General features: G+C 57.4%; 108 protein-coding genes and 4 tRNA genes (2 of these 112 cut by a window edge). 54 read left to right on the top strand and 58 right to left on the bottom strand.

Features of this window, described 5'->3' with window-relative positions; translation table 11 throughout:
• The 4 genes from argC to ACR0J2_RS01915 form a co-directional block, all read right to left on the bottom strand.
• On the bottom strand, positions 1-641 hold the 5' portion of the coding sequence (gene argC / locus ACR0J2_RS01930; RefSeq protein ID WP_480811514.1) for an N-acetyl-gamma-glutamyl-phosphate reductase. Its footprint begins 388 nt before the window's first position; only the first 641 of its 1,029 coding nucleotides appear in the window; it begins with the start codon at positions 639-641; its stop codon lies off the left edge, out of view.
• A 94-nt stretch (positions 642-735) separates the two neighbouring features.
• On the bottom strand, positions 736-1,545 hold the full coding sequence (locus tag ACR0J2_RS01925) for an aspartate/glutamate racemase family protein (RefSeq protein ID WP_170676964.1): 810 nt from the start codon (positions 1,543-1,545) through the stop codon (positions 736-738).
• An 8-nt stretch (positions 1,546-1,553) separates the two neighbouring features.
• The gene (locus tag ACR0J2_RS01920) at positions 1,554-2,432 is read right to left on the bottom strand and encodes a lysophospholipid acyltransferase family protein (RefSeq protein WP_480811513.1); all 879 of its coding nucleotides are present in this window, start codon (positions 2,430-2,432) and stop codon (positions 1,554-1,556) included.
• A 78-nt stretch (positions 2,433-2,510) separates the two neighbouring features.
• Positions 2,511-5,930, bottom strand: coding sequence for an indolepyruvate ferredoxin oxidoreductase family protein (locus ACR0J2_RS01915; protein ID WP_480811512.1), 3,420 nt, complete (start codon positions 5,928-5,930; stop codon positions 2,511-2,513).
• Positions 5,931-6,099: 169 nt separating this feature from the next.
• Between ACR0J2_RS01915 and ACR0J2_RS01910 the strand changes: the two genes are divergently transcribed.
• From ACR0J2_RS01910 to grxD, 6 genes are all read left to right on the top strand, one after another.
• Positions 6,100-7,005, top strand: coding sequence for a LysR family transcriptional regulator (locus tag ACR0J2_RS01910; protein ID WP_480523946.1), 906 nt, complete (start codon positions 6,100-6,102; stop codon positions 7,003-7,005).
• Positions 7,006-7,281: 276 nt separating this feature from the next.
• Entirely contained in the window at positions 7,282-9,543 is a 2,262-nt protein-coding gene (locus tag ACR0J2_RS01905; RefSeq protein ID WP_480811511.1) for a mechanosensitive ion channel family protein, read from the top strand.
• 215 nt (positions 9,544-9,758) lie between these two features.
• Positions 9,759-11,918 carry a phosphoribosylformylglycinamidine synthase subunit PurL gene (gene purL, locus ACR0J2_RS01900; RefSeq protein WP_480811510.1) on the top strand — a complete coding sequence of 720 codons (2,160 nt, stop codon included), beginning with the start codon at positions 9,759-9,761 and terminating at the stop codon, positions 11,916-11,918.
• A gap of 143 nt (positions 11,919-12,061) precedes the next feature.
• Positions 12,062-12,298, top strand: coding sequence for a BolA/IbaG family iron-sulfur metabolism protein (locus ACR0J2_RS01895; protein WP_170619006.1), 237 nt, complete (start codon positions 12,062-12,064; stop codon positions 12,296-12,298).
• Positions 12,299-12,343: 45 nt separating this feature from the next.
• Positions 12,344-12,634 carry a hypothetical protein gene (locus tag ACR0J2_RS01890; RefSeq protein ID WP_321253127.1) on the top strand — a complete coding sequence of 97 codons (291 nt, stop codon included), beginning with the start codon at positions 12,344-12,346 and terminating at the stop codon, positions 12,632-12,634.
• Positions 12,621-12,983, top strand: coding sequence for a Grx4 family monothiol glutaredoxin (gene grxD / locus ACR0J2_RS01885; protein WP_170806285.1), 363 nt, complete (start codon positions 12,621-12,623; stop codon positions 12,981-12,983). Before ACR0J2_RS01890 ends, grxD begins: the two co-directional genes overlap by 14 nt.
• Before the next feature lie 7 nt (positions 12,984-12,990).
• Here the strand turns inward: grxD and ACR0J2_RS01880 are convergent, their stop codons facing one another.
• Genes ACR0J2_RS01880 through ACR0J2_RS01870 form a run of 3 tightly spaced genes read right to left on the bottom strand, consistent with a single transcriptional unit; the run spans position 12,991 to position 14,527 of the window.
• A complete protein-coding gene (locus ACR0J2_RS01880) occupies positions 12,991-13,281 on the bottom strand; it encodes an MliC family protein (RefSeq protein WP_480440245.1) in 291 nt (96 codons plus the stop codon).
• A gap of 53 nt (positions 13,282-13,334) precedes the next feature.
• Positions 13,335-13,730, bottom strand: coding sequence for a cell division protein ZapA (locus ACR0J2_RS01875; RefSeq protein ID WP_170616863.1), 396 nt, complete (start codon positions 13,728-13,730; stop codon positions 13,335-13,337).
• Positions 13,730-14,527, bottom strand: a complete 798-nt coding sequence (locus ACR0J2_RS01870; protein ID WP_170616861.1) for a coiled-coil domain-containing protein — start codon at positions 14,525-14,527, stop codon at positions 13,730-13,732. Before ACR0J2_RS01870 ends, ACR0J2_RS01875 begins: the two co-directional genes overlap by 1 nt.
• 235 nt (positions 14,528-14,762) lie before the next feature.
• Here ACR0J2_RS01870 and tkt point away from each other — a divergent pair, with 235 nt between their 5' ends.
• The gene (gene tkt, locus ACR0J2_RS01865; protein WP_480811509.1) at positions 14,763-16,787 is read left to right on the top strand and encodes a transketolase; all 2,025 of its coding nucleotides are present in this window, start codon (positions 14,763-14,765) and stop codon (positions 16,785-16,787) included.
• Positions 16,788-16,843: 56 nt separating this feature from the next.
• Here tkt and ACR0J2_RS01860 read toward each other — a convergent pair whose 3' ends face one another.
• A complete protein-coding gene (locus ACR0J2_RS01860; RefSeq protein WP_170616857.1) occupies positions 16,844-17,803 on the bottom strand; it encodes a DUF808 domain-containing protein in 960 nt (319 codons plus the stop codon).
• Positions 17,804-17,985: 182 nt separating this feature from the next.
• Between ACR0J2_RS01860 and gap (ACR0J2_RS01855) the strand changes: the two genes are divergently transcribed.
• The 3 genes from gap (ACR0J2_RS01855) (at position 17,986) to gap (ACR0J2_RS01845) (ending at position 20,288) form a co-directional block, all read left to right on the top strand.
• Positions 17,986-18,987, top strand: coding sequence for a type I glyceraldehyde-3-phosphate dehydrogenase (gap, locus tag ACR0J2_RS01855; protein WP_170816535.1), 1,002 nt, complete (start codon positions 17,986-17,988; stop codon positions 18,985-18,987).
• Positions 18,988-19,058: 71 nt separating this feature from the next.
• Positions 19,059-19,202 carry a hypothetical protein gene (locus ACR0J2_RS01850; RefSeq protein ID WP_170616853.1) on the top strand — a complete coding sequence of 48 codons (144 nt, stop codon included), beginning with the start codon at positions 19,059-19,061 and terminating at the stop codon, positions 19,200-19,202.
• An 81-nt stretch (positions 19,203-19,283) separates the two neighbouring features.
• The gene (gap, locus tag ACR0J2_RS01845; RefSeq protein ID WP_170806278.1) at positions 19,284-20,288 is read left to right on the top strand and encodes a type I glyceraldehyde-3-phosphate dehydrogenase; all 1,005 of its coding nucleotides are present in this window, start codon (positions 19,284-19,286) and stop codon (positions 20,286-20,288) included.
• On the opposite strand, the gene coaD is transcribed toward gap (ACR0J2_RS01845), so the two are convergent.
• The 3 genes from coaD to ACR0J2_RS01830 all read right to left on the bottom strand — a co-directional run bounded on the left by coaD (position 20,280) and on the right by ACR0J2_RS01830 (position 22,260).
• Positions 20,280-20,771 carry a pantetheine-phosphate adenylyltransferase gene (gene coaD / locus ACR0J2_RS01840; protein WP_170616849.1) on the bottom strand — a complete coding sequence of 164 codons (492 nt, stop codon included), beginning with the start codon at positions 20,769-20,771 and terminating at the stop codon, positions 20,280-20,282. The genes gap (ACR0J2_RS01845) and coaD overlap by 9 nt on opposite strands.
• An 85-nt stretch (positions 20,772-20,856) precedes the next feature.
• Entirely contained in the window at positions 20,857-21,294 is a 438-nt protein-coding gene (locus ACR0J2_RS01835; protein WP_170619007.1) for a CBS domain-containing protein, read from the bottom strand.
• Between the two features lie 63 nt (positions 21,295-21,357).
• Positions 21,358-22,260: a LysR family transcriptional regulator gene (locus tag ACR0J2_RS01830; RefSeq protein ID WP_170616845.1), complete on the bottom strand. Its 903-nt coding sequence runs from the start codon at positions 22,258-22,260 to the stop codon at positions 21,358-21,360.
• A 103-nt stretch (positions 22,261-22,363) separates the two neighbouring features.
• Here ACR0J2_RS01830 and ACR0J2_RS01825 point away from each other — a divergent pair, with 103 nt between their 5' ends.
• Entirely contained in the window at positions 22,364-23,863 is a 1,500-nt protein-coding gene (locus tag ACR0J2_RS01825; protein WP_480811508.1) for a CoA-acylating methylmalonate-semialdehyde dehydrogenase, read from the top strand.
• A 199-nt stretch (positions 23,864-24,062) separates the two neighbouring features.
• Positions 24,063-24,647, top strand: coding sequence for a L,D-transpeptidase (locus ACR0J2_RS01820; RefSeq protein ID WP_170676933.1), 585 nt, complete (start codon positions 24,063-24,065; stop codon positions 24,645-24,647).
• 51 nt (positions 24,648-24,698) lie between these two features.
• Here the strand turns inward: ACR0J2_RS01820 and ACR0J2_RS01815 are convergent, their stop codons facing one another.
• Positions 24,699-25,178 carry a fasciclin domain-containing protein gene (locus ACR0J2_RS01815; protein WP_170616841.1) on the bottom strand — a complete coding sequence of 160 codons (480 nt, stop codon included), beginning with the start codon at positions 25,176-25,178 and terminating at the stop codon, positions 24,699-24,701.
• Between the two features lie 71 nt (positions 25,179-25,249).
• The gene (locus ACR0J2_RS01810) at positions 25,250-26,101 is read right to left on the bottom strand and encodes a class I SAM-dependent methyltransferase (protein ID WP_480811507.1); all 852 of its coding nucleotides are present in this window, start codon (positions 26,099-26,101) and stop codon (positions 25,250-25,252) included.
• 143 nt (positions 26,102-26,244) lie between these two features.
• Between ACR0J2_RS01810 and ACR0J2_RS01805 the strand changes: the two genes are divergently transcribed.
• The 5 genes from ACR0J2_RS01805 (at position 26,245) to ACR0J2_RS01785 (ending at position 30,981) form a co-directional block, all read left to right on the top strand.
• Positions 26,245-27,360 carry a carboxylate-amine ligase gene (locus ACR0J2_RS01805; RefSeq protein ID WP_170616837.1) on the top strand — a complete coding sequence of 372 codons (1,116 nt, stop codon included), beginning with the start codon at positions 26,245-26,247 and terminating at the stop codon, positions 27,358-27,360.
• 123 nt (positions 27,361-27,483) lie between these two features.
• The gene (locus ACR0J2_RS01800) at positions 27,484-28,626 is read left to right on the top strand and encodes an acyl-CoA dehydrogenase family protein (RefSeq protein WP_480811506.1); all 1,143 of its coding nucleotides are present in this window, start codon (positions 27,484-27,486) and stop codon (positions 28,624-28,626) included.
• Between the two features lie 7 nt (positions 28,627-28,633).
• The gene (locus tag ACR0J2_RS01795) at positions 28,634-29,674 is read left to right on the top strand and encodes an enoyl-CoA hydratase/isomerase family protein (RefSeq protein ID WP_480811505.1); all 1,041 of its coding nucleotides are present in this window, start codon (positions 28,634-28,636) and stop codon (positions 29,672-29,674) included.
• Between the two features lie 2 nt (positions 29,675-29,676).
• On the top strand, positions 29,677-30,549 hold the full coding sequence (gene mmsB / locus ACR0J2_RS01790) for a 3-hydroxyisobutyrate dehydrogenase (RefSeq protein ID WP_480811504.1): 873 nt from the start codon (positions 29,677-29,679) through the stop codon (positions 30,547-30,549).
• A 108-nt stretch (positions 30,550-30,657) separates the two neighbouring features.
• A complete protein-coding gene (locus tag ACR0J2_RS01785) occupies positions 30,658-30,981 on the top strand; it encodes a hypothetical protein (RefSeq protein WP_170676923.1) in 324 nt (107 codons plus the stop codon).
• A gap of 15 nt (positions 30,982-30,996) precedes the next feature.
• Here ACR0J2_RS01785 and uvrA read toward each other — a convergent pair whose 3' ends face one another.
• The 3 genes from uvrA to ACR0J2_RS01770 form a co-directional block, all read right to left on the bottom strand.
• Complete coding sequence (uvrA, locus tag ACR0J2_RS01780; RefSeq protein ID WP_480811503.1) at positions 30,997-33,855, bottom strand: excinuclease ABC subunit UvrA; 2,859 nt, start codon at positions 33,853-33,855, stop codon at positions 30,997-30,999.
• 174 nt (positions 33,856-34,029) lie between these two features.
• Positions 34,030-34,106, bottom strand: a tRNA-Asp gene (locus tag ACR0J2_RS01775).
• Between the two features lie 45 nt (positions 34,107-34,151).
• Positions 34,152-34,228 (bottom strand) — tRNA-Asp (locus ACR0J2_RS01770).
• Positions 34,229-34,450: 222 nt separating this feature from the next.
• On the opposite strand from ACR0J2_RS01770, the gene ACR0J2_RS01765 reads away from it, so the two are divergent.
• The 3 genes from ACR0J2_RS01765 to ACR0J2_RS01755 all read left to right on the top strand — a co-directional run bounded on the left by ACR0J2_RS01765 (position 34,451) and on the right by ACR0J2_RS01755 (position 37,173).
• Positions 34,451-34,525: transfer RNA gene (locus ACR0J2_RS01765), tRNA-Val, on the top strand.
• Positions 34,526-34,686: 161 nt separating this feature from the next.
• Positions 34,687-35,406: a VPLPA-CTERM sorting domain-containing protein gene (locus ACR0J2_RS01760; protein WP_480811502.1), complete on the top strand. Its 720-nt coding sequence runs from the start codon at positions 34,687-34,689 to the stop codon at positions 35,404-35,406.
• Between the two features lie 180 nt (positions 35,407-35,586).
• The gene (locus ACR0J2_RS01755; protein WP_480811501.1) at positions 35,587-37,173 is read left to right on the top strand and encodes an APC family permease; all 1,587 of its coding nucleotides are present in this window, start codon (positions 35,587-35,589) and stop codon (positions 37,171-37,173) included.
• A 98-nt stretch (positions 37,174-37,271) separates the two neighbouring features.
• On the opposite strand, the gene lon is transcribed toward ACR0J2_RS01755, so the two are convergent.
• The 3 genes from lon to ACR0J2_RS01740 form a co-directional block, all read right to left on the bottom strand.
• A complete protein-coding gene (gene lon / locus ACR0J2_RS01750) occupies positions 37,272-39,680 on the bottom strand; it encodes an endopeptidase La (protein WP_170616822.1) in 2,409 nt (802 codons plus the stop codon).
• 213 nt (positions 39,681-39,893) lie between these two features.
• Positions 39,894-41,024 (bottom strand): tRNA guanosine(34) transglycosylase Tgt, encoded by a 1,131-nt coding sequence (gene tgt, locus ACR0J2_RS01745; RefSeq protein WP_480811500.1) that lies wholly within the window; start codon positions 41,022-41,024, stop codon positions 39,894-39,896.
• Positions 41,025-41,088: 64 nt separating this feature from the next.
• Positions 41,089-42,000, bottom strand: coding sequence for a nucleoside hydrolase (locus ACR0J2_RS01740; protein WP_480811499.1), 912 nt, complete (start codon positions 41,998-42,000; stop codon positions 41,089-41,091).
• 174 nt (positions 42,001-42,174) lie between these two features.
• Between ACR0J2_RS01740 and ACR0J2_RS01735 the strand changes: the two genes are divergently transcribed.
• The 3 genes from ACR0J2_RS01735 (at position 42,175) to ACR0J2_RS01725 (ending at position 43,801) form a co-directional block, all read left to right on the top strand.
• A complete protein-coding gene (locus ACR0J2_RS01735) occupies positions 42,175-43,065 on the top strand; it encodes an SPFH domain-containing protein (RefSeq protein WP_170616816.1) in 891 nt (296 codons plus the stop codon).
• Entirely contained in the window at positions 43,065-43,343 is a 279-nt protein-coding gene (locus tag ACR0J2_RS01730) for an NfeD family protein (RefSeq protein ID WP_170616814.1), read from the top strand. Before ACR0J2_RS01735 ends, ACR0J2_RS01730 begins: the two co-directional genes overlap by 1 nt.
• Before the next feature lie 95 nt (positions 43,344-43,438).
• Positions 43,439-43,801, top strand: coding sequence for an SUF system Fe-S cluster assembly protein (locus ACR0J2_RS01725; RefSeq protein ID WP_170616812.1), 363 nt, complete (start codon positions 43,439-43,441; stop codon positions 43,799-43,801).
• 236 nt (positions 43,802-44,037) lie between these two features.
• Here ACR0J2_RS01725 and ACR0J2_RS01720 read toward each other — a convergent pair whose 3' ends face one another.
• The gene (locus ACR0J2_RS01720; RefSeq protein WP_480811498.1) at positions 44,038-44,376 is read right to left on the bottom strand and encodes a hypothetical protein; all 339 of its coding nucleotides are present in this window, start codon (positions 44,374-44,376) and stop codon (positions 44,038-44,040) included.
• Positions 44,377-44,589: 213 nt separating this feature from the next.
• Between ACR0J2_RS01720 and ACR0J2_RS01715 the strand changes: the two genes are divergently transcribed.
• Positions 44,590-44,955, top strand: coding sequence for a HesB/IscA family protein (locus ACR0J2_RS01715; protein WP_170616808.1), 366 nt, complete (start codon positions 44,590-44,592; stop codon positions 44,953-44,955).
• 196 nt (positions 44,956-45,151) lie between these two features.
• A complete protein-coding gene (tpiA, locus tag ACR0J2_RS01710) occupies positions 45,152-45,901 on the top strand; it encodes a triose-phosphate isomerase (protein ID WP_480811497.1) in 750 nt (249 codons plus the stop codon).
• Here the strand turns inward: tpiA and ACR0J2_RS01705 are convergent, their stop codons facing one another.
• The 6 genes from ACR0J2_RS01705 to ACR0J2_RS01680 form a co-directional block, all read right to left on the bottom strand.
• Positions 45,902-46,213 (bottom strand): DMT family transporter, encoded by a 312-nt coding sequence (locus ACR0J2_RS01705; RefSeq protein WP_480811496.1) that lies wholly within the window; start codon positions 46,211-46,213, stop codon positions 45,902-45,904.
• Positions 46,214-46,367: 154 nt separating this feature from the next.
• Positions 46,368-47,744 carry a TRAP transporter large permease gene (locus ACR0J2_RS01700; protein WP_321253185.1) on the bottom strand — a complete coding sequence of 459 codons (1,377 nt, stop codon included), beginning with the start codon at positions 47,742-47,744 and terminating at the stop codon, positions 46,368-46,370.
• The gene (locus ACR0J2_RS01695; protein WP_321253187.1) at positions 47,744-48,421 is read right to left on the bottom strand and encodes a TRAP transporter small permease; all 678 of its coding nucleotides are present in this window, start codon (positions 48,419-48,421) and stop codon (positions 47,744-47,746) included. The genes ACR0J2_RS01700 and ACR0J2_RS01695 overlap by 1 nt, the downstream gene beginning before the upstream one ends.
• Positions 48,422-48,533: 112 nt before the next feature.
• Positions 48,534-49,535: a DctP family TRAP transporter solute-binding subunit gene (locus ACR0J2_RS01690; RefSeq protein ID WP_170616796.1), complete on the bottom strand. Its 1,002-nt coding sequence runs from the start codon at positions 49,533-49,535 to the stop codon at positions 48,534-48,536.
• A gap of 371 nt (positions 49,536-49,906) precedes the next feature.
• The gene (locus ACR0J2_RS01685) at positions 49,907-51,136 is read right to left on the bottom strand and encodes a sigma-54-dependent transcriptional regulator (RefSeq protein ID WP_170806263.1); all 1,230 of its coding nucleotides are present in this window, start codon (positions 51,134-51,136) and stop codon (positions 49,907-49,909) included.
• Complete coding sequence (locus ACR0J2_RS01680) at positions 51,133-52,866, bottom strand: sensor histidine kinase (protein WP_480811495.1); 1,734 nt, start codon at positions 52,864-52,866, stop codon at positions 51,133-51,135. The genes ACR0J2_RS01685 and ACR0J2_RS01680 overlap by 4 nt, the downstream gene beginning before the upstream one ends.
• A 47-nt stretch (positions 52,867-52,913) precedes the next feature.
• On the opposite strand from ACR0J2_RS01680, the gene ACR0J2_RS01675 reads away from it, so the two are divergent.
• A complete protein-coding gene (locus tag ACR0J2_RS01675) occupies positions 52,914-54,089 on the top strand; it encodes a cytochrome P450 (protein WP_480811494.1) in 1,176 nt (391 codons plus the stop codon).
• Between the two features lie 154 nt (positions 54,090-54,243).
• Here ACR0J2_RS01675 and ACR0J2_RS01670 read toward each other — a convergent pair whose 3' ends face one another.
• Entirely contained in the window at positions 54,244-54,723 is a 480-nt protein-coding gene (locus ACR0J2_RS01670) for an Lrp/AsnC family transcriptional regulator (RefSeq protein WP_170616790.1), read from the bottom strand.
• Positions 54,724-54,867: 144 nt separating this feature from the next.
• Here ACR0J2_RS01670 and cobA point away from each other — a divergent pair, with 144 nt between their 5' ends.
• The 8 genes from cobA (at position 54,868) to ACR0J2_RS01630 (ending at position 61,843) form a co-directional block, all read left to right on the top strand.
• On the top strand, positions 54,868-55,644 hold the full coding sequence (cobA, locus tag ACR0J2_RS01665; protein ID WP_170676887.1) for a uroporphyrinogen-III C-methyltransferase: 777 nt from the start codon (positions 54,868-54,870) through the stop codon (positions 55,642-55,644).
• Positions 55,644-55,958: a DUF2849 domain-containing protein gene (locus tag ACR0J2_RS01660; RefSeq protein WP_480811493.1), complete on the top strand. Its 315-nt coding sequence runs from the start codon at positions 55,644-55,646 to the stop codon at positions 55,956-55,958. The genes cobA and ACR0J2_RS01660 overlap by 1 nt, the downstream gene beginning before the upstream one ends.
• Before the next feature lie 66 nt (positions 55,959-56,024).
• Positions 56,025-57,689 (top strand): nitrite/sulfite reductase, encoded by a 1,665-nt coding sequence (locus ACR0J2_RS01655; RefSeq protein WP_480811492.1) that lies wholly within the window; start codon positions 56,025-56,027, stop codon positions 57,687-57,689.
• Entirely contained in the window at positions 57,679-58,440 is a 762-nt protein-coding gene (locus tag ACR0J2_RS01650) for a phosphoadenylyl-sulfate reductase (RefSeq protein ID WP_170806258.1), read from the top strand. Before ACR0J2_RS01655 ends, ACR0J2_RS01650 begins: the two co-directional genes overlap by 11 nt.
• The gene (locus ACR0J2_RS01645) at positions 58,437-58,844 is read left to right on the top strand and encodes a DUF934 domain-containing protein (RefSeq protein WP_321253205.1); all 408 of its coding nucleotides are present in this window, start codon (positions 58,437-58,439) and stop codon (positions 58,842-58,844) included. Before ACR0J2_RS01650 ends, ACR0J2_RS01645 begins: the two co-directional genes overlap by 4 nt.
• A gap of 108 nt (positions 58,845-58,952) precedes the next feature.
• Positions 58,953-59,786 (top strand): ferredoxin--NADP reductase, encoded by an 834-nt coding sequence (locus ACR0J2_RS01640; protein ID WP_480811491.1) that lies wholly within the window; start codon positions 58,953-58,955, stop codon positions 59,784-59,786.
• A gap of 116 nt (positions 59,787-59,902) precedes the next feature.
• Positions 59,903-60,493, top strand: coding sequence for a translation initiation factor IF-3 (infC, locus tag ACR0J2_RS01635; RefSeq protein WP_480440513.1), 591 nt, complete (start codon positions 59,903-59,905; stop codon positions 60,491-60,493).
• A 240-nt stretch (positions 60,494-60,733) separates the two neighbouring features.
• Positions 60,734-61,843 carry an aromatic ring-hydroxylating oxygenase subunit alpha gene (locus ACR0J2_RS01630; RefSeq protein WP_480811490.1) on the top strand — a complete coding sequence of 370 codons (1,110 nt, stop codon included), beginning with the start codon at positions 60,734-60,736 and terminating at the stop codon, positions 61,841-61,843.
• Positions 61,844-61,859: 16 nt separating this feature from the next.
• On the opposite strand, the gene ACR0J2_RS01625 is transcribed toward ACR0J2_RS01630, so the two are convergent.
• Positions 61,860-63,182: an aspartate aminotransferase family protein gene (locus ACR0J2_RS01625; protein ID WP_480811489.1), complete on the bottom strand. Its 1,323-nt coding sequence runs from the start codon at positions 63,180-63,182 to the stop codon at positions 61,860-61,862.
• Positions 63,179-63,949, bottom strand: coding sequence for a beta-keto acid cleavage family enzyme (locus ACR0J2_RS01620; RefSeq protein ID WP_480811488.1), 771 nt, complete (start codon positions 63,947-63,949; stop codon positions 63,179-63,181). Before ACR0J2_RS01620 ends, ACR0J2_RS01625 begins: the two co-directional genes overlap by 4 nt.
• Positions 63,950-64,046: 97 nt before the next feature.
• Here ACR0J2_RS01620 and ACR0J2_RS01615 point away from each other — a divergent pair, with 97 nt between their 5' ends.
• Positions 64,047-64,958 carry a MurR/RpiR family transcriptional regulator gene (locus ACR0J2_RS01615; protein ID WP_480811487.1) on the top strand — a complete coding sequence of 304 codons (912 nt, stop codon included), beginning with the start codon at positions 64,047-64,049 and terminating at the stop codon, positions 64,956-64,958.
• A gap of 31 nt (positions 64,959-64,989) precedes the next feature.
• Here the strand turns inward: ACR0J2_RS01615 and ACR0J2_RS01610 are convergent, their stop codons facing one another.
• The 5 genes from ACR0J2_RS01610 to ACR0J2_RS01590 all read right to left on the bottom strand — a co-directional run bounded on the left by ACR0J2_RS01610 (position 64,990) and on the right by ACR0J2_RS01590 (position 70,895).
• Positions 64,990-65,781, bottom strand: a complete 792-nt coding sequence (locus ACR0J2_RS01610; protein ID WP_480811486.1) for an FAD binding domain-containing protein — start codon at positions 65,779-65,781, stop codon at positions 64,990-64,992.
• 95 nt (positions 65,782-65,876) lie between these two features.
• Positions 65,877-68,237 carry a xanthine dehydrogenase family protein molybdopterin-binding subunit gene (locus tag ACR0J2_RS01605; protein WP_480811485.1) on the bottom strand — a complete coding sequence of 787 codons (2,361 nt, stop codon included), beginning with the start codon at positions 68,235-68,237 and terminating at the stop codon, positions 65,877-65,879.
• A 54-nt stretch (positions 68,238-68,291) separates the two neighbouring features.
• Positions 68,292-68,777 carry a (2Fe-2S)-binding protein gene (locus ACR0J2_RS01600; protein ID WP_170806253.1) on the bottom strand — a complete coding sequence of 162 codons (486 nt, stop codon included), beginning with the start codon at positions 68,775-68,777 and terminating at the stop codon, positions 68,292-68,294.
• Positions 68,778-68,928: 151 nt separating this feature from the next.
• Complete coding sequence (locus ACR0J2_RS01595) at positions 68,929-69,930, bottom strand: molybdopterin-binding protein (RefSeq protein ID WP_480811484.1); 1,002 nt, start codon at positions 69,928-69,930, stop codon at positions 68,929-68,931.
• A complete protein-coding gene (locus ACR0J2_RS01590; RefSeq protein WP_480811483.1) occupies positions 69,927-70,895 on the bottom strand; it encodes an XdhC family protein in 969 nt (322 codons plus the stop codon). The genes ACR0J2_RS01595 and ACR0J2_RS01590 overlap by 4 nt, the downstream gene beginning before the upstream one ends.
• 241 nt (positions 70,896-71,136) lie before the next feature.
• On the opposite strand from ACR0J2_RS01590, the gene ACR0J2_RS01585 reads away from it, so the two are divergent.
• Positions 71,137-71,637 carry a hypothetical protein gene (locus ACR0J2_RS01585; RefSeq protein ID WP_170616759.1) on the top strand — a complete coding sequence of 167 codons (501 nt, stop codon included), beginning with the start codon at positions 71,137-71,139 and terminating at the stop codon, positions 71,635-71,637.
• On the opposite strand, the gene ACR0J2_RS01580 is transcribed toward ACR0J2_RS01585, so the two are convergent.
• Together ACR0J2_RS01580 and ACR0J2_RS01575 are read right to left on the bottom strand one after the other, a co-directional pair.
• On the bottom strand, positions 71,634-72,896 hold the full coding sequence (locus tag ACR0J2_RS01580; RefSeq protein ID WP_480811482.1) for a vWA domain-containing protein: 1,263 nt from the start codon (positions 72,894-72,896) through the stop codon (positions 71,634-71,636). The two genes, ACR0J2_RS01585 and ACR0J2_RS01580, sit on opposite strands and share 4 nt — an antisense overlap.
• A gap of 58 nt (positions 72,897-72,954) precedes the next feature.
• Positions 72,955-73,863, bottom strand: a complete 909-nt coding sequence (locus ACR0J2_RS01575) for an AAA family ATPase (protein ID WP_170616755.1) — start codon at positions 73,861-73,863, stop codon at positions 72,955-72,957.
• 133 nt (positions 73,864-73,996) lie between these two features.
• Here ACR0J2_RS01575 and pyrC point away from each other — a divergent pair, with 133 nt between their 5' ends.
• A complete protein-coding gene (pyrC, locus tag ACR0J2_RS01570) occupies positions 73,997-75,034 on the top strand; it encodes a dihydroorotase (protein WP_480811481.1) in 1,038 nt (345 codons plus the stop codon).
• On the opposite strand, the gene ACR0J2_RS01565 is transcribed toward pyrC, so the two are convergent.
• Both ACR0J2_RS01565 and ACR0J2_RS01560 read right to left on the bottom strand, forming a co-directional pair.
• The gene (locus ACR0J2_RS01565; RefSeq protein ID WP_480811480.1) at positions 75,031-76,326 is read right to left on the bottom strand and encodes an MmgE/PrpD family protein; all 1,296 of its coding nucleotides are present in this window, start codon (positions 76,324-76,326) and stop codon (positions 75,031-75,033) included. The two genes, pyrC and ACR0J2_RS01565, sit on opposite strands and share 4 nt — an antisense overlap.
• A gap of 51 nt (positions 76,327-76,377) precedes the next feature.
• Entirely contained in the window at positions 76,378-76,824 is a 447-nt protein-coding gene (locus ACR0J2_RS01560) for a type II toxin-antitoxin system RatA family toxin (RefSeq protein WP_480811479.1), read from the bottom strand.
• Between the two features lie 72 nt (positions 76,825-76,896).
• Here ACR0J2_RS01560 and hpt point away from each other — a divergent pair, with 72 nt between their 5' ends.
• Positions 76,897-77,439: a hypoxanthine phosphoribosyltransferase gene (gene hpt, locus ACR0J2_RS01555; RefSeq protein WP_170616748.1), complete on the top strand. Its 543-nt coding sequence runs from the start codon at positions 76,897-76,899 to the stop codon at positions 77,437-77,439.
• Between the two features lie 191 nt (positions 77,440-77,630).
• The gene (locus ACR0J2_RS01550; protein ID WP_480811478.1) at positions 77,631-78,047 is read left to right on the top strand and encodes a hypothetical protein; all 417 of its coding nucleotides are present in this window, start codon (positions 77,631-77,633) and stop codon (positions 78,045-78,047) included.
• 4 nt (positions 78,048-78,051) lie between these two features.
• Here the strand turns inward: ACR0J2_RS01550 and ACR0J2_RS01545 are convergent, their stop codons facing one another.
• Entirely contained in the window at positions 78,052-79,194 is a 1,143-nt protein-coding gene (locus ACR0J2_RS01545; RefSeq protein ID WP_480811477.1) for an amidohydrolase, read from the bottom strand.
• A complete protein-coding gene (gene lipA, locus ACR0J2_RS01540) occupies positions 79,191-80,141 on the bottom strand; it encodes a lipoyl synthase (RefSeq protein ID WP_170676848.1) in 951 nt (316 codons plus the stop codon). Before lipA ends, ACR0J2_RS01545 begins: the two co-directional genes overlap by 4 nt.
• A 261-nt stretch (positions 80,142-80,402) precedes the next feature.
• On the opposite strand from lipA, the gene ACR0J2_RS01535 reads away from it, so the two are divergent.
• A complete protein-coding gene (locus ACR0J2_RS01535; protein WP_170806244.1) occupies positions 80,403-80,951 on the top strand; it encodes a peroxiredoxin in 549 nt (182 codons plus the stop codon).
• A gap of 41 nt (positions 80,952-80,992) precedes the next feature.
• Here ACR0J2_RS01535 and ACR0J2_RS01530 read toward each other — a convergent pair whose 3' ends face one another.
• Both ACR0J2_RS01530 and ACR0J2_RS01525 read right to left on the bottom strand, forming a co-directional pair.
• Positions 80,993-81,916, bottom strand: a complete 924-nt coding sequence (locus tag ACR0J2_RS01530; protein ID WP_170616737.1) for a hydrogen peroxide-inducible genes activator — start codon at positions 81,914-81,916, stop codon at positions 80,993-80,995.
• A 60-nt stretch (positions 81,917-81,976) separates the two neighbouring features.
• Complete coding sequence (locus ACR0J2_RS01525; RefSeq protein ID WP_480812019.1) at positions 81,977-83,095, bottom strand: DUF6456 domain-containing protein; 1,119 nt, start codon at positions 83,093-83,095, stop codon at positions 81,977-81,979.
• A 241-nt stretch (positions 83,096-83,336) separates the two neighbouring features.
• On the opposite strand from ACR0J2_RS01525, the gene ACR0J2_RS01520 reads away from it, so the two are divergent.
• On the top strand, positions 83,337-83,636 hold the full coding sequence (locus ACR0J2_RS01520; RefSeq protein ID WP_170619012.1) for a DUF6477 family protein: 300 nt from the start codon (positions 83,337-83,339) through the stop codon (positions 83,634-83,636).
• A gap of 4 nt (positions 83,637-83,640) precedes the next feature.
• On the opposite strand, the gene ACR0J2_RS01515 is transcribed toward ACR0J2_RS01520, so the two are convergent.
• Entirely contained in the window at positions 83,641-85,185 is a 1,545-nt protein-coding gene (locus tag ACR0J2_RS01515; RefSeq protein WP_170616733.1) for a trimethylamine methyltransferase family protein, read from the bottom strand.
• Positions 85,186-85,559: 374 nt separating this feature from the next.
• Here ACR0J2_RS01515 and guaA point away from each other — a divergent pair, with 374 nt between their 5' ends.
• The 9 genes from guaA to ACR0J2_RS01470 all read left to right on the top strand — a co-directional run bounded on the left by guaA (position 85,560) and on the right by ACR0J2_RS01470 (position 94,887).
• Positions 85,560-87,119 carry a glutamine-hydrolyzing GMP synthase gene (guaA, locus tag ACR0J2_RS01510; RefSeq protein ID WP_480811476.1) on the top strand — a complete coding sequence of 520 codons (1,560 nt, stop codon included), beginning with the start codon at positions 85,560-85,562 and terminating at the stop codon, positions 87,117-87,119.
• 95 nt (positions 87,120-87,214) lie between these two features.
• A complete protein-coding gene (locus ACR0J2_RS01505; RefSeq protein WP_480811475.1) occupies positions 87,215-88,120 on the top strand; it encodes a DMT family transporter in 906 nt (301 codons plus the stop codon).
• Positions 88,121-88,248: 128 nt separating this feature from the next.
• A complete protein-coding gene (locus tag ACR0J2_RS01500) occupies positions 88,249-89,412 on the top strand; it encodes an OmpP1/FadL family transporter (RefSeq protein WP_480811474.1) in 1,164 nt (387 codons plus the stop codon).
• Positions 89,413-89,507: 95 nt separating this feature from the next.
• A complete protein-coding gene (locus ACR0J2_RS01495) occupies positions 89,508-90,404 on the top strand; it encodes a DMT family transporter (protein ID WP_480811473.1) in 897 nt (298 codons plus the stop codon).
• Positions 90,405-90,452: 48 nt separating this feature from the next.
• Positions 90,453-91,325, top strand: a complete 873-nt coding sequence (locus ACR0J2_RS01490) for an ATPase (RefSeq protein ID WP_480811472.1) — start codon at positions 90,453-90,455, stop codon at positions 91,323-91,325.
• A gap of 39 nt (positions 91,326-91,364) precedes the next feature.
• Positions 91,365-92,303, top strand: a complete 939-nt coding sequence (gene metA / locus ACR0J2_RS01485; protein ID WP_170676832.1) for a homoserine O-acetyltransferase MetA — start codon at positions 91,365-91,367, stop codon at positions 92,301-92,303.
• 9 nt (positions 92,304-92,312) lie between these two features.
• On the top strand, positions 92,313-93,260 hold the full coding sequence (locus ACR0J2_RS01480; RefSeq protein ID WP_480811471.1) for an alpha/beta fold hydrolase: 948 nt from the start codon (positions 92,313-92,315) through the stop codon (positions 93,258-93,260).
• Positions 93,261-93,309: 49 nt separating this feature from the next.
• On the top strand, positions 93,310-94,179 hold the full coding sequence (gene ppk2, locus ACR0J2_RS01475; protein WP_170806239.1) for a polyphosphate kinase 2: 870 nt from the start codon (positions 93,310-93,312) through the stop codon (positions 94,177-94,179).
• 93 nt (positions 94,180-94,272) lie between these two features.
• On the top strand, positions 94,273-94,887 hold the full coding sequence (locus ACR0J2_RS01470) for a TetR/AcrR family transcriptional regulator (RefSeq protein WP_170616716.1): 615 nt from the start codon (positions 94,273-94,275) through the stop codon (positions 94,885-94,887).
• Between the two features lie 6 nt (positions 94,888-94,893).
• Here ACR0J2_RS01470 and ACR0J2_RS01465 read toward each other — a convergent pair whose 3' ends face one another.
• From ACR0J2_RS01465 to pyrH, 15 genes are all read right to left on the bottom strand, one after another.
• The gene (locus ACR0J2_RS01465; RefSeq protein ID WP_170616714.1) at positions 94,894-95,952 is read right to left on the bottom strand and encodes an adenylate/guanylate cyclase domain-containing protein; all 1,059 of its coding nucleotides are present in this window, start codon (positions 95,950-95,952) and stop codon (positions 94,894-94,896) included.
• Complete coding sequence (locus tag ACR0J2_RS01460; protein WP_170616712.1) at positions 95,949-96,317, bottom strand: group I truncated hemoglobin; 369 nt, start codon at positions 96,315-96,317, stop codon at positions 95,949-95,951. The genes ACR0J2_RS01465 and ACR0J2_RS01460 overlap by 4 nt, the downstream gene beginning before the upstream one ends.
• Positions 96,318-96,439: 122 nt before the next feature.
• Positions 96,440-97,282, bottom strand: coding sequence for a glycosyltransferase family 25 protein (locus ACR0J2_RS01455; RefSeq protein WP_170676825.1), 843 nt, complete (start codon positions 97,280-97,282; stop codon positions 96,440-96,442).
• A gap of 98 nt (positions 97,283-97,380) precedes the next feature.
• Positions 97,381-97,986: a YrbL family protein gene (locus ACR0J2_RS01450; protein ID WP_170676823.1), complete on the bottom strand. Its 606-nt coding sequence runs from the start codon at positions 97,984-97,986 to the stop codon at positions 97,381-97,383.
• A gap of 246 nt (positions 97,987-98,232) precedes the next feature.
• Complete coding sequence (locus ACR0J2_RS01445; protein WP_170619016.1) at positions 98,233-98,964, bottom strand: SDR family oxidoreductase; 732 nt, start codon at positions 98,962-98,964, stop codon at positions 98,233-98,235.
• A gap of 79 nt (positions 98,965-99,043) precedes the next feature.
• A complete protein-coding gene (locus ACR0J2_RS01440; RefSeq protein ID WP_170619017.1) occupies positions 99,044-99,487 on the bottom strand; it encodes a lipocalin-like domain-containing protein in 444 nt (147 codons plus the stop codon).
• Positions 99,488-99,703: 216 nt separating this feature from the next.
• Positions 99,704-99,793: transfer RNA gene (locus ACR0J2_RS01435), tRNA-Ser, on the bottom strand.
• Positions 99,794-99,883: 90 nt separating this feature from the next.
• The gene (locus ACR0J2_RS01430) at positions 99,884-102,313 is read right to left on the bottom strand and encodes a DUF3772 domain-containing protein (RefSeq protein ID WP_170817269.1); all 2,430 of its coding nucleotides are present in this window, start codon (positions 102,311-102,313) and stop codon (positions 99,884-99,886) included.
• Positions 102,313-103,347, bottom strand: a complete 1,035-nt coding sequence (locus tag ACR0J2_RS01425; protein ID WP_170616365.1) for a cysteine synthase A — start codon at positions 103,345-103,347, stop codon at positions 102,313-102,315. The genes ACR0J2_RS01430 and ACR0J2_RS01425 overlap by 1 nt, the downstream gene beginning before the upstream one ends.
• Positions 103,348-103,417: 70 nt before the next feature.
• On the bottom strand, positions 103,418-104,533 hold the full coding sequence (locus ACR0J2_RS01420) for an NUDIX domain-containing protein (RefSeq protein ID WP_480811470.1): 1,116 nt from the start codon (positions 104,531-104,533) through the stop codon (positions 103,418-103,420).
• A gap of 30 nt (positions 104,534-104,563) precedes the next feature.
• The gene (locus ACR0J2_RS01415) at positions 104,564-105,004 is read right to left on the bottom strand and encodes a TrgA family protein (RefSeq protein ID WP_170616361.1); all 441 of its coding nucleotides are present in this window, start codon (positions 105,002-105,004) and stop codon (positions 104,564-104,566) included.
• A 16-nt stretch (positions 105,005-105,020) separates the two neighbouring features.
• The gene (locus ACR0J2_RS01410; RefSeq protein WP_170806232.1) at positions 105,021-106,229 is read right to left on the bottom strand and encodes an SAM-dependent methyltransferase; all 1,209 of its coding nucleotides are present in this window, start codon (positions 106,227-106,229) and stop codon (positions 105,021-105,023) included.
• A 69-nt stretch (positions 106,230-106,298) separates the two neighbouring features.
• Positions 106,299-107,723, bottom strand: a complete 1,425-nt coding sequence (locus tag ACR0J2_RS01405; RefSeq protein WP_480811469.1) for a cryptochrome/photolyase family protein — start codon at positions 107,721-107,723, stop codon at positions 106,299-106,301.
• A gap of 48 nt (positions 107,724-107,771) precedes the next feature.
• A complete protein-coding gene (locus ACR0J2_RS01400; protein WP_480811468.1) occupies positions 107,772-108,998 on the bottom strand; it encodes an aminotransferase class V-fold PLP-dependent enzyme in 1,227 nt (408 codons plus the stop codon).
• A gap of 429 nt (positions 108,999-109,427) precedes the next feature.
• Positions 109,428-110,180: a UMP kinase gene (pyrH, locus tag ACR0J2_RS01395; RefSeq protein WP_170616353.1), complete on the bottom strand. Its 753-nt coding sequence runs from the start codon at positions 110,178-110,180 to the stop codon at positions 109,428-109,430.
• Between the two features lie 95 nt (positions 110,181-110,275).
• Here pyrH and miaA point away from each other — a divergent pair, with 95 nt between their 5' ends.
• The 4 genes from miaA to ACR0J2_RS01375 form a co-directional block, all read left to right on the top strand.
• Positions 110,276-111,169 carry a tRNA (adenosine(37)-N6)-dimethylallyltransferase MiaA gene (gene miaA / locus ACR0J2_RS01390; RefSeq protein WP_170806229.1) on the top strand — a complete coding sequence of 298 codons (894 nt, stop codon included), beginning with the start codon at positions 110,276-110,278 and terminating at the stop codon, positions 111,167-111,169.
• Between the two features lie 347 nt (positions 111,170-111,516).
• Entirely contained in the window at positions 111,517-113,187 is a 1,671-nt protein-coding gene (locus ACR0J2_RS01385; RefSeq protein ID WP_170806228.1) for an ABC transporter substrate-binding protein, read from the top strand.
• A 135-nt stretch (positions 113,188-113,322) separates the two neighbouring features.
• Positions 113,323-114,369, top strand: a complete 1,047-nt coding sequence (locus ACR0J2_RS01380) for an ABC transporter permease (RefSeq protein WP_480440215.1) — start codon at positions 113,323-113,325, stop codon at positions 114,367-114,369.
• 12 nt (positions 114,370-114,381) lie between these two features.
• Positions 114,382-114,592: the beginning of an ABC transporter permease gene (locus tag ACR0J2_RS01375; protein WP_170806227.1), read on the top strand. 1,253 nt of this gene lie beyond the right edge of the window; 211 of the gene's 1,464 nt are visible here — the first part of the coding sequence; its start codon is at positions 114,382-114,384; its stop codon lies beyond the right edge, outside the window.

Here is a 114,592-nt window from a genome sequence, read left to right as displayed (position 1 = left end):
TCCCCCAGGTGACGGTGCGTCCCGCCTACGGCATAGGCGTTGTACCCTTCACTGAGCTCTGCGTGCAAAAGGTTTTCTTTCAACGACCGACCCGCCCCTGAAACGGCGCATTTCAGGTCGAGAATGATGTCATCGAGATCAACCACACCCGCTGTTATCAGCGGCCGCAATGCGTATTGCCCGGTCGCCGCGTTGCAACCAGTGCCAGCAACCAGTCGCGCAGCCCGGATTTCATCGCGGTAGAATTCGGTCAAGCCATAAACAGCCTCTTCCTGCTGTTCCAATGCAGCGTGCGGGTTGCCGTACCACTTCTCGTACTCCGCCGGGTCGCGCAGGCGGAAATCGGCGGACAGGTCGATAATCTTCAGGTTTTTCGGCAGATCACGGATTATTTCCTGGCTGGTTTTGTGCGGCAATGCGCAGAAACACAGGTCAATCTGCGAGAAATCAATTTCCGAAATCTTGCACAGATCCGGCAGGTTCATATGCCGCAGATGTGGGAAAACCTGCGCCATGGGCTGCCCGGCCTTCCGTTCAGCGGCCAGAGCGGTGATTTCCATATTCGGGTGCTCGGCGATCAGCCGCACCAGTTCCGCACCGGTATAGCCGGAAGCGCCAAGAATTGCGATTTTGTGGGTCATGTCAGACCTCTTGCATGAGTGTGTCACATATCACGACCGCCGATGTGACGGTCATCGGATTAAGGAATGGGGGTCCGGGCGTCCTTGACCTAAGTCAGGCCGCCTCAAATGTGATTTGTCGTCGGAGAAACTGAGTGGCCCGATCGCTGACAATGCCCGGTTTGCCGGTCGTCAGAAACCCGCCCCCGCCCGAGCCAAGCATGTTCGGATGGCGTTGCAGGTAATCCGCAAGGCTTTCCGCCACCAGATCTCCCTGACTGAACACTTGAACATCCGGACCAAGCGCCTGCTGAAACGTTTCGGCCATCAAAGGGTAATGTGTGCACCCCAGAATGGCGGCCTGTGGTTCGGGCATCTTCCGCTTCAGGGCATCCACGTGGCTGCGCACCAGCGCTTCGGCCAGAATCATGTCGCCATCTTCGATCGCGTCAACAACACCGCCACATGCCTGCGCCTCGACATCTACACCGATGGCCCGAAAGGCCAGTTCCCGCTGAAACGCGCGACTTGAAACGGTGGCCGGGGTCGCAAACAGCGCGACATGCTTCACGGCAACCTCTCGCGGGGGCGAGTTGTCGCCCCATTGGCGTTCCGTCAGGGCCTCGATCAGCGGCACAAAGACGCCGAGAACCCGCTTGCCGTCGGGCACGCCCTCTTCCTGCATCCGCCGCAACGCAGCCGCGCTGGCGGTGTTGCAGGCGAGAATCACCAGATCACAGCCCTTTGCCCACAGGCCATGCACTGCCTTGCGGGTCAGTTGATAGATATCCTCGGCATCGCGCACACCGTACGGTGCGTGCGAACTGTCTGCGAAATACAGGAAATCCACGTCCGGCAGACGTTTCCGCGCGGCGTCCAGCACAGTCAACCCGCCCAGACCAGAATCAAATATACCTACTGCCATTTGCCCCTTCAGGCGCGATGCCGTTCCTCGAATTCATATCCGTAGTCATAGGACTTTAACGGTTTCGGAGACAGCTCATACGTCGCTTTGCGCAAGAAATCCATCATCTTGCGCGTGTCCTTGCCCAAAGGGTCCAGAACATCCCGGCCAATGGGCTCACCGATGACCACCTTGACCGGCGTGTCGACCCGCTTCTTGAACTCTTTGATCAGCAACCCCATGCGCAGCGTATTGTGCAAATGACTGGCAATCTGAAACAGGCGTGAGGTGTGCCCGTCAAAATAAACCGGTATAACCGTTGCATTCGATTTCGCGACCATTCGGGCCGTAAAACCGCGCCAGCCCGGATCCATCGGGTGCGAGAACGGTTTGGCCCCGGTGCTGACCGTTCCGCCCGGGAAGATCCCGATGGCACCGTCACTACCCAAATAATCCAAGGTCGTCTTCCGCGTTTCGAGGTTTAGCCTCATCGCCTCCTTCGTATTATCGAACGAAATTGGCAGGATGATACGATTCAGATCCTCGGCCTTTGTGAATACATGATTGGCCAATATCCGAAAATCTCCGCGCGTCCGAGACAGGATGTGGCCCATCATCAGACCATCCAGAATTCCGTACGGATGATTTGCAATCAGGATCAGCGGCCCGTCAGCGGGTATGTTCGACAAAGATCCGCCGACGATATCCAGTGACAATCCGTACCGCTCGACCATAACCGCCCAGAAATCCCGGCCGTTGGCGACTTCGCGCTCGTACCCATCCGCCCGTTTGATCAGACGCAAACGCCCGGTCGTATTCTCCATAAGCTTGATGACCATCTTCCCGCCTCTGGTCTCGGCGGAATAGGCATAGGAAATGTCACGGGCGACATGACGGCGCGAAGGCATGCGATACTCCGGTCTGTTTCACGCAATCTAGGTGCAGGTGAGCCTTTTGCACAGATGCCGTTACAGGATTATGACATGTCATTCGGCCGCAGCACGCATCTCGGGACCGCCGTCGCGGATGATCGCCAGCAATTCCTCGCGCTTTTTGGCTGCTTTGGCTTCGTTCTCCCTCAGAACAGGTCCAAATCCGCGAATCTCCAGCGGAAGCCGCGCGAGGGCCGCAAATGCGTCACGTGTTTCTGCGGTGATCAATGGCGTGATCTCACGCAGATCGGATTCGTACTGACGGATCAATGCACGTTCCATCTTGCGTTCAGCACTGTAACCAAAAATGTCGAAGGGTGTACCGCGCAGGAATTTCAGTTTGGACAGAAGCTTCATCGGTCCAAGCATCCATTCCCCAAAAGCACGCTTGCGCGGTCGCCCGTTCGGTCCGGTCCCTCCCATTATTGGCGGTGCCAGATGAAAGGTCATCTTGAAGTCGCCATCGAACTCGGACTTTGCCTGTTCCCGGCTATCCAGGAGAAGGCGAGCAACCTCATATTCGTCCTTGTAGGACAGCAGTTTGTGATAACCTTTGGCCACAGCCTCGCGAACCGAGGCGTCCTCGAAAGCGTCAACCACCTTGCGGTAACGTTTTGCCAGACGATTGCCCTGATATTTCTTCAGATGATCGGTCCTGAAGTCGATCATCTGCTCCAGCGATTTGGGCAACTCTGCAACGGAAGGCGACAGTATCGCATCGACTTCCTGGGAATGCAGAACTGCCCACCGGCCAACATCAAAGGCGCGTTTGTTGCGTTCGACCGCAGTGCCGTTCAGTTCGATGGCTTGCAGAACGGCCTGATGTGAAACCGGCAGTAGACCCTTTTGCCAGGCAGCACCAAGGACCATCATGTTTGAATAGATCGAATCTCCCATGACAGCGCGCGCCAGCTCGGTTGCATCAAACATCGAAACGCCGTCCTTCAATCGCGCCTGCAGCGCCAGTTCCAGCCGGTCGCTGGGGATCTGGAAATCGGTGTCCCGGGTGAAGTCGCCGGTGATCGTTTCATGGCTATTGACCACCGCGCCGGTTTGGCCGGTTCGGGTCAGACCCAGTGTTTTGGCCCCGGCAGACACGACCAGATCGCCGCCAATCAGCGCATGTGCTTCGCCGGTCGCGACGCGGATGGCACTGATGTCTTCAGGACGGTTGGCCAACCGGCAATGGATGTGCACCGCACCGCCTTTTTGCGCCAAACCCGCCATTTCCATCATGCCAGCACCCTTGCCGTCGATCTGGGCCGCCTGAGCCAGAATGGCACCCAGCGTTACAACCCCGGTGCCGCCGACACCAGTGATGACAACGTTATGAGTTCCATCAATACGCGGAAGTTCCGGCATAGGCAGATCGGGCAAGTCGATCTCGGTCGTCGCTTCCTTGCGGATCTGAGCGCCTTCCAATGTCACAAATGAAGGGCAAAACCCGTTGAGGCAGGAAAAATCCTTGTTGCAGCTGGACTGATCAATGGCGCGCTTGCGACCAAGTTCCGTGCTCTTCGGTACAATCGACACACAGTTCGACTGAACACCGCAATCCCCGCAGCCTTCGCAGATGTCAGTGTTTATAAACACCCGCTTGTCCGGGTCAGGAAATGTCCCGCGCTTGCGGCGGCGGCGTTTTTCGGCGGCGCATGTCTGCACGTAGACAATAACCGACACGCCCTCGATCTCACGAAAACGTTCCTGCACCTGCATAAGTTCGGCGCGCTCGAAGGTTTCTACATTAGCAGGCAGCGCCTTGAAGTTCACGTCTTCCTTTTCGTCATAAACAACAGCCACCGTCTGAACGCCCATTGCCTTGACCTCGGCGACAATACGTTCGGCCGTCAGACCGCCTTCATTGTCCTGCCCGCCGGTCATGGCAACTGCATCGTTGAACAGGATCTTGAAGGTGATGTTTGTCCCCGCCGACAATGCCGCCCGGATCGCTTGAACGCCCGAGTGGTTGTAGGTTCCGTCCCCAAGGTTCTGGAACACATGCTTGGTGGTCGAAAACGGCGCTTCCCCAATCCAGTTTGCGCCTTCACCTCCCATCTGAGTGAACCCTGTCGTCTCACGATCCATCCACTGAACCATGTAGTGGCAGCCGATACCGGCATAAGCGCGGCTTCCCGTCGGCACACGGGTAGAACTGTTGTGCGGGCAACCCGAACAGAAATATGGCAGGCGCGTCGCGATTTCCTGGGCGTTGTCGGCCCTGCGGGCTTCGGACAGTTTTGCCAGCCCGGCGCGAACGCCGTCTGTATCGTGCCCCTCTTCGATCAGGATCTCACCGATTTTCTCGGCGATCATGATCGGATCCAGCGCGCCGCGTGTCGGGAACAGTTCTTCACGGTGCAAGGTGCCGGCACCGCCCTTGTACCAGCCATAGACACGGCGGCCGCGGCGATCGTCGAAAATGGCCTCTTTGACCTGAACCTCGATCAGCTTGCGCTTTTCCTCGACAATCACGATCAGATCCAGGCCTTCAGCCCAGTCGTGGAACCCAACCATGTCCAGCGGGAAGGTCTGCCCCACCTTATAGGTGGTAATGCCCAGCCGCTCGGCCTCGTTTGCGTCGATGTTCAACAGGGACATGGCATGGGTCAGGTCCAGCCAGTTTTTGCCCGCCGCAACAAACCCGATTTTCGCGCCCGGCTTACCCCAGATACGCTTGTCCAGTTTGTTGGCATGAGAGAAGGTTTCCGCCGCAAAACGCTTGAAGTCGATAATGCGCCCTTCCTGCAGGTGAGGCGTGTCGCCCAAACGGATGTTCAACCCGCCCTCGGGCATGTCGAACTCGGGCATCACCAGCCCCATGCGATCCGGGCTGCCGTCCACGACGGAAGTCACCTCGATCGTGTCTTTCATCGTCTTCAAGCCAACCCAAACGCCGGCAAAACGGCTGAGCGCAAAGCCGTAGATACCGTAATCCAGGATCTCCTGAACACCTGCCGGGCTGACCACAGGCATGTACATGTCGACCAGAGACCATTCCGACTGGTGCAACACGGTCGAGCTCTCACCGGTGTGGTCGTCGCCCATTGCCATCAGCACACCGCCATGGCGCGCGGTTCCAGCCATATTCGCATGCCGCATCACGTCACCGGACCGGTCCACGCCCGGGCCCTTGCCGTACCACAACCCGAACACGCCGTCGTACCGGCCGTCTCCTCGCAACCCGGCCTGCTGGCTGCCCCACAGGGCTGTTGCCGCCAGATCCTCGTTCAGACCGAACTGAAAGGTGACATCGCTTTCCGAAAGCTCTTTTTGCGCTCGCATCATCTGCTGATCGACCGCCCCAAGCGGCGAACCGCGATAGCCGGTCACCAGTCCGGCGGTGTTCAAACCCGCCTTCTGGTCGCGCGCTTTTTGCATCAGCATCAGCCGAACAAGCGCCTGCGTTCCGTTCAGAAGAACGGGATTTCTGGTCAGATCAAAGCGGTCATTCAGCGAAATCTTAGGCTCGCTCATCGGACGCCTCCCCTCGTCAGATCAGGTTGCTAACTTAACACATATTTTAGGTCATAATTTCTGACCTGTATAGACGCTATCCTCTGAATTGTAACGATTTCACAGTTTGAATGTAGAACTTGTTACCTATTTCATATAGGGCTTCCTTAGGATAACGAAAGTTGCGGCGATGGACTGGGACAAGCTTAGGATATTTCACGCGGTTGCAGACGCGGGCAGCCTGACGCACGCCGGAGACAAGCTTAACCTGTCCCAATCGGCCGTCAGCCGCCAAATCCGCGCGCTGGAAGAATCACTCGATGCCACCTTGTTTCATCGCCATGCCCGAGGTCTGATTCTGACCGAACAGGGCGAATTGCTATTCGATGCGACCTCGGCCATGTCCAAACGACTGGACGCCGCCGCCGCGCGCATCCGCGATAGCGAAGAAGAAGTGTTTGGGGTTCTTCGAGTAACAACCACTTTCGGTTTCGGAACCCTTTGGCTGGCCCCCAGGCTGCCGAAGTTATATGAACAATACCCCGACCTGAACATCGACCTGATGTTGGAAGAACGGGTTCTGGACCTTCCCATGCGCGAGGCCGATGTTGCCATCCGCATGAAAGAACCCAGCCAGGCGGATCTTGTGCGCAAGCGCCTTATGACGGTCCGGATGCAGCTTTATGCAACCAGAGAATACCTGGACACGCATTCCTCTCCGGCATCGATTGAGGAGATTTCCAATCACAGGCTGATCTGCCAGACCCCCGCCGCTCCACAGGTTGGTGCCAGCGCAGCAATGGTCCGGCATTTAATGACGCACAACCCCAGCTCGCTGCTGACGGTCAACAACTATTTTGGGGTATTGCAGGGTGTACTACACAACCTTGGCATCGGTGTTCTGCCGGACTACGTCACGCAGGATTTCCCGCATCTGATTTCCATTCTGGCAGATATCGAAAGCGCGGATGTGCCGGTCTATCTCGCATACCCCGAGGAATTGCGACATTCCAAACGCGTGGCAGCCTTCCGGGATTTCGTTCAGGATGAGATCATCGAACAGCGGAAACAGTTGAAGAAGCTGGGAAAACTCTAGCTATGCACAATGGGCATAGCGGGCATGAGCAGCAAACAGCCTAATAAATCTTGAACGAACGAAAACCGCACACTAAATGGGCACTCGAAGGCGGTGATGCTGAAACGCTCATCATCTTCATACCTCCCTGTTGGACTACGGCCGAGCTTATTGCTCGGCCTTTTTTTTGGCCCGAAAGCCAAGCCCTCTGAAAACAAGCCAATTTTTCTGGGAATCGTTCCACACTCCCTCTATGCTGCCGGAAAATAAAAATTTTCTACTTTCGAGGGAAATCTCATGTTCAATCTGCTTCGCCTAATGCTGGCGATGATCGTATCCGTGTTTATTGTGGGTACGGCGCTGGCTCAGGAGTCTGACACAGGCTCATCCTCTACGGTGGCGGCCCCGGTCGTTCCTGATGACCTGAGCCCCGAGCAGGTGGACGATTTGGTTGCGCGCATGTCTGACGATCAGGTGCGCGCCCTTTTGTTAGAGCGGTTGGACGCCGTAGCCGAGAAGAGGGCCAAGGAGGCAGAAGGACAGGAAGACCCGCTGACCGAAATCAACGAAATATGGGCGGCGATGGTTGCCTCATGGACTAATGTTCTGACGACACTTCCAAACATTTTCAGCGCGCAGGTTAAAGCATTTAGCAACTTTTCCGAAACTCTCGGATCGACCGGTGTGCTTACTTTGATCGGGCTGGTCGCAAGCGTTCTGGTTGTGGGATTCATAGCTGAAAAGTTGTTCGATCTGTTAACCAGAAGATGGCACAAACACACCGAAGTCGGGGATGAGGCCGACCTTTGGGGTGCCGTGAGCTTTTTGTTCCGCCGGTTTTGCCGCGAGATCGCCGGGTTGATTGTTTTCTATATCGTCATCCGGACTCTGGGCCGGATCCTTTTGACACCCGAGCAGCTCAAATTTGCGGGCCCTTTCGTATTCTATCTTATCTGGATCCCGCGTTTGGGCGCGGCGGCGTCGCGGTTCATTATGGCACCAAACAACCCAAAATTCAGACTGGTCAACATTGACGATCACTGGGCAAAATACCTGCATCGGAATCTGATTGGTTTGCTGATCCTGATCGGGGTTACGCTGTTCGTTGTCCGCTTCAATGGTTTGAACGGTATCACTCCCGGCGATACCCGCATCGGTTTCTGGCTGAATAGCGCTATTCATATCTACATTGGCGTGATCGCCTGGACCGCGCGCGAGGGCCTGTCGCAGATGATGCTGGGCACCGATCCGGATCACACAAAATTCGATGAAGAAGTCGCGCAATATTATCCGTACTTCGCAATCGGCGTTTCGGCGGTGACCTGGCTGCTGGTCGAGTACCTTGCCGCACAGCGCGACCCGGCAATCCTGGCGCTGTTGGTCAAAGGCCCGCATTTCACGACTATGTTCTGGTTGCTGATTGCACCCGCCCTCGACACTCTGATCCGTGGATTGGTGCGCCATCTGCAACCGCCGATGTCCGGCGAAGGCCCGCTTGCCGAACGCGCGTATCGGTCGACCAAGCGCAGCTATATCCGCATCGGCCGTGTTCTGGCAGGCCTTTTTGTCGTGATGATGATTGCGCAGGCATGGCAGTTGGATTTGCGGCATGTCGCTTCCGCTGGCATCGGCGCCGAAGTTGGTGGGGCCGTGATCGAGTTTCTGCTGATTATTGCCGTCGGTTATATCATGAACGAGGTCGTCTCGCTTTGGATCAACCGTCGTCTGGCCAAAGAACAGACAGCCGCCGAAGCTTTGGACGAAGAAGCCGGTGGCGAAGGCGGCGGTGCGGGCGGCTCGCGTCTGGCGACCGTTCTGCCATTGCTGCGCATCACCGCGCAGGTGACGATTGCCGTCATCTTCGGCCTGCTGGCACTCGGGGCACTGGGCGTCAACATCACGCCGCTCCTGGCCGGTGCCGGTGTTCTCGGCCTGGCCATCGGCTTTGGTGCGCAGAAGCTGGTTGCCGACATTGTCGGCGGCATCTTCTTCCTGATCGATGACGCCTTCCGCGTTGGTGAATACGTGGATGTGGGCGGCACCATGGGAACCGTGGAAAAGATCTCGATCCGTTCGATGCAATTGCGCCACCATCGCGGGCCGGTTCACACGATCCCTTATGGTGAAATTCAGAAGCTGACAAATTTCAGCCGTGACTGGGTCATCATGAAACTGAAGTTCACGGTGCCATTCGACACTGACCCCAACAAGGTCAAGAAGATCTTCAAGAAGATCGGGGCCGACATGATGGCGGACGAAACTCACAAGGATGGTTTCCTGCAGCCCTTCAAATCTCAGGGTGTGTTCGACTTTGACGATGTCGGGATGATCATCCGAGGCAAGTTCATGGCCAAACCGGGCAAGCAGTTCACGCTGCGCAAGGAAATCTTCAACCGGGTCAAGGCTGCCTTCAACGAAAACGGAATCGACTTTGCCCGCCGCGAAGTCCGTGTTGCGATCCCCGGCCTTGAAGAGGCGGAAACCCTGACCGAAGAGCAAAAGGCCGCAGTTGGCGCCGCCGCTGCTGACTCGTTGAACAAGCAGCAAGGTGGTGCTTGATAAGCTCTGCGCGCGGTAGCTGCCCTAGCTGTCGGGTTTTGGACCAATTTCTTGAAGAACCGGCGCACCGCGCCGGTTCTTTTTTGCCCGGGTAATTGCTCTCCTCCTAGCTTTCGGCCCGGTTCTTGCGCCCTGCGCGGTCTTGACCCTTCCCACGGGCGCGCCCATGGCCTAAAAGGCGCGCAATCTCGGCCATCTCGGACACAGGACAAACCATGCAAGAGCCCGCCATCACCCCGGATCTGATTGCAGCACACGGGTTGAAACCCGAAGAATACGACATGATCCTGGAGATCATCGGGCGCGAGCCGACATTCACCGAGCTTGGCATCTTTTCGGCCATGTGGAACGAACACTGTTCCTACAAGTCCTCGAAGAAATGGCTGCGCACGCTGCCCACCTCGGGGCCTCAGGTCATTTGCGGCCCTGGCGAGAATGCGGGCGTGGTGGATATCGGCGACGGTCAGGCCGTCGTCTTCAAAATGGAAAGCCACAACCACCCCTCGTATATCGAGCCCTACCAAGGGGCGGCGACCGGCGTGGGTGGCATTCTGCGCGATGTATTCACCATGGGTGCGCGTCCCATTGCGTCGATGAACGCACTGTCCTTTGGAGAGCCGGGCCACCACAAGACACGCCAACTGGTCAACGGCGTGGTTGAAGGGATTGGCGGCTACGGCAACTGTTTCGGTGTGCCCTGTGTGGGCGGCGAAGTCCGTTTTCACCCTGCCTATAACGGCAACTGCCTTGTGAACGCGTTCGCCGCCGGCCTCGCTGACAGCGACAAGATCTTCTATTCTGCCGCATCGGGCGTCGGTATGCCTGTCGTTTATCTGGGAGCCAAAACCGGCCGCGATGGCGTTGGCGGTGCGACAATGGCCTCGGCTGAATTCGATGACACCATCGAAGAAAAACGCCCCACCGTGCAGGTTGGTGACCCCTTCACCGAAAAGCGTCTGATGGAAGCAACGCTGGAATTGATGCAGACCGGCGCGGTGATTTCGATCCAGGACATGGGCGCGGCCGGTCTGACCTGTTCGGCTGTTGAAATGGGCGACAAGGGCGGCCTTGGTGTGCGTCTGGATCTGGAAAACGTGCCTCAGCGCGAAGAAGACATGACCGCGTATGAAATGATGCTGTCGGAATCCCAAGAACGGATGCTGATGGTCCTCAAGCCGGAACTTGAGGCCGAAGCTCGTGCAGTATTCGAAAAATGGGATCTGGATTTCGCAATCGTTGGTGAAACGATTGCCGAAGACCGCTTCCTGATTATGCACAATGGCGAAGTCAAAGCTGACCTTGTCCTGTCGAAACTGTCCTCGACCGCACCGGAATATGACCGCCCGTGGGAGCCGACGCCCGAGGCCGAGGAACTGGCCGACGTGCCACAGATCGATCCGATCGACGGATTGAAGGCCCTGCTGTCCTCTGCCAACTACGCGGGCAAGCAATGGGTTTATGAACAGTACGACACCATGGTGATGGCGGATTCCACCCGCACACCGGGATTGGGCGCTGGCATGGTTCGCGTTCATGGCACTGACAAGGTATTGGCCTTCACCTCGGACGTTACCCCGCGCTATGTGCGCGCCAACCCGGTTGAAGGCGGCAAGCAGGCCGTGGCCGAAGCCTATCGCAACCTGACAGCCGTTGGGGCCAAGCCGCTGGCCACGACCGACAACCTGAATTTCGGCAACCCGGAAAAGCCCGAGATCATGGGCCAGTTTGTCGGCGCCATTCAGGGCATCGGCGAAGCCGTTGGCGCGCTGGATATGCCGATCGTGTCCGGCAACGTGTCGCTTTACAACGAAACAGATGGTCAGGCGATCCTGCCGACCCCGACCATAGGCGCGGTGGGTCTGCTGCTGCATTCTGACGAGATCATCGGCAACGAAGTCCGCGAGGGGCATGTAGCGCTGGTCATCGGCGAAACCAAAGGTCATCTGGGTCAGTCCGCCCTGCTGGCCGAGGTGTTCAACCGCGAGGACGGTGATGCGCCCCATGTCTATCTGGCGGCTGAGGCCCGCAACGGAGATTTCATCCGCACCAACCGCAACATGATCAAGGCGTGTACCGATCTGGCCGACGGCGGCCTTGCTCTGGCCGCTTTCGAGCTGGCCGAAGCGTCTGGTGTCGGCGTTCAGTTGGACGAGGCGTCGACCGAGTTCCTGTTCGGTGAAGATCAGGCCCGTTATCTGGTCGCCTGCAACTTCGATCAGGCCGAGGCGCTGATGATCGCCGCCGGTCAAGCCGGTGTCCCTCTGGTCTCGGTTGGCAGGTTCACGGGCGATGCTGTCAGGATCGGAAGTTCGGAAGCGCCGCTGTCGGAACTGGCGGAAATCTTCCGTGGCAGCTTTGCCGCTGCGGTAGCCTGACGCCCACCCTGCATACATCCCAAACTCAGAAATCCTGCGCGCGCGACCGGGCGCGGGATTTGTAAACGTGGTCGCCCCGAGGCACCTTGCACGCCCCTGCGCATCGCTCTACATCTTGGGAAAGACCTTCAGGAGTAACCTTTATGCCGATGAGCGCCCACGAAATCGAACACCTGCTGCGCGAAGCCTTTCCGGATGCGGAGATTCAGGTTGGCGGGCATGATGGTGTTCATATGTCTGCCATGGTCGTTGACGAAAGCTTTCGCGGAAAGAACAGGGTGCAGCAACAGCGGGCAGTCTACGCCGCGTTGAAAGGCAAAATGGATGGCCCGGATGGCGAGCTACACGCGCTGGCTTTGACTACAAAAATTCCGGAATGATCAGACCCGGCGTCATCACTCGCAAACCCCAGCGGAGGCCTGAACATGAGTGATCTGATGCTTGGCGTCTGCATTGTGGTTGGATTGATTGTTGCCGCAGCGCTGATTGAAGCCTATTTGAAGCGCAACAAGAAACGCTCGCTGGCCGATATGCGTCCTGATCCGGACGAAATCAGCCAGGTGGGCGGAATAGAGAGGTACGGGCTGGATCTGTTGTCTTTGGCGCAGGCCGAGCATCGGCGGCTCGAAGCGGAAGGATGGGGCCCGGAGGCCTCACAAAACGAAACGACTGCCCATGAAACGGGCGAAGAGGACAAGCAAGATGAGCGACGTTAAGACCCAGATCGACGAAACCGTCAAAGCCAACGACGTGGTGCTGTACATGAAAGGCACCAAGGAAATGCCGCAGTGCGGATTTTCGTCCCGCGTGGCCGGTGTCCTGAACTACATGGGTGTGGAATATACTGACGTGAACGTTCTGGCCGACGAAGAAGTGCGTCAGGGCATCAAGGACTATTCCGACTGGCCGACCGTGCCGCAGCTTTTCGTCAAAGGCGAGTTCGTGGGCGGCTGTGACATCGTTACAGAAATGACCCTGTCGGGTGAACTGGACACGCTGTTTGACGAAAACGGCGTCGGCTACAACAAGGAAGCAGCCGACAAAATCCGCGAAGCAAACGCCTGATCGGCGCTTACCGGCTGCTGCATTCCTGATAAATGACCTGCTCACTGGCGGCGCTTCCTGCCGCCAGATAGCTGATCGAAGCGTTCCAGCCCTTGGAACGCAGAATATACGTTCCCTCTGTCCCCAGAGACTCGTAGCGAATCCCAGATCCGCTTTCGACTTGGCGCATGGCGACCAGAGTGTTGTCGACCATGACCGCCGCAGCACCTGATCCATCGGTCGAATTAAAGTAGCTCACATGCAGCGGCACTTCGTTTTCGCAGGTGAAAGTCACTGATAATATGTCGATCTCGGCCATAGCGGCCGATCCTGATATCAGCAGTCCAAAGTATGCCAGATTGCGCAGCATTCTCATCCCGCGGACTTCTCTTCCAGCATTGACGCCAGCGCTTCGGCCCGCGCAGCCAGTTCTCCCAAGGTGTCGGTCACCGATGGCGGCACGACTGCCACTTCAACACGCTCGGGTTCCGGCGGTGGTGCATTTCGCAGCGTCTCTAGCTCCGCTTGGAACTCGGCGAGCTTTGCCTCAAGGGATTTGACCTTTTCTTCGGTTCCGGCGGTTTTGTCCGCCAGCATCAGGCCAGCCATCAGCAGCATTCGTGATTCCGGCATGCGCCCAATCTGGTCCGACAGAACCTGAGCCTCGTCGTCCAGCATTTGGGCCGCTGCCTGCAGAAATTGCTCTTCACCTTCCTGGCACGAGACGTCAAAACCACGACCACCGATATGAATGGTTACTTCGGGCATCACTCCACCTCACCTTCTGCCAACTTTGCCTGTGACAGCAACGGTTCCAGCCGTGCCAGAACCGCATGCGCCTCGGCTGCATCCGTCGCCTGAGCGGCACGCGTTGCTTCCAACTCGGCGACTGTGGCGCGGTTCAGCATCTCGGCATCCGGCAGACCGTCCTGCACGGCGGCGCGCAACTCATCAACCGAACGCCGCAACTGTTCGTTGGCTTTGCGCATGCGCTGCAGGTCGTCATCCAACCGCGACATCGCGGCCCCATGGCTTGACCGTTCCGCCCTCAGCATTTCCAGTTCGGCGTTAAGTTCTTCCAGACGCTCGGTGTCGGCGATCTCTGACAGCAGCCGGGCATTTTCGGCCTCAATCTCCTGCAGCTTTCCACTCAATGCTCTTAACCGAGTGTTTTCGGCCTTCAGCGCCTCCAGTTCCTCACGGTTGTCCAGCGCAGCCTTGGCGTCGGCAAGCTCTGCCCGCGCAGCCTCAACCGAGGCCAGTCTGTCATTGGCATCGGCAAGTTGTTGGCGCAGGGCCGTTTTCTCGGCGTCATCAACAGGAACGTTGCGCAAAGCCTCCATATCGGCGCGCATCGCGTCGACTTCCTGTTCGTGACGTTCTTTCAGAGATTTCAGCCGCTCTTCCAACTGCGCATTCGCCACACGCTCGTCCTCAAGCGCGACGCGCAGTTCGTCATCTGCACCTTCTTTGGCTGGTGCTGTGTCCTGAATGGCCGCTACACCCGCGCCAATCCGCTCCATCGCGGCGGTCAGGCGACGCTGTAGTTCTTCGATCTGGCTCATGCCCCTGTCACCTCATTATCAAGGTTCGTTATCTCTCGGGTTTGTCCGAATCAATGCAAACCACTTCTGTGCCTAGTCTAACGGATTGTTCCGGAAAATACCCACTGTTTGCTTTCAACGACTTGGACCGTCTTCTTGAAGCGGCCACCTCACGGAATGCCCGGTTCCACTTGAACTTTGGGGGCTGAGTGTTATTGAGCGCGCAACCTGCCCGTAACCCAAAGGAACAACGCCCGTGGACCTGACTGCGCTGCGCAATGCCAACCCCGAACACTGGGACAAAGCTGCGGCCATCCGCACCCTGACCCTCGACGCCGTCGCCGCCGCCAATTCCGGCCATTCCGGCATGCCGATGGGCATGGCCGATGTTGCGACCGTACTGTTCGAAAAGCACCTGAAGTTTGATGCGTCAGCCCCGAACTGGCCCGACCGCGACCGGTTCATTCTGTCGGCGGGTCACGGCTCGATGCTGGTTTATTCGCTGCTGTATCTAACCGGCCATGCAGATGTGACGCTGGACGAGATCAAGAACTTCCGCCAGTTGGGCGCAAAAACGGCGGGCCACCCGGAAAACTTCCTGATCGAAGGTGTTGAGACAACCACCGGCCCGCTGGGTCAGGGCATCTCGAACGCCGTCGGCTTTGCCATGGCCGAGGAGATTCAGCGCGCGCATTACGGCAAGAAGGTCGTCGACCACTACACCTACGTGATAGCGGGCGACGGCTGCCTGATGGAAGGCGTCAGCCAGGAAGCCATCACACTGGCCGGCCGTCATGAGCTGAGCAAGCTGATCGTCTTCTGGGACAACAACAACATCACCATCGACGGCACCGTCGATATGGCCGACCGCACCGACCAGGTGCGTCGTTTCACGGCTTCGGGCTGGCAGGTGATCGAAATCGATGGCCATGATCCCAAAGCTATCGACGCCGCCATCGTACAGGCGAAGAAGTCCAACAAACCGACCATGATTGCCTGTGAAAGCCATATCGCACTGGGTCATGCGGCGCAGGATACATCCAAGGGGCACGGCGCACTGACCGATCAGGATCAGCTGAAGGCGGCAAAAGACGGCTACGGCTGGCCTCATGACGCATTCGAAATCCCCGCCAACGTAAAGTCTGCCTGGGAAGTCATCGGCGCCCGTGGCGCGACCGAGCGCGCTGCGTGGCAGGAGCGTTTTGCGCAACTGTCAGAACGCAAGCAGGCAGAGTTCAACCGCGCCTACGCGTTTGAAGCACCCAAAAAACTGGCCGGTGCTATCCGCTCGTTCAAGAAACAGATGTCGGAAGACCAGCCGAAACTGGCAACTCGGGCCTCCTCCGAGAAGGTTTTGAATGTCGTGAACCCGATCATGACCGAGACCGTGGGCGGTTCGGCAGACCTGACCGGTTCGAACAACACCAAATCCGCCGATATGGGCGTGTTCCTGCCGGAAAACCGCAAGGGCCGTTACATTCACTACGGCATTCGCGAACATGGTATGGCCGCTGCGATGAACGGCATGGCGCTGCACGGCGGCATCCGCCCTTATGGCGGCACATTCATGGCCTTCACCGACTATGCCCGCCCGTCCATGCGCCTGGCTGCGCTGATGAAGGTGCCTTCGGTCTTCGTCATGACCCACGACTCGATCGGTCTGGGTGAAGACGGCCCGACCCACCAGCCGGTCGAGCATCTGGCGATCTCGCGCGCGACACCAAACACCTACGTGTTCCGCCCCGCGGATACGGTTGAGACAGCCGAAGCCTGGGAACTGGCGCTGACATTCAAAGAAAGCCCCTCGGTCCTGTCCCTGACCCGTCAGGGCGTGCCCACCGTACGCAAGGACCACAAGGCCAGAAACCTGACCGCACAAGGCGCATATGTTCTGGCCGACGCGGAAGCCAAGCGTCAGGCCATCCTGATCGCCACCGGTTCGGAAGTCTCGCTGGCGATGGAAGCCAAGGCGATGCTCGAGGCCGAAGGCATTGGCACCCGTGTCGTGTCAATGCCCTGCATGGAACTGTTCGCCGAACAGGACGAAGCCTATCGCAAACGCGTTCTGCCCGCAGGTGCCGTTCGTGTCGGTATCGAGGCCGCCGTCCGCGCGGGTGGCTGGGATCGCTGGCTGCTGGGCGAGCGTGGCCGCGAGGCCAAGGCCGGTTTTATCGGCATGTCGAGCTTCGGCGCTTCGGCCCCGGCTGGTGAACTTTACAAGCATTTCGGTATTACTGCCGAGGCTACTGTTGCCAAGGTCAAGGAACTTCTGGGCCTTTAAGCGCAACCAGAACAATCAAGCAAAGGGCGGCTCTGGCCGCCCTTTTCCATTTGATGTCAGTGAGATCCGGACTTTCCAAAGATCGGCATTATCACTTTGGTTGCAAGCGGGATTAGGATCAGTCCCCAGACCAAACCGAATACACCGTCCATAGTGGCCTTGGATATCCATTCCACCGCGCCAACCCACTGATCAGACACGGAATGACCGATGGCATAGGCCCAATCATGGATGTGGTGGCCCAGCCAGCCAAACCCAAGAACCTCCATCCCGTGGATTACAATTGAACCTCCGACCCACAGCATCGCGGCAGTTCCCACAATCGACAAGGTTTTCATCACAGCAGGCATGGCCCGCACAAGGCCCCTGCCCAGCCCCCGGCCAATAGGTGTCGGGGCGTTTTTCGCCAGATAAAGTCCCACATCGTCCATCTTCACGATTAACGCGACCGAGCCGTAGACCGCTACCGTCACCCCGATCCCGACAACGGCCAGTGTTGCGGCCTGCATCCATAAGTTCGGGGCCTCGATCGCCGCCAGCGCGATGGTCATGATTTCAGCAGACAGGATAAAATCGGTTTTGATGGCACCCCTGACCTTTTGTTCCTCAAGATGGCCCGGATCGCGCACGCTCATATCCTGTTCAATCGCGTGGCTTCCGTGCGGGAACAGAACATGAAAGATCTTTTCGGCCCCTTCGAAACACAAGTATGACCCGCCAAGCATTAAAAGCGGTGTGATCAGCCAGGGTGCGAAATTGGCCAGCAGCAAAGCCACCGGCAGCAACAGAATGATCTTGTTGAAAATCGAGCCGCGCGCGATTCGCCAGATGATCGGCAACTCCCGTGCTGGCGCAAAGCCCTGCACGTATTTAGGAGTAACGGCTGCGTCATCAATGATGACCCCTGCGGTCTTTGCCCCGGCCTTGCCGGCGGCAGCCACCACATCGTCCACCGAAGCTGCTGCTACCTTGGCAATCCCTGCCACATCGTCCAACAGGGCCAACAGACCACTCATCGCGCTTCCTTTCCTGTCACCTGCCGCAACCGAGACCCTACCCGATCTCACGGCTAGCGCAAGCGTTAGCGCAATCGCGTGAGGTTTGCGCTAACACCTTAAAAATATGCCATTTTTGCCCTTTTGAGAATTCGCTTTCACCGTTATATGGCCCCCAAAGCAAGCGCATTTGGAGACGTCATATGACCATCAAGGTCGGTATCAATGGTTTTGGCCGCATTGGCCGCTGTACCCTGTCACATATCGCGGCATCCGGCCGTAACGACATCGAGGTGATCAAGGTCAACGCCACCGGACCGCTGGAAACCTCGGCACACCTGCTGAAATATGACAGCATTCACGGACGTTTCCCGCGTGATGTTTCCATCAACGGCAACACCATGGATCTGGGCCGCGGCCCGATGCAGATGTTCTCGACCTACGACATGAGCGAACTGGACTGGGAAGGCTGTGACGTCGTTCTGGAATGCACCGGCAAGTTCAATGACGGCCTTAAAGCAAAGACCCACCTGGACCGTGGCGCGCAGAAAGTTCTGTTGTCGGCGCCGGGCAAAAACGTCGACAAGACAATCGTCTTTGGCGTGAACCACAACGGTCTGACTGCTGCGGACAAAATGGTTTCCAACGGCTCTTGCACCACCAACTGCCTTGCTCCGCTTGCCAAGGTACTGGACGAAGGCATCGGCATCGAACACGGCATCATGACCACGATCCACGCCTATACCGGTGACCAGCCGACCCTGGACCGCCGCCACAGCGACCTGTACCGCGCCCGCGCAGCCGCCATGTCGATGATCCCAACCAGCACCGGCGCTGCCAAGGCACTGGGTGAGGTTCTGCCCAACCTGAAAGGCCGTCTGGACGGGTCAGCCATCCGCGTTCCAACACCGAACGTTTCCGCCGTGGACCTCAGCTTCCGTGCGTCGCGCGATGTTACGGTCGAAGAGGTTAACGCGATCGTTCAGGAAGCTGCGCAAGGCCCGATGCAGCGCGTTCTGGGCTACGAACCCGCGCCGCTGGTCTCGACCGACTTCAACCACACCGAAGAAAGCTCCATCTTCGCGCCGGACCAAACCCGCGTGGTCGACGGACGTATGGTCCGCGTTCTGGCATGGTACGACAATGAATGGGGCTTCTCTGTCCGCATGGCGGATGTCGCCGTTGCAATGGGTCGTCTTAACTAAACCAGCCGACTGTTATTGAACATTTTGGCCCGCTCAGGTTATCTGGGCGGGCTTTTTCCTGCGGTGCGCAAATGACCAATCAAATCGCCATCTGGCTCGGCCTGTTCATCCTCGGCGGTTTCTTCCTCGACTTTGCATTGTTCGGAACCGAACATTTGTTGTTCCTTGCCAAAAAACTCTACAGCTTTCTCGACTGGCTCGCTTTCTGGCGCTGACAGAGGTTTTACTTGACATTTTCTGTTATCTGGCTTTGTTAGCGCTAACCTTATTCAGGCCCACAATCGACGGAGCAGAAAATGACACTAAAGCTGGCAATCAACGGATTTGGGCGGATCGGACGTGGTGTGTTGCGCGCGGTCATGGAAACAGGCCGTACAGACGTCGAGATCGTGGCAATCAACGATCTGGCAAAACCGGAAATAAACGCCCATCTTTTCGAATTCGACAGCGTCCATGGGCGTTACACACGGCCTGTTCGGTTGACAGATGCCGGATTGGATGTCGGATCCGGACCCATCAGGCTATCCAGTGAACGCGACCCCGAAAACCTGAACTGGTCCGATGTGGACGTGGTTCTTGAATGCACCGGTGTTTTTCGCACGCGCGAAGCCGCATCACGTCATTTCGAGAACGGTTCAAAAAAGGTCCTGATTTCGGCCCCTGCGCGCGGTGATGGCGCGGTCAAGACAATCGTATTTGGGGTAAACGACAAAGACCTGACGGCCGCTGACACTGTTGTATCAAACGCGTCGTGCACAACGAACTGCCTGGCCCCCGTTGCCGCGGCACTGGATGCCGGGCTGGGCATTGTGCATGGCAACATGACGACGGTGCATGCCTATACGGCCAGTCAGCCGGTCCACGATACCGCAGGCAAGGACCCTTACCTGTCACGAGCCGCCGCGTTGTCGATGATTCCCACTACGACGGGCGCAGCATCTGCTGTCGGCCTCGTGCTGCCCCAACTGGCCGGCAAACTGACGGGTCAGGCCATTCGCGTTCCCACACCGAATGTGTCGGTCGTTGACCTGGTCGCCGAGGTGTCGCGACCAACCACGGAGGCCGAAGTAAATGCGCTGTTTACGGATGCTGCTTCCAGGATCCCGGGTGTTCTGGCTGCCGAGACCCGTCCGCTGATTTCAGTGGATTTCAACCACGATGCCCACAGCTCGACCGTGTCCCTGGCGGAAACAAAAGTCACTGACGGAACACTGGTCAGGGTTCTGGCGTGGTATGACAATGAATGGGGCTTTTCGAACCGGATGCTGGATACTGCCGCCGCGATGGGTGCCCTAGCCTAACCTCTTGCGCAAGGCGTCATTGACGAGGGGCGTAACGAATTTCGATACGTCCCCGTCCAGCCGGGCAATCTCTTTCACAAGTTTCGAGGCAATGGCCTGGTGTCGAGCCTCGGCCATCAGGAAAACGGTCTCAACCGTATCATCCAGCGCCCGGTTCATTCCGACCATCTGGAATTCATATTCAAAATCCGCCACAGCGCGCAATCCGCGCACAATGATCTGGGCGCCAACATCGCGCGCGCAGTCGATCAGCAGATTTTCGAATGGATGGGCGACGATCTCGGTCCCGGTCTGATCGCTCAGATGGGCACATTCGGCCTCGATCATGGCCACGCGTTCTTCCAGCGAGAACAACGGCCCCTTGTCGCGGTTGATTGCAACGCCGATGACCAGTTTATCCACCAGGGCCGAGGCGCGGCGGATAATGTCGATATGTCCCAGGGTGATTGGGTCAAAGGTTCCCGGATATAATCCAACCCTCATCGAGACCTCCTGCGCAATAAAATTTCTGCGCAAGCAAACACAACTCTGCCGCAGGTGCAAGAGGCCCCGTTACATGCAAAGGGCATCAATGCCCCATGATCATGCCTTCCAGCGCGTCTTTCTCCATCGCCAGTTCGGACAGCTGCGCTTTGACAACGTCGCCCAAAGTGACGATGCCGACCAGCTTGCCATCTTCTATCACCGGCATGTGTCGAAAGCGCCCTTCGGTCATGCGCGACATGATGTCCTGCACGGAATCCTGCCGCGATGCGGTCACAAGCTCGCGGGTCATGTACGTGCTGACCGGCTGGGTCAGGCATCCGCTGCCGCTTGCGGCAAGTTCGCGCACAATGTCGCGTTCCGACAAGATACCGGCCGCTGTTTCTCCGCCATCATCGGACACAACCACCGTACCGATCCGTTTATCCGCAAGGATCTGGGCCGCCTCGGACACGGTAGCCGAAGGTTGAACGGTCACTACCCCGCTGGTCGCCTTGGATTTGAGAATGGCCTGTACAAGCATTTGCAAAAAACCTCCGGACTAACGTACTGTTTTTTCAAAGCCTTGCCCGAATGTTTGCACCTGTCAAGGTGCAGCTTGAGCCTCAAGCCGCGCGACCTCTTCGCGGATGCCCTGCGTCAACGCGTCGGCAAAGCGATTCAGTCGCTCATTGCGCTGATCTCCGAGGTGCCGGACCAGATGGAAACTGCGTGTCAGACTGACCTGATCCGTCAATATTTTCCGCAGGTTCGGATGGAACGGAAGCGTGAAATCATGCGCGACGCAGATGCCGCTGCCAAGCGTGACCTGGCGCAGCTGAACTGAGACGGAATTCGATGCAAGCGCGACACGGTCAACGCCAAGATCGACGAGATAATCCAGTTCACGATCAAAGATCATATCAGGAATGTAACCAATCATCCGGTGCCCTCGCAGGTCGTCCACAGAATGAATGGCGTCATGCTGTGCCAGGTATTCCTGCGTGGCAACCAGATGCAGTCGGTAATCACTGATCTTCTGGACAAGCAATTTCCCAGCCGTCGGGGCGCTGACGGTAACTGCCATGTCAGCCTCGCGCCGGGACAGATTGATGACCCGCGGCAGGGCCAGAATCTGGATGTCCAGATCCGGGTTTGCATCACAGATCTTTGCGCAGACCTGGGGCAGCAGGTAATTGGCGCTGCCATCAGGTGCACCGATCCGTATCTGACCGCTCAGCGTTTTGGAGGATCCCGTAACTGTTCCGGCTGCGGCCCGCATCGCCTCTTCGGCCTGCAAACCATGCTCGACCAACCGTTCGCCGGCAGTGGTCAGAATGTATCCCTGCTGAGATTTTGAGAATAGCGGTGTTTCCAGCGCGGTTTCCAGCCGGGCGATTCTACGCCCAACGGTTGCAGCGTCGATCTTCAACAGGCGGCCGGCGGCAGACAGGCTTTGTTCACGTGCCACCGCCAGAAACACCCGCATATCATCCCAGTTCCGGTTCATCCCAGACCTTTGCATTTTTGCAAAACTTCTTTGAGACATTGCCTCTGTTCAAGTGATTTATGCAAGCCTATTGTGCGCGCAACTTACTTCGGAGGAATTCGCTATGACTGAACTGACCCATTTCATTAACGGCGAAAACGTGGCCGGATCGTCCGGCCGCTTTGACGACGTCTTCAACCCTGCAACGGGCGAAGTGCAGTACAAATGCCCGATGGCAAGTGCCGCTGAAACCACTGCTGCAATTGCCAGCGCCGCCGCCGCACAACCGGCCTGGGGCGCGACCAACCCGCAGAAGCGTGCCCGCGTGATGATGGCCATGGTCGGCCTGATGAACCGCGATATGGACAAACTGGCCGAGGCGCTGAGCCGCGAGCACGGTAAAACCATTCCCGACGCCAAGGGTGACCTGCAGCGTGGTCTGGAAGTCATCGAATACTGCATCGGTGCGCCTCAGATGCTGAAGGGTGAATTCACTGACAGCGCGGGCCCCGGCATCGATATGTACTCCATGCGCCAGCCGCTGGGCGTGGTCGCTTCGATCATGCCGTTCAACTTCCCGGCAATGATGCCGCTGTGGCATGTCGGCCCAGCCCTGGCCTGCGGCAACGCCGTGGTGCTGAAGCCGTCCGAGCGTGACCCGTCCGTGCCACTGATGCTGGCCGAACTGTTCGTCGAGGCCGGTCTGCCGAAAGGCGTGTTCCAGGTCGTCAATGGCGACAAAGAAGCTGTGGATACGCTGCTGGACAGCGAAGTCATTCAGGGCGTGTCCTTTGTTGGATCGACCCCGATCGCGCAATACATCTATTCGCGTGCCACTGCGAACGGCAAACGCGCGCAGTGCTTTGGCGGCGCGAAGAACCACATGATCGTCATGCCTGACGCGGATCTGGATCAGGCGGCCGATGCGCTGGTTGGCGCAGGCTTTGGCGCGGCGGGCGAACGCTGCATGGCCATTTCCGTCGCCGTTCCTGTCGGTGAGGAAACCGCCGATGCGCTGATCGAAAAACTGATCCCGCGCGTCGAAAAGCTGAAGGTCGGCCCCTACACTGCGGGCGACGATGTCGACATGGGCCCGGTTGTCACCCGCGCCGCGAAAGAACGCATTCTCGGTCTGATCAATTCGGGCGTAGAACAAGGCGCGAAACTGGTTGTCGACAACCGCGACTTCAGCCTGCAAGGCTATGAGGACGGCTTCTTTGTCGGCCCGCACCTGTTTGATCACGTGACCCCGGACATGGACATCTACAAGCAGGAAATCTTTGGCCCGGTTCTTTCTACTGTCCGTGCCGGTTCATATGAAGAAGCGCTGAAGCTGGCGATGGACCACGAGTACGGCAACGGCACCGCTATTTTCACCCGCGACGGTGACACCGCGCGTGACTTTGCCAGCCGCGTGAACATCGGCATGGTGGGCATCAACGTTCCGATCCCGGTTCCGCTGGCCTACCACACCTTTGGCGGCTGGAAGAAATCCATGTTCGGCGACCTGAACCAGCACGGTCCGGACAGCTTCAAGTTCTACACCCGGACCAAAACCGTAACGTCGCGCTGGCCGTCCGGCATCAAGGAAGGTGGCGAGTTCAACTTCAAAGCGATGGACTGATCCGCACATCGGACCTGAAAAACGATATGCCCGGCCTGCCACAGGCCGGGCTTTTTTCGGCAAAGCGTCGCCAACGGGGACCATTTCACGAAAAATTCAGACGCAAAGCTCTGGAAAACCGAACCGGCGGATAATATTTTAGCGCCAAATAAATACCCGAGCAGTTACTGAACCGGAGGCCAACTTGTCAAATCCCCGCATGACCCGCCGCTCTGCATTGCTGGGCGCAGCGACCTTTCTGGCGACGCCTGCCCTGGTACGCGCGCAAAGTCTTGACGCATTTCCGCAGGAAGAAGAAGCCATCAGCACGCAGTTGCCGGTGCGGCGCAATGTATCCTCGTTCTCGCAGCAGAACTGGCAGGATCACTTCAATGAATTGGGCGTCGGATGCCTGCTGGCCGATATTACCAGCCGCGCCGTTCACTACTGGGCCCCGGATGGGACCTATAAACTCTATCCCAGCTCGGTTCCGATGAGCGAGGAATTGACCAAACGCGGGTATACCGAAGTTGTGCGCAAGCGGGAAAACCCCAGCTGGACCCCGACAGCATCTATGCGCGAGCGGGACCCGAACCTACCGGTGCGAATGGAAGGTGGCGACCCGGGCAATCCGCTGGGAACCCGCGCAATGTATCTGGGCTGGCCTGCCTATCTGGTGCACGGAACCCATGATACGCGCAAAATCGGTCGCCAAAGCTCGTCCGGCTGCATTGGCTTGTACAATCAGCATGTCGAACAGTTGTACCCGCTGGTCCAGATCGGCACACAAGTCAGACTGATCTGACGAAAAAACCCCGGCCTCAAGGCCGGGGTTTTTTCGTTTTCGTTGGGAAACTTATTCAGGCAGGATCACCGCGTCGACAACGTGGATCACGCCGTTGCTGGCTTCGATATCAGCCTGCACCACCTTGGCACCGTTAACTTTGACGCCGTTTTTGGCGTTCACGCTAAGGCGGTCGCCCTGAACGGTCAGCACCTTCGCGCGCTTACCTGCAATGTCCCCTGACATCACTTTGGCCGGAACCACGTGATAGGTCAGGATGGATACCAACTGGTCTTTGTTTTCAGGCAAAAGAAGCGATTCAACGGTACCCTCGGGCAATGCCGCAAACGCCTCGTCGGTCGGGGCAAAAACAGTGAAAGGTCCGTCGCCTTTCAAAGTGTCAACCAGCCCTGCAGCCTGAACTGCGGCGACAAGAGTGGTGAATGATCCGGCCGAGACGGCGGTATCAACAATATCGGACCCGGCACGAGCCTGCATTGGCAAAGTCAGTGCAATCGCGGCGGCAGCGCCCAGGAATGTGCGGCGAAACATGGCTGTCATCTCCTCTCCAGCTTGTTATGGAAAGGGTTACGGCAGCCCCGGCGTGGCGGATCACTTTGAAGTCAAGATTTTCTGAGCTGAACCCAAATACTCTGCGCCCGGCCATCCTTCAGGAATGGCAAGGCCTCGACCGCGTCCGGGCGTTCCCGTTGAAGGTAATATCCCGGCCAAAGCATTGAATACAAACCAGATTGCAGCAATGCGTGCAGCATGTACTGTTCGCCCCATCCGGGGCAATCATAGAAGAAACGAGTGGGGTATTCGTAGGGCAAAAAAACATCGTGCACGTGGATGACGACACCTGGTTTCAGGGCCGGAATGATGCGACAGAACAGATGCGCGACGTCGTTGCTCATGCGGACCACATGGCTGGAATCGATGAAAAGAACGTCGCCTTCTTGCAGGTTTTCAAACAGCGCCGGATCGACATCTTCCAGTCGTTTTTGTTCAAAATCATCCACGACATGCGCAATATCCGCCCTCGGATACGGATCGATTGCCGTAATGCGGGTGTTCAGCCCGCCATCAATGATCGCCTGTCGAGTGACGCGGGTTGAATTGCCACACCCGACCTCGATCACATGTTTCGGCTTGAATCTACGGATCATCAGATAAAGCGCGTCCGCATCCGGGCTGTCATAGTATCCGTTCCCGATGCGATAGCCGGTCTTGTTGCGCGACGGGTCCTTCAATGCCGCAAGCGCATCGGCATGTGCGTGATATTCCTCGACCAGCGGGCCGACATCAAACCCGTCCATTCCCGGAGAAAGGGCATATGCAGGGCGTTCCAATCCGCCTGCCCGTTCAAAGCTTTCGAGTCGGGCGCGCTCATCCCGTTCAGTGACTTTGTCGATCAGCTTGACGCCGAAGCGATCCAAAATTGCATTGGCCCGCGGGAATTTCCTGGGTTTCACGCCGCCGTCTCCGATCCGTGGTTGAACACTCCCCGCTCCTTACCTGTGCCGACCAAGGCTTCGCAAGCACCTGCGCGGCAAACACTTGGCAAAAGGGCAAATTCCGTATTCACTGGCGTGAACATAAAGACCGGAGGGCCGCCATGCAGCAGGAATTCACGCTGGGTATTGAAGAGGAATACCTGCTTGTGGACCGCGACAGCCTGCAATTGTCCGAAGCACCTGCCGCTTTGATGGATGCTTGCCAGGCCGATTTTGAAGGTCAGGTCAGCCCTGAATTCCTGCAATGCCAGATCGAGGTGGGAACCCGCCCTCATGCCACGATTGGCGCGGCCCGTGAGGACCTCAAGCGGTTGCGGTCCTGCGTTGCCACACGCGCCGCTGAATACAATCTTGCCCCGATTGCCGCATCCTGCCATCCGTTTGCAAAGTGGAAAGACCAGCATCACACACGCAAGGATCGCTATGACGCCTTGCAACATGCCCTTGGAGGTGTTGCGCGACGCATGCTGATCTGCGGCATGCATGTTCACGTCGGCGTCGAAGACAAAGCGTTGCGTGCCGACCTGATGCCACAACTGTCCTACTTTTTGCCGCACCTGTTGGCTCTTTCCACGTCCTCTCCGTTCTGGAGCGGTGAAGACACAGGGTTGTCCTCCTATCGGCTGACCGTGTTCGACAACCTGCCCCGAACCGGATTGCCTCCGGTACCGGCCAGTTGGGCTGAATACGAGCGTACGACAGGAATCCTTGTGGAACTCGGCGTCATCGAAGACACCTCAAAGATATGGTGGGACCTGCGCCCCTCGCATCGGTTTCCGACGTTGGAAACCCGTATCATGGATGTGCAGCCCCGGCTGGAACACGCCCTTTCGCTGGCTGCGATGATCCAGGCGCTGACCCGGATGCTGTGTCGTTTGAAAGACCGCAACCTGCGCTGGCGTCACTATGACCGGTTCCTCATCGGCGAAAACCGCTGGCGCGCGCAACGGTACGGCGTTGGCGAGGGGCTGATCGATTTTGGCGACCGTTCAATCAAGCCAATGCCTGAACTGATTGGTGAACTGATGGGAATGCTGGCGGAAGATACCGAGGCGTTGGGCACGATGACCGAATTGGCCCGCCTGCGGCAAATTGCGGAAAACGGAACGTCCGCCACACGCCAGCGCCGTGTACACGCCGAGGCCGTGGCAAAAGGGGACGATCCCGGTCAGGCGGTCGTGAAGCACCTGATCGAGGAATTCCACGAAGATCTCTGATATCGCGCACCCGGGCCGATCAATACCATAACCTTACTTCCCGTGATTGCTGATCGTGCAAAATTTCTGTAACGATTGGGAAATAAACAATCGTTCAATTCAGCATCGACGGGAAGGATTGGCATGGATTTCGCGCTGACCGAGGAACAGACAGCTATCTTCGACATGGCCTATGCATTTGGGCAGGAAAACATCGCTCCGTTTGCGCGGCAATGGGAGGCGGATGGAACCATTCCCAAAGACCTTTGGCCCCGGATCGGCGAACTGGGCTTCGGTGGCTTGTATGTCTCTGAGGACGCAGGAGGATCGGGTCTGAGCAGGCTGGATGCAACGCTGGTTTTTGAAGCTTTGTCCATGGCCTGCCCGTCGGTTGCAGCCTTCCTGTCGATCCACAACATGTGCGCAAAGATGCTGGACAGTTTCGCCAGTGACGAGCTGAAATCACGTATCATGCCACAGGTTCTCAGTCTTGATACGGTCCTCAGCTACTGCCTGACCGAACCCGGCTCGGGCTCGGACGCTGCAGCTCTCAAAACCCGCGCCGAGCGTACAAACGAAGGTTACACGCTGAACGGCACCAAGGCGTTTATCTCGGGCGGTGGCTACTCTGATGCTTATGTCTGCATGGTGCGCACGGGTCAGGATGGTCCCAAGGGGATTTCGACCGTTTATGTCGAAGACGGTACGCCCGGTCTCAGCTTCGGGGCGCTTGAGCAGAAAATGGGTTGGAAAAGCCAGCCGACGGCGCAGGTGCAGTTCGATGACTGCAAGATACCATCGGGGAACCTGGTCGGCACCGAAGGTGACGGATTCAAATACGCCATGATGGGACTGGACGGCGGGCGTTTGAATATCGCCTCCTGCTCTCTGGGTGCGGCGCAAACCGGCTTGGATATGACCTTGCAATACATGTCCGAGCGTAAAGCATTCGGTCAATCCATCGACCAGTTTCAGGCCCTGCAGTTCCGGCTGGCCGATATGGAGATCGAACTGCAGGCCGCGCGCGTCTTCTTGCGGCAGGCCGCGTGGAAGCTGGATCAGGGCGCGCCCGATGCCAGCAAGTTCTGCGCGATGGCTAAAAAGTTCGTTACCGAAACGGGATCAAAAGTCGTCGATCAATGTCTGCAGTTGCATGGCGGGTACGGCTATCTGGCCGATTACGGGATCGAAAAGCTTGTGCGTGATCTGCGCGTGCATCAGATATTGGAAGGCACCAACGAGATCATGCGCGTGATCGTTGCCCGCCAGATGCTTGCCCAACGCTGAGGATCAAATGCCAGATATCGACATCCGTGTGACAGGCCGCGCCGGGCGCATCACATTGACTCGGCCCAAGGCGCTCAACGCGCTTAGTTATGACATGTGCATGGCCATAGACAGCGCCCTGCGGAACTGGCGCGAAGATGACTCGGTTGACCTGATCATTATTGATGCCGAAGGCGACAAGGCCTTTTGCGCCGGAGGTGACATCGCCGAGCTTTATGAAACGGGCATGAAAGGCGATTTCGCCTATGGTCAAACCTTTTGGCGCGATGAATACCGGCTGAATGCCCTGATCTTCGAATACCCCAAACCGGTGATCAGCTTTCTGCAGGGTTTCACAATGGGCGGCGGTGTTGGCATCGGGTGCCACGGAAGTCACCGGATCGTGGGCGAGACCGCGCAGATCGCATTGCCTGAATGCTCCATCGGACTGGTTCCGGACGTCGGCAGCACGCTGATGCTGGCCCTGGCACCCGGCCGGTTAGGTGAATATCTGGGAACAACCGGACGACGCATGGGGCCAGGTGATGCGATTTATGCCGGATTTGCCGATCACTATATCCCGCAGTCCCAATGGTCCGATCTCATGGAGCTGCTCGAAGCCTCTGGTGATGCCGAGATACTGGCCAAACACGCGCAGACTCCGCCGGAGAGTACATTGGAGCAGGACCAACCTGTGATCGATGACATATTCTCGGGCGAGGCGCTGGGCGACATCCTGACCAATCTGCGTAACGCTGATCCGGAATTCTCCACCAAAACTCTGGCCACACTCGGACGGCATTCACCTTTGTCGATGGCCTGTTACGTAGAAATGCTGCATCGATTGCGTGGGCCATCGCTGACAATACGCAAAGCGTTGGAACTGGAATTCCGGTTTACGTTCCGCGCCATGGAACACGGGGATTTTCTGGAAGGCATTCGCGCGCAGATCATAGACAAGGACCGCAATCCTAGGTGGAGCTTTGCGGATCAAACCGTACCCGCAGTCGCTGTTTCGAAAATGCTGCAACCACTGGGCGCGGACGCACTGACATTCGAGGAGGAATAAGGATGAAAATCGGGTTTATCGGCCTTGGCAACATGGGCGCACCGATGGCCGCCAATCTGGCGAAGGCCGGGCATGTCGTGGTTGGCTTTGACATGGCAGACGTCACGGTCGAAGGCGTCACCATGGCATCTTCCGGGGCCGAGGCCGTCGCCGGAGCAGACGTGGCAATTACGATGCTTCCAAACGGTCAGATCTTGCGATCTGTCGCGGACGAGATTGTTCCGGCCATGCAGAAAGGCGCCACCTGGATTGATTGCTCAACCGTCGACGTCGACAGCGCGCGCGCTGTGGCGGATCAGGCCCTGGCAGCCGGGTTAAGAGCCGTCGACGCTCCGGTTTCAGGCGGTATTGGGGGCGCCGCGACTGGTACGCTGACTTTCATGGCAGGTGGTTCGGAAGAAGCGTTTGCAACGGCTGAACCGCTGTTCGACATCATGGGCCAGAAGGCCGTTCATTGTGGCGATTCCGGCGCGGGTCAGGCGGCAAAGATCTGCAACAACATGATCCTCGGCGTCACCATGATCGCGACCTGTGAGGCTTTTGCACTGGCCGACAAGCTGGGGTTGGATCGCCAAAAGATGTTTGATGTCGTCAGTACATCGTCCGGATATAGCTGGACAATGAACGCCTATTGCCCTGCCCCCGGCGTTGGTCCCACCAGTCCCGCCGACAACGGCTACAAACCAGGTTTTGCTGCTGAACTGATGCTGAAGGATTTACGCCTTAGCCAGCAGGCCGCGGAAGGGTCGGATGCGGACACACCCATGGGCCAGGCTGCAACGGCTTTGTATGAACAATTTGTCGAAGCTGAAGATGGGTTGGGAAAAGACTTTTCCGCCATGCTGCCCCGGTTTGAAAAGAGAGGCCGGAGCTGAGGCGCGTAAAGCAGTTTTTTGCTGACCCGAAAATAGTTGTTTGTCGTCACTTCTTTGTCCCGGTCTGTACGTGCTAAAACCAGTGCAGAATAATTGCAGGAGCCGTCGATGAAGACTCTGAGAACTTTTGGATCCATCGCTTTGCTGGTGATCAGTACGGCTGCAGTCGAAGCTGGCAACGGAAAGGCCGGGCACTGCCCGCCCGGTCTGGCCAAAAAGGCAGTCCCCTGCGTGCCACCAGGACAGGTCAAAAACCTATATCGGACGGGCGACCGTATCGAACGGGACTATGTCTGGATCGACGATCCCTATCGATACGGCCTGAAACGAGGCGGCAATTACGTTCGCGCCGGCGACTATGTCTACAGAATCGATCCTGAAACGCGGAAAGTTCTCAACCTGATCGGCGCCGTGGCGGATATCCTGTACTAGGAAACCGACGGGCCGTTATTCTGCAGCGACCCGGTCCAAATTCAACATCGGCCTGAGGTAATGCCCGGTATGGCTGCCCTCACACTCCGCAACTTGCTCGGGTGTGCCCTCGGCAACAATCTGTCCGCCGCCATCGCCACCTTCCGGGCCAATATCGATGATCCAATCGGCGGTTTTGATCACATCCAGGTTGTGTTCGATCACAATGACCGTATTTCCCTGATCTACCAGTTCGTGCAGTACTTCCAGAAGCTTACGGACATCTTCAAAGTGCAGGCCGGTGGTCGGTTCATCCAGAATATACAGCGTCCGCCCGGTCGAACGTTTGGACAGTTCCTTTGAAAGCTTGACCCGCTGCGCCTCACCACCCGAAAGCGTGGTGGCCTGCTGTCCGACCTTGATATAACCCAGACCAACCCGCGCCAGTGCGTCCATCTTGTCGCGAATGGAAGGCACAGCTTTGAAGAAGTCCTGCGCGTCTTCCACCGTCATATCAAGAACATCCGCGATGGACTTGCCCTTGAATTTGATCTCCAGTGTCTCGCGGTTGTACCGCGCACCCTTGCAGGTTTCACAGGTCACGTAGACATCCGGAAGGAAGTGCATCTCGATCTTGATGACCCCGTCACCCTGACAGGCCTCGCACCGACCTCCCTTGACGTTGAAGCTGAACCGTCCCGGTTTGTACCCTCGTGCCTTGGCCTCGGGCAGACCGGCAAACCAGTCGCGGATCGGGGTGAACGCCCCCGTGTAAGTTGCTGGGTTTGAACGCGGAGTCCGCCCAATGGGTCGCTGGTCGATGTCGATGACCTTATCCAGATGCTCCAGTCCCTTGATCGTCTCGCACGGCGCAGGTGTCTGGCGCGCGCCATTCAGGCGCATCGACGCCGTTTTGAACAGCGTCTCAATGGTCAAAGTGGATTTCCCGCCGCCGGAAACTCCGGTCACACAGACAAACTTGGCCAAAGGAAACTCAGCCGTCACATTCTTCAGGTTGTTCCCGGTCGCATTGACCACCGACACCTTCTTCTTGTTGCCCTTGCGCCGTTCAGCGGGCACTGCGATCTCGCGCGTTCCGGCCAGATATTGCCCCGTGATCGAGGCCGCATCCGCCGTAATTTCCGCAGGTGTTCCCTGGCTTACGACCTGCCCGCCATGCACACCGGCGCCGGGACCAATATCAAAAACGTAATCAGCCTCACGGATGGCTTCTTCGTCATGCTCAACAACGATCACGGTATTCCCTTGATCGCGCAGGTTCTTGAGCGTTCCAAGCAGACGGTCATTGTCGCGCTGGTGCAACCCGATTGACGGCTCGTCCAGCACATACAGAACCCCTGTCAGACCCGAACCGATCTGACTGGCCAACCGGATCCGCTGGCTTTCGCCACCAGACAGGGTTCCACTTGAACGTGACAGCGTAAGGTATTCCAAACCAACATTATTCAGGAATCCAAGTCTTTCGCGGATTTCCTTCAGAATTGCGCGCGCTATCTCGTTTTTCTGCGTGTTCAGATGGTTCGGAGCATCCTCGATCCAGGCCAGAGCCTCCTTGATCGACATCTGAACCACCTGCCCAACATGCAGGCCCGCGATTTTGACGGCCAGGGCTTCGGGACGCAGACGGTAGCCATCACATGTCCCGCAGGGGCGGTTATTCTGATAGCGCTCGAATTCTTCACGGATCCAGGCGCTGTCGGTCTCGCGGTAACGGCGTTCCATATTGGGAATTACGCCCTCGAAACTGCGAGTCACTTGATAAACCCGTCCACCTTCGTCGTAACGGAACTGTATTTCCTCGTCGCCCGACCCCCGAAGAAACACCTGCTGCACCTTCTCCGGCAGGTCTTTCCATGGGGTGTTCTTGTCGAACTCAAAGTGGCGGGCGATGGCTTCGATGGTTTGAAGGAAGTACGGCGATTTACCCTTTCGCCACGGCGCCAGTGCACCATCATACAGTTTCAGTGTCTGGTCCGGCACCACGAGACGCTCATCGAAGAACAGTTCGACCCCCAGACCGTCGCAATCCGGGCATGCCCCAAAAGGTGCGTTGAACGAGAACAGGCGCGGCTCGATCTCGGGGATCGTGAAGCCACTGACCGGACAGGCAAAATTCTCGCTGAAAGTGATACGTTCGGGGTCTCCTTCGCGCGGCGCGGTTTCCAGAATCGCGATTCCATCGGCCAGATCCAGCGCAGTCCGCAGGCTGTCGGCCAGACGTGTTTCCATCCCTTCGCGTACAACCAGACGGTCGACTACGACGTCGATGTCATGGCGAAACTTCTTGTCCAGAGTGGGCGGCTCATCAAGTTCATAGAACTCCCCGTCCACCTTGACGCGCTGGAAGCCCTGCTTACGCAGTTCGAGGAATTCTTTTTTGTACTCCCCTTTCCGGTCCCGCACGATGGGTGCCAGAAGGTATCCGCGCGTCCCTTCCTCCATCGCCATGATGCGGTCGACCATGTCCTGCACCTGCTGCGCTTCAATGGGCAGACCCGTGGCAGGGCTGTAGGGCGTTCCTGCACGCGCGAACAACAGTCGCAAATAATCATAGATCTCGGTGACCGTGCCAACGGTGGAGCGTGGGTTCTTCGACGTCGTTTTCTGCTCGATGGAAATCGCCGGGGACAGGCCGCTGATATGGTCAACGTCGGGCTTTTCCATCATGTCCAGAAACTGGCGCGCATAAGCGGACAGGCTTTCGACATAGCGCCTTTGACCTTCGGCATAGATGGTATCAAAGGCCAGCGACGACTTGCCCGAACCAGACAGACCTGTAATCACCACAAGCTGATCCCGTGGAATGTCAACATCAATACTTTTGAGGTTATGCTCGCGCGCGCCGCGCACCTCGATATTCTTCAGCTCAGCCATTTCGGCCCCCAACAGACAAGTGTCCTAGAAATAGGCGAGCCAGGCTGAGTCTCCAACACAAAAGTTAGAACAAAGTGTGAACAGTCGGATTATTGCCGACAACTCCTGACATTAGCCCCATGTCGATCGCCCCAATGGGCAATTGTTTTCGGTCAATCTACGAAATCAGGGAAATGGCGCGGTTGACGGGGCTCGAACCCGCGACCCCCGGCGTGACAGGCCGGTACTCTAACCAACTGAGCTACAACCGCGCATCTATTTTCGTGGCCTTTGCCCTGGACCAAGGAGTGCAGCGATGGCGCGGTTGACGGGGCTCGAACCCGCGACCCCCGGCGTGACAGGCCGGTACTCTAACCAACTGAGCTACAACCGCCCGCTGCCCGTTCGCTCTGAACGTTGGGGTGTATTATGGCCACGCCCCGGCATCGTCAAGCGGCGTTTTCAAGTTTTTTGCCCTATCCTGATTTTTTCCCGAACCCACCCTTTGAACAGGCGCCGGGTTCTGCGTGAAAAGCGCTAAGGGCAAGCAAAGTTTCTGCGCCACCTGCATCTGATCTTGCGAACCGGACTGACACACTGTAAGAGGCGGCCTCACGGGTGATTAGCTCAGTGGTAGAGCGCTTCGTTCACATCGAAGATGTCAGGAGTTCAAATCTCTTATCACCCACCATCTTTTCAATGACTTGTCGGATCTGGCGACAGGAATGGGTGCCAGAAGCCAAAACGCGGCCAGGCGTCCAAGCCTCATTTCTCTAAAAGAACCGCCTCTACGATCAGTTGCAAAGTGATACTTCGCTATCTAATCTGCAGACATTGATAGAGGGAATTGCGATGAAACATATATTTGCGGCGTTAGCCGTGTGCTTGGCCAATGCAGCCAGTGCTTTGACGGTTACGTTCGATCACAACCCGGTTTATCCCAATGCGGGTGGTGGACCTGCGACGTCCAACGGGTTCATCTACGATTACAGCACGACCTATCTGGGAGGGAACTACCTGTACCTGCATTCCGATAGTGGCATTCTGACGTCAAAAATCAGAGCCATAAGCGGAACAACATTCACGGCAAAATCTATTGATGTTTGGGGCGCATTGCGGATTTTCATGTCGGGATCGGGGCCTAGACCGGCAGACGATAACAGCCAAGCCTACTTCCAGTGGGCAACGTCAGGAATTGCGCCGGTGGCAACTCTGACTTTCACTGGAGTGCGAAACGGGGCTACGGTGGCTACGCAGTCGATCGGCCCGACGCAGACACAACTTACGTCGGACAGTGTCATACCGAAACTAAAGAAGCTTAGGTTATCTAGCGGGTTCTCTCATATCGATCGGTTGATACTTACCGTGAACAACCCGATCAGTGGCCCCTATTGGAATGACTTGTACGACCCGTTCGGACCCAACACGGTTTGGTGTAACGATTGGTGTGCCAGTTATCGGGTGGACAATCTAAAAGTATCAGCCGTTCCCCTGCCCGCCAGCGGGCTACTACTGATAGGCGCAATAGCTGGGCTGTTTGGAATCAGGCGACGTAGAATAACCGCCTACTAGAGTCTGGCTGGGAGCCCGGTGACACCAAGGCTGGCTTACGCGTGCCGCCAGAACTGCCTCAATACCAACAAGTTGAGCTGATTGAGGGTTGCTCGAGAGCAAGCTTGTCACAGCGCGATCCCCCCGCATATCCTGACCGGAATTGATCGGTATTTCCGGGCATTGTTTTCAGGGTTGTCTATGGCTGAATTGAAGCGCGATATTGGTCTTGTTGGCCTGACGTTCATTTCGGTTGGAGGCATTATTGGCTCGGGCTGGCTGTTCGGGCCTATGTTGGCCGTGCAGCACGCTGGTCCTGCGGCCATCCTGTCCTGGATCATCGGCGCGGTTGCCATGTTTGTTCTGGCCATAACATTTGCCGAAATCTCGGCCATGCTGCCGATATCCGGTGGAATTGCACGGGTGCCTCAGTTTTCACATGGCAACATAGTCTCGATGGCCATGGGGTGGACAGCCTGGATCGGATATAACACCACCGCACCAATCGAAGTTGAGGCAATGTTGAAATACCTCGCGCCCTATGCGCCCTGGCTGCATGCTGCGGATACCGGCGATCTGACCGGGGCTGGCATCGCGGTTGCACTGGTTTTCATGCTTCTGTTCGTCGCGGTCAACGCATTGGGGGTGAAGTTTTTCACGCAGGTCAACGCTGCGCTGACGTGGGCCAAAATCGCTATCCCTATCGTTCTGTCGATCCTGCTGATCACGACACGGTTCAACACCGAAAACTTCACTCAGCCAGGTGGTTTTGCGCCCTATGGATTACAGGGCATCATGGCAGCGGTGTCGACCGGAGGCGTGATATTCTCTTTCATCGGATTTCGCCACGTCGTCGACATGGCTGGTGAAGTTCGAAACCCCAAATTCTCCATCCCCGCAGCCCTGGTTCTATCCATCGTTCTGTGCGCGGCCCTGTATCTGGGACTTCAGATCGCATTCATCGGCGCGCTTGATCCCGAAATGCTGAAAAACGGTTGGGCACAATTGAACTTTGGCGGTCAGGGTCCGCTGGACGGAATAATCATGTCCGTGGGGATCATCTGGTTTCTCAGCCTGCTCAACATCGGCTCGGTAATCGGACCTTTTGGCAACGGATTGGTGGCCACTGGCTCGAACGCGCGTATTGCCATGGCGTTGTCCAAAAACGGCTTCCTGCCGCAACGCCTGCAAATGCTGTCTTCGTTCGGCGTGCCGCTTTGGGCACTGGCGCTGAATTTTCTGATCGGAACGCTCTTCCTGCTGACCGTACCTTTCGCCACAGTAATCGCGTTGAACGGAGCGGCCATCGTCCTGTCATTCGCCGTCGGCCCAATCGCCGTGGTCTGCTTGCGCCACCTCATGCCCGATCACCCGCGTTCGATCCGCATCCCGGCCGTCAAGGTGGTCGCCGTCACGGCCTTTGCCGTTGCCACATTGGTCGTCTACTGGAGCGGTTGGGACACGGTCTGGCGCCTTGGCATTGCATTGATCGTTGGAATGGTTCTTCTGTTGCTGCGGTTCCGCAACCGTCTGGACGAAATGGACGTGACCGAAGCCTTGTGGCTGGCGCCTTATTTTGCCGGTATCGGGCTGATCTCTTTCCTTGGGCAATTCGGCGAAGGCGCGCAAAAGCAGATCCCCTTTGGTTGGGATATTCTGCTGTGTATCCTGTTTTCCGCCGTGATCTTCAGTCTTGCCGTCCGTTCAGCCCTATCCACTGAAAAGTTTCAGGAATACATCGCCGAAGAAGAAATACTGGATCCCAAGGAACCCGTTATCGGGTTCTGAATAACCGAGTGACCCAAATGAAAAAGCCCGCCGCAATTGCCGCAGGCTTCTCCATATTCTCTCAGGTGGCCAGTATCCCGGCCCTGACTTCCGGTAACTTAATGTGCAGTCGCCGACGGTCCGGTGCTTTCGGGTGCCTTGGCGGCGGCTGCCGCTGCTTCCTCGGCCGCTTCGTCCCATTCGATGGGATCTGGCGCGCGAACAAGTGCCTGCTCCAGAACTTCCGAGACATGCTTGACCGGAATGATCTTAAGGCCTTCCTTTACGTTATCCGGAATGTCCGCCAGATCCTTCTCGTTCTCTTCCGGGATCAGCACCGTCTTGATGCCTCCCCGCAGGGCAGCCAACAGCTTTTCTTTCAAACCGCCAATCGGCATTGCATTCCCGCGAAGCGACACCTCGCCCGTCATGGCAATGTCCTTGCGCACTGGAATTCCGGTCAGGACCGATACGATCGACGTTACCATCGCCAAACCGGCCGAAGGACCGTCCTTGGGGGTTGCCCCATCCGGAACGTGCACGTGAATATCCAACGTGTCGAACTTGGGCGGCTTCACACCGATCTGAGGTGAAATCGACCGCACATAAGACGAGGCCGCGTCGATGGATTCCTTCATCACGTCGCCCAGCTTGCCGGTGGTCTTCATCCGCCCTTTGCCGGGCAGTTTCAGCGCCTCGATATGCAGCAGATCACCCCCTACCGAGGTCCAAGCCAGACCGGTAACAACACCAACCTGATCGTCCTGTTCAGCAAGACCATAGCGGAACTTCGGCACGCCCAGGAATTCATCCAGATTGTCCGGCGTCACCGTGACGGATTCAGCCTCTTTCTTGATGATCTTGGTCAGCGATTTCCGCGCCACCTTGGCGATTTCACGTTCCAGATTCCGCACCCCGGCTTCACGGGTGTAGATGCGAATGATCTTTTGGAGCGCCTCGTCGGTCAGATCAAACTCCTTGGTTTTCAGACCATGGTTCTTGACCTGTTTGCCAATCAGGTGCTGTTTGGCGATCTCGCTCTTTTCCTCTTCGGTGTAGCCGGCCAGCGGGATGATCTCCATCCGGTCCAGCAAAGGCCCGGGCATGTTGTAGCTGTTCGACGTAGTCAGGAACATCACGTTCGACAGGTCATATTCCACTTCAAGATAATGGTCCATGAACGTGCTGTTCTGTTCCGGGTCCAACACTTCCAGCATTGCCGAAGCCGGGTCGCCACGGAAGTCCTGCCCCATCTTGTCGATCTCGTCGAGCAGGATAAGCGGGTTCGTGGTCTTCGCCTTTTTCAGCGCCTGGATGATCTTGCCGGGCATCGAGCCGATATAGGTCCGACGGTGACCGCGGATCTCGGATTCATCGCGCACACCGCCCAGCGAGATGCGAATGAACTCGCGCCCCGTGGCTTTAGCAACGGATTTACCAAGCGAGGTCTTACCCACACCCGGAGGGCCAACGAGGCACAGGATCGGGCCTTTCAGCTTCTTCGAGCGCTGCTGCACCGCGAGATACTCGACGATCCGTTCCTTGACCTTCTCAAGCCCATAGTGGTCGGCATCCAGAATATCCTGCGCCCGGCCCAGATCCTTTTTGACACGGGACTTGGTGCCCCAAGGCAGCGATAGTATCCAGTCCAGATAGTTGCGCACAACGGTCGCTTCGGCAGACATCGGCGACATGTTCTTGAGCTTCTTCAGCTCGCCTTCCGCCTTTTCCAGCGCCTCTTTCGACAGCTTGGTCTCGGCTATTTTGGCTTCCAGTTCGGCAACCTCGTTGCTACCGTCCTCGCCATCGCCAAGCTCTTTCTGAATGGCCTTCATCTGCTCATTCAGATAATATTCGCGCTGCGTCTTCTCCATCTGGGATTTGACGCGGGTCTTGATCTTTTTCTCGACCTGCAGAACCGACATTTCGCCCTGCATCAGGCCGTAGACCTTCTCGAGCCGTTCGCTGACGGACAGAGTTTCCAGCAACTCCTGCTTTTGCTCGACTTCAATGCCCAGATGACCCGACACGAGGTCAGCCAGCTTGGCGGGCTCAGTTGTCTCGCCAACTGCTGCAAGCGCTTCTTCGGGAATGTTCTTGCGCACTTTGGCATAGCGCTCGAACTCGTCCGCAACGGTGCGCAGCAGCGCCTCGGTCGTGGTCACATCGCCGGGTATCTCGGTCAGATACTCCGCACGGGCTTCGAAGAAATCGTCGTTTTCGAGAAATTCGGTGATCTGCACGCGCGCCTGCCCTTCAACCAGCACCTTGACGGTGCCATCGGGCAGCTTCAGCAGTTGCAGAACGTTCGCCAGAACACCGGACTGGTAAATCCCTTCGATGGTGGGATCGTCATCACCCGGATCAATCTGGCTGGACAGCAATATCTGCTTGTCGTCCTGCATCACTTCTTCCAGTGCACGGACGGATTTTTCCCGCCCCACGAACAGCGGCACGATCATGTGCGGAAAAACCACGATGTCGCGCAAAGGCAGTACGGGGTATGAGGAATTCAGAGGCTCTTGCATGCTCAATCCTTATCATTGGCAAGACGGCACTGGTCCCTAGAAAGGCAACCTTTGGCCATCTCCTGTCTTGGACGATAAAGGTGGGGCGCGGACCGCCTGTTTTCAACCTCATCGCCGTTTGTCGGCAATCAGAATGACCGGATGATTTACCGACTGCAAGGCGTTGCGCGGACATATCCACGAATTTTGTTGAAACCCAACCGGATTTGCCGCCTAAACAGGCTCAATATCCCCTTCCGCACGCTGCGCGTGAAAGTCGCCTTGCCAAGCCGCAAACCGACCTTCGGAAATCGCGTCTCGCATTCCCTGCATAATCTCTTGAAAATAGTGCAGATTGTGCCATGTCAGCAGCATCCCCGAAATCATCTCGTTCGAACGGAAAACATGGTGAAGGTAAGCGCGCGAGTAGTTTGAACAGGCCGGGCAACTGCAAGCTTCATCCAGCGGGCGCGGGTCGTCCGCGTGACGGGCATTCTTGATGTTGACCACACCGCGACGGGTGAAAACCTGCCCTGTTCGCCCAGACCGCGACGGCAGCACGCAATCCATCATGTCGATCCCGCGTGCGACGGCACCCACGATGTCGTCAGGCTTGCCAACCCCCATCAGGTAACGGGGCTTGTCCGAGGGAAGATAGTCCGGCGCGTATTCAAGGCAGTCGAACATGGCTTCCTGCCCCTCGCCCACGGCCAGACCGCCGACGGCATAGCCTTCGAAGCCGATTTTATTCAATGCCTCGGCGCTTTCCTCGCGCAGGTCGCGTTCCAGCCCGCCTTGCATGATCCCGAACAGTGCATGGCCAGGACGGTCTCCGAACGCCTCGCGCGACCGATCGGCCCATCGCATCGACAGGCGCATGGATTCTGCGATGCGGTCCCGATCGGCTGGCAACGCTGGGCACTCATCGAAACACATGACGATGTCCGATCCCAAGAGCCGCTGGATTTCCATTGACCGCTCGGGCGTCAGTTCATGTTTTGATCCGTCGACATGGGATTTGAAGGTCACGCCTTTTTCCGTCAGCTTGCGCAGCCCGGCCAGCGACATGACCTGAAATCCACCCGAGTCCGTCAGAATTGGCCGCTCCCAGTTCATGAATTTATGCAATCCGCCCAGGCGATCGATCCGCTCAGCGGTGGGGCGCAACATCAGGTGATATGTATTGCCCAACAGGATATCGGCCCCCGTCGCGCGCACGCTTTCCGGCATCATCGCCTTGACGGTCGCGGCTGTCCCGACCGGCATGAAAGCAGGCGTGCGAACCTCACCCCTCGGGGTATGGATCACACCGGTTCTGGCCTTGCCGTCGGTGGCCTTCAGATCAAAGGAAAAACGGTCTGTCATTGTGTCGCCTCGGGGTCGCTGAACCGGGCAGGATTTGCCTGATCCGCCTGCCCTTTGCAACCCGTCAGGGCAAAGTGACAACGCGCTCCGTGAACAACGCCACAACGCCTTCGCCGTCGACATCCCTGCAAACGCGAATTGCGGGACGCGAGGGATCCGGCCGCGTGGCACCGTTTTCCTCCCCACCGACGATCACGCGCAGGCCTGTCTCGACCGTGTCGAACATCGGTTCGTGAGAGCATGCAATTACGGCGGTCGAGTCGTGCAACCCGCATCCTTCCAGCCCACCGACTTCCTTATAGAACTTAAGGTAGAACTTTGAAATGTCGCGCAAAAAGACGCCCATGTTTGGGGAACTTTCGGCCAGCGCATCGAAGTCCGCGCCCCGGTAAAGGGTCTTCAGCGTGACGTCCAATCCAACCAGAACCGTATTCGGGGGGGCCGCAAAAACGAAATCCGCCGCTCGGGCATCGTGGTAAATGTTGGCTTCTGCGTGGGCGGTGATGTTTCCGGGGCAATACACGGCGCCCCCCATGATCACCAGCCGACCCAGATTTTGGGAAAACTCCGGGTCCAAGCGCATCGCATCGGCGATGTTGGTCAACGGACCAACCGCACAAACGACCAGTTCGCCTTTGTGTTCGCGTGCCATTTCGACCAGAAATTCTGCCGCTGGCAGGGGATGGTTTTCGCCGATCTGCGGGATTTCCGTCAGGTCTCCGAACCCTTCCGGCCCGTGGACATGTTCGGACGGAACATGTGCGTCCGTCTCAAGCGGAAAGGCTGCGCCTTCCGCGACTGCAGCATCAAGGCCGAGTTTGTGCAGCAAAAACCGCGCATTACGGCTGGATTGATGCACATGCGTGTTTCCGAAAATGGTCGTCAGACCAATCAGGTCAATTTCCGGCGCGGCGGCGGCGTAGGCAATAGCCATCGCATCGTCGATTCCCGGATCTGTGTCGATAATCAGTTTCATATGCGCCCGATACCGCAATCAGGACGGGATGCAAAGCGGACACATCTGTTGTTTTCCCTCGAACTTCGACGCCTTCACTGGCTTGCATCCGAGTCCAATCTGTCCATACCAGAGTTGAAATCGGGCGACTCAACCCCCAAGTGTATACCATAGTACACAATAAAGAGGACAGAAATGACCGAAGATCAGATCATCGGATTGCTTTCATCGAACATCATTTACCTGCTGGCGGCGGCCCTAATCGTAATCGTCATCCTGAAGGGCATTAAGATCGTCCCTCAATCCGAAAAGTTCGTGATTGAACGCTTCGGTCGGCTGCACTCGGTTTTGGGACCCGGGATCAATTTTATCGTTCCTTTCCTGGATGTTGCGCGCCACAAGATATCCATTCTTGAACGTCAGCTTCCAAACGCGACGCAGGATGCAATCACCAAGGATAACGTTCTGGTCCAGATCGATACATCGGTGTTCTACCGCATTCTTGAGCCTGAAAAGACAGTCTACCGAATCCGTGACGTCGACGGTGCGATTGCGACCACGGTGGCAGGTATCGTGCGCGCCGAGATCGGCAAAATGGATCTGGATGAAGTACAGTCGAACCGCGCCCAGTTGATCTCCCAAATCCAGGAAAGTGTCGAAACAGCCGTCGATGACTGGGGCATCGAAGTGACCCGCGCCGAAATTCTGGACGTTAATTTGGACCAAGCGACCCGTGACGCCATGCTGCAGCAGCTGAACGCCGAACGCGCGCGCCGGGCTCAGGTAACCGAAGCCGAAGGCATGAAACGCGCTGTTGAACTGCAGGCAGATGCCGAACTTTATGCGGCGGAACAAACCGCCAAGGCCCGGCGTATTCAAGCCGAAGCCGAGGCTTATGCGACCGGTGTCGTTGCCAAGGCAATTCAGGACAACGGTATCGAGGCCGCTCAGTATCAGGTCGCTCTGAAACAGGTCGAATCGCTTAACGCATTGGGCAACGGGACCGGAAAACAGACGATCGTCGTGCCGGCAAACGCCCTTGAGGCTTTCGGTGATGCGTTCAAGATGCTGAAAGGAGCAAAATGATGGCGGATCCCTTCTGGCTGACCTGGTGGATCTGGATGGCCGCCGCATTGGCCTTGGGAATCCTTGAAATCGTGCTGCCGGGTTTCATCTTTCTTGGCTTTGCCATCGGTGCCGCAATCACGGGTATCCTGCTGATTTTGCCGGGGCTTACACCCTCGCTGCCGATACTGTTGCTGATCTTCGCGGTGTTGTCGCTGGTGTCCTGGCTGGTTCTTCGGCGCATATTCGCGCTGCCCCATGGTCAGGTCAAAACGTTCAACCACGATATCAATGACTGAACGGGGGTGGCGCCCAAGGCGGGCGCCATTGCCGCACTGGACGCTGGTCCGGCCTTTCCCTATATATTTTCTCAGGTAACAAACCCGAGGCAAGAATGACGCATCCCAGTGAACAGTTTGAAGGCACGCCGCTGATTGCCCCTTCGACCATCGAACACCCCTTGTACGAGGCCGTGGTCGAGGCATGCCGAACGGTTTATGATCCTGAGATTCCAGTGAATATCTATGATCTTGGGCTAATCTACACAATCGAGATTGCCGAGGACAATGCAGTCAAAGTCATCATGACCCTGACCGCACCGGGCTGCCCCGTCGCCGGAGACATGCCGGGCTGGATTGTCGAAGCCGTTGAACCGGTTGCCGGCATCAAGGAAGTTGACGTTGAACTGACCTGGGAACCACCGTGGGGAATGGAAATGATGTCTGACGAGGCCCGACTGGAACTCGGATTTATGTGACCAGAAAATTATCTTCAAAAAACAATCTGTTGTCGTCAAAAAGTCATCCAACTGTTACACGGCTGTAGCAAAACTTTCATACACCTGCGCAACAAATCGGTGTGTCGACGAATAAGTGCATTCCATTTGTCGCTCGCACGGGCTGCTGGATCGCTTGCCCTCCTTTAAATCTCCGGCCCGAATATTGGACCGCTCTTGCCCGAGGGCGGTCCAGAACGTTCAGGGTAAACTGCAATTTACTGATTTCCGCAGGTCGATTTGATCTCTGCTGCCCTATCATCCAATTGCTTGACGTAATCTCCGGACAGCATTTGCAGTCTCTTGCCTTCGGTGCCGGTTACCAGTCCAAGTAATGCGCCCGCAGGCGTAATTGCCGCCACACTTTCCAACTGCTTGTCTTCGGCATGCTTCTTTTCTGACGCAATCGCGCGCAGATCGCCTTCGGCGGTTGCGCAATTGACAGGGTGTCTGGGCCCGTCCGACGCAGCCCAGGCAGTGCCAGCCAAAACAGTAAAACTCACCCCCAACAGCGCCAGCGGCGCATTTGATTTCAGATATTTTGACCGCAATGCCATATTTGCAAACCTCGTGATTGTTGTTGCGCCGAAGGACCGATATCTGTTGCCCCTCCGGATCAGGCTAATCCGGCCAGCCGCGCTGGTGCAAGGCGACCGGTGCCCGCAAACCGGCTGTTTCAAAGCAAATCTTCGCAATCATAGGCCGCGCTCACTTGAGCCCGGTGATCAAAAGCCCTAAATTAGTGTCAACGCGACGACGGAGATCCCCTGATGTTTGGCATTCCTGGCAAACAGGCTGTAACCATGACGCCCAAGGCGGCCGAGCAAATTGCTCGTCTGATGGCCTCGGCCGGACATGCCGGGCTGCGCATTGGCGTGAAAAAAGGCGGATGCGCCGGCATGGAATATACCATGGACTATGTGGATCAGGCGGACCCTAACGACGAGGTTGTCGAACAGGACGGTGCACGGGTCATGATTGCGCCCATGGCGCAAATGTTCCTGTTCGGGACCGAGATCGACTACGAAGTCACTCTATTGGAGTCCGGCTTCAAGTTCCGCAATCCAAATGTTGTCGATGCATGCGGCTGCGGCGAGTCGATCAAGTTCGACGAGGCGCTGACTGAACAGCGATAAGGCGTTTGTGCGTCACATCAACATTCTCCCCAAAGCTCCCGGGTTTCCGGCCACCTTTTGATCAGGCGCGCCGTATGTATTGGCGCAGACGGAATTTCCGGCGATTGACCGACCAGCACCCCTTGCGCGGAATTGTCAGGTGGGGCGTGGGGTGCTATCCGAAAATGAAATGATGTCAAAATGAAGAGGTGCAGGGATGCGGCGCAAGCTGGCGGCTGGAAACTGGAAAATGAACGGAACCAGCGAAGCGCTGGGCGAGCTTGAGGTGCTGGCCAGCACCCACCCTGCCCCAACTGTCGATATTCTGATCTGCCCTCCGGCCACACTGGTTCACCGCGCCGCGCAGGCGACGCAGGGAACCGGCATTACTATCGGCGGCCAAGATTGCCACGCGGCCCCGAACGGCGCCCACACCGGCGATATCAGCGCCGACATGCTGGTCGACGCTGGCGCAACAACCGTCATTCTGGGGCATTCGGAACGACGCGAGGATCATTCCGAACAGGATGAGGACATTCGCGCCAAAGCCCGCGTCGCGATGGACGCCGGTCTGAAAACCGTCATCTGCGTTGGTGAAAGTCTGGAACAACGCGAAGCCGCCAATACGCTTGATATTATTGGCGGCCAGATGTCGGGTTCCATTCCGGATCAGTCGACCGGTGAAAACCTGATCGTCGCATACGAGCCGATCTGGGCCATCGGAACCGGAAAAGTACCCACTCTGAACGAGATTGGAGAGGTTCACGACTTTATCCGCGCGCGTCTGGAGCGCCGCTTTGGCGAAGGTGTCGGGCGCTCGGTCCGGTTGCTTTATGGCGGTTCGGTAAAGCCTAGCAACGCAGCAGATATTTTCGCCGTCTCCAATGTCGATGGTGCGCTGGTTGGCGGCGCAAGTCTGAAAGCCGCCGATTTCTCGGGGATCATCGAGGCACTGGAAAACGCCTGATCAGGCAAGCTTCATCGTGATCATCCCCGCCACGATCAAAACCGCCGCGCAAATGCGCGCGGCGGTTACCGCTTCGCCCAAAAACAGGATACCGACCAGAAACGCGCCAACGGCGCCAATCCCTGTCCAGACGACATAAGCTGTGCCCAATGGCAGCGTCCGCATTGCCAGCGCAAGCAGGGCGAACGAGCCCAACATCGACACGCCCATAATCGCGGTGGGCCAAAACCGGGTAAAACCGGCCGATTGCTTCATGGCAAAGGCCCAGACGATTTCAAGCAGTCCGGCAGTTAAGAGAATGATCCAGGGCATATAAGAGACCTCGTTTTGCCCGGGTCGTCCCGGAAAATTTCCCATTTTGGGGGAGGTCGTCCTCTGAGCGGCAGATAATCACTCAATTCGGTTCTTCAAGACAAAACCGGGCGGATTGCGCCGCCCGGTTTTTGCGTTGTCATGTAGACGCTGTCTAATTGGTCACGATTTCGGGCCCCATGAAGGTATTGGGCAGGAAGGTCGACAACCACGGAATGTACGTCACCATGATGAGGAAGACGAACAGCACCGCAAGGAATGGCAGCGCGGCCTTCACGACACCCATCATCGGCATTCCCGCAACGCCCGAGGTCACGAACAGGTTCAGGCCGACCGGTGGCGTGATCATTCCAATCTCCATGTTCACCACCATGATGATGCCCAGATGGATTGGGTCGATGCCCAGCTCGATGGCAATCGGGAACACCAGCGGCGCAACGATGACGAGCAGGCCCGAGGGCTCCATGAACTGACCACCGATCAGAAGGATCACGTTGACCACAATCAGAAACGTTATCGGCCCCAAGCCCGCAGACAGCATTGCGCTGGCGATATGCTGCGGCACCTGTTCGTCGGTCAACACATGTTTCAGGATCAGTGCGTTGGCAATCACGAACAATAGTGTGACGGTCAGCTTTCCAGCCTCGAACAGCGTGTGCTTGGTATCCGGGTGAATGAGCGCCGTGACCAGTGCATAGGGTTTCTTCAACAGCGAGATATTCTGCGCGTCACCCTCACTGCTAAGCGGCCCCATGTCCTTGTAGACGAAGCAGGCGATCAGGAACGCATAAACCGCGGCCACCGCTGCAGCTTCGGTCGGCGTGAAGATACCGCCGTAAATGCCGCCCAGGATGATCACGATCAGGAACAGGCCCCAACCAGCTTCACGCGCTGATGCGAATATCTCGCCCCAGCCTTTCCAGTCGCCCTTGGGCAAGTTCTTGACCTTCGCCATCACATAGATTGCGACCATCAGCATCAAACCGGCCAACAGGCCCGGAATGACGCCTGCCAGGAACATACGGCCGACCGAAACCTCGACTGCCGCTGCATAAACCACCATGACGATCGAAGGCGGGATCAGGATACCCAGGGTTCCTGCGTTACAGATCACACCGGCCGCGAATTCTTTGGAATACCCAACCTGTCGCATTCCTGCGATAACGATCGAACCGATTGCGACCACCGTTGCTGGGGATGACCCCGACAAGGCTGCAAACAACATACAGGCAAAAACGCCCGCAATCGCCAGCCCGCCGGGCAAATGGCCCACACAGGCAATCGAAAAGCGAATGATCCGGCGCGCCACGCCCCCTGTCGTCATGAAGGACGACGCCAGGATAAAGAACGGGATCGCGAGCAGAGTGAAGTGCCCCTCGAACGCCTCAAACAGCGTACCAGCAACCGAAGCGAGCGAACTGTCGGAATAGATCAGCAGGAACAGGGTCGAGCTGAGGCCAAGTGCCACCGCGATCGGAACACCGATCAGCAGCAGGCCAATGACCATCGAGAAAAGAAGAACTACATCCATCAGTCATGCTCTCCTTGCTGAGCCCGGACTTCTTCGATCTCGTCCTCGACTTCGTGGCTGGCGACCAGACGGTCGGTTTCACCGCGCCAGATCTGCACTGCGACTTGCGAAAAGCGGATCACCAGCAGCAGCATGGAAACTGGCAACACCAAATAGGGCACCACCTTGGGAAGCTTCTCGTATTCCTCGCCATAGTTGATGAGACCCTCAAGAAAGCGCAGCGGCGCGACCATGGGGATATCGTCAACCTCGTAGAAACTCTGGCTGCGCGCTCCGCTATCGAACCCTGTCGGGAACCAGCGTCCGGATGTGGGCGGCAGGTCGGCAAACACGGCCCAATAGTCATACGACCCTTTCAGCAGCAGCAGCGAAAACACCAGACAGCAGGCGACGGCGATCAGCGCCAGTATCCGGCGCGGCGCCGGGGCCAGCATGTTCAGGATGGCGTCGACCCCCAGATGCGCGTGCTTCTTCACCGCATAAGATGCGCCAAGCAACACCAGCCAGCCAAACATGAACACTGTCAGTTCAAGCGCCCACAATATGTTCGAATTAAAGAAGAAACGCGCGATCACATTTGCAAATGTGACGGCCGTCATCAGGCCCAGGAGCAACGCAATCATGGTTTCTTCGATATGGTCGACCAGCCCGCCATGGCCGGATTTCGCACCAGACATCTATCTGTCCCCACATTTTTATTGTTGAGAAGGATTGGGGCGGGCCTTTTCGGCCCGCCCGGCCTGCGCGTCGATAACTCCCCAGTCCCCTGACGCGCGGCCTTGACCGGGATCAGAACCCGGCGTTGATTGCCTGAGCGGCGTCGATCTTTTCCTGACCTACATCGTCAGCGAACTTGTCCCAAACGGGCTTCATCGCATCGACCCAGGCCTGACGCTGTTCAGGGTTCAGTTCGCGAATAATTCCACCGGCGTCCGTGATCGAGGCTTTGGCCGCTTCGTTCACGGCAAAGGCTTCCTTGTTCCGGGTCTCGGTCACTTCGCTCAGAATGGTCAGGAACTGATCACGCACTTCCGGCTCGAGGCTGTCCAGCCAGTCGACCGACGTCACCACCAGATAATCGATGATACCGTGGTTGGTCTCGGTGATGCCGTCCTGCACCTCGAAGAACTTCTTGCCGTAGATGTTCGACCAGGTGTTCTCCTGTCCGTCCACAACGCCCTGCTGCAGCGCGCCATAAACTTCCGAGAATGCCATCTTCTGCGGGCTGCCACCGATGGCTTCCATCTGCGCAACCAGAACGTCCGAGGACTGAACCCGGAACTTCAGGCCATCCGCATCAGATGGGTCAACCAGCGGTTTGTTCGCCGACATCTGCTTCATGCCATTGTGCCAGAAGGCCAGACCCTGCAGGCCGCGGCGCTGCATACTGTCTTTCATCGCCTGACCGTCCGCCGAGGCCTGGAAGGCATCCACGGCGTCGATATTCTTGAACATGAACGGCAGGTCGAACAGGCGGAACTGTTTGGTGAACTTTTCGAACTTCGATAGCGACGGCGCGGCCAATTGAACGTCGCCCTGCAACATCGCCTCAAGAACCTTGTCGTCATTGTAGAGCGTGGAGTTCGGATAGACCTCCACGCACATGACGCCCTGCATCTCGTCGTTGACGCGTTGTTCCAGCAGCGAGGCAGCGATGCCTTTCGGATGCTTGTCGGTGTTGGTCACGTGTGCAAACTTAACGACAATTTCGCCATCTTCGCACGCCGCCATCCCGGCAGTAGCCGTCACAGTCAGCGCAAGTGCGGTTGCAGCTGTTGTCAGGATTTTCATCTGTATTGTCCTCCCAGACTTCCTAGAACCCTTCATCGGGCACTCTTGCAGCGCCCCATGACGCGAAGTGAACCGAATCAGATCTCTTCTCACAACTTTTTGTTTCATGGCTGTTATATTGATATTTTATTGTTTTTTATCAACTACCTAGGTGAGCTTAATACCTGAGATCTCAGGATCCCCAAGAAGCCATGTGCGGAAATCCGCACAGGCCTTTGGCGCACTGTGCGGATTTCCGCACTACGGCGACTCACGAGTTCCGAATCAAACACCCGGAGATTCGCACCGGTAGCAGCCCCCTTGGGGCGGGATACTCCGCCAAGGGCGCATAACCGCAGAATTTTTAGGTAAAACTGGGCCGCGCGGTCGCGTCACCGCCGATAGTCTTCCGGGCGGATGCCGTAGCGTGCCAATTTGTCGTAAAACGTCTTTCGCGGCAGCTTCAGTGCACGCGCCGCTTCTGTGGCCTTCCCGTTATGCCGACCCAAGGCGGTGATCAGCAGCGAACGTTCGACACGCGCCATCTGCTCGCTCAGCCCCAGATCAGCAGCCTGCGCGACATCTTCGGGCATTCCCAGAACAAATCGCATCGCAGCGGACATCAGCGAGCGCGCATTGCCCGGCCAGTCGCTGGCCATCAAGGACGCCAGATGTTCCGAGGTTATCTCGGGCGCGGCAATCCCCGCCTGTTCAGCGGCCTGCGCGACATAGTGGCGAAAGATCACCGGAATATCCTCGGGACGCTCTGCCAGCGAGGGGATGCGCACCCGCATGACGTCAAGGCGATAGAACAGATCCGCATGAAAACGGCCCTGTGAAGACAACGCCGACAGGTCCGCTGTGGTGCCCGCCAGAATGCGGACCCCGGCGCCCTGCTCGACAATCTCAAGCGCGGCATACTGCGTAGCCTCGGGCATGGCCGATACTTCATCCAGAAACAGCGAGCCACCGGCGGCGTCATGACAGACCTGCACCAGCTCCGCCGCGGTCAGACCCGAGGATGGCCGCTTGACAAAAGGTCCCTGTGCCTGTGGCGACATCATATGGACCACTTCGGCAACCTTGGATATTCCACTTCCCGCCGGCCCGGTTACCAGAACCTCGGCGTTGGTCGGTGCTACGGTGCGCACACGTTCGCGCAGAGCTTCGGCCTGCTGGGACAGTCCGAACAACAATCGGGCGGCGGGATCGCCCCGCTCCAATTCGCGTTTTAGCGCGCGCTGTTCCAGAACCTGCGCACGCGCTTCAATGGCCCTCTTCAGAACCGCCAGAAGGTCGGCAGCGGCACAGGGTTTTTCAAGGAAATCGAAGGCACCCTGCCCCATGGCCTGCACCGCCATCGGAATGTCGCCCTCTCCGGTCAGAAGGATGACCGGCAGATCGGGGTCGATTTCATGCGCGTAATTCAGCAGATGAAACCCGTCTCGCCCCGGCATGCGGATGTCCGAGATGATGACACCGGGAAATTCGGCCTGGATATGGTCTTTCGCGGCCACAAATGACCCTGCTGGAATCGGAGCGTAATCGGCCAGTTCCAGCGTCTGCGCCAGGGCGTCCCGAACCGCCGCATCGTCGTCAACCAGTAGGACTTTGTGCATCATGCGGCCTTGTCATCCTCGTAATAATCCAGCTCGACAGTAAAACACGCGCCACTCTGCGAATTGTAACCCCGAATGTCGCCGCCGAAACTCTGAACCAGCCCATAAGAAATCGACAGGCCCAGCCCCATCCCCTCGGACGAACCAACGGCCTTGGTCGAATAGAAGGGTTCAAACAGCTTTTCGGGATCCTCGATTCCCGGACCGTTGTCGCGCACGGTGACGGACACTCGCGCGTCGGTGTCGATCCATATGCGAATATATCGATCGTCCTGTTCGCTCATGGCATCTGCGGCGTTGTTGATGAGGTTGACGAAAACCTGAACAAGCCGAACCTCACCACCCCAGGCGAAGACCGGTTCAACATCGGGCTGCCAATCCACTGTGACCCCTTCAGCGTGCAACCGTGCCGAGGTCAGTTCGACGGCTGTATTGATGACTTGAACAAGATCCACCTTTCCCATCGGTTCGCTTTCATTTCTGGCGAAGGCGCGCAGGTTCTTGATGATACGGGCCATACGCGCCGCCATTTCTGAAATACGCCCCAGGTTTTCGCGGGCCTTTTCACTCCGGCCGCGCTCCATGAACGCGGCGCCATTATCCGCAAACTGCTGAATGGCCATAAGCGGCTGGTTCAACTCGTGACTGATACCCGCTGACATTTGCCCCAACGCACTCAGTTTTCCGGCCTGCACCAGATCAGATTGCGCGCGCTTCAGGGCGGCTTCGGCTTCCATCCGCTCGGACACTTCGCGCCGCAAGGCCAGGTTTGCATCCGTCAGATCACGGGTCCGCCGCGCGACTTTGCTTTCCAGAACGGTGTTTGCCTCGGCCAATGTGCGCCTGCGCTCAGTTGCCAGAAAAAGCAACGCCCCAAAGGCCAGACAGATTGCGGCAACCGCAGCAGCCTGCAATCCCGCCAAGCGCCGGGCCGGTGCTACGTCCACCAGCACCTCGGCCGTCATATCAATAACCGGAAGGTCAAGCGTCAAGTGCAGCGCGTGACGGGGCAAATAACGCCCCCAGTTCAGCGTCCACAATTCATGCCCAGCGACCCGGGTCGAGCTGAAATCGACCGTGCCGCCATCCGGCGGTGAAAGACCTTGTTGCCCCTCTGCGCGCCGCCAGAACAATAGATCGGACCTGTTCGAGATGAAGACAACGCCTTCCGCATCCACGAAGAATACCGCTTCGGTGCTGCCGCGCCAGGTTTGCTCAACATCCTGCACGTCCGCGACAACCATCAAAGCACCCTCAACCTGCCCCGACGGTCCAAAGGTCGGAGCCGCATAGGAATAAATCCGATCACCGCTTTCCGGCAGGGCCCCATGGGCACTTCCCATGGCCCCCTGCATGGCGCGCTCAAAAGCAGGATATCCGGCCATGTCGGGCTGCCTTATCGGCTGGGCCGCGACCAGAACCTGCCCGTTGGAATCCAAATACATCATGTTCACTGCAGCTGTCTTGTCGGACACATCCAGCAGCAGGGACCGGGCCGCCTGCCTGTCTGCCGGGGTTTCTAACTCGTGCAGGGCTGGATGATCGGCCATCAGGACCGCCAGCTCCTGATACACCTGCATCTGCGTGCTCAGCCGGTCTGCTGCAAGTTCAAGATCTGCCTCGGCCTTTTCGCTCAGTTGCGACAGGGCTTGACGATAGGCGTAGGACCAGACCCCGGCAGACAACAGTCCGACGACAAACAGAAATCCAAGGATCACCCAGACTCGATACATGACATAGGGTCTTGCATTCGACGCGCCTCATGGCAAGTCTGCGCCGCATGAAGACGCTTTTTCAATCGCCGGTCGAGCCCGGCTTCGTGCAGAACCCCTACCCATTCTATGACGAGGCGCGCCAATACGGCGACCTTGTGTATTGGGGCGACTACAACAAAGTGGCCGCTGTTTCTTATCGCGCTGTGCAGGCCCTGCTGAAGGATCGGAGGTTTGGCCGAGAGGTTCCGGCAGAATTGCAAGAACCCGGGCCAGCCCATCTGGCGCCGTGGTTGAACGTCGAAGCGCATTCCTTGCTTGAAGCTGAACCTCCACGGCACACGCGGCTGCGCGCCCTCGTCATGCGCGCCTTCACCACACGCTCAATCGCGTCCCTGGCGCCTTCGATCGAGCAGCTTTGCCACACCCTGATAGACAGGTTCCCCGAGACAGAATTCGACCTTCTGGACGCCTATTGCACTCAGGTGCCGGTCATTACGATCTGTCGTCTTCTGGGCGTCCCCGAGGACATGTCACCACAGTTGCTGCGATGGTCGCATGACATGGTCGCGATGTATCAGGCCAGCCGGAATCACCAGACCGAGGACAACGCGGCCCGGGCCGCACGGGAGTTTACCGAGTTTCTAACCGGCTATATCGAACAGCGCCGCAGCGATCCCCGCCACGATCTGATCACGCGCCTGATTGCGGCCGAAGAGGACGGAGAAAAACTGTCCCGCGACGAACTGGTTGCCACTTGCATCCTGTTGCTGAACGCCGGGCACGAGGCCACGGTTCACTCCCTAGGGAACGGGGTGAAAACTCTGTTGCAAACTGGATTCCGTCCACTTGCGCCCGGCGACATCGATGCCGCTGTTGAAGAAATTCTGCGATATGATCCGCCACTGCACATGTTCACGCGTTATGCCTATGAGGATGTGGAGATCTTTGACCACCGCTTCAGCCGTGGCGATGAGGTTGCGCTGTTGCTGGGTGCCGCAAACCGCGACCCCGCGGTCTGGAATGCACCGAACACCTTCGACCCGACCCGGCCCATTGTCACAAACACCAGTTTCGGCGGCGGCCTGCACTTTTGCGTCGGCGCCCCGCTGGCCCGTCTCGAGATGCGCATCGCACTGCAGGTGTTGTTTCAGCGGGCACCAGAATTACGACTGTCGGCACAGCCGGAGTATTCGAACAGCTATCACTTTCATGGGCTTACCCGGCTGCTTGTTCACGTCTGAGCTCCAGCACATGCTGACTGAATAGCGCATAGTGCGCTATGCCTCCGGCGGGGATATTTATAGCCAGATGAAATCCGGATCCTTTATTCATCTGGCACCAAATATCCCGGGGGAGACGCGCTTAAGCGCGGCGGGGGCAGCGCCCCCCACTTCGTTAACCAACAACCAACGCACCCAGCGGCAGCATCGTCGTCGACTTGATCTCTTCCATCGACAAAAGGGCCGTGACGTTGTGCACCCTGACTTCCGAGATCAGGGTCTGATAAAAATCGTCGTAGGCGCGAGCATTTCTGACGCGCACCTTGAGGATGTAATCGATGTCCCCCGCAAGGCGGTGCGCCTCCTGCACTTCTGGACGGTCCCGCAGCGCCTTTAGGAACTTACGCTGCCACTCCGCCTCATGTTCTGAAGTCCGGATCAGAACAAAGAACGTCGCCTCGAACCCCAGTGCCTCGGCATCCAGCAACACTGTCTGTTGACCAATGACCCCTGCACTTTTGAGTTTTCGGATTCGGTTCCAGACAGGTGTCTTGGAACTGCCGACCCTTGCAGCGATTTCATCCAGTGACTGACTGGCGTCGCGTTGCAGCTCGACCAGAATTTTCCGATCCGTATCATCAATCCGCACCGACATTCCAATTTCCTTCCATTTCCGGAACCAGCGTCCCAAAGCTCAGCCTGATTGGAACGTATGTTCTTATTTACTCGCCCATATGGCAATAATCCGGGAATATTTCCTATATTGAGAGTCAAGTCAAACACAGGTCGAGATCCTCAGATGCGGCAATCGCACACATATACGGATACAGGGCACGTCGATTTCGTCGGCGCAGGTCCGGGTGATCCGGAATTGCTGACGCTTAAGGCGCTGAACGCGTTTGAGCGTGCGGATATCGTTCTGCATGACCGCCTGATCAGCCCCGAAATTCTGGCGCTGGCCGGCAAGACCGCTGAACTGGTCGATGTTGGCAAGGCCGGCTTCGGACCCTCATGGAAACAGGAAGACATCGACGCATTATTGGTGGACTACGCACTGAAGGGTCAGCGTGTGGTCCGTCTGAAGTCGGGGGACCCCACTGTATTCGGGCGTCTGGACGAAGAAATCGAAGCGGTCGAGGCTGCAGGTGTTTCCTGGCAGATCATTCCCGGCATCACTGCCGCCTCTGCCGCTGTTGCTGGCATCGGTCAAAGCCTGACGCGCCGCGGTCGCAATTCCTCGGTGCGGTACCTGACGGGTCACGACATGAAGGGTTTTGCCGACCACGACTGGAATGCACTGGCGCGTCCCGGTTCCGTGGCTGCAATCTATATGGGCAAGAAATCCGCCCGTTTCATTCAGGGCCGTCTGATCATGCACGGTGCTGACCGCGCAACCCCTGTCACCATCGTCGAAAACGCGTCGCGCCCAGGCCAAAGGGTGCTGTCCACGACGCTGGACCAATTGCCCACCGATCTGCATGCCGCCGCAATGGACGGCCCCGCACTGACCCTTTATGGCCTCGCACCGCGCCGTGCAGCCGAGGCCCTGACCGAATTCAACAAGGAGCTTGCCTGATGGCCCGCGCTTTTACACCCAAAGTGGTTACAGCCAACGACCTGCTGGAAGGAGACGTCATTTATCTGACCGAAGACGATCGCTGGTCACGCGATCTGTCCGAGGCTGAACTGATTACTGACGAAGCTCACGCACAGGTGCGTCTGCTGGATGCCGCACGTCAGGCGAATACCATCGTTGGCGCATATCTGGCCGACGCGGTCGCTGGCAAATGCGGCCCCGAGCCCACTCATTTTCGGGAAGACTTCCGCCGGACTGGTCCGTCCAACTATGCCCACGGCAAACAGGAAACTTCCCCGCAGCCCCGGGCCTGACCTCTGGCCCCTCACTCTCCCCTACAAGGCCCCAAGGTTCGGGGCTGCAACTAAGGACAGCTAATCATGTATCGCTACTCCGAGTTCGACACAGCATTTTTGGCAGAACGCAACGCGCAGTTCCGCGCGCAGGTCGAGCGTCGCATCGACGGCTCGCTCACCGAAGACGAATTCAAACCCCTGCGCCTGATGAACGGCCTGTATCTGCAACTGCACGCCTACATGCTGCGCGTAGCGATCCCTTACGGGACGCTGAACAGCGCTCAGATGCGTCAGCTGGCCCTACTGGCCGAAAAGTGGGACAAGGGCTATGGCCATTTCACCACCCGTCAGAACATCCAGTACAACTGGCCGAAACTGAACGACGTGCCGGACATGCTGGATGCGCTGGCCGAGGTTGGCATGCACGCCATCCAGACCTCGGGCAACACCATCCGCAACGTGACCGCCGACCACTTCGCCGGTGCTGCCGCGGATGAGGTCGCCGACCCGCGCCCCTATGCCGAACTGCTGCGTCAGTGGTCGACCGACCACCCGGAATTCCAGTTTATGCCGCGTAAGTTCAAGATCGCCATCACCGGCTCGGAAAACGACCGCGCCGTGATCAAGGCGCATGACATCGGCCTGCAACTGGTCGAGCGTGACGGCGTTCTGGGTGCCCGCGTTATCGTGGGTGGCGGTCTGGGCCGTACGCCGATGATTGGCAAGGAACTGTCCGAATTCGTCGCCTTTGACGACTTGCTGGCTTACCTCGAAGCCACCGTTTCCGTGTGGAACCAGATCGGCCGCCGCGACAACAAATACAAGGCGCGTATCAAGATCACCGTGCATGAGCATGGCATCGACGCTATCCGCGCTAAGGTGAACGAGCGCTTCCTGAAGGTCCGCCCCCAGTTCAAAGGCGCCGACATGACGCTGCTGGACGAAATCAAGGCCCATTTCGCTGCCCCTGCCTTCCGAGAGGGTTCGGTTGCGTCGTTTGAATCCGCCTACACCAACGATCCGGTTTTCCGCTCGTGGATCGATACGAACATCGCGCCGCACAAGAACGCGGACCACGCCATCGTCACGATCTCGATCAAGAAACAAGGCCAGACACCGGGCGATGCAACGGCCGAACAGATGCGGGTCATGGCCGATCTGGCCGAACAGTTCGCCTATGACGAGTTGCGCATCAGCCATGAGCAGAACGTGATCCTGCCGCATGTCCATAAATCGGACCTGCCTGCGATCCATGCGAAGCTGAAGGAATACGAACTGGCAACCGCCAATATCGGCCTGATCAGCGACATCATCGCCTGCCCCGGCATGGACTACTGTGCGCTGGCGACTGCTCGTTCCATCCCGGTTGCGCAAGAGATTGCAACCCGCTTCGAGGAGTTGAAGCTCGAGCATGATATCGGCCACCTGAAGATCAAGATCTCGGGCTGCATCAACGCTTGTGGTCACCACCACGTGGGTCATATTGGCATCCTGGGTCTGGATCGTGCCGGCGTCGAAAACTACCAGATCACCCTGGGCGGTGATGCCACCGAAAGCGCGGCCATCGGCGATCGAACTGGTCCGGGCTTTGCTTACGATGAGATCGTCCCCGCCGTGGAACGCATCGTTGAAACCTACTTGAACCAGCGTGAAAGCGCAGAGGAGACGTTCCTGGAAACATACCGCCGCGTTGGCATGGCGCCGTTCAAGGCGGCGCTTTACCCCGAGGCACAGGCCAATGCCGCTTGACCTGATCCAGACGGAACTGGGTAAAGACCGAAGTGAACTGACTGAACGGGTCGAGGACCTCAACGCCCGATTCCGCCACCACAGTGCACACGACGTGATGCATGGCGCAATTGAAGAGATCGATGAGCTTGCCCTTGTGTCAAGCTTTGGGGCGGAATCGGTTGTGTTGCTGCACATGGCGGCTGTTGTTGACAAGGCAACGCCCGTCCTGTTCATCGACACTCAGATGCTGTTCACCGAAACGCTGGAATATCAGCAGGAGGTCAGCGAGCGTCTTGGCCTGAGAAACGTTCGGATCATCAGGGCGGATGATGAAGACGTCCAGCGCGATGACCCCTATGGCGCCTTGCGCCTGCGCGACACGGATGCGTGCTGCAACCTGCGCAAGACATTCCCGCTGCAAAAGGCTCTTATGGGCTATTGCGGCTGGATCACCGGGCGCAAAAGGTTTCAGGCCGGCACCCGCGCCGCGCTCGACTTTTTCGAGGTCGAGGACGGAACAGGCCGGATCAAGGTCAACCCGCTGGCGCATTGGGCACCTGAAGATGTGCGCGCCTACATGGACGAAAACCGCCTGCCCCGGCATCCGCTGGTGGCAAAAGGATATCCTTCGATCGGCTGTGCGCCCTGCACCTCGCCGGTCAAAGAGGGCGAAGACCCCCGCGCCGGACGCTGGCGCGATCAGAACAAGGAAGAATGCGGCATCCATTTTGTCGACGGCAAGATGGTGCGTGTTGGAGAAAAGCAATGAATGTAATCGTAACGGATCAGGGGTTTTCCCCCGATGATTGGACCGACGGCTTTGTTTCGCTGGATGATGCCGCCAATGACGTGGTTGCCCTGGATGTAAGTTCAGACACCGACCCGGATGAACTCTACGATCGTCTTGGCCGAGCCGAACTGGTGCGGGTCGATTTCCCGTCCTTCGCAGATGGCCGCGGCTTTACCATCGCCCGCACCCTGCGTCTGAAAGGCTATACCGGGCGTCTGCGCGCCAAGGGGCACGTTCTGGCAGACCAATACGCCATGGCCCGGCGCAGCGGCTTTGACGAGGTCGAGATTGATGATGGCCTTGCCACCCGTCAGCCCGAAGATCAGTGGCTTGCCCGCGCCAACTGGAAAGAGAACAACTATCAGGCCCGCCTGCGCGGTTAAGGCCGCACATCGCCAGCTTGTGACAGAAAGGGGGCAATCTGTCCCCTTTTCCTGACTTGGATCAACGATTAAACGGAGATGTCGGTTTAGCAGACCGGCAGGTAAACGATGACAGAGATGAAGCCCGTGAGCGAAGTAACTGCCGTAAAGGCCCCCGTCCTGCCGGACGCGCAAACTGTAATTGACGTGAAACACTGGACCGACAGCCTGTTTTCTTTCAAGGTGTCGCGCCCTGCCTCGCTGCGGTTCCGTTCGGGCGAATTCGTGATGATCGGGTTGTTGGGCGATAACGGAAAGCCGCTGCTGCGCGCCTATTCCATCGCCTCGCCTTCGTGGGACGAGGAACTCGAGTTCTACTCGATCAAGGTGCAGGACGGTCCGCTGACCTCGAAGCTGCAACACATCAAACCCGGCGACCAGATCATCCTTCGCCCCAAGCCCGTTGGTACCCTGGTGCACGACGCGCTGCTGCCCGGCAAACGCCTGTGGTTCTTTGCCACCGGCACCGGTTTCGCGCCCTTCGCTTCGCTGCTGCGCGAGCCGCAGACCTATGAGGATTATGATGAGGTCATCATCACGCACACCTGCCGTGAAGTGGCTGAACTGGAGTACGGCCGCCAGCTGATAGAAAGCATCCGCCAGGACGAACTGCTGGCCGAACTGATCGGCGAAGGTTTTTCAGACAAGATCCGCTACTACCCGACCACCACCCGGGAAGAGAGCCCCAAGATGGGCCGCATCACCAACCTGCTGAAAGACGGCACCGTATTTGCCGATCTGGGCATCGATGGCGGAATCAAACCCGAAACCGACCGCGCGATGGTTTGCGGCAGCCTGGCTTTCAACCTCGATATCAAGGAAATTCTGGAAGAGTTCGGACTGCGCGAAGGCGCAAATTCCGACCCCAAGGAATTCGTCATCGAAAAAGCCTTTGTCGGCTGATCTTTGGAGCTGGCCGGGTAATTGACAACCCGGCCAGCTCAATCCCGCCAACAAAGGCGGGTTTTTCGTGTTTTCCGGCCTTTATGCTGCTTGAAACGCCTTTCGCACCGGTCTAAATTCCGGTCTCGAAATTCTGCAATCATCAAAGGAATGAACCCATAGCCCGCAGACCCCACAACGCGCCGCCGCAGAGAGACACCGGACCGCGCGTCAATGAAAAGATCCGTGCCCCTGAAATCCGCCTGATCGGCGCTGACGGTGATAACGTAGGGGTGGTTCATCCCGCCAAAGCTATGCAGATGGCCGCTGATGCCGGACTTGATCTGGTCGAGATCTCGCCCAATGCCAATCCTCCGGTTTGCAAAATCATGGATTTCGGCAAGTTCAAGTACGAACAGCAGAAACGCGAAAGCGAAGCCCGCAAGAAGCAGAAAATCATCGAGGTGAAAGAGGTCAAGTTCCGGCCCAACACCGACACCCATGATTACGACGTCAAGATGAAAAACGTCGTCAAGTTTCTGGAAAAGGGCGACAAGGTCAAAGTCACCCTGCGCTTCCGTGGCCGTGAGATGGCGCACCAGAACCTGGGTCGCGAACTGTTGGAGCGTGTTGCCGAAGACATCAAGGAAATCGGCAAGGTCGAGAACATGCCGAAGATGGAAGGCCGTCAGATGATCATGATGATCGGCCCGCTTCCGCAGAAATAAGCCCTGCAAAAAACCAATTTCAAACCCTGTCAGAGTTGCTCTGGCAGGGTTTTTTTGTTCACCAAAAATTCAATCCTCGCGATTTGTATACACCTGTCCCCGTCCGCACATCTTAGAGGTCTGAAAGCGACCATGGGTCGATTTCAGGCACTCTGATTTCGACGGCGCGCTGGCGCAAACTGGAATGCGCGGAATCGCGATGCGGTTAAGCGTGAGATGCCGGATAAAGGGGAGGTAACGATGGGTGAAATGTCATTCGCGGGCGGCGTTTATCAATCGCTGCCGACGCAGGCCTATTGCGATGAGACCGTTTTTTCCCAAGAACGCACCCGGATATTCAGGCGGTCCTGGCATTTGGTAGGCCATGTAACCGACATCCCCAACTTCGGTGACTATGTTGTCGAAGACATCAGCGGCGTCTCAGTGATCGTGATTCGGGGCCAGGACAGCGAAATCCGCGCCTTTTACAACGTCTGCGTTCATCGCGGCCATGAATTGCTGAATGGCAAGGGTTGCACCAAAAAGATGACGTGCCCCTATCACGCATGGACCTATGACACGACCGGACAGTTGCGCGCCGCGCCGAATGCCACCGCGTTTCCGGGCTTTGACAAAAGCCGGTACAAGCTGCGCCCGGTTCAGGTTGAACTGTTCTTTGGACTCATTCTGCTGAACCTGGACCCGGACGCCCGGCCAATGACCGAACTGGCCGAAAGCGCGCTTGGTGAAATCGCTGAGTACGCGCCCAACCTTCCCAACTATAAACGAGCGGACCGGACGGAACGGTTGGCCAGCGCGAACTGGAAAGTGGTCGCCGAGAATTTCAACGAATGCTATTACTGCGCTGTGGTTCACAAAACTCTGACAACTGGTGTGGTCGATCCGGACCAGTACCGGACGCGCGGCCATGATTACGGCATTCGCCATGCCAGCCCGGCCCGTCCGGACAGTCAGAAATCCTACAGCTATGTCGCAGACCCAGAGGCGCGCACGGACAAGTTCCTGACATGGTGGTTCTTTCCGCTTTTTGCCCTGCAAGTTTACCCCGGTGGGATTGTGAACACCTATCGCTGGACCCCGGTCAGTGTGAACAAAACCAAGATCGAAGTTGACTGGTGGCTGCCCGAATCCGAACCGAACGCCGTTGAACAAGAGATCATCCTGCAACACCGCAACACCACCTTTGCCGAAGATGGCCCGATTGTGGATTCGGTTCAAAAAGGGTTGGAAAGTGGCGCGATCGGGTTTGGGGCACTGGTGGTCGATGACGCGTGTTCATCGCAATCAGAACACCCGATCATGGCGTTCAATGCACATTACCAGAGAGCCATGGAAGGCACGGCCCTCTGAGAATTCTCTGACTTGATCAGGCCGGCAGCGAAACCTGGATGGCTTTGCTTAGTTTTGCGACCAGTTCGTCAATCTGCTCGTCCTCGATGATAAAGGGCGGTGCCAACAGGACGTGGTCACCTTTCCTGCCGTCGCGCGTTCCGGACATCGGGTAACAGATCAGCCCTTCGGCCAAAGCAGCCTTCTTGATCTTTCCCGCGACACCCAGCGCAGGGTCAAAAGGCGTGCGGCTTTCCAGATCGGCCACCAGTTCCACCCCGCGGAACAACCCTCGGCCGCGGATATCGCCAACATTCGGATGTTGCCCAAACGCGGCCTCAAGCGCTGATTGCAGCTTTTCACCCATCACGCCAGCTCGGGTCGGCAAATCGCGGTTAGTCAGCTCCCTTACAACAGCCAAGGCAGCAGACGTCGCAACCGGGTGCCCGATGTAAGTGTGTCCGTGCTGGAAGAAACCGGAGCCATCCCGTATCGCATCATAAATTGCACCGGAACACAGCATCGCACCAATCGGCTGATACCCCGCGCCCAGGCCCTTGGCGATGCACAGGATATCCGGCGCCACCCCATCATGGTTGCAGGCAAACAGATGCCCTGTCCGGCCCATGCCACACATCACTTCGTCCAGAATCAACAACACGCCATACTTGTCGCAGATCTCACGAATGCGTTTGAAATACCCCTCAACCGCAGGAACTGCACCCAATGTCGCGCCAACAACCGGCTCTGCCATGAAAGCCATAACGGTATCGGGACCAAGCCGTAGAATCTCGGTTTCCAACTCATTGGCGACGCGCTGACCATAGTCAAAGCTACTCTCGCCATCGGGCTTTTCCGCATATTCGAAACAGGGCGCGATATGGGTCATCTCGATCAGCATCGGCGCGAACTGCGCCCGCCGCCACGCGTTTCCACCTGCCGACAACGCACCCAGAGTGTTGCCGTGATAGCTCTGCCGCCTAGCGATCACATGGCGGCGTTCCGGCTGACCGATTTCAAGATAGTACTGGCGCGCCAGCTTGATCGCGGCTTCGGTGGCCTCGGACCCCCCGGAAACGAAATACACCCGGTCCAGATCACCCGGTGCGTGTTCGATCAGCAAATCCGCCAATTCTTCTGCCGGTTCCGAGGTCATGAAGCCTGTATGGGCAAAGGCGATCTTTTCAACCTGTTCCTGTACCGCCTTGATCACGGCCGGGTTGGAGTGCCCCAGACAGGAAACCGCCGCATCCCCGCAATCCAGATAGCGCCGCCCGTCTGCGTCAATCAGGTAACATCCGTCACCGCCTGCTGCGACCGGCATTTCGGCCTTGGTGTGACGTGGAAATACATGGCTCATATCAAAATCCTCTCAATTTTTGCGACCAGCGCTGCTACCGATGCCGCATTGTCTGTCCATGTTCGACCTTCTGCGTCGGTCAGGCTGTTTTCAAAACCAACCCGCACATCACCGCCTTGCTTTGCGGCTTCGGCAAGGCACATATGTTCCTGTTTCCCAAAGGCACAGATCATCCACGGCGCCGGGTTTTGCGGGAAACCATCAATATCTTCAGGTGTCGATTCCCCATCTGTTGTGTAGCGGCCCAGAACCAGCAGGCGATCCGCCTGCTCCTGTCGCACAATCCCTTTGTCCCGCCACTGGCCCAGCAATGCCGCATCTTCTGCATCATAAAGGATGTGTTGAACCCGTGTACCCTGTTCCGCACAAAGTCCATATAGCCGTGCCGCAAGCTCCGGCGCGCGGGCAGTTTCACGGACGGAAATCGAAGCCCAGCCAGGTTGGACTTGCTTCACACATTCAAACTGCGCCGTGACATCAAAAACGCCCGCAGCCTCGGTTGTGATCTGAATGTCCATCTCCGGCACAGTGCGGCTCAACTCGGCAATCGCTTCTCGGTATCGCCCGGGATCCAAAGAGTGGACACCCTGTTCATCACGGACATGCAAATGCAGCCCCTGGGCACCGGCATCAAAACACGATTGGGCCGTCGCCAATATTTCATCCAGCGAAACAGGCAACTTCGGATGATCATTGTGACTACGCCGCGCGCCATTGGGCGCGACCATTACGTAAGGTCTGGATGATTCATTTTCCGGACGTTGCATTCCCTGCTCCAACCCCAGCCGCATTCCTGCACCCCATTTACTTGCCGACCGCGTGTTTTCAACTTGCCATTTTCATAACATATGTTTTTCTAGGAACATGCCGGAATCTCCAACCCAACTGACCAGCCGCCTTCGCCGCACCATCGATGACCTGCCGACACAGCTTCAGGCAGCCGCAAAATACATTATCGATCATCCGGCAGATTTCGGTATCGACCCGGTTCGAGTTACCGCCCAAAAGATCGGCGTCAGTTCCAACGTTCTGGTCCGATTGGCACAGAGGCTGGGCTTTGACGGGTTTGACGCCTTTCGTCAGCCATTTCGGCACGCTCTGGCCACAGACCGAGAGGAACAGCTGGGACAGGACTGGCTGTCCAGCCTCAGACAAGAAGGGCAATTCGCTACGGCTCAATCCCAATTCGCACGGAATGAGTTGAACGTCGTCACCCGCTCGTTGCGGCAGATAGACCCCAAGAAAATGCAGATGGCCACGGATATCATATCCAATGCAAAGCGTTGCTTTGTGACGGCCACACGGGCCAGCCATGCACTGGCCTCGTATCTTTGCTACGCCGGACGCATGGCACAACCCGGAATGCAGCTTATCCCTCGGCAAATGGGCTCCGCGATTGATGATCTGATCGAAGGGGACACGCAGGATTGTCTGTTCGCGATAACCGTCCACCCTTATTCAGCGGACACGATTCAGGCCATGCGGTATGCCCGCGACATGGGAATGAAGATCATACTTTTGTCGGACAGTGACGTCATCGCCCCGGGCGTCAAACCCGACGTTGTACTGGCAGTCAGCACCCGATCCCTGCACCACTTCTCAAGCTTTTCGGGCGCAATGGCCGTTCTGGAATGCTTGCTTGGTCATCTCTTTGACGCCGGCGGCGACGCCGCACGAATTCGCGTGGAAGAATATCAGAAGGCTCGTGAGGAAACCGGCGCGTACTGGCGCCCTTCAAAGCCGCCCAGAGTGCGTCAAAAGATCAACCCCCGGTAAATCCGGGGGTTGCACCTGTTCATAGCGCTGTTTACATCGTCGCTTCGACAGCCCGTCTGGTCATCACGTTGACCAGATGTGCGCGATACTCCTTGCTGCCATGCAAGTCCCCAATCATGTTCGCGGGATTGACCCTCAGATCCATCAACACATCCGGCCGGAACTCCTTGTTCAGGGCCTGCTCAGCCTCACCCCATCGAAACACGCCATCTTCGCTGGCCCCGGTTACGGCAACCCGAACACCGTCAGCGAAACGGGCAAGAAACACACCCACCAACGCAAAACGCGACGCCGGTTGCAGAAACTTCTGGTAACTCGCCGCCTGTGGCACCGGAAAGCGGACAGACGTAATGATTTCACCCTCATCCAGCGCAGTGGTGAACATGCCCTGAAAAAAGTCATCTGCCGCAATCTGGCGTGTATTGGTAACGATGGTCGCACCTGATCCCAGAACACCCGCAGGATAACAGGCTGCAGGATCATTGTTTGCCACCGACCCGCCAATTGTACCGCGGTTGCGCACTGCCGGATCGCCGATCTGACCAGCCAGCGCCGCCAGTGCCGGGTACGACCCCGCCGCATCACGCGCCACCGAGGCATGAGTCGTCGCCCCACCGATCGCAACCGAGCCATCGTCTTCAATGCAAACACCCTTCATCTCGGCAATTCCGCTCAGGGATACCAGGGATGACGGCGCCGCCAGTCGCTGTTTCAGCGTCGGGATAAGGGTCTGCCCTCCTCCCAACGCCTGTGTATCCTCGGCCGCCAACGCGGCAACCGCATCGGCTATGGTCGAGGGTTTTTCAAACTCGAAACTGTACATTTCGCTTTTCCTTTCCGAAGGGCGTTTCCCGGCCCTTCATCTTTTTGGAAATACTCCGGGGGTCCGGGGGCTGGCCCCCGGTCCACCCTCTCAACTCAGCCGTTCATAGCTGCCCAGACGCGCGACGGGCTGACCGGCATATCGATGTGGTCCACCGCCTTGCCGCCCGAATTCAGCGCATCCAGCACCGCATTGACAACTGCCGGCGGCGATCCGATCGCGCCCGCTTCGCCACAGCCCTTCACACCCAATGGGTTATGCGTACACGGCGTCTGGCTGGAATGGTCGACACCATAGAACGGCACATCATCGGCACGCGGCATGGCGTAATCCATGAAGGACGCGCTCAGCAACTGGCCATTCTCGTCATAGGCGCAGTTCTCCAGCAGGGCCTGACCGATGCCCTGACCGATACCGCCATGGACCTGGCCGTCAACGATCATCGGATTGACGATATTGCCAAAATCATCCGCAGCCGTGAATTTCTCGATGCTGACCTGACCGGTGTCCGGATCGACCTCGACTTCACAGGCATAAGCACCTGCCGGGAAGGTGAAATTGGCCGGGTCATAGAAGGCGGTTTCCTCAAGCCCCGGCTCGACCTCCAGCGGATAGTTGTGCGGGACATATGCCGTCAGGGTCACATCCCCCCACGCCACCGACTTGTCGGTGCCCGCGACACTGAACTGACCATCCTTCAGCTCGATATCGGCCTCGGACGCTTCCAGCAGATGTGCAGCGATCTTTTTCGCCTTATCGATCACCTTCTCGGTCGCCTTGACCATGGCCGACCCACAGACCGCAAGCGAACGTGAGCCGTAGGTGCCCATCCCGAACGGGATCTTGGACGTATCCCCATGCACGATCTCGACCATCGACTCGTCGATGCCGATCATGTCCGCCACAACCTGCGGGAAGGCGGTCTCATGCCCCTGCCCGTGGCTATGCGCACCGACCATGACGCTGATCGAACCGGTGGCATTCACCCTCACGGTCGCCGCATCATAGAGACCCGCACGGGCCCCAAGCATTCCGACGATGTTCGAAGGCGCGATGCCGCAAGCCTCAATATAGCAGTTGATGCCCAGACCACGCAGCTTGCCTTTCGCTTCGCTTTCCGCGCGACGCGCAGTAAAGCCAGCCAGATCGGCGGCGGCCTCAAGCTTGTCCATCGTCCCGTTATAGTCCCCGGTGTCATAGGTCAGCGCCACCGGTGTGTCATAGGGGAACTGGGTGATGAAGTTCTGACGGCGCAGCGCAATCGGATCAACGCCCAGTTCGCGCGCAGCCTTGTCCACGACACGCTCCAACTGGAACGTCGCCTCGGGCCGGCCTGCACCGCGATAGGCATCCACCGGCACCGTGTTGGTGAACATCGCCTTTACGTTCACCTGAATGACCGGCGTCTTGTAGTTGCCCGCCATCAGCGTGCCGTGCAGCCAGGTCGGAACCGAGCTGGAGAAGGTCGACAGATACGCGCCCAGATTGGCATAGGTGTTGGTCCGCAGGCCGACAAAGTTGTTGTCCGCATCCAGCGCCAGCTCGATCTTGCTGACGTGATCCCGACCCTGCGCATCCGACATGAATGCCTCGGACCGGCTGGCCGTCCACTTGACCGGACGCCCACAGGCTTTTGCCGCAAAGGTACAGAACGCTTCTTCGGCATAGTGGAAGATCTTGGTGCCAAAGCCGCCACCCACATCCGGGGCCACCACGCGGACCTTGTGTTCGGGCAAACCCAGAACAAAGGCGCACATCAGCAGGCGGATCACGTGCGGGTTCTGCGACGTTGTATAAAGAGTATACTCTTCGGTCGCGCGGCTGTACTCGGCCACGGCCACGCGCGGCTCCATCGGGTTGGCGACCAGACGGTTGTTGACCAGATCCAGCGAGGTCACATGAGCCGCGTTGGCAAAGACCTCATTGACCTTGGCGTCATCGGCCTCGCCCAACTGCCAGTCATAGCAGATGTTGTTCTTGAGGTCGTCATGAACCAGCGTCGCGCCATCTTGCGCTGCGGCCTTCATATCCATGACGGCTGGCAATTCATCGATATCCACGTCGATTGCCTCGGCCGCGTCGCGCGCCTGTTCAAGGCTATCGGCCACAACGGCAGCGATGGGATCGCCAACGTGACGCACTTTGCCCTGCGCCAGAATGGGGTGCGGCGGTTCCTGCATGGGTGCGCCGTGTTTGTCGGTGACTTCCCAGCCGCAGGGCATCCCGCCCACGCCCTCGAAGTCCTTACCGGTGAACACTTTGACCACACCTGGCATGGCTTCCGCCGCAGATGTGTCTATGGATTTGATCCGGCCATGTGCGATGTCGGACCGCAGAAAATGTACATAGGCCTGACCACGTACGTTGATGTCGTCGGTGTAATTGCCCGCTCCGGTCAGAAAGCGCACGTCCTCGCGCCGCTTGGAACTGGCTCCGATGCCACTGTCTTTGGGCATTGCTTGTTCTCCTCCCTGGGAAAGAATTTTCGCTGAAAATTCTTTGCGACCGCTTTATTCGGCGGCGATGCTGGAAACGTCCTGGCCCGATGCGGCCATGATCGCCTTGACGATGTTGTGATACCCGGTGCAACGGCACAGGTTGCCTTCCAGATATTTCCGGATCTCGGCCTCGGTCGGACGCGGGTTATCTTTCAGCAGCGCGGCGGCACTCATCACCATGCCGGGCGTGCAAAAGCCGCACTGAAGGCCATGGTGATCCTGAAACGCCTGCTGGATCACGTTCAGCGAACCGTCCGGGTTGGCCTGCCCCTCAATCGTGCCGACGTCGGCACCGTCCGCCTCAAGCGCCAGCATGTTGCAGGATTTCACCGCGTCCCCGTTCACGTGAACGACGCACGCGCCGCACTGCGCGGTGTCGCAACCAACATGTGTCCCGGTCAGCGACAGGTGATCGCGCAGAAAGCTGGACAACAAAGTCCGGCCTTCGACATCACCGCTCACGGGTTTTCCGTTCACGGTCATTGAGACCTGTGTCATAAGTTCCTCCCATTTCGTTTTTTTGCTTGTGCCGAGTTAAACACGGGAATTTTCGTTTGAGAACAAAAATCTTTGGCAGGTGCACGAACAGGGGGATTGGCCAAACACAACAGCTTAGCCCGCAATGGCGACCGGGCAAAATGCCCCCACGTCACACCTTCTTTCGGGCCCGGGGCTGCGGTCGTGTCGGAATTTCCTTGAGCAATCCGCCAACCCCCATCCCGGCGATATCCGCACTGGTCACGGGGATGCCGCAGGCCACGCGGGACAACACCCAGTCGGCCCCGTTCAAGGCAGGCGCACGCGCACATCCCGGCAGTCCAATGACGGGACGATTCGACAAGCTGCCAAGAAACAGCAGGTTGCCGGGATCGACCGGCATACCAAACCTGTCTACCTGACCCCCAGCCAAGCGCACGGCTTCGGGGGCCACGTCGGCGGGATCCGATGTCGCAGACCCTGTCAGAATCATCACGATATCCTCTTGCATGGCGGCAATGGCTTCGGCCAGATCTGGCGTTCGATGCGGCACGATGCGGATATCGTTCAACTCCATCCCAAGCGCTTCGACACGTCCGCGCATCGAAGCAATACCCTTTTCATTCGGTGGACCGCCGGGAATGTCGGTCACGATCAATCCGGCTGTGCGGTGGACGGGTACGGCCAGCCGGATCGAGTTCTCGGCCAGTCGCGATGCCCGCAACACGTCACCGCCGGGAACCGCATACGGGATCACCTTGATCGTTGCGACCATCCCACCGGCTTCCATCTGCTGGTGCTGGGGGACAGTGGCGACCGTTATCATTGGATTGACCAGATTGAACTGCCGCAGAGCATCTGTATCCAGAACCACGACGCCGGGCCCGTCCGCCAGCAGGTTGACGCGCCCGGTAAATGGCTGCGTTACCCGAAGACCGGCAGCGGCCGGGTCTGGCGCCAGAGCCTCGGCCAGCATTCGGGCGGCTTCGTCCTCGTGGCAATCCCCTGGTTCCAGCCGGGCCACGATAACCTCGGAATGGCCGGCTTGTGTCAGTTGTTCAAGGTGTTCACGCGACAGGATCACGCCTTTGCGCAGTTTGACTGTGCCAGCCTGAACCGAGTGCGCAAGTACCGCCCCTTCTGCTTCGGGCACCTGGACCGGTCCGAATTTCACGCCTTGCCCCGCAATACGGCGGTCATTTGCGCCAGTATGGCAACCGCTATTTCCGAAGGATCCGCAGCGCCGATATCCAGTCCGATCGGACCGTGGATTCTGGCAATCTGCGTATCTGTAAAACCAGCCTGCTTCATCCGGTCCACTCGTTTGGCGTGTGTGCGTGTAGAACCAAGTGCGCCTATATAGAACACATCAGCCTGCAACGCGGCCTGCAACGCCGGATCATCCAGTTTGGGATCGTGGGTCAGCAAAACCACTGCGGTCCGCGCATCCAGCCCCAGTTGAGCGACCGCCTCGTCTGGCCATTCCGTCAGAATGGTTTCACCGGGAAACCGCGCGCTGGATGCGAAGGCTTCTCGCGGATCAATGATTGCAGGATCATACCCGGCGATCCGCGCCATTGGAACAAGCGCCTGCGCAATGTGGACCGCGCCCACGATGATCAGCCGCAGTGGAGGGTTGTGGACAGCCACGAAGGTCTTGCCGTCCGCTTCAAACCCTGACCGGTCCATGCGGAGCCTCTCGTGATACGCGTTCCGGCGTAAAGCCCGGTGCCCTGTGTCGATATTGACCTCATACGCGACGGCTTCACGCCCTGCGCGCGCCGCAACCAGATTGGTCAGCATGTTTTCCGTCAGAACCGTGCCGACAGGCTCGACCAGAACACGTATCGTGCCGCCACAGGCCAGACCGACGGCAAAAGCGTCCTCGTCACTGACACCGAATTCCAGCAGGCGCGCCTCGCCTTCATCGATGGCTTCCATTGCTTCGACGATTACTGCACCCTCGACACAACCACCGGAGACTGACCCTTCGATCCGGCCATCGCCCCCGATCACAAGCTGCGATCCGACCCGGCGCGGTGCACTGCCCCAGGTATCGACAACGGTCGCCAGGGCCGCGCCACGGCCCTTGCGGAACCAGTTCAGTGCTGTCTCCGGGCTATTGTCGAATCGATCCATCGAAACCTCCTGGCGTTTCCCGTTCCAACATAGGCAGGTTTGCTGCAATGAAAAGTCAGCCCTGCGGCGAGGTCAGCAAGAAACCCATTGCTGGAAGACGAACGGATCCTTGGGGCAACCTGACGGCTTCATCATATTCAAAAAACCCTAGGATTGATTGTTTTGGGCGCAGGTTTTAGCCTGACCCCGCATCTGGCAAGCTGCCTGATGCTCTGCCACTTTTTTTGAATCGGAGAGAAAATTGAAACGTATTCTTTCACTGGGGACCGCATTGGGGCTGATGGCCTCGACTGCTGTATGGGCTGATACATTCGAACGGTATGGAGAGGTTGAAGGCTGGAAAGTCTTTGTGGACAAGGAAAAGAAGTCCTGTCTGATTGAAGCCGTGGACAGTGCCGAAAACGTGGTTCAGATGGGGCTGACCGAAGACCGCGGGGTTGGCTACGTCGGCATATTCACCAAGGAAAAAACCGATATCAAACGCGGTGAAAAAGGTGCGGTCGCAATCATGCTGGGTGACAACCTGTATGTCGGCGAAGGTACCGGCATGAAAGGGAACATCACCAAGGGTTATTCCGGTGGCTATGTCCTGTCGGACAACCCGCAATTCGCCGACGATCTGGCCAAACAGAAGGTCATGGTCGTTTTTCCGGAAAAGGAATTCGCCTTTACCGTCGATCTGACGGGCACCTACAAAGCCATGGAAATGGCACGAGAGTGCAATGAAAAGCAGCTAGGCTAAGACTGCTCTGAAAGTGCGGTCATCAGCCGCGCTTTCTCGCCGTTGTCGTCGGTCCGCGATATGACCTGGGCCAGTTCCTCAAGCGAGGCGATGGAATGACCCGCCCGAAAGCTGTCGACATGGGGCAGCATGGCCGCAATTCCCTTGGCTTTGGGTGCAAAGCCATCCCATCGCAGCAGGGGGTTCAGCCAGATCAGGCGTCTTGCAGAGAGATGCAGCCTCTCAATTTCCTTTTCCAGCGCATCCGGCTCGCCGCGATCCAGCCCGTCTGAGATCAGCAGAACCACCGCGCCCTGCCCCATGACCCGTCTGGACCAGTCCCGATTGAAAGCGTGAAGGCATTCCCCGATACGGGTTCCTCCTTCCCAGTCCTGCGCCTCGGCCCCGGCGGCGGCCAGCGCTGCATCGACATCGCGCTGATGCAGGTGTCTGGTGATATTCGTCAGTCGGGTTCCGAAAGTGAAAGCATGAACCCTGGCCCAGCCCGCGCCGCGCGCATTCGAGACGGTGTGCAGAAAATGCAGGATGATCCGGCTGTATTGACTCATCGAGCCCGATATATCGCAAAGAACGACAAGGTTGGGCCAGCGCGGTCTGGGCCGTTGCCGGGCGATGTCCCGCATGTCCCCACCCTGCCGCATCGCGGCCCGCAACGTTCGGGCCCGGTCGATACGATGACCCAGATGGCTGACCTGACCACGGCGTGAAGCAATGGGTTTGACCGGCAGAGACAAGCGCGACAGCATCCGTTTGGCCTGTGCGATTTCGTCGGTGCTCATCTGTTCGAAATCCAGATTTCGCAGTCGTTCTTCGGACGACGCGGTCTGAGAGGCATCAATGTCGAGTTCGGTTTCCTCACCCTGATCCTCGACTTCCGGCAGATCCTTTTCGACACCATCCAGCAGGGCCTCGGCTGCCCGCTTTTCGGCTGCATCCGCTTTGCGCTCCTCCTGAACACCGCGAATGGCCGGCAGCATCATGGACATCATGTGTTCGAGATAGCGTGGATCCCGCCAATACAGGCGAAACACCTGTGCAAACACGGTGCGGTGTTCCGGACGACTGACGAAACAGGCGTGGAGGGTCCAGTAGAAATCCTGCTTGCGGGTAAAACCGGCGGCTTCAACGGCGCGGATGGCATCAATGACGCGGCCGGTTCCTATCGGCAACCCGGCCTTGCGCAGAGCGCGGGCAAAATGGGTGATATTCTGCGCCAGTTTGGGATCATCGGGAATGTCGATCGGCAGTTGCTCGGCCATCACAATGCATGGGGGCGCTGCCCCCGTACCCCCGGAGTATTTCGGAAAAGATGAAGCATCACGCCGGTTCGAGTGAGGCTTTGGCCTGATCCAGAATGCGTTTCGCCTCGGAACCCTGCAGTTTCTGGATATCATCCTGATATTTCAGGATTGCGCCCAGTGTGTCGCCGATCACTTCGGGGCTGAGATTGATGACATCCAGCGCCAACAGGCACTTGGCCCAGTCGATCGTTTCGGCGACGCCCGGTTTCTTGAACAGGTCTTCAGTCCGCAGATGCTGGACAAAAGCCACAATTTCGCGACTTAGGGCGTCGGCGGCCTCGGGCGCACGGGCGTGCAGGATTTCTATTTCACGGTCGAAATCCGGGTAGTCGACCCAATGATACAGACACCGTCGTTTGAGCGCGTCGTGGACCTCGCGCGTTCGGTTCGACGTGACGATCACAATCGGAGGTTCCGGCGCTTTGATCGTACCGAGTTCCGGGATCGTCACCTGAAAATCACTGAGGGCTTCCAGCAGAAAGGCTTCGAATGGCTCGTCCGTACGGTCCAGTTCGTCGATCAGAAGTACAGGCGCGCCGTTTTCATCGGGCTGCATGGCCTGCAGCAAGGGGCGTTCCACGAGGTAGTCTTTGGAAAACAGTTCGGCCTGCAGGGCGGATCTGTCGGCAGCACCTGCCGCTTCGGCCGTCCGGATTGCTACCATTTGCGCAGGAAAGTTCCACTCGTAAACGGCCGATGCGGCATCCAACCCCTCGTAGCACTGCAACCGGATGAGCCGCCGCCCCAGACCGGAAGCCAGCGCCTTGGCGATCTCGGTTTTGCCGACCCCGGCCTCGCCTTCCAGAAACAGCGGGCGACCCAGTTTGAGAGACAGAAACACAACGGTCGCCAGAGACCGGCCGCAGACGTATCCCTGCGCGCCCAACATCTTCTGAACCGCATCAATGGATTGGGGGTGGTTCATCAGCCAATCTCCTTTCGCACACAAGGGCATGGTGCCGGTCTTGCGTCAACCCCACGGGTCTTTCTGGACTTACTGCGATCAGATGGTTCGACAAGGTCTTTCACGATTGCGACCCTTGTGCTAGCCGGGGCACATGACCGACAGCATCACGATCCGACGCCCCGACGACTGGCATCTGCATCTGCGCGATGGCGCCATGTTGCAGGCCGTTCTGCCCGAAACAGCACGCCACTTTGCGCGCGCCATCATCATGCCGAACCTTGTGCCCCCTGTTGTCACCGGCGCACAGGCTGCAGCCTATCGGGAGCGTATTCTGGCCGCGCTGCCGGAAGGAATGAGTTTCGAGCCGTTGATGACGTTGTATCTGACTGAAGATACGGACCCGGATGATCTTGCCGCCGCCCATGCCAGCGGTCTGATCAAGGCTGTCAAGCTGTACCCGGCAGGCGCGACGACGAATTCGGCCTCGGGCGTGCGCGATTTCGACAAGGTCCGCCCTGTACTGGAAAAAATGGCGAGCATCGGTTTGCCGCTTTGTGTGCATGGCGAAGTAACCGATGCCGACATCGATATTTTCGACCGTGAAGCCGTGTTCATTGACCGCGTTCTGGATCCGATCCGTAGGGCGACGCCCGGACTGCGTGTTGTGATGGAGCATATTACGACGAAAGACGGTGTCGATTATGTCAAATCGAATGAGGACGGACTGGGCGCAACGATTACGGCGCATCACCTGATCATCAATCGCAACCACATTCTGGTTGGCGGTATCAAACCTCATTATTATTGTCTGCCTGTCGCAAAACGCGAAGAACACCGCCTTGCATTGCTGGCCGCAGCGACCTCGGGCGATGCGCGGTATTTCCTGGGCACGGACAGCGCGCCGCATACGGATGCCAACAAGGAAATGGCCTGCGGTTGCGCCGGGTGTTTCACGGCGACAAACACCATGTCGCTGCTGGCGGAAATGTTCGAACGTGAAGACGCGCTGGACAAGCTGGAAGGGTTTGCCTCGCTCAACGGTCCGGCATTCTATGGCTTGCCTGTGAATGAGGACAGCCTGACCCTGACGAAAGGTGACGCGGTGACCTACCCGTCCAAAATCGAGACAGGGGATGGCCCTGTGACCGTGTTCGACCCGGGCTTCCCGCTGCACTGGCGGGTTGATTAACCGTCAGGATTGATGGGCAGTTCGCGGGCGCGGCCCCCGGTGCGCAGCATCGACCAGATCGCGTCCGCGTCTTCGTGTCCGATAAGTTTGGCCGCCTTGCCGCGGACGCGGTCTTCGCGGTCCGACAGAGCCATGGGCGTCAGCAGATCATGGGTCGCCTCACGACGAACGCCATCGCGGCGCAGAAGAGATATCTGCGCTTGCGTTTCAGACAGGCTGTCATCGGCATCGACTGAAATCCGGTCTCGCAGGGACACAATGCGCGGGTCGGCGCAGGTTCTGGCCGAATAGCTTTCCGGCAATGCGGTATCGAATCCCAGCGCCTGCATCGCAATCACCGTTCGATAGGAAAACTTGGCACCCAATCCGGTGTCCGGCGACATCTGGTTACACACGCTCATCCAGCGCGGGTGCGTCTTGATCTTGATCTCGGCCACTTCGGGTTCCGCGATGTCAAGGTCACGCGCCGCTTCCAGCGCGGCGTGCAACCCGTGGCAGCAGGCATGGAACTTGTGGCTGACGGACTCGAACAGCCATTCATCGCCCAAACCATCGAGTGCAGAGACGATGTCGCCCTCCCCATGATGAATGGCGCCAAACCCGTACTGCCCTTCAAGCGCGGCGGAGTTCGGTTCAAACCCGCGCTGAACAAGCAGCGCCGCCTCGACACCGGCAGATGATGCCATACCGGCGTTATATGGCTTACCCATGGTTCCAAACTGCGCCTTAAGCCCGGCGGCGCGTGTCGCAGTAAGCCCCAGGGCTCTTTCCATTTGCCCGGCATCGAAGCCCAACAACCGCCCGGCGGCAACGGCCGCACCAAACGCGCCCGCCGTTGCGGTCTGGTGAAACCCAGCTTGATAATGACCGCGTCCCAGCCACAGCCCGATGCGGATGGAGACCTCCATACCAACCAGCGCGGCCTCAAGAAGGTCGACGACAATACGGCCGTCCCATTCTGCCAAGGCCAACGCAGCAGGCAAAATCGCTACCGAGGGGTGTCCGATATGGGCAAAATGCGTGTCGTCGTAATCCAGCGCATGTGAGACCGTACCGTTGACCAACGCGGCCGCGCGCAAAGTCGCTGAACCGCCGCCGAACAAGCGGGCCTGCTGTGCGCCGGCCTCGGCCAGAACCATTGCGCGGACGGTTTTCGACACAGGTTCGTCCGCGCCCGCCCGCCCTACCGCGATCCAGTCGAGCACGGACAGGGATGTTACGATCCGGGTCTGGGATGAGGTCGAAACGGGGCCAGCGGCGAAAGCGGCAATCTTGTTAGTGAAATCAGTCATGAGCGCAGTCTAGCGTGCGCCCGTCTCCGGTAAAGCCTCAGGATTGGGACACTAGCCGTAAAGTTCGGCGGCCCGGGCTTCGAACGCGCGTACGATCCGCTGCATTGCTTCGTTGAATACAACGCCGATGATGCCTTGCAGGATGGCATTCTTGAATTCGAAGTCCACATGGAAAGCGATATTGCAGCCGCCATCCGGGGCGTCCTCGAACTGCCAGTCGGACTTCATGTATTTGAACGGACCATCCAGGTATTCGGTATCGATCCTTTTCTGATCCGCAAACAAAGTCACGCGGCTGCCAAAACGCTCGCGAAAGACTTTGAAAGAGATGACCAGATCGGCCTCCATCACCTGCGCTTCTCCAACAGCAAAGGTCTTGCGGACCCGCGCCGCGGCACACCATGGCAGGAATTCCGGATATTTGGCCACATCGGCAACCAGATCAAACATCTGCTGAGCGGTGTAAGGCAGGTGGCGGTTTTCCGAATGAATGGGCATGGCGTCCGGTATTTGCAGGTGACAATGGCGCGTCATGTCGTATGTTGCGCGCCAAAGATCAAGGGGGCAGCAATGAGCGACCGCGCATATGTGATAGATGAGATGATCTCGGCCAAGGCCATTGCCGCGCGGATCGAAGAGCTCTGTCGCGAGATCACCGATGAGTTTGGCGGTACGGACAAACTTGTCGTTGTTGGCTTGCTGCGCGGCAGCTTCGTGTTCATCGCCGACCTGGTGCGGGAACTGGACTTGCCGATCGAGGTCGATTTTCTCGAGGCGTCCTCGTATGGAGACTCGATGGAAAGCAGCCGGGAAGTGCGCATTCTCAAGGACTTGCGCGGCGCAATTGAAGGCCGGGACGTGTTGGTTGTCGAAGACATCGTCGACACGGGCCACACCCTGAACCATGTCACCCACCTGCTGCTGAGCCGGAAACCCAAACGACTGAAATCTATTGCTTTGCTGGACAAGCCCAGCCGGCGCGAGGTTGACTTCCGCTCGGATTGGATCGGGTTCGAAATTCCGGATGAATTTGTCGTGGGGTACGGGATCGATTACGCACAGCGTAACCGCAACCTGCCTTTCATCGGCAAGGTTCGTTTTGTCGAGAACTGACCGAGGACCGTACGGACCCTCGCCGTGTTCTGCGCAGTTCAGGTGGGGCCTACAAGCGAGTATTCGGCGTAATTTTTCAGGGTCTTTCAATCGCTGTATTGTGTGCTTGGCTTGTTGGTCAGGTAGTCCGTGACTAACCCCTGAAATGTCTACTGTACGAAAAGTCAATAAATTCAAGCAACCGAATATCAATGGACAATGTGCTCAACCGCAGACTACCCTCAGAAGAACAAAGGAGGTTTCTGCTAATGAAAGTGTCGTCTATTGGTCTTGTGGCTGCCTTTACAGTCGCTCTGACAACTGGTTTTGCGGATGCAAAAGATAGCAAAGGCAAAGCAAAAGGTGCGGACAAATCCAAAGTCGAAAAGGCGATAAAATCCAATAATGGCGTCGCTGTTCCGCCCGGGCAGGTAAAGCGTTACACGCGAGGCCAAAAACTACCGAAAGATCTGCAATTCGACTACTTGGATGACCTTGATGGCTGGAAGTTGAAACCGTTACCTCCCGGTCAGAGATACGTCCGCGTGGATGACGAAATTTTGTCGATCTCGGACGACACACAAACCGTCATTGAGGCCGTGGGAATTGTCAGCGATTTGGTGAATTGAGCGATCAACCAACCAGTGAGCGAATTGCAGCCGAAAAAACCGTGGCACCAACCGGGATCAGCGCATCCGGGAAATCGTAATCGGGATTGTGCAGTTGCGGGTGATCCGCCCCTGCCCCAAGCCAGAACATCGCCGTTTTCGCCGCTTTGCCGAACTGCCCAAAATCCTCAGAAAATTTCTGCGGCTCGGAAGTAATCTGGTAGGCCACATTCCGAGACGCGCAGGCGTCGGAAAGGATTTTGACCGCCTCGGTGTCGTTCGTGCACGCCTCGAAGATGTCATCATAGGTAATTTCAACCTGCAGCCCTGCTTTGTTTGCCGCTCGTCCGACCAGCGTCTCGGCCTCTTCGACCAGATTTTTCATCCGCCCATCCGAAACGGTTCTTAAGGTCACCCAGATTTCCGCCTGCCCAGGAGCGACGCCAAAAGTCTGCTCGCCCAGACTGGCATGCGTCACGGTTGTCAGGGCAAAATTATCGGTCAGCGGACCGCCTGTCCCCAACCCGGCCAGTTCCGGCAACAACAAAGCAAGCGCACCAATCGGTGAAATCCCGTCCTCGGGCGCGGCGGCATGTGAGGTTTTTCCCGTCAGAACCACCCGCATACCGCGCGAGGCGCAGTTGGCCGAGCGCCGGCAGATTTCGACATGACCCAGCTCAAGCCCGGGCAGATTGTGCAGCGAAAACACATAATCCGGGGAAAACTCAGAAAACCTCGGATCGGCCCGATATGCGGCGGCACCCTTTCCGGTTTCTTCCGCGGGTTGAAAGATCAGAACCACACGACCGGATTTTGGCGGGTTATCTCTGAGGTCTTGGGCCACGCCCAGCACCATTGCCATATGGCCGTCATGCCCGCACAAATGACCTTTGCCCGCGACCCGCGAAACGTAAGGCGCGCTCGAAAGCTCCTGAATAGGAAGCCCGTCCAGTTCGCACCTGATGGCAACACAGGGCCCCGGATGGCCGCTGTCATATACTGCTGCTACGCCATGGCCGCCGATATCAGTCAGAACACGACCCGCACCAAGAGACCGCAGCAGGTCGGCAACCCGAGCGGCTGTTTTTTGTTCCTCACCGGACAGTTCCGGAAATTGATGCAATTCGTGTCGCAGCGCGGTCAGACGCGACAGGGTTTCAGGTTTCACCCTTGCTCCAGTTTCTTTTGGCGCGCGGCGCGCAGCCGAGCGAAGTCATCCCCAGCGTGGTACGAAGACCGCGTCAGCGGAGTGGCCGAAACCATCAGGAACCCTTTGCCATAGGCCGCCTTTTCGTAAGAAGCGAATTCTTCGGGCGTGACAAACCGATCCACACCATGGTGTTTGGGCGTGGGTTGCAGGTATTGACCGATGGTCAGAAAGTCGATGTCGGCAGCACGCATGTCATCCATGACCTGCCGTACTTGCTGCTCGTCCTCTCCCAACCCGACCATGATGCCCGATTTGGTGAAGATCGAGGGATCCAGTTCCTTGACCCGTTGCAACAGACGCAATGAATGGAAGTACCGGGCACCAGGGCGCACTTCGGGATAAAGACCCGGGACCGTTTCCAGATTGTGGTTGAATACATCTGGCTTGGCCTCGACAACAACTTCCAGAACTCCCGGATCACACTTCAGAAAATCTGGTGTCAGAATCTCGATCGTCGTTTTGGGCGAACGATGGCGCACAGCCCGAATGGTCTGGGCGAAGTGATCCGCCCCGCCATCTTCAAGATCATCACGATCGACCGAGGTGATGACAACGTGGTTCAGTCCCAACTTCTCGACTGCATGTGCAACGCGCCCCGGTTCGAACACATCCAGAGTGTCCGGCCGTCCGGTTGCGATGTTGCAGAAGGTGCATCCGCGTGTGCAGATGTCACCCATGATCATCATGGTGGCGTGGCCCTGGCTCCAGCATTCGCCGACATTGGGACAACCGGCTTCTTCACACACCGTGACAAGGTTGTTGTCCCGCATGATCCTCCTGGTGTCGGCGTATCCTTTGCCACCCGGCGCCTTCACCCGAATCCAGCTTGGCTTTTTCGGCTGAGCGTTGTCGGGGCGATGCGCTTTTTCAGGGTGGCGTTGTTCGGGAATCTTCAGATCACGCACGGCTCGGTATCCTGACTTTGGGTCAATTTTCTTTCCCTAACATAGTCCGCATGGCCGATCTACACCACAGGTGCATAGCCGCCATGCTGCCGATTGATGCAGGCGCAGCATCCTCTAATCGGATTTATGTTAAAACTTTCAATTCCAGTGGCTTCCGATGGCATCCGCCAACCGTGCAAATGCAGAATAACGGTCATTGATTGCGATTTAGAACTGTTTTAGATCACCCCTCAATCAGACTTGAATCACAGGAATACGACTATGAAAACCGGTGCAAAACTCCCTGACGTGACCTTCCACACCCGCATTCGCGACGAAGCCGTCGAGGGGCCAAACCCGTTCCGCTGGGAAGACAAAACCACGGCTGACTATTTTGCCGGCAAGCGCGTCATCCTGTTTTCGCTTCCGGGCGCATTTACGCCCACATGCTCGACCTACCAATTGCCTGGATTCGAAAACGGCCATGCCGACTTCGCCGCCCAAGGTATCGACGAGATTTACTGCATGTCTGTCAATGACAGCTTTGTCATGAATAAATGGGCACAGGATCAGGGCCTGAAAAACGTCAAGGTCATCCCGGACGGTTCGGGTGAGTTCACCCGCAAAATGGGAATGCTGGTCGACAAGGACAATCTGGGCTTTGGCATGCGTTCGTGGCGCTATGCAGCCATTGTCAATAACGGTGTGGTCGAAGCGTGGTTCGAAGAGCCCGGCCTGATGGATAACTGCCCCGAGGACCCCTATGGCGTTTCGTCGCCCGAGACCCTGATGGCGCATCTGAGCGAAGCGAAAGAGCCAGCACTGGCCTAAGTCCGAAAGTTGAGAAGGCCCGCCCAAGTCGGGCCTTTTTCTTATTCGCGGGTCGCGGTCACGATCTCTTCGCCGACCTGTCTGATTACACCGGCCAGTTTGTCGAACCAGTCCTCTCCGGTTGTGGATTTTCGACGTACCAATCCCACGGTCCGTGCCGGTTGTGGTGCCCCGAACCGCATGAGTTGTAGCCCCGGCACGGCCTCGGTTTCAGAACGGGCGGCCAGTTCGGGCATCAAAGTCAGGCCAAATCCCTCGGCCACCAGTCGCGACAGGGTCGCCAGAGAAGACGCGCCCATATTGATCAAACCGCTGCTTCTGTCCTGCCCACACACGTCCAGCGCCTGATCCGTCAGACAATGGCCGTCTTCCAACAGCATCAGTTGCGCAGTCTGCAGATCGACAGGTCGCAGGGTTTCCGGATTATCCGCCAGTCTCTGTACGCGGGCCGCGCTGCCTGCCAGCAGAAACCTGTCCTCGAACAAGGGCAGTTCAAACAATTCGCTACCGCCTGACGGAAGCGCCATCAGCCCAGCGTCAATTTCACCGCCCCGCAACATGTTCAGCAAGCGTTCGGTTCGGGCTTCGCGAATCTGAACGCGCAACGACACGTCTGCTGATCTCAGACCAGCCAGAACTCCGGGCAACAGATACGGTGCAATAGTCGGAATGATGCCGATCGACAGGGACCGGTGCCCGCCCGAGTGATCCCTTGCAAACTGATCCAGCCTGTCCGCAGCGCCAAGCACCTGGCGGGCGTGTTCAAGAACGTCCCGACCCAGCGGGGTCAGCAGGATGTCCCGGGCCTGACGTTCGAACAATGTACCGCCCAGTGTTTCCTCGAGCGTTTTGATCTGCACGGACAAAGCCGGCTGCGACACATGACAAATTTGTGCCGCACGCCCAAAGTTCCGCTGTTCTGCAACAGCCCTGAAATACTGCAACTGCCGGAGGGTGAAGTTCATAATCATTGACTATCACTTACCCCAACCAACGCAAGACTCTCATATCGCCAAGGGGGCCGCTCATCCGATCATGCGATTGAACCCGGTCTGCGTTTCATAGTGGCGTTTGAGACGTTGCAGCGCGATGCGCAGAACGATCTTTCCTGACCGGGCAGACCATCCCATACGTTTTTCGGCCAATTCCAACCCTTCAAGGTAACAACAGCACCGCAACGCCACATCGCTCAAGCCCGGCCCTAGGTCCGACAGCGCCCGCGCGACGCGATCTCGTGCATCCGACGATCCGTTTCCAACATGGGGGCTGTTGCCGAAAGAACCACGTCCACCGCCTGTCAGATACAGGTCCCAGTTCTGCGCCACCTTTGGTCCGATCTGGGCAAGTTCGAAGTCCTCGCGCAGACGCTCACCTGCGGCGACCAGTGTTTCGTCCAGGAAAAGCTTGCCGTCCCGATCGCGCCTGCGGGCCAGCGCGATCAACGGGCTTTCAGTGGCGCTATACCGGATTCGCCGGGCGCGCTCGGGCTGGGATGCAGTCGTGTTGCCCGAAGCCGAGTGCGCCTGAAACGACGCCTGCGCTTCGGCCATGCCAAGATCATTCCCGGCGCGGGCCTTGTTTTCCGCCTGGGCAATCAGACGGGTCAGAGCCGCCCGTCCTTGCGCCGTAATTCGGTACCGTGAAATCCGACCCGGGTTGTCGCAGTTGATCCAGTCCTTCAGCGCAAGCGCCTGGGCGATCCGGCAATCAACTACTGCGGTCCGGGTGGCAGCGCTGTTGCCGGTATCGCGGACAACGACGGCCTTGTCCATTTCTTCGGCGACCGCCAGTACCGCTCCGGTTTCGCAAAGCCTGCGCAAAACCCTGAGAGCTTCGCGGGTGAACTCCTCATCCCGGGCGGCGGCCAACCCCTCGGGCGTCCCGTCTGAAACATCGGAACTGAAACCAGGGCTGACTTTGGATTCAGAGAAATGTGTCTCGGCCAGAGACTGGAGCGCCGCGTCCACAAGGGGGTCATCCCGGCGCGTCTCGATCCGTCTGATCTGCCTTAGAATCGTCGAAGCATGGCACCCTGCTGTTCGCGCAATTTCTCGGATCGACCGGCCGGTTTCCGTGTGATCCAGATAACGTTGCGCGCCTTCCGGCACCCATGCCGGAACAGTGAAAGCCATGTTGTTTTCCATAGTCATTTGTCCTCGCCGACAAGAAATTCTGTCTAAGATCGCCCTCGGAATATGAGTTAACCAATTCTAACTAGGGTTTCTTTCGTTACTCGTTCGTTAACCCCTGAAGGCGAAAACCAGATTTGATTCAAATTGATAAACACTCATGAAAGCAGCGTTCGGCGCGAATATAAACAAGGCAACACGCGCTTAGGTTGTGCAACAACTGGCCTCGCAAAATCAAAAGTTACGGAGCCCGAGAATGCAGGACCTGATGACAATGATCACGACGCTACGCCGCCCACGCCTGTTGACTCGCGCGGCCAAGTTCGGGGCGCAGGAGTACAACCGTGACCGGCATTTGCAACGTATTCTGGGATACGGATCACTACCCGGAACCGGTTCGGCCCTTGTGCGATTGATGGATATGGAGAAGGAAGTAGAGGCGCAACGACAGAGCGATGACGCCGCCTATTCACTGGTGCGGCATCTGGATCTGCTGATTGCGATTTCAGGCGAGGCGCAGCTGTATCAGGCCAGCCGCGCCTCGCAGTTTCAGTAATCTATCAGGTGAAGGCGTCCGGCATCGAGGCTTTCTTTTCCGCCACATACGCATTCAGCGCTTCGTTGATTGCGGGATCGAGTTGCGGCTGCTGGTAATTGGCCAGCAGGTGTTCGACCCGAGCCGAGGCCAGTTGCCTCGTGTCGCGCCCACCTTCGTCTTCCCAGGTCTCGTAGGGCTTGTAATCCAGCAGGTCAGACTTCCAGAACGCTTCTTTGAAGTTCGCCTGTGTGTGGGCACAGCCCAGATAGTGACCGCCGGGTCCAACTTCACGGATGGCTTCCATGGCTTGCGCGTTTTCGTCATAAGCCACGCCTTTGGCCAGGTGGTGAAGAACACCCAACTGGTCAGCGTCCATGACAAATTTTTCAAAGTCGGCAACCAGACCGCCTTCGAGCCAGCCACAGGAATGCAGCATGAAGTTCACACCTGCCATCAGACCCATGTTCAGCGAATTCGACGTCTCATAAGCCGCCTGCGCATCCGGCAGTTTCGAGCCGCAGAATGAGCCGGCCGAGCGGTAGGGCAAGTTAAGCCGCCGCGCCAGCTGACCGGCACCATAGGTGATATGCGCGGCCTCCGGCGTACCAAAGGTTGGTGCACCCGAGTTCATGTCGATTGAAGTAACGAACGCGCCGAAGATCGCAGGTGCACCCGGGCGGATGATCTGGCTGTAGGCAACGCCTGCCAGAACCTCGGCCAGAACCTGAGTCAGTGTGCCGGCTACCGAAACCGGCGCCATCGCGCCGCCTACGATGAAGGGCGAGATGATGCAGGCCTGGTTGTTCTTCGCATAAACCTCAAGCGACCCCATCATCACATCGTCAAAGGTCATCGGCGAGTTGATGTTGGTCAGCGAGGTCATGACCGTGTTTTCCTGAACGAACTCTTTGCCGAACAGGATTTCACACATTTCTACCGAATCCTGCGCGCGGCTGGGATCAGTGACCGATCCCATGAACGGCTTGTCCGACAGGGTCATGTGCGCCATCAGCATATCCAGATGGCGTTTGTTGACCGGAATGTCGGTCGGCTCGCACACGGTGCCGCCCGAATGGTGCAGCCACTTGGACATATACGCCAGCTTCACGAACTTGTTGAAGTCATCCATGGTCGCGTAGCGGCGGCCGCCCTGTGCGTCACGCACAAACGGCGGACCATAGACCGGGGCCAGAACCATATTTCGGCCGCCGATGACAACCGATTTTCCCGGATCGCGCGCGTGTTGCGTGAACTGGCTGGGCGCGGTCTTGATCAGTTGGCGGGCCAGTCCGCGCGGGATGCGCACACGCTCGCCATCCACATCCGCACCGGCCTCTTTCCAGCGTTCCAGAGCGGCGGGATTGTCGACGAAGTTAACGCCGACCTCTTCCAGAATGGTCTCGGCGTTGGTCTCGATGATTTCCAACGCTTCTTCGTTGAGAATCTCGAAGTTGGGAATATTGCGCTCAATGTACTTGGCGGTTTCGATCCGAACCGCAGTGCGCTCTGCCCGGCGGGCGGCTCCGCCCCCACCGCGACTCCGGCGACGTGCTGATGCTTCAGCCATTTGCTTTCCCCATACTCAGGTAATTTCAGATTGTGTTCCTATTTATCGTGACAACTGTTCGGACCATTGGAAGATAACGGCCATTGGAACATAAAAGCGACATAGTTTGTGCCCCGGATCAACGTCAGCTTTCGGTAAATCGAACCGCTCGAAGGGAATTATGAGATAGAGATGAAGAGGCCAAAGTGCGCGTTTCACCCCCGCGATTTTAGAATCCCTGCCTCGCACGCCTGCCAAAGCTGATAGACCAGCAGCGTCAGCCCAAGGTGGCAAGCATCCCCCGTCATCATTGCAACCTGCACCTCCGACCTGATCTGCACGACAACGATGACCTTACACTTGCGAAATTCCCGTGCTTGGCCTATGGCGCGGACATGAGTGATACATCCCATGACCGCCTTCTGATCATCGACTTTGGTAGCCAGGTTACGCAGCTGATCGCTCGTCGCCTGCGCGAACTGAATGTCTATTGCGAAATTCACCCCTATCAGAATGTCACGATGGAGTTTGTTCGGGAAATGGCCCCCCGGGCCGTAATCTTCTCGGGCGGTCCTGACAGTGTGACGCGGGAAGGTTCTCCGCGCGCGCCGCGAGAGATCTTTGACTACGGTGTTCCGATCCTCGGCATCTGTTATGGCCAACAGGTGATGATGCACCAACTGGGCGGCAAGGTCGAAAGCGGGCACGGCACAGCGGAATTCGGACGCGCCTTTGTCACGCCCAAAGGGCAGTTGGATATCCTGAATGAATGGTTTGCCGACGGTGACGAGCAGGTCTGGATGAGCCATGGAGACCATGTCAGCGAAATCGCCCCCGGCTTTGAGGTGTTCGGCACCTCGCCCAACGCGCCATTTGCGATTACTGCCGACACCGATCGCCATTTCTATGCTGTGCAGTTCCACCCCGAGGTGCACCACACGCCCAAGGGCGCAAAGCTGTACGAGAATTTCGTGAAACTGGCAGGTTTCAGCGGTGACTGGACCATGGGCGCCTACCGCGAGCAAATGATCGAAAAGATTCGCGAGCAGGTCGGCAACAAAAAAGTCATCTGCGGCCTGTCCGGCGGTGTAGACAGCTCTGTAGCCGCAATCCTGATTCACGAAGCGATCGGCGATCAGCTGACCTGCGTCTTTGTCGATCACGGTCTGCTGCGCAAGAACGAGGCTGAAGAAGTCGTCGGCATGTTCCGAGACAACTACAACATCCAGCTGATTCATGCAGATGAGAGCGAGTTGTTCCTGGGCGAGCTCGAAGGCCAGAGCGATCCGGAAACCAAACGCAAGATCATCGGCAAGCTGTTCATCGATGTGTTCCAGAAACACGCCGACACCATTGATGGCGCGGAGTTTCTGGCTCAGGGGACGCTGTATCCCGACGTTATCGAGTCGGTGTCTTTCTCGGGCGGCCCATCGGTGACCATCAAATCGCACCACAATGTGGGCGGGTTGCCAGAAAAGATGGGCCTGAAGCTGGTCGAACCCCTGCGCGAACTGTTCAAGGACGAGGTCCGCGCGCTGGGCCGGGAACTGGGCCTGCCGCAGAGTTTCATCGGTCGCCACCCCTTCCCCGGCCCCGGTCTTGCGATTCGGTGCCCCGGCGAAATCACCCGCGAAAAGCTGGCGATTCTGCGCGAAGCCGACGCAGTTTACATCGACCAGATTCGCAAACACGGGCTGTATGACGACATCTGGCAGGCATTTGTGGCGATTCTTCCCGTTCGCACGGTCGGCGTGATGGGCGACGGACGCACCTACGACTATGCCTGTGCGCTTCGTGCCGTAACGTCAGTGGATGGAATGACAGCGGATTACTATCCGTTCAGCCATGAATTCCTTGGCGAAACGGCCACTCGGATCATAAACGAAGTCAAAGGCATCAACCGCTGCACTTATGACATTACATCCAAACCGCCGGGTACAATCGAATGGGAATGACAAAAAGCCGGGTCCACCCCGGCTTTTCTGTTTATTTCCCTTGGAATTTATTGTTCCTTTTCAAGCGCATGATCCACTAACATCATGGACTTGACGTGAACGGGACCAAAACTCAGACGGGCAAAGCTGCCCTATGGATGACGGGTGCGATTGCATCCTTTTCGTCAATGGCTGTCGCCGGGCGCGAACTAAGCCTGTTTCACGACACCTTCGAAATCATGATGTATCGCAGCATCGTGGGCTTTGCGATCGTTGCAACCGTACTGACCCTGACAGCCAATTGGCATCAGGTTACAGCCCAAAGACTGGGGCTTCACGCCCTGCGAAATACGCTGCATTTCACGGGTCAGAATCTGTGGTTCTACGCGGTTGGTGTTATTCCGCTGGCGCAGGTCTTTGCACTGGAATTCACCCAGCCGATCTGGGTTATCCTCCTTTCCCCACTGCTGCTGCGCGAGCGTCTGACGGCGCTGAAGATGCTGTCCGCCCTGATCGGATTTGCCGGAATTTTGCTTGTCACGCGTCCCGGTGCCGCCCCGCTTAGCCCGGGTCTTATTATGGCCGCCGCGTCTGCTGTTTTCTTTGCGTTTACAACGATTACCACCAAGAAACTCACACAGACCGCGCAGATCGGCTGCATTGTTTTCTGGCTCACCGCGATGCAAGGCGTACTGGGTTTTGCGGCCGCTGGTCTTGATGGCGAGATCGGGCTGCCAAGCGTACAGACCGCGCCATATTTGGTACTGGTCGGCATAGCCGGATTGCTGGCGCATTTCTGCATCACCAACGCGCTGGCGATTGCGCCTGCCACCGTGGTCATCCCGTTTGACTTTGCCAGGCTTCCAACAATCGCCATCGTTGGCATGGTGCTCTACTCCGAACCGTTAGATCATTGGACGCTTGTGGGGGCGGCTGTAATCTTTTCGGGGATATTTCTGAATGTCTGGTCCGAGAATCGTAACAGTTTGGCAACAGTCAATCAGGATAGTCGCAGCCAGTAACGCACCGTCACCGATTGACGTTAAAACAAACGAAAAGCGAGTATCCGCAAATCTTACTACCGGGGCTCGCTCTGCCATTCACTCAACCCAAGCAGAGCGACCGTTATGAGGCAAACAGGGAGGAATACATGAAGAGAGCGCTACTACAGGCGTGCGTGATATGTGCCGGTGCATCAGCCGCGCAGGCTGGGGGGCTGGACCGAAGCGGACAGGGTATCAACCTTATTTTCGAAAAAGGTACGGTTGCCCAATTCCGTTTGGGGTATACCGACCCAAGCGTCAGCGGCACCATGCCCAGCTTGAATCCTGCCACCCTTGGCCAGCCCGTTGATTCAGGCGATGTGGCCAACAGTTTCTTCACACCCCACCTCGGCTTCAAAACGTCACTGACCGACAAGCTTGATTTTGCGGTCATGTACGATCAGCCGTTCGGGGCGGACATTTCATACGCAAGCAATTACCCGTTGTCATTGAACCCAATTCCGGGCGGCCGCTCCGGTGTTCTGGAAGCAACGGCTGATACCGACGCAATCACGGCGCTGCTGCGCTACAAGTTCGACGGTGGCTTCAGCGCCATCGGTGGTATTCGCGCTCAACGTGTTGAGGCGTCCGTTACCGTTCCGCTCGCCGCCGGATATGAAGTCGACACCGATGCCGATATCGCGTTTGGCTACGTGGTTGGCGTGGCGTGGGAGAAACCCGAGATCGCGGCACGCGTAGCACTGACCTACAACTCGAAAATCAGCCATGACTGGTCGCAGACGGAATCGCTGAACCCTCCACCGCGCCCCCCGATCACACCGGGAACCGTGGCAACATTCGACACGTCGAGCGAGATTGAAACACCGCAGTCCGTAAACCTGGACTTCCAGACCGGTGTGGCGCCAAAGACCCTTCTGTTTGGATCGATTCGCTGGGTCGACTGGCCTCAGCTGGTATATAACCCGCCAAACTATCCGCCGACCTCGAACCTGGTCGATTACGACGAAGCCACGTTCACCTACTCTCTTGGTCTGGGATATCAGTTCTCGGAAGAATTCTCGGGAGCTGTGACACTAGGCTACGAATCCTCGTCAGGCAATCCGGTTTCCAACTTGGGGCCGACCGACGGGTTCTGGAGCATTGGCCTGGGCGGAACGTACTCGCTTGAAAAGGCCAAGATCTCGGGCGGCGTTCGCTACACCGATATCGGCGATGCGACCGCAGACGGCGCAGGACCGTTGGCACGGGCAGACTTCTCAGGCAACAGTGCGTGGAGCGTGGGCTTCCAGATCACATACGCTCTGGACTGATCGCCAAGACACGGAATTGACCCCGCATGACGTGCGGGGTCTTTTTTTCGCAGGATCCGGGTCGTCGTGCACGTCCGGACGTGCGAACACAAACCATGACTTCTCAAAAACACTTCTCCGCCCGCGCCTGGTCCGAACTTTGTCTGTTGGGCCTGATTTGGGGCGCATCCTTCGTTGCCATTCGTATCGCGCTGGACTCGGTGCCTTTCGTGACTTCGGTTCTGCATCGGGTGTTCTGGGCAATGCTGGTGCTTTGGGCTGTGGTTTGGTTTCAACGGCTTCCTGTTCCCCGTAACCCACGCCTCTGGGGGGCGTTTCTGATCATGGGTCTGCTGAACAATGCCATTCCGTTTTCGCTGATGGCATGGGGGCAGCTTTATGTGACATCCGGTTTGACGTCGATATTGAATGCCGCAACCGCCATTTTCGGCGTGATCGTGGCGGCACTATGCTTCAACGACGAACGTTTGACGCCAGCTCGTATCGTCGGTGTTGCGCTTGGCTTTGCAGGCGTCACTATCGCCATTGGACTTCAAAATTTCACAAGCTTCTCACTGCAAAGCACGGCACAGATCGCGATTGTCGCGGGTACAGTTTCCTACGCTCTGGCCGGGGCATGGGCCAGGGCAACCCTGTCCGACCTGCCGCCACAAGTCGCCGCGGCTGGAATGCTGACGGCATCGACGATTTTGATACTGCCGTTCGCTCTGTTTCTGGATGGTGTCCCGACGCTTGCCCTGCCCGTTTCCGCATGGGTGGCAATCGGGTATTACGCATTGATTGCTACTGCCGGGGCCTATCTGCTGTATTACCGAATCCTGGCGATGGCAGGCAGTGGAAACCTGATGCTGGTGACATTGATAATTCCGCCTGTCGCCATCGTGCTGGGGGCAGTTATTCGTGGCGAAACGCTACAGCCCAATGCGTTTGCGGGATTTGCCGTGCTGGCACTGGGCCTGCTGATCCTCAACCGCTCGGGTCCGCGCGATTGACGCCGCTCGCTGCCCGATTTAGCTAGGTTCCAAAAGGAACGGCGGGTCATGATCTACAATTCGGCGAAAGACTGGCGCGAGGCTGCGCGGAAAAAGGTTTTGTTCTTCGGCATGTCGGGCTTGGGCAAGACTTACGTATCTAACGTTCTGCGTGACTCGGGGGATTGGTTTCACTACTCGATCGACTACCGGATCGGGACCCGTTACATGGGTGAGTACATTACCGACAACGCCAAAGCGCAGGCGATGAAGGTGCCCTTTCTGCGCGACCTGCTGCTGTCGGACTCGATCTATATCGGTTCGAACATCTCATTTGAGAACCTCAAGCCCGTCGCGACATACCTGGGCAAACCGGGCGACCCGGAATTGGGTGGAATGGAACTGCAGGAATATCGCCGCAGGCAGGAACAGTTCCGGCTGGCAGAAATCCACGCTTTGCTGGATACCGAGTATTTTGTCGACCGGGCTCAGCGGCTTTACAAATACCCGCACTTCATCTGTGACACGGGCGGATCGATCTGCGAGTGGGTCGACCCAAGCGATCCCAGAGATCAGGTCCTGTCAGAACTGTCCGGCCAGACACTGATGATCTGGGTCAAGGGCGACGAAAACCACACCTCCGAACTGATCCGCCGCTTTGACAAAGCCCCAAAGCCAATGTCCTATCAGCCGGAGTTTCTGACCCGCGTATGGGACGAATACCTGACCCTGAATGACTGCGCCCCGACCGAGGTCGACCCCGATGCCTTCATCAGGTGGACCTATGCGCAGGCTCTGGCGCACCGCCAGCCGCGTTACCAGGCTATGGCTGACAATTGGGGCGTCACAATTCCCGCTCGTGAGATTGCGTCGGTCCGGGACGCCGGAGATTTTGACGAGTTGATCGAACGCACTCTTGAGACCCACCGCAACCGAACATAGTTTTCAAACTTACCTTGTTCCCGCAAAGGCTTGACCAGTATGCCAATCAAGATCCCATCCGACCTTCCCGCATTTGACGTCCTCAGCAACGAGGGCGTCATGGTCATGGCCGAGGATCAGGCAATGCGGCAGGACATCCGGCCATTGCGCATCGGGTTGCTGAACCTGATGCCGAAGAAGATTCAGACCGAAAACCAGTTCGCCCGCCTGATCGGCGCCACGCCATTGCAGATCGATCTGTCGCTGATCCGCATGACCGAGCACCAGACCAAGAACACCGCCGCCGAGCATATGCAGGAGTTCTATCGCCCTTTTCAGGAGGTGAAGGACGAGAAATTCGACGGTCTGATCATCACCGGCGCGCCGATTGAACATCTGGATTTCAACGACGTCACCTATTGGGACGAGATCAGTGAAGTCTTCCATTGGACACAAACCAACGTGCATTCCACTTTCGGAGTGTGCTGGGGCGGAATGGCCATGATCAACCATTTTCATGGCGTCAGGAAACACATGCTGGGCGCGAAGGCATTTGGCTGCTTCCGTCATCGCAATCTGCAACCATCCTCGCCCTTTCTGCGCGGGTTTTCAGACGATTGCGTGATCCCTGTCAGCCGTTGGACCGAGATGAAACAGGCTGAGATAGACGCGGCACCCGGATTGATCACCTTGCTGGGCAGCGATGAAGTCGGGCCTTGTCTGGTCGAGGACAAGGCCCACCGCGCAATCTATATCTTCAACCATTTCGAATATGACAGCGACACGTTGAAACAGGAATACGATCGCGACGTCGCCAACGGCACGCCGATCAATGTCCCGCTGAACTACTATCCCGATGACGATCCAACAAGGACACCGCAGAACCGTTGGCGAAGCCATGCGCATCTGCTTTATGGTAACTGGATCAGCGAAATCTACGAAACCACCCCCTATGATATCACTCGGATCGGTATGGAAATGACCGACCTGAGGGCCTGACGCGGGTCGATGCGTGTTGCCGTCATCCTCCTGACTGCCCTCGCCCTGTTCTGGGCCTTCACCCTGTGGCGAGCCGCGCGATATCAGGAAAGCGCAGAGGCCGCTTTTCCGCCCGAAGGGGAGATCCTGACCGTTGACGGCATTGCGGTTCACGCGGTGGTCATGGGCCAAGGGCCGGATGTGGTGTTGATCCACGGCTCCAGCGGAAACACGCGGGACATGACGGTTGCGCTGGCTCCGATCCTGGCACAAAGCTATCGCGTCATCGTGTTTGACCGACCCGGCCTCGGATACAGCCAGAGCTTCAATCCGAATGGCGAAACCATCACGGAGCAAGCCAAAATCCTGCAACGTGCGGCCGCCCAGCTTGGAGCCGAGAAACCCATTGTCGCCGGGCAAAGCTATGGTGGTTCCGTTGCATTGGCATGGGCCGTGACCCGACCCGAGAACATTTCCGCGCTGGTTTTGATCGCGCCGGCGGCCATCCCGTGGGAAACGCCACTGGATGGTTTCAATCGGCTCGCCTCGACCACGACGGGGCGCCTAGCGGCATTGCCGTTCGTGTCCGCATACACGCCGGACTGGTTTGTCGAACGCGCATTGGATGAAGTGTTCGCGCCGCAGAAAGCCCCGGAAGGCTACGCCGCGCATTTCGGCCCCGGGCTGACGATGCGACCCGATTCAATGCATGCCAATGCACGGCAACGCGCCAACCTTCTGGACGAGATCACTGAGCTGCAACCACGGTACGGAGAGATTTCCGTGCCAACCGAGATCGTACATGGCACGGCTGACACGACGGTTGAAACCGACTGGCACGCGGAACCGCTGACCCAACAGATCCCCGGTGCGGAATTGATCCTGCTTGAAGGGATAGGTCACATGCCGCAAGTGGTCGCCGCGCCCGAGGTTGCCTCGGCCATCGACCGGGCCGCACAACGCGCCGGTTTGCGTTAGGCTTCCGGCTAATCCATAGTCAGGTATGGATTTTATCGCGAGGTAAGGCATGGCCCGTTCGGACAAAGGTTTGATCGAAGACTACTACCGGAATGAAGCGCCCAAAGACGTTCGCTCCGCGATCAAGGATGCCGGGAAACGCGAAATTCTGAACCCCTCTTTTCCCTACTCGGAAAAAATGAAGGGCAAGGAATACGATCGGCAGATGGAGGCTTTGCAGATCGAGTTGGTCAAGATGCAAGCCTGGCTGAAAGACTCGGATCATCGCGTGGCGCTGATTTTTGAAGGCCGCGATGCGGCGGGTAAAGGCGGCACCATCAAACGCTTTCGCGAAAACCTGAACCCGCGTGGCGCGCGGGTTGTCGCGCTCAGCAAACCATCGGATGCCGAACGCAGCCAGTGGTATTTCCAACGCTATATCCAGCATCTGCCCTCGGCAGGTGAAATCGTGTTCTTTGATCGCAGCTGGTACAACCGGGGTGTGGTGGAAAACGTTTTTGGCTTTTGCACCTCTGAAGAACGGGAACGCTTTTTCCGTCAGGTCGCCCCGCTGGAAACCGGGTTGGTGAATGACGGCATTCATTTCTTCAAGTTCTGGCTGAATGTCGGGCGCGCGGAACAGCTCAATCGCTTTCTGGATCGCGAAAATGACCCGCTCAAGCAATGGAAACTCAGCCCGATCGATGTTGCCGGTCTTGGAAAATGGGATGAGTACAGCCAATCCATCGCAGAAACGCTGAGCCGCACCCACTCGGATCACTGTCCCTGGACCATCATCCGCTCGGATGACAAGAAACGTGCGCGACTGGCCGCCATTCGTACGGTGTTGCACGCGCTGGACTATGACGAAAAGGACAAGAGCGCGATCGGAGAGATCGATCCCCTGATTTGCGGCGGGCCGGACATCTGGGAGTCGTAGGCGTACGATTGACTGGCAAACATGGTGCAGTTGTTGGACGGGCCAGCCTGCTTACTTTACAAGTTATGACAACAAAAGACGCCTGAGGCCTGGATGACAAAACGCGGGTATCACCACGGAAACCTGAAACAAGCGCTGATCGAGGCGGCATTGTCCTTGATCGAAGAAAAGGGTCCCACCGGGTTCACCCTGTCCGAGGCTGCCAAGACGGCGGGCGTAACGCCTGCCGCAGTGTACCGGCATTTTCACGGTCGCGAAGACCTGATCGCCGAAGCTGCGCGTCAGGGGTTCGAGATGTTTGCGGATCTGATGCAGTACGCATACGACAAAGGCCAACCCTCGGCCCTGGCCGCGTTCGAGGCGACCGGGCGTGCATATCTGGCCTTTGCCCGCAAGCATCCCGGTCACTACATTTCGATGTTTGAAAGCGGTATTTCCCTGAACCGGACCCCGGAACTGGCGATGGCCGCCAACAGGGCCAAGGCCGTTCTGGAAAAAGCCGCCAGTGAGCTGTCCAAGCACATTCCACCGGAAAAACGCCCGCCCGCATCGATGTTCAGCGCCCATATTTGGGCAATGAGTCATGGAGTCGTGGAACTGTTTGCCCGAAATACCGGCGCAAGCTCTCCCTTTCCGCCCGAAGACCTTCTGGAGACCGGCATCGGCATCTACCTGAGGGGGCTTGGCCTGGTTCCGCAGGACGACTGAACCCGATCAGAAGACCTTTCTGGGTTGCGGTACGCTCAGGCCGGACGTCACATTGATCAGGTCCATTTCACCCATGCCCTTGATTTCCACGCGCCCAAGATCGGAGACCTGAAATTCGTCAATCAACGCATACTTCATTTCTTCCGGAGCAACAATTTTCATTGGGTTCGCAAAGACTTGCAATCTGGACGCAATGTTCACGGCCGGGCCAAAAACGTCGTAGACGTATTTCTGGATACCGACGACCGACCCCACCGCGGCGCCCATGCCCAACCCGATACGGGCCTGCCATTTGTGGGGGTGTGTCTCGTTGCGCCGCTCGAGATACCTGAGGAACCGGACCGCGCAATGGGCGACAGCCGTTGCATGGTCCGGCGTCGCATCGGGCATGCCGGACACTGCAAGATAGGCATCTCCGATCGTTTTGATCCTTTCACATCCATATTGTTCCACAATGCGGTCAAATGCCGTGAAAATATCATTCAGCTCGCTCAGCGTGACTGTCGGGTCCGTTTTCGCAGCAAAATCGGTGAAGCCGACGAAGTCCAGCATAACCACCGACACTTGTTCATAAAGCTGCGGTGTCACAACGCCGAACGTCTTGAACTCCTCGTAAACCGCACGAGGCATCAGGTTCAGCAGCAACCTTTCGACCCGTTCCTTTTCCCGCTCAAGTTCGCGCGTATTGCGTTCCACCATGGTCGAATAGCTGTCGATCATGCTTTCCAATTCACGAATGCGGGTGATGTTCTGGCACTCGACAACCAGGACCTGCTCGGAAAGGCCATTGGCAAGGGAAACGGCAGTGGCAAATATCAGGGTCCTGCGTTTCGGCTTGATCTGCAACTCCACTGAATAACGCAGACCGGATTGTTTCACATCCTCCAGTTCGCGCATATCCAGGTCCGGAAGGAAGTCCATCAGGGTTTGTCCTTCGGCTGGTGTGCCGAACCATTCGCTGAAGGGTCCATTATAGAATACAAAACTTAAATCCGAGGCACGGACAACAGCCACTCCTACCCCGATTGCACGCAGCAGTTGTTCATTGATTGCAAGAATACTCATGCAGCGTCCCGCGCCACGATGATAGCGCGCTTCCCTTCGATTGCAGCCAGCGCCGTTTTCACATCACCATCCGACATTCCGTGCATCGACAATGCCTGCCCGAACAATTCGGCCATCTCGTCAAAGTCCGAGTGGCTGATGTTCAGGTTCCGATGCACCGCCTCGATCCGTTCATCACTGAACGATGCCGGTCCGCCGACCAGTGACGAAACGAACTTGGTTTGGTGATCGATCAGACGCGGCATGTCGATGTCTTCGAAGAACCCTCCGATTTCATCGGAGTCCAGCGCCATTTCGTAGAATGTCATCACGATACGGCTGATGGTTTTGAACCCGCCGTATTTTTCATAAATAGTCTGACCCACACCAATTACCTGCGCGTTAATTCTTCATAACACTGCAAGGTTATATCAAATTGACAGTTTTGTTAACGATTATGACCGGAACACTGATTTCAACGACCGGAATGGCTGGGTCGCCGAGTGTCTCAGACCTTCAAATCATCCGCAGTGGAAATGAACCCTGCATAGCCGCCCTGGCGCAGCAGACGCTTTTGTCGCCCCATTCGCCAACGCAGTTTTCGGCCCGCAGCCTGCAGTTCGCGCCGGACCCGAAACCAAAGCGGCCCCTTGTCCAGACCGCTATTCGTTGTCTTGTCCTGTGACCGTTCGCTGACTTTGACAGTTTCCACCGTCTGACCCTGTTGCTTCGACCAGATCATCTGCACCCCGACAGCAGGGAACACCTGAAACATGCGCCAGTCGGTGCGCGGAATAGATACGAAATCGTCCAAATGATCCGAGTAGGTTTCCGACCACGACAAGAGCTTTCGGCACCCGTCCTGCGACAGAATGTACGCAGCCGCACTGGGTGCCATTTCCAGCATCGGTCTCGCCATGACACCACCAATGGTCTCCTGTGGCCCGAAACGCAATGGTTTGGGTGAATAGTCAAGCTTCACAAAATCAAAGGCTTGGCCATTGGAAAGAATTGTCTCAATCACGCCTCCGGCGCTGGCAGACATTTCCACATCGTCCTCAAAAACCGCGGCGGCTTGCAGTCCCTGATCCGCGATCTGTTTCCAGACGGCCCGGTGGCTTTCAAAACAGGCAATCTCGCTTTGCTTCAGGCCCCAACGATTACCGGTTCCCGGGACGTATCCGTTCCCTTCAAGCGCCCCTTCTGCCTTCGCGTCCGTCGCACTGAATCGAATTGCGTTGCTCAACCCGGCTTTGGCGAACTCGGCCTCCATGAACTCCCGCCGCTCGGGAACGCGGTCCAGGTTGATATAAAACACACCGGTCAACTGATCCTGCCTCTGACGCTCCACTACCGTTCCTTTCGTTCAATTAGCGCAGGCCGGTCCTGCCTGATCCGGAAATCAACCCTGTACGCGGGCCACGATATGGCAGGCCGAGGATTCGCGGATCAAAATTCGCCAAAGCTGCCTGACATGCGCTTGCGTCTCCGCAAGATGGAATGCTGATACGCACGTTTGCTAAACAGCGTCAAAGGCAGAAGAACCCTTTCACCCAGCCCGTCAATCACGACCAGACGCCCGCCCCTCTGTTCAGCGCGAACAACGTTTTCCAACCCCATGTCGCCCATCAGAATGTTGCCGCGTTCCAAGTCATCCAGAAGATCCATGAATTCATCATGCAGCGCACGGATTTTGTCTTTGTCGCCGTCGTACGAGACAAATTCCTGATACACCGTCGGTGCCAGATCGCCGCCCGGGCCGGTCATCTTTTCCACGACCAGTGCCGGTCCCGCTGATGTCGACGCGTATCCCATAAACCGGGCCAGACGCTCGATTTCGGGGCATCCTCGGCTCAGGGCGGCCAGGTACTCATTGGCCTCGCGGTTCCACTGCCGCAGATTGCCATAACGCCATTCGGCGTATCGCGGTACAAAATGACTGCGAACCGGTTTATCCGTTCTGACCTTGAGCAGCGCGTTGTCTTGTTCAGGGTGCTGGAAAATCAGGTAATTGCGGCTTTTTCGCAGTGGTTCAAAAGAACTCAGATCGATCATGAAGCGTTATTCCAGTAGGTCAAATTCACCGCAACTGTCTTGCAAAGCCACAGCATGTGCCAGCCAGATATAAAAGCGCCGCTGTCTTGATACAATGCAGCATCCAGTCAATTCACCACTGATCGCCCCATCAATCCACGCGCGACCAACCGACATGACGAACAGTGATCCAGGGTGGTAGGAATGGGGCTGGCGCCATACGTTCTCTGACGAATAGTTCGGCCTGAAAAAAGCAGACGCATTGTCCTACATCACGCTGTAACCGCCATCCACCGGTATCGTCACGCCTGTCACAAATCCGGCCAGATCTGATGATGCAAGGTAAAGAACTGTCCCGGTCATTTCCTTTGGCTCACCCCAGCGCGCCAAAGGTGTTCGCTGGACGATGGAAGCACTGAACGTGTCGTTTGCCTGCGATCCTGCGGTCAGGTTGGTCCGGATCCATCCTGGCGCAATGGCGTTTACCCGTACGCCGTCACGCGCATAAGCGACCGCAAGCGATTTGGTCAGGCCAACGATCCCGGTTTTGCTTGCAGCATAGGCTGGACCCGATCCGCTTCCGAAGTAGCTGTACATCGAGGCGATATTGATGATGCATCCCGGCCGTTTGGCCAATTTCGGGTACAGCCCGTGGCTGAGGCGGTAAACCGAGTTGAGGTTGATAATCATGTTTCGATCAAACCCCTCGGGTGAGAGGCCTTCAGGAGGATCAACAAAGGTTCCCGCATTGTTGACAAGAACATCAACCTGACCAGTCGCGGCGACCAGGGAAGCTACCGAGGCTTCGTCTTCCATGTTCACCTGATGGTATCGGAAGGCGGAAAGGTCCGCCTGATACTCCCCGACCGATCCCCTTCTGCCGGTCACAGTCACCTTCGCTCCAGCGTCTACGAACGCTTCCGCGACGGCGAGCCCGATGCCGTTTGAGCCGCCTGTCACCATGACGTTCTGCTCTGAAAAATCCAGAATGCGCGCCATTACTCTCCTCCTGTCCAAAGTAAGCCGCCGTCGGGATCCTGTGGGCCAGCATTCAGGGGAAACTCGACAGCAAGTCCTTTCAATCTGCACGCGCCCATTCCAGCACGGCCGTTCCACGTTTCCCTCCAAATGTCGCGTTCTTGCCACGAAGCGTAAGCCGATCTTTTGCGACCTCAATTTCTCGCTGCAAGGTCAGGCCTACAAAATCCTGCAAAACCGAGACTAGTACTTCATGATTGACCGTTTGGTCAGAGACTTGAAACGTACCGCAATAGGAGATGTGGCTGCCGAGTGCCGCTTGGGCGGCCTCGCTTGTTGCGGTCGAACTGTCCGAACCAAGAGGTTGTCTACCAGCCGCCATCATGTGCACGAATACATGCCTGTCCTCAGAATAGTGAAGCATTCCAATCGGATCGGGCCCGTATGGTTCCTCGTGCGTGCCATCGTCGTAGTCAAAGCGATAAGCGACAAGTTTCCATGTTCCGAGAACAGACTTTTCCGAGAGCCTTTCCGAGCCGTTCATCCAAAAACTCCAGCTTCAATGCGTGGATCGGCATCAAACGCCGTGCGCCTGACACAGTCGACAAAAGCGGCCTTTTCGAATGGGTAATTTGTTATTGAAAGAAAGACCGCTGGTCAGTCAGCTGCAAGGATATGACTCGACCAAAATAGGTCAAACGAAAAAAGTCTGAATCAGCGGCTCTCAGAAGACGGCTGGATCTCGGCTTCGTTCGGTTTATGGCGGAGAGACAGGGATTCGAACCCTGGAGACGGTTTCCCGCCTACACACTTTCCAGGCGTGCGCCTTCGACCACTCGGCCACCTCTCCGTGAGCGGGATATTTGGACTATCGCCGGGGGATTTGCAAGGCCCGATTAGGGTGAAAATTCACCGGAAAACAACAGCACGGTTAAGAAGGTCAAACCTCGTCCCCATCGGCATCAGGCATGTCGGCTTCGGTCATCTCGACCGGCGCGGTTGATGGTGTTGCGGAGGGGATTTCCGCTGATTTCTGGTTGGTTTGGGCTTCCCCTGCCTTCAATACTTCGGGATTGCGCAACCAGACATCGCGCTGTGCGAACGGAATCTCGATCCCCTCTTCGACAAACCGCCGGTTGATTTCATGGTTCATGTCAGACTTCACCGACAGAACCCAGTTCACATCCCGAAGAATGCCGCGGATTTCAAAATCCAGCGAATCCGCACCGAACCCCTGAAACACGACGCTGGGCGCTGGATTTGCCAGAACCATGGGGTGCGCATTTGCGATCTCGCCCAGAATTTTTTCGACCAGCCGGGTATCGGTGCCATAAGCCACACCAACAGGCACGATCACCCGCCCGATCGTGTTGCCGCGGGTGTAGTTCGTGACCACGCCACTGATCAGGTCCGAGTTGGGAACGATCACATCCGTTCGGTCAAACGTCTCGATCCGTGTAGATCGAACCGAGATGTCGCGGACGTAGCCCATCATTCCGTTCACATCGATCCAGTCCCCCTTGGAGATGGGACGCTCGACCAGCAGGATTATGCCCGAGACGAAATTCGATACGATGGTCTGCAGACCAAAGCCAATGCCGACCGAAAGAGCACCAGCAACAATCGCAAGCGATGAAAGGTTGAAGCCTGCAATCGTGATGGCAATCAACGCGGCCAGGAAAATACCGACGTAACCGGTGCCGGACACAATCGCGTTTTGCCCGCCCGGATCAATACTGGTCTTGGGCAGCAGCGAGTTCCTCAACCCGCTTTGCAACATGCGCGTCAGGCCATACCCGATGGCGAAGACCACAACAAAGGTGAAGAAATTGCTGGGGGAGATTGTCACCCCACCGATGTCGAACCCTTGCAACAACTGGGACCAGATCTCTTGCAGATCCGTCCTGCGCGCGCCCCAATAAAGCGCGAGAATAGGCATCGCCAGAATGGCCATGGCAAATCCGACGAGAACGGAAAAAAGCGAATCCTTGGCGGCCTCACCTTTGCCGCTGAACCATCCGTAGACCGAAGCCAGGAAACGCTGAAAAATCAGCAATGCGGCAATGAGGACCAGTGTTTTTACAGCCGGGAAAACAATCGCTTCAGCCGCGTTCGTGTATCCCAGAACAGCGAGTATGGGACTGCCGATCCCCAGCAGGAACAAGGCTCTGCGAATGAACTCGACCAGCTGACTGAACCCGGCAGCGCGAGCGGTTGCAGCCGGTTCATCTGGGTCGGTTGAAGTATCCACAGTTCGGACTTGGCGCACCCGCAGCAACAACAGCGCCGTTCCGACAATAACCGGAAACGCGACCACCGCACGTGTCGCGTCAGAGATATTCTCGATCTGCTCAAACAACTTCACCAGTTCGTGCAGGATCAGGAACCCCGCCAACAGATCTAGATGAACTCGTAACTCTCTTACCCTTTGCCTCGATAGCTTCCTATAACCCTGCGCTTCCTGCAGAACATGGAACTGTCGGCCAATCCAGTCGTAGAAAAGTATGATCCCTGCCCAATAAGGCACGTTTTCCATCAGCAGAGCGCCGCGCAGGCCCAAAATGCCCGTCAGCGACACTGCCGTTACCAGTAGCACAACGCCAAACCACGGCAGAATAATCCGCAGCAGAGAGGTCAGGAAAGCCCAGACACCACTGCCCTGCCCGCCCAGACGCCGCAGATATTCACCGGCGGATTCAGACCATCGCTTTCCATAAAACAGCAGAACACCTGCAATCACGACCAGGCCAAGAATGCCCAACCCGCGGTCGCGAAACCGTTCATGCACCACGTCTGTTTGAAAGTTTCTGCGCACCTCATTGAACAGACTGCGCGCTGCTTCGTTCACATCGGTCCAGGCGGGACCCCAATGGGCAGGGTTCAAAGGAGACGGACCGCGCTCCAGCAGTTCTTTTGCCTGACGGTCCCGCAGCAATTGATCAATTTCGAAGATCAGACCATTCGCCCGGCTGAAAGCCTCTTCCGAGATTATCCTAGGGACCCGCAGACTGTTTAGCTGCTCCTCAAGGTGATTTCGAAGGTTGGCGATGTCTTCCGGTTCGGTTGCATCACCTTCCGGTTCCGGACCAAGCGCCTTCAGTTGGCCTTCCAGCGTTTTGATACGTTCTGTATTCGCGCTCCGCGCATTGTTGAAATCTTCGCGATAGTCGCTGATTTCACTCCGCAAATTTTCAAGAGCCGCGTTTGAGGCCTTGTTGGCCTCGATTACCGCTTCGGCCCGATCCGCCGTTTTGACCCAGCCTTGATAGTATTCGCTCTGTCGATCAGACAACTGGGCGAACGCAGAACCGCCCAGTACGGCAAAACACACCGCAACAAGGGCCAGGAACAGGCGGACCTGCTGCCGCATCATACGTCCTCGAACACGCCCGGGATACTGCGTGGCGCATCGGTCATCCAATCAGGAACCGGCAGCTCTTTTTCACGCAGAAAATCGGGGTTGAACAGTTTGGACTGATAGCGAGTGCCGTAGTCGCACAGGATGGTTACGATGGTATGACCTGGTCCCATTTCTTTGGCTAACCGGACCGCACCCGCCATGTTGATCGCGGTTGATCCGCCCATTACCAGACCTTCCTCACGGAGCAGGTCGAAGATATAGGGTAACGCCTCGTTGTCTGTGATCTGGTAGGAAAAATCAGGCGTGAACCCTTCAAGGTTCTTGGTGATCCGAACCTGCCCGATACCCTCGGCAATCGATCCGCCTTCCATCGCGATCTCACCCGTTGTGTAATAGGAAAACAGCCCGGCGCCCATCGGATCGGCCAATGCCACCTTCACCCCCTTTGGCTGCAGCACTTCGGCCACACCGGCAAGCGTACCACCCGAACCTACGGCGCTGACAAATCCGTCGACCTTGCCGTCGGTCTGTTCCCAGATCTCGGGGCCCGTTGTTTCCACATGCGCCTGACGGTTGGCAACATTATCGAACTGATTGGCCCAGATCGCGCCATTGGGCTCAGATTGCGCAAGTTCTTCGGCCAGACGCCGTGAATAGTGCACAAAATTGTTCGGGTTGCGATAAGGCGCCGCAGGAACCTGAACCAACTGGGCACCTGCCAGACGCAGCATGTCCTTTTTCTCTTCCGACTGGGTTTCGGGAATCACGATGACAGTCTTGAACCCCATCGATGCGCCCACCAGCGCCAGACCGATACCGGTGTTACCTGCGGTACCCTCGACAATTGTCCCGCCTGGCTTCAGATCCCCCCGGGCAATTGCGTCACGGATGATGAACAGAGCGGCACGGTCCTTGACGGATTGCCCCGGGTTCATGAACTCGGCCTTGCCGAGGATCTCGCAACCGGTCTCTTCACTGATGCGGCGCAGCCGGATCAACGGTGTTTTCCCTACTGCGTCGGCAAGATCTCGTGCAATGCGCATGGCGCCCTCATTTCAATTTGGTATCGTCAGAGATTTACAGGCGCGCCGCAGCAACCACAAGCAACGAAACTTAACCGCGCAGCCGGTCGCGATGTCGTGCCAGCCAATTGGCCAAGGTCAGCAGAGGCATGTCCTTGAAGGCATGACTGTCGACCATTTCGATAAATTCGGCATACGAGAAAATCCGGCTACGGATATTCTCGCCCTCGGAAGAAAGGCCACCGTTGTCGGTCGTTTCGATCAGGTCAGCCAATCCCAGATACAGATGGACGAACTCGGTCGACGAACCGCTGGAAGAATATACCCCACCAGCGTATTCCAGCGCGTTGGGGGTCACGTGCGCTTCTTCCTGAGTTTCGCGAATTGCCGCCTGTTCGGGCGTTTCGCGGGGATCGATCATGCCCGCGACCGGCTCCCACATCCAGGGTTCCGGGTCGTCGATCAAAAAGACCGGCACGCGAAACTGTTCGACCAGCAAGACCGTGTCCCGTACCGGATCGTAGGGCAGAACAACCACGGCGCTGCCCTGCATCAACCCATTGTAGTTCAGAACCGGACTCATTGATCCGTCGTATTGGCGGTGTTGAATCCTGATTTCATCAATCCCAAAATAGTTGATGTAGGCGGGCTTGCGATCATGGACGATCACGTCCTGCGCCGTATCGCGCGCATCACCGGTCTGACGCCGGCGCGCAGCCAACCTGGCCCAGGCCCGGGTCCGGATGGCTGGAAAACTTCGCGCAATCTCAGCAGCTTCGACCTTGCCGTAATGGGCCATCACCTCATCTGCGGCAAGTAGCGTCAGTTCTCCCCAATCTCCAAACCAGTCCTTCAGGGACCAGGGCTGGTCCGGCGTCCAAAGGTTGGGTTCTGGAAAGAACACGCTTGCCGTCGCCTTCGTTCCTTCAGGCAGCTCAAGGTCACGGGGGCTGAGGTCGTAATCGAAACCACCTTCGTAGTAAGTCAGCCGTTTCAAATCCTCGGGACTGAATCCCTGCACCAGCAAACCTTCGGCCTTGCTGCCATTCTCGCTGACAATCATCGGAAAGCTTTGCCCCTTCACACCATAGACGGCGTGGTCGGGCAATCTGGCCTCAGAAATTTTCAACTCAGACAGCGGGCGGCCAAGCACACGTTCCAGCAACGGCTGGCACCTGAGCGTGCCGTAAAAAAATAGATCAGACACGGGGATAGAGCTTTCGTTGTTCAGTCGCGCTTAACGCCAGCGGCGACTCGCTTCTTCGGTCGCCAACCCGGTTATGACAGCGCCCACCGCTAGCGTCACCAGAATGTTTGGAACAATCAGCTGCTCGCCAAACTCGACACCAAGCTTGAAAATCGCAAGCACCGCCTCGAACGGGCCGTCATACCTGTGACGCATCGCCAGGCGGAACATCTCATAGGTGCCCTGCACGAAAAGTCCCCAGAACACCAAAGATGCGACACCGGTCAGTCCGTTGTTGACACCTGCCGTCCATCCGCGACCAGCCCGCTTGCCCATGATTTTCCATCCGCAAACGAACCCAAGCGCAATGTTGACCAGAGTGAAATAGCCGTAATCCTTACCCTCGTCCCCGTTTTCGATGATCATCGTGGAGACAATAAAGGCAACCACCACCAGACATACAGCGGCAACTAGACGTGAGGCACTGGGCATACGAGGGGTCCGTTCGTTAACTCGGTTTTGCTATGGTGATCTGTGTCACATCGCAATTGCCGGTGTCAAAGGCCGCGCCGCATGCAGTCAAATAATAATTCCACATGCGGCGAAAACGCTCATCAAAGCCCATTTGGGAGATCTCTTCCCACTTGGCATTGAACGTCTCGTACCAGCGTCGAAGAGTCAGGTCGTAGCTTTTACCGAATTCGCGTGACTTCATCACACTCAGCCCGGCGCGTTCAATCTCTTGCCTGAGGATCGTTGGCGACGGCAACATTCCACCGGGAAATATGTATTTCTGAATGAAATCAACACCGTTTTTGTAATAGTCCCAGCGGTGATCACCCACCGTAATGATCTGAAGCGTGGCCTGACCGCCAGGTTTCAGCCGGTCGCGTACTGTCTCGAAGTAGACAGGCCAGTACTTCTGCCCAACCGCCTCGAACATCTCGATCGAGGCGATCCCGTCGTAATGCCCCTGTTCGTCGCGGTAATCCTGAAGCTTGAACTCAACCTGATCCGATAACCCAAGATTTTCAATACGTTGCCGCGCAAAATTCAACTGTTCTTGACTGAGTGTAAGGCCGGTGACGCGCAGCCCACGTTCCTTTGCGGCATATTCGGCAAAACCACCCCAGCCGCAGCCGATTTCCAGTATGTGATCCCCCGGCTTGGCACCCATTTCGTCCACAAGGCTTGCGTATTTTGCGATCTGCGCATTTTCCAGACTTTCCTGCCCGGTCTCGAACAATGCGCTGGAATAGGTCATCGTATCGTCCAGCCACAGGGAATAGAAATCATTACCCAAATCGTAGTGGTACGAGATATTTTTTCGGGCCTGTTTGCGGTTGTTTCGATGCAACCAGAACCGAAGCCTTTCGTAAGCCTGAACCAGAAACCGACCGGTGAAATCGTCATAAACGGCCTCTGATTCCAGATGTACCAGATCCATGAACGATCTCAGATCAGGTGTGCTCCAACCGCCCTCCAGATAGGCGTCGGAAAAACCAAGCTCACCCTCGCGAACCAATCGGGAAAAAACATCCGGATCATGAATATCGACCTGCGCCACCGGCCCGGGCTTTGCGCCTTCGGTTCGAAACACCCGACCATCAGGCAAGACAATATCCAGCCGTCCATTTTCCATCCGGCCAAGCATTTTCAGCACTTGTGAAAAATATCTGGGCAGGTCCTTCTGCCCTTCAGTCGTGGTCAGGATCATCCGCTCTCCCCTGTGCGGTCGTAGAAATAAGCTAGGCCGAGTTTCTGTTTCTGGCAAGTTTTCAGTTCGTTACCGACTTTTCGCCTGTTCATAAGCTGTCAGAGCTCGTTTTCGACCGTCCGCCAATTCCACAATCGGCGAAGGGTAACGCGCGTCCGGTGCCAGCCTCCATGAATTGGGCGCAGCTTCAAAGTATGCCAGCGCGGTCTTCGGTGGATCATCCTGGATTTCCGCGATCCATCGTTGCCTGTAAACCGCATCCGGGTCGAACTTCTGTGCCTGCGTCTGCGGATTGAATATCCGAAAGAACGGCGCCGCATCCGGCCCCGAACCTGCGACCCATTGCCAACCCATCGCGTTGCAGGCCGGATCCCAGTCGATCAGGCAATCCTCAAACCAGTTCATCCCGACTTTCCAGTGTGTCATGAGGTGTTTGGTCAGATAGCTTGCCACAACCATCCTCGCGCGGTTGTGCATCCGGCCTGTCACATACATCTGCCGAAGTCCGGCATCCACGATTGGAACGCCGGTTCTGGCCTGCTTCCACGCCATAACCGACGGGGCTTGGTCATCCTCAAACCAAGGAAATCCATCCCATTCGGGCCGCCAGTTGTTCGTCAGTAACCGAGGCGAGTGATACATCAGATGATACGCGAATTCCCGCCAGATCAATTGCCGCAGAAAGGCGTCGGTTCCGGGAATGCCCATCATCGAGGCGTTCTGAACGGCGTGCCACACCGTTCGCGGCCCAATCTCGCCCAGTGACAGATATTCGGACAGGTTCGAGGTGCCGTCTGCATCCAAACAATCGCGTCGTTCCTGATACCGTGCGATCCGATCCAGAAACTCTAGCAGGCAATCATTGGCGGACCTTTCACCAGCTTGCACATACGGCCGAACGACCCGGCTTCCTCGGTTCATCGCAGCGCCAAGGGACCAGTCGACCATATCCTCGGATTCCGGCCAATTGTCAGGATTTTTCAGCCGCGATGGCGCGCCCTGCGGAACAGGTATCTCCTTCTCCCGCACCGCGCGCCACATCGGTGTGAAAACCTTAAAGGGTTGTCCGGATTTGGTTGCGACCTGCCACGGTTCAAAAAGCAAATGTCCGTCGAACGACCTGGCATCAATACCGCCATCTGCCAGGGTTGCCTTGATACGAGTGTCACGGGCGATGGCATCCGGATCATAGGCGCGGGTCCAAAAAACCGATGCGGCGCCGGTCTCGGTTATCAGTTCTTGCAAAACGTTCAGCGCATTGCCGCGCCGAAGGATCAGACGGCTGCCGATGTCCCGAAGCCCGCTGGCGAACGCCTCGAGCCCCAGACCCAGGCGCCATTTGGGGGCTGCACCCAGACCGCGCACAAAGTCGTCAAATACGAAAACCGGAATGACGGGTCGGCCTGTCGCTGCGGCAGCGCAAAGCGCGGGATGGTCGGACAGGCGCAAGTCTCTGCGAAACCATAATAGTATTGGCGCTTTGTCTTTCTGCATATCCGCCCCAAGTGTTTATTCGTATTACGAATTCAGGCGAAAATCGGATCACAAAACCTTGTCTAACGCATCCAGAAGCTGATCGACTTCCTGCTTCGATGTGTAGTGCGTGAAACTGACACGCAATACGCCGTGTTCCGGCGCGACCCCCATCGCCTGAAGCGGGCGGACAGCGTAAAAGTCACCGCCACCCGCCATAACACCATGATCGGAAAGGTCACGGGCAACGGATTCCGCTTCACGGTTCAGCGATATCGCAACCGTAGGTGCCCGCATCGAAGCGTTTGCCGGGCCAATCAGGCGAACCGCGTTGCGGTCCTTTACCGCATCCAGCAACGGCTGAAGTAGATCCATTTCATGCGCGCGCATCAGATCGTGAACAAATTCACCGCGCGCGCTTGCGTTGGTGTCAGGCCCGCCATGGTGATCGCACAGAAGGTCGACATAGTCGGCCATGCCCGCGCTTGCAGCGATCTGCGCATGATCCGGCCCTGCCGGGGTAAAGCGTTTGTACAAAACGTCACCGTTGAAGAAATGCGCCTGGTTCGGAAGCATTTCCCCAAGCGTGCGGCGAATGACCATGCATCCCTGATGAGGACCATAAGTCTTATATGCTGAGAACAGGTAGATATCCGGCCCCAGTTCTCCAACATTCGGAAAACCATGCGGCGCGTAAGAGACACCATCGACGCAAACAAATGCACCTGCGGCATGGGCAATAGCGGTGATTTCCGTGACAGGGTTGATCTCGCCCACAACGTTCGAGCAATGCGGGAAACAGATCAGCCGCACCTTTTCATCCAGAAGGTCTTCCAGATCCTGTGGGTTTAGGGAACCGGTGTCAGGATCAATTTTCCATTCGCGGATTTCGATCCCGTCGTCAGCAAGGCGCCTCCAAGGGCCCGAGTTCGCTTCGTGGTCCTGATTGGTAACAACAATCGCCTCTCCCTGCTTCATCCACTGCCGAAACGCCTGTGCCAGGACATATGTATTCTGCGTGGTAGACGGACCAAAACTCAGCTCATCTGTTTCAACGCCCAGAATGGCGGCCATGCGGGCACGCGCCTCGTCCATTTCCTCGCCCGCCAGGCGGCTGGCCTCGAAAGGTGCATAGGGCTGAACCTTGCGCTGCCTGTAGAACCGCGTCAGCCTGTCGATGACCGGTTTGCATGTATAAGACCCGCCAGCGTTTTCAAAAAACGCCTGCCCCTGAAGGCCGGGTTCAGAAAAGGCCGGGAATTGTGCCCGAACAAAATCGATATCCAGTTTGGTCATGGCTCGCTACTTTCTCGTCATGCTGCGCATCAGGGGCAAGGTGCCCGGGCATGATCCCGGATCCCTCAGAAATCATGGCAGGTCTTCCAGCCCAGCCGCAGACCTCATCATGAAAACAAGGAAGTGCAGGCAGATCTTCAGTCGGGACGTTCCCAAACGAAGATCCCGGATAATTAGCCAGCCGCTTTCGCGATGGTCAACCGGAACGTGAGGGGAAAAGACACCCGTCCAACTTCGGCACCTGGGTCAGGACTTCATCGGCTCTCAAGCTCATCAGAGATTTGCTGCCGATATTCTTGATTATGCAAGCGAGGCGAGCGTCCTGCAAAAGCAGCGGTTTCATTTCAATGAACAGAACCGCAAATCGGATACAAAAGGCAAACAGGCCGGGGATTTGAACCGGCCCGATTTTTGACATTCAGCAGATTGTCAGCCCTGAACCTTGGTATAAGTCCCCTCACCGGCAAGAATGCCGCGGAAACCGCCAGGTTCGTCCAATCCAAACACGATCAAAGGAAGGTTGTTGTCGCGCGCCAATGCAATGGCCGAGGCATCCATGACCCGCAGGCGTTTTGCCAGTACATCGTCATAGCTAACGGTGTCATAGCGCTGTGCGTCGGCGTGAACCTTGGGATCCTTGTCATAAACACCGTCGACACCGTTTTTGCCCATGAAGATGGCTTCGCAGGCCATTTCGTTGGCCCGCAGCGTGGCTGCCGTATCCGTTGTAAAATAAGGGTTTCCGGTTCCGGCCGCAAAAATGCAGACCCGTTTCTTTTCGAGATGTCGCACGGCGCGGCGGCGAATATAGGGTTCACATACCTCGTCCATCCGGATGGCGGAAATAACCCGTGTGAATACGCCCACTTCCTCAAGCGCGGATTGCATGCCCAATGCGTTCATGACGGTGGCAAGCATTCCCATGTAATCCGCCGTCGTACGCTCCATCCCTTGCGCCGAACCGCTGAGGCCCCGAAAAATGTTGCCGCCACCGATGACCATACAGATCTCGACGCCCAGATCGTGTACGGATTTCACCTCTTGCGCGATACGCTGAACGGTGGGCGGATGCAGGCCGAACCCCTGATCCCCCATCAGCGCTTCGCCCGATATCTTCAGCATAACGCGCTTGTATTTTGTCTTGGGGGTTTCGGTTGTCTCGGTCGAAGGGGATTGGCTCATGTTGCGCTCCGGGCTGGCACAGGTTTAATTCCGGCGCAAAATGAAGCAAAAGCACCGCAGGTTCAATGCGGAACGTTAGGAATAAGGCAGTCCAGATGGCCAACGCAATCTCATCGCGGTTTTGGGACATGTTGCCCCCCGTTCCGGATGACAAGCCTGTTCTGATCGCCGGGCCCACTGCGTCAGGAAAATCGGCGCTTGCGCTGCAGATTGCCGAAAAGTTCGGTGGTGTCATCGTCAATGCCGATGCAAGCCAGGTTTACGATTGCTGGCGGGTGATTTCAGCGCGCCCGTCGGTCGAGGAAGAAGCCCGTGCGCCACACCGTCTCTATGGACACATTCCATTTGACCAGATCTATTCGGCAGGACACTGGCTGCGCGAGGTCAAACCCCTTTTAAACTCAGCTGAGCGTCCCATAATTGTGGGCGGCACCGGGCTGTACTTTTCAGCACTGACTGAAGGAATGGCAGAAATTCCCGCGACGCCACCTGAAGTGCGGGCGCAAGCGGATAAGTTGGAACTGCCCGCTCTGATCGCAGGTGTCGATCCCGACACTTTAGACAAGCTGGACATCAACAACCGCGCCCGCGTTCAGCGCGCATGGGAAGTGCAGACCGCGACCGGACGCAGTTTGTCGGACTGGCAGGTAGATACCCCACCCCCGGTTCTTGCCTTGTCTGATACCGTTCCCATTGTTCTTGACGTCGACAAAAACTGGCTGCTGGACCGTATCATTCGTCGCTTTGATCTCATGCTGGAAACAGGGGCCTTGGACGAAGTTGAAGCGATGCTGGATCGATATGATCCGACCCTGCCGGCCTGCAAGGCCATCGGCGTCCCGGAACTGGTTGCTTACCTCGATGGCCGAATGACTATGGATCAGGCCCGGGAACGCGCCACGATCTCCACTCGGCAGTTTGCCAAGCGTCAGCGCACGTGGTTCAGGGCCAGGATGGGAAAGTGGAATCCCGTAGACTTCTCAAAATGATACTAAACATTCCTAACTGAGTGCCGGATACTCTGGCGCATCTTGAATATGTTGCTTCACGGCCTGCCAAACCTCGCCAGTCGCGAACGACTTTGTGTACGAATGTATTCTTTTACAAAAGCTCCATCACGCCGCGACTCGCCAGGATGAACGGGGCGCATATGTCGTTTTTGTACTCTGCATGCCGATTTCGAACATTGACGTAATCCGAATTCTGGTGCGGAATACGTTCATGGGGAATGTGAGAATCCAAAAAAGAAGACCCAATTGCTCGTTGAATGCGACCGGCCGGTCTGCCTGATTCCGAGCACACCAAATCGACAAATGTACCACAGGGAGACATCTTGATGAAAAATCGTACCATGACCGGGGCACCAGTTCACTGGGCGGCAGAGATGCACGCGCAGGAATACCGTGACGGCAAGCTAAGCCGCCGCGAGTTCCTGACCCGCGCCACGGGGCTGGGTGTTACGGCTGCTGCGGCATACGGCATGATCGGCCTGGCAGCTCCGGCGCGCGCCGCTGGTGAAGATGCCAAACAGGAAGGCGGAACCATCCGTGTTCAGACCGAGGTTCGCGCCCTGAAAGACCCGCGCACCTATGACTGGTCGCAAATCGGCAACTACAGCCGGGGTACTCTTGAGTATCTGGTCGAGTATAACTCGGACGGTACATTCCGGGGTATGCTGCTGGAAGGCTGGGAAATCAACGACGACGCGACAGAATATACCCTCAAGGTTCGTCCGGGTGTGAAGTGGAACAATGGCGACGACTTCACGGCCGACGATGTGGCGTTCAACATTGCGCGTTGGTGCGACAAGTCCTCGGAAACCAACTCGATGGCGGGTCGCTTTGCAACGCTGGTCGATGAAGGGACGGGTCAGGCGATCGAAGGTGGCATCGAGGTCGTGGACCCGACGACCGTAAAGCTAAACCTGCCCAAATCCGACATTTCGCTGATTGCGGGCATGTCCGACTATCCGGCAGCGATCGTTCACCAGTCCTTCAGCGAAAATGACCTGCTGAACAACGTGGGCACCGGTCCGTATCTGATGAGCGAACTGGAAGTCGGCGTCAAAGGTGTTCTTGTCCGCAACGAGGAACATACCTGGTGGGGCGAGGAAGTTTTCGGCCGTCCGGCGCTCGACCGTATCGAATACATTGACTACGGCACCGACCCGTCTGCGTGGCTGGCAGCTCTGGAATCTGATGAAGTCGACATGCTGTACGAGTCGGTTGGTGAATTCATCGACGTCATGGACGGCCTCGGCTACGTGAAATCCGAAGTTATCACCATGGCTTCGATTGTAATCCGTCCGAACCAGCTGGCCGAAGTTGACGGCAAGCAACCCTATGCGGACAAGCGTGTGCGCCAGGCTCTTCAGATGGCCGTGGATAACTCGGTCTGTCTGGAACTGGGCTATGGCGGCCGTGGCACAACTGCCGAAAACCATCACGTCGGTCCGATCCACCCGGAATACCCTGAACTGCCGCCGCAGAAGGTTGACCCGGAAGGTGCGCGCAAGCTGATGGAAGAGGCCGGTATGGCCGATTTCGAGCACGAGCTGATCTCGATCGACGACGATTGGCGCCGCAACACGACAGACGCCGTGGCGGCGCAGCTTCGCGATGCGGGCATCAACGTCAAACGGACCGTTCTGCCGGGCAACACGTTCTGGAACGACTGGGTGAAGTATCCCTACAGCTCGACCAACTGGAACCACCGTCCACTGGGTGTTCAGATCTGGGCGCTGGCCTACAAATCGGGCGAAGCCTGGAACGAATTCGGCTGGTCCAATCCTGACTTCGACGCGATCCTCGACGAAGCGCTTGCCATCGCGGATGCGGACAAACGCCGCGAGGTCGCTGCACGTGGCGCCGCGCTGATCCAGGAAGAAGGTGTGACGATCCAGCCATACTGGCGCGCACTTTATCGTCACATGAAGGACGGGTTGGTTGGCACCGACATGCACGTGTCGTTCGAACACCACCACTACAAGTGGGGTTGGGCAGCCTAAACACTGCCGACTGCAAACCGGGGGCGCCTGATCGGGGCGCCCCTTTCCAGCCGCAGACTAGCCGACACGGGGTCGGATGTCCGAGGCCAGATAATGGTCCAATGATCTGCGGAACACCTGAACAACGGGGCCATCATGGGACTTTTTATCCTCCGTCGGTCAGGCGTGATGCTGCTTACAGCTTTGTGTCTGACATTCGTGGTCTTCTTTCTGACCAATCTTTACCCGAATCTTGAAAAACTGGCCAAGACACAGGGCAACCAGCGGATGTCGGACGAGCAGGTGGAAGCCTGGCTTGAAAACCGCGGCTACAGAGAGCCGATGCTGATAAAATACGGCCAATGGCTGGGTGTGGCCCCCGGGTTCACCAACACGTTGGCGGACGGACAGTTTGTCGGCACCTGTGTGCGCCCTGGCACGACCCCGGAAACGACGCCCAGCTATTGCGGCGTTCTGCAGGGTGAATGGGGCTATTCGACCGTATTCAAGGACGACGTCGGCAGCATTGTCGCAAAGCGTCTGGGGAATACCGGGTATCTGATGTTCTGGGTTCTGGTCCTGATGGTTCCTTCGGCGCTATTGGTCGGTGTGTTGGCGGGAATGCGGGAAGGATCGGCGCTGGACCGTTCCCTGTCGACATTTTCGATCATCACGACAGCGACACCTGAATATGTGTCCGGCGTTATCTTCATCGCGATCTTCACCTCGTCGACCGTCGGCCTGAAATGGTTCAAGGGCACGGCCACACAGGCGATGGACAACCCGACATTCGAGAACTTCTTCCTGCCGGTTCTGACTATTGCCCTCTACGGGATGGGATATATCGCCCGAATGACCCGCGCCTCGATGACCGAGGTGATGACCGCTCAATACATCCGGACCGCCCGTCTGAAAGGGGTATCGTTCGGTAATATCGTTGTGAAACACGCATTGCGCAACGCACTGATCGCGCCGTTCACCGTCATCATGCTGCAGTTCCCATGGCTGCTGAATGGTGTCGTGATCGTCGAGACCCTGTTCAACTACAAGGGTTTCGGTTGGGCGCTGGTGCAAGCCGCGGGCAACAACGACATTCAGTTGTTGCTGGCAATCTCGGTCGTGTCGGTCTTCGTGGTGCTGATCACGCAGCTGATCTCGGACATCGGCTATGTGTACCTCAACCCGCGCATCCGCATTTCGTAAGGGAGATAGAACATGGAACCTCTAAGCTGGACCGGCTCTATCGCCTTTCTGAACCCATTGCTGATGATCGCGATTGCGGTACTAGTATTGTCGATCCTGGTCTGGATCCTGGCCAGTATCGTCCTGCCCGAAGCCCAGGTGAGCGTCAATCCGGATGGCACGCTCAGCTCGGCCGGCGGGGTGCGTGGGCTGATACAGTCGTCATTGCGCCTTAGCTTTCTTG

It is taken from the genome of Ruegeria sp. CG4, from assembly GCF_056537185.1.
Note: the sequence above shows the minus strand (reverse complement) of the source record. Positions and strands in the feature narration are given on the sequence as shown.

Excerpts from the sequence above, each read along its gene's own strand:
- ACR0J2_RS01915 (WP_480811512.1), bottom strand. The coding sequence starts at position 5,930 with ATGAGCGAGCCTAAGATTTCGCTGAATGACCGCTTTGATCTGACCAGA.
- ACR0J2_RS01410 (WP_170806232.1), bottom strand. The coding sequence starts at position 106,229 with ATGATCCTGACCACGACTGAAGGGCAGAAGGACCTGCCCAGATATTTT.
- ACR0J2_RS01870 (WP_170616861.1), bottom strand. The coding sequence starts at position 14,527 with ATGAGCCAGATCGAAGAACTACAGCGTCGCCTGACCGCCGCGATGGAG.
- ACR0J2_RS01890 (WP_321253127.1), top strand. The coding sequence starts at position 12,344 with ATGAGTGATCTGATGCTTGGCGTCTGCATTGTGGTTGGATTGATTGTT.
- ACR0J2_RS01380 (WP_480440215.1), top strand. The coding sequence starts at position 113,323 with ATGGGACTTTTTATCCTCCGTCGGTCAGGCGTGATGCTGCTTACAGCT.
- ACR0J2_RS01690 (WP_170616796.1), bottom strand. The coding sequence starts at position 49,535 with ATGAAAATCCTGACAACAGCTGCAACCGCACTTGCGCTGACTGTGACG.
- ACR0J2_RS01795 (WP_480811505.1), top strand. The coding sequence starts at position 28,634 with ATGCCAGATATCGACATCCGTGTGACAGGCCGCGCCGGGCGCATCACA.
- ACR0J2_RS01615 (WP_480811487.1), top strand. The coding sequence starts at position 64,047 with ATGCCGGAATCTCCAACCCAACTGACCAGCCGCCTTCGCCGCACCATC.
- ACR0J2_RS01600 (WP_170806253.1), bottom strand. The coding sequence starts at position 68,777 with ATGACACAGGTCTCAATGACCGTGAACGGAAAACCCGTGAGCGGTGAT.
- ACR0J2_RS01530 (WP_170616737.1), bottom strand. The coding sequence starts at position 81,916 with ATGAACTTCACCCTCCGGCAGTTGCAGTATTTCAGGGCTGTTGCAGAA.
- coaD (WP_170616849.1), bottom strand. The coding sequence starts at position 20,771 with ATGAGGGTTGGATTATATCCGGGAACCTTTGACCCAATCACCCTGGGA.
- ACR0J2_RS01670 (WP_170616790.1), bottom strand. The coding sequence starts at position 54,723 with ATGTCGGTGCGGATTGATGATACGGATCGGAAAATTCTGGTCGAGCTG.
- ACR0J2_RS01590 (WP_480811483.1), bottom strand. The coding sequence starts at position 70,895 with ATGGATCGATTCGACAATAGCCCGGAGACAGCACTGAACTGGTTCCGC.
- ACR0J2_RS01495 (WP_480811473.1), top strand. The coding sequence starts at position 89,508 with ATGACTTCTCAAAAACACTTCTCCGCCCGCGCCTGGTCCGAACTTTGT.
- ACR0J2_RS01660 (WP_480811493.1), top strand. The coding sequence starts at position 55,644 with ATGGCCCGCGCTTTTACACCCAAAGTGGTTACAGCCAACGACCTGCTG.
- ACR0J2_RS01705 (WP_480811496.1), bottom strand. The coding sequence starts at position 46,213 with ATGCCCTGGATCATTCTCTTAACTGCCGGACTGCTTGAAATCGTCTGG.
- lon (WP_170616822.1), bottom strand. The coding sequence starts at position 39,680 with ATGCAAGAGCCTCTGAATTCCTCATACCCCGTACTGCCTTTGCGCGAC.
- ACR0J2_RS01720 (WP_480811498.1), bottom strand. The coding sequence starts at position 44,376 with ATGGCATTGCGGTCAAAATATCTGAAATCAAATGCGCCGCTGGCGCTG.
- ACR0J2_RS01490 (WP_480811472.1), top strand. The coding sequence starts at position 90,453 with ATGATCTACAATTCGGCGAAAGACTGGCGCGAGGCTGCGCGGAAAAAG.
- tpiA (WP_480811497.1), top strand. The coding sequence starts at position 45,152 with ATGCGGCGCAAGCTGGCGGCTGGAAACTGGAAAATGAACGGAACCAGC.
- ACR0J2_RS01465 (WP_170616714.1), bottom strand. The coding sequence starts at position 95,952 with ATGAGTATTCTTGCAATCAATGAACAACTGCTGCGTGCAATCGGGGTA.
- ACR0J2_RS01685 (WP_170806263.1), bottom strand. The coding sequence starts at position 51,136 with ATGATGCACAAAGTCCTACTGGTTGACGACGATGCGGCGGTTCGGGAC.
- ACR0J2_RS01565 (WP_480811480.1), bottom strand. The coding sequence starts at position 76,326 with ATGACTGATTTCACTAACAAGATTGCCGCTTTCGCCGCTGGCCCCGTT.
- ACR0J2_RS01605 (WP_480811485.1), bottom strand. The coding sequence starts at position 68,237 with ATGCCCAAAGACAGTGGCATCGGAGCCAGTTCCAAGCGGCGCGAGGAC.
- ACR0J2_RS01735 (WP_170616816.1), top strand. The coding sequence starts at position 42,175 with ATGACCGAAGATCAGATCATCGGATTGCTTTCATCGAACATCATTTAC.
- ACR0J2_RS01450 (WP_170676823.1), bottom strand. The coding sequence starts at position 97,986 with ATGATCGATCTGAGTTCTTTTGAACCACTGCGAAAAAGCCGCAATTAC.
- ACR0J2_RS01535 (WP_170806244.1), top strand. The coding sequence starts at position 80,403 with ATGAAAACCGGTGCAAAACTCCCTGACGTGACCTTCCACACCCGCATT.
- grxD (WP_170806285.1), top strand. The coding sequence starts at position 12,621 with ATGAGCGACGTTAAGACCCAGATCGACGAAACCGTCAAAGCCAACGAC.
- ACR0J2_RS01875 (WP_170616863.1), bottom strand. The coding sequence starts at position 13,730 with ATGCCCGAAGTAACCATTCATATCGGTGGTCGTGGTTTTGACGTCTCG.
- ACR0J2_RS01645 (WP_321253205.1), top strand. The coding sequence starts at position 58,437 with ATGAATGTAATCGTAACGGATCAGGGGTTTTCCCCCGATGATTGGACC.
- hpt (WP_170616748.1), top strand. The coding sequence starts at position 76,897 with ATGAGCGACCGCGCATATGTGATAGATGAGATGATCTCGGCCAAGGCC.
- ACR0J2_RS01385 (WP_170806228.1), top strand. The coding sequence starts at position 111,517 with ATGAAAAATCGTACCATGACCGGGGCACCAGTTCACTGGGCGGCAGAG.
- uvrA (WP_480811503.1), bottom strand. The coding sequence starts at position 33,855 with ATGGCTGAGCTGAAGAATATCGAGGTGCGCGGCGCGCGCGAGCATAAC.
- ACR0J2_RS01905 (WP_480811511.1), top strand. The coding sequence starts at position 7,282 with ATGTTCAATCTGCTTCGCCTAATGCTGGCGATGATCGTATCCGTGTTT.
- mmsB (WP_480811504.1), top strand. The coding sequence starts at position 29,677 with ATGAAAATCGGGTTTATCGGCCTTGGCAACATGGGCGCACCGATGGCC.
- ACR0J2_RS01630 (WP_480811490.1), top strand. The coding sequence starts at position 60,734 with ATGGGTGAAATGTCATTCGCGGGCGGCGTTTATCAATCGCTGCCGACG.
- ACR0J2_RS01830 (WP_170616845.1), bottom strand. The coding sequence starts at position 22,260 with ATGAACCGGAACTGGGATGATATGCGGGTGTTTCTGGCGGTGGCACGT.
- ACR0J2_RS01655 (WP_480811492.1), top strand. The coding sequence starts at position 56,025 with ATGTATCGCTACTCCGAGTTCGACACAGCATTTTTGGCAGAACGCAAC.
- miaA (WP_170806229.1), top strand. The coding sequence starts at position 110,276 with ATGGCCAACGCAATCTCATCGCGGTTTTGGGACATGTTGCCCCCCGTT.
- ACR0J2_RS01680 (WP_480811495.1), bottom strand. The coding sequence starts at position 52,866 with ATGTATCGAGTCTGGGTGATCCTTGGATTTCTGTTTGTCGTCGGACTG.
- ACR0J2_RS01425 (WP_170616365.1), bottom strand. The coding sequence starts at position 103,347 with ATGCGCATTGCACGAGATCTTGCCGACGCAGTAGGGAAAACACCGTTG.
- ACR0J2_RS01515 (WP_170616733.1), bottom strand. The coding sequence starts at position 85,185 with ATGGCTGAAGCATCAGCACGTCGCCGGAGTCGCGGTGGGGGCGGAGCC.
- ACR0J2_RS01625 (WP_480811489.1), bottom strand. The coding sequence starts at position 63,182 with ATGAGCCATGTATTTCCACGTCACACCAAGGCCGAAATGCCGGTCGCA.
- ACR0J2_RS01575 (WP_170616755.1), bottom strand. The coding sequence starts at position 73,863 with ATGAACCACCCCCAATCCATTGATGCGGTTCAGAAGATGTTGGGCGCG.
- tgt (WP_480811500.1), bottom strand. The coding sequence starts at position 41,024 with ATGACAGACCGTTTTTCCTTTGATCTGAAGGCCACCGACGGCAAGGCC.
- purL (WP_480811510.1), top strand. The coding sequence starts at position 9,759 with ATGCAAGAGCCCGCCATCACCCCGGATCTGATTGCAGCACACGGGTTG.
- ACR0J2_RS01400 (WP_480811468.1), bottom strand. The coding sequence starts at position 108,998 with ATGACCAAACTGGATATCGATTTTGTTCGGGCACAATTCCCGGCCTTT.
- ACR0J2_RS01650 (WP_170806258.1), top strand. The coding sequence starts at position 57,679 with ATGCCGCTTGACCTGATCCAGACGGAACTGGGTAAAGACCGAAGTGAA.
- ACR0J2_RS01895 (WP_170619006.1), top strand. The coding sequence starts at position 12,062 with ATGCCGATGAGCGCCCACGAAATCGAACACCTGCTGCGCGAAGCCTTT.
- ACR0J2_RS01725 (WP_170616812.1), top strand. The coding sequence starts at position 43,439 with ATGACGCATCCCAGTGAACAGTTTGAAGGCACGCCGCTGATTGCCCCT.
- ACR0J2_RS01415 (WP_170616361.1), bottom strand. The coding sequence starts at position 105,004 with ATGCCCAGTGCCTCACGTCTAGTTGCCGCTGTATGTCTGGTGGTGGTT.
- ACR0J2_RS01610 (WP_480811486.1), bottom strand. The coding sequence starts at position 65,781 with ATGTACAGTTTCGAGTTTGAAAAACCCTCGACCATAGCCGATGCGGTT.
- ACR0J2_RS01470 (WP_170616716.1), top strand. The coding sequence starts at position 94,273 with ATGACAAAACGCGGGTATCACCACGGAAACCTGAAACAAGCGCTGATC.
- ACR0J2_RS01925 (WP_170676964.1), bottom strand. The coding sequence starts at position 1,545 with ATGGCAGTAGGTATATTTGATTCTGGTCTGGGCGGGTTGACTGTGCTG.
- ACR0J2_RS01760 (WP_480811502.1), top strand. The coding sequence starts at position 34,687 with ATGAAACATATATTTGCGGCGTTAGCCGTGTGCTTGGCCAATGCAGCC.
- ACR0J2_RS01850 (WP_170616853.1), top strand. The coding sequence starts at position 19,059 with ATGACCAATCAAATCGCCATCTGGCTCGGCCTGTTCATCCTCGGCGGT.
- ACR0J2_RS01525 (WP_480812019.1), bottom strand. The coding sequence starts at position 83,095 with ATGGAAAACAACATGGCTTTCACTGTTCCGGCATGGGTGCCGGAAGGC.
- ACR0J2_RS01580 (WP_480811482.1), bottom strand. The coding sequence starts at position 72,896 with ATGGCCGAGCAACTGCCGATCGACATTCCCGATGATCCCAAACTGGCG.
- ACR0J2_RS01550 (WP_480811478.1), top strand. The coding sequence starts at position 77,631 with ATGGACAATGTGCTCAACCGCAGACTACCCTCAGAAGAACAAAGGAGG.
- ACR0J2_RS01805 (WP_170616837.1), top strand. The coding sequence starts at position 26,245 with ATGCAGCAGGAATTCACGCTGGGTATTGAAGAGGAATACCTGCTTGTG.
- ACR0J2_RS01520 (WP_170619012.1), top strand. The coding sequence starts at position 83,337 with ATGCAGGACCTGATGACAATGATCACGACGCTACGCCGCCCACGCCTG.
- ACR0J2_RS01440 (WP_170619017.1), bottom strand. The coding sequence starts at position 99,487 with ATGAACGGCTCGGAAAGGCTCTCGGAAAAGTCTGTTCTCGGAACATGG.
- cobA (WP_170676887.1), top strand. The coding sequence starts at position 54,868 with ATGCGGCAATCGCACACATATACGGATACAGGGCACGTCGATTTCGTC.
- ACR0J2_RS01880 (WP_480440245.1), bottom strand. The coding sequence starts at position 13,281 with ATGGCCGAGATCGACATATTATCAGTGACTTTCACCTGCGAAAACGAA.
- ACR0J2_RS01815 (WP_170616841.1), bottom strand. The coding sequence starts at position 25,178 with ATGTTTCGCCGCACATTCCTGGGCGCTGCCGCCGCGATTGCACTGACT.
- pyrC (WP_480811481.1), top strand. The coding sequence starts at position 73,997 with ATGACCGACAGCATCACGATCCGACGCCCCGACGACTGGCATCTGCAT.
- ACR0J2_RS01835 (WP_170619007.1), bottom strand. The coding sequence starts at position 21,294 with ATGCTTGTACAGGCCATTCTCAAATCCAAGGCGACCAGCGGGGTAGTG.
- guaA (WP_480811476.1), top strand. The coding sequence starts at position 85,560 with ATGAGTGATACATCCCATGACCGCCTTCTGATCATCGACTTTGGTAGC.
- ACR0J2_RS01910 (WP_480523946.1), top strand. The coding sequence starts at position 6,100 with ATGGACTGGGACAAGCTTAGGATATTTCACGCGGTTGCAGACGCGGGC.
- ACR0J2_RS01730 (WP_170616814.1), top strand. The coding sequence starts at position 43,065 with ATGGCGGATCCCTTCTGGCTGACCTGGTGGATCTGGATGGCCGCCGCA.
- ACR0J2_RS01430 (WP_170817269.1), bottom strand. The coding sequence starts at position 102,313 with ATGCGGCAGCAGGTCCGCCTGTTCCTGGCCCTTGTTGCGGTGTGTTTT.
- ACR0J2_RS01480 (WP_480811471.1), top strand. The coding sequence starts at position 92,313 with ATGCGTGTTGCCGTCATCCTCCTGACTGCCCTCGCCCTGTTCTGGGCC.
- metA (WP_170676832.1), top strand. The coding sequence starts at position 91,365 with ATGCCAATCAAGATCCCATCCGACCTTCCCGCATTTGACGTCCTCAGC.
- ACR0J2_RS01800 (WP_480811506.1), top strand. The coding sequence starts at position 27,484 with ATGGATTTCGCGCTGACCGAGGAACAGACAGCTATCTTCGACATGGCC.
- ACR0J2_RS01500 (WP_480811474.1), top strand. The coding sequence starts at position 88,249 with ATGAAGAGAGCGCTACTACAGGCGTGCGTGATATGTGCCGGTGCATCA.
- ACR0J2_RS01675 (WP_480811494.1), top strand. The coding sequence starts at position 52,914 with ATGAAGACGCTTTTTCAATCGCCGGTCGAGCCCGGCTTCGTGCAGAAC.
- ACR0J2_RS01640 (WP_480811491.1), top strand. The coding sequence starts at position 58,953 with ATGACAGAGATGAAGCCCGTGAGCGAAGTAACTGCCGTAAAGGCCCCC.
- ACR0J2_RS01715 (WP_170616808.1), top strand. The coding sequence starts at position 44,590 with ATGTTTGGCATTCCTGGCAAACAGGCTGTAACCATGACGCCCAAGGCG.
- ACR0J2_RS01920 (WP_480811513.1), bottom strand. The coding sequence starts at position 2,432 with ATGCCTTCGCGCCGTCATGTCGCCCGTGACATTTCCTATGCCTATTCC.
- ACR0J2_RS01825 (WP_480811508.1), top strand. The coding sequence starts at position 22,364 with ATGACTGAACTGACCCATTTCATTAACGGCGAAAACGTGGCCGGATCG.
- ACR0J2_RS01445 (WP_170619016.1), bottom strand. The coding sequence starts at position 98,964 with ATGGCGCGCATTCTGGATTTTTCAGAGCAGAACGTCATGGTGACAGGC.
- ACR0J2_RS01755 (WP_480811501.1), top strand. The coding sequence starts at position 35,587 with ATGGCTGAATTGAAGCGCGATATTGGTCTTGTTGGCCTGACGTTCATT.
- ACR0J2_RS01820 (WP_170676933.1), top strand. The coding sequence starts at position 24,063 with ATGACCCGCCGCTCTGCATTGCTGGGCGCAGCGACCTTTCTGGCGACG.
- ppk2 (WP_170806239.1), top strand. The coding sequence starts at position 93,310 with ATGGCCCGTTCGGACAAAGGTTTGATCGAAGACTACTACCGGAATGAA.
- pyrH (WP_170616353.1), bottom strand. The coding sequence starts at position 110,180 with ATGAGCCAATCCCCTTCGACCGAGACAACCGAAACCCCCAAGACAAAA.
- ACR0J2_RS01620 (WP_480811488.1), bottom strand. The coding sequence starts at position 63,949 with ATGCAACGTCCGGAAAATGAATCATCCAGACCTTACGTAATGGTCGCG.
- gap (WP_170806278.1), top strand. The coding sequence starts at position 19,284 with ATGACACTAAAGCTGGCAATCAACGGATTTGGGCGGATCGGACGTGGT.
- ACR0J2_RS01560 (WP_480811479.1), bottom strand. The coding sequence starts at position 76,824 with ATGCCCATTCATTCGGAAAACCGCCACCTGCCTTACACCGCTCAGCAG.
- ACR0J2_RS01405 (WP_480811469.1), bottom strand. The coding sequence starts at position 107,723 with ATGCAGAAAGACAAAGCGCCAATACTATTATGGTTTCGCAGAGACTTG.
- ACR0J2_RS01785 (WP_170676923.1), top strand. The coding sequence starts at position 30,658 with ATGAAGACTCTGAGAACTTTTGGATCCATCGCTTTGCTGGTGATCAGT.
- ACR0J2_RS01700 (WP_321253185.1), bottom strand. The coding sequence starts at position 47,744 with ATGGATGTAGTTCTTCTTTTCTCGATGGTCATTGGCCTGCTGCTGATC.
- gap (WP_170816535.1), top strand. The coding sequence starts at position 17,986 with ATGACCATCAAGGTCGGTATCAATGGTTTTGGCCGCATTGGCCGCTGT.
- ACR0J2_RS01860 (WP_170616857.1), bottom strand. The coding sequence starts at position 17,803 with ATGAGTGGTCTGTTGGCCCTGTTGGACGATGTGGCAGGGATTGCCAAG.
- ACR0J2_RS01740 (WP_480811499.1), bottom strand. The coding sequence starts at position 42,000 with ATGAAACTGATTATCGACACAGATCCGGGAATCGACGATGCGATGGCT.
- ACR0J2_RS01695 (WP_321253187.1), bottom strand. The coding sequence starts at position 48,421 with ATGTCTGGTGCGAAATCCGGCCATGGCGGGCTGGTCGACCATATCGAA.